The organism is Vibrio sp. D420a (assembly GCF_030248625.1).
In the GTDB taxonomy this organism is placed as follows: domain Bacteria; phylum Pseudomonadota; class Gammaproteobacteria; order Enterobacterales; family Vibrionaceae; genus Vibrio; species Vibrio fortis_A.
This window is the reverse complement of the sequence record NZ_JAHGAN010000001.1, coordinates 1-115,343: the sequence shown is the minus strand read 5'-3', so window position 1 is coordinate 115,343 and position 115,343 is coordinate 1. Positions and strand designations below refer to the sequence as shown.

At 44.7% G+C, this 115,343-nt stretch carries 104 protein-coding genes (1 of these 104 running past the window's edge); 53 read left to right on the top strand and 51 right to left on the bottom strand.

Annotation, left to right across the window (positions count from 1 at the left end; translation table 11 throughout):
- Positions 1-707, top strand: partial view of a pseudouridine synthase gene (locus KI743_RS00520; protein WP_285464160.1) — the 3' portion only. It extends 31 nt beyond the left edge of the window; only the last 707 of its 738 coding nucleotides appear in the window; its start codon lies beyond the left edge, outside the window; its stop codon occupies positions 705-707.
- A 163-nt stretch (positions 708-870) separates the two neighbouring features.
- On the opposite strand, the gene KI743_RS00515 is transcribed toward KI743_RS00520, so the two are convergent.
- Positions 871-1,875, bottom strand: a complete 1,005-nt coding sequence (locus KI743_RS00515; protein ID WP_150871794.1) for a porin — start codon at positions 1,873-1,875, stop codon at positions 871-873.
- A 514-nt stretch (positions 1,876-2,389) separates the two neighbouring features.
- Here KI743_RS00515 and dinG point away from each other — a divergent pair.
- From dinG to KI743_RS00490, 5 genes are all read left to right on the top strand, one after another.
- A complete protein-coding gene (gene dinG, locus KI743_RS00510) occupies positions 2,390-4,465 on the top strand; it encodes an ATP-dependent DNA helicase DinG (RefSeq protein ID WP_150871792.1) in 2,076 nt (691 codons plus the stop codon).
- Positions 4,466-4,571: 106 nt separating this feature from the next.
- The gene (locus tag KI743_RS00505; RefSeq protein ID WP_032549462.1) at positions 4,572-5,351 is read left to right on the top strand and encodes a TSUP family transporter; all 780 of its coding nucleotides are present in this window, start codon (positions 4,572-4,574) and stop codon (positions 5,349-5,351) included.
- Positions 5,352-5,367: 16 nt separating this feature from the next.
- Positions 5,368-5,916: a primosomal replication protein gene (locus KI743_RS00500; RefSeq protein ID WP_152468451.1), complete on the top strand. Its 549-nt coding sequence runs from the start codon at positions 5,368-5,370 to the stop codon at positions 5,914-5,916.
- Positions 5,906-6,076, top strand: coding sequence for a pleiotropic regulatory protein RsmS (gene rsmS, locus KI743_RS00495; RefSeq protein ID WP_032549465.1), 171 nt, complete (start codon positions 5,906-5,908; stop codon positions 6,074-6,076). The genes KI743_RS00500 and rsmS overlap by 11 nt, the downstream gene beginning before the upstream one ends.
- Positions 6,077-6,097: 21 nt before the next feature.
- Complete coding sequence (locus KI743_RS00490) at positions 6,098-7,231, top strand: cupin domain-containing protein (RefSeq protein WP_285464156.1); 1,134 nt, start codon at positions 6,098-6,100, stop codon at positions 7,229-7,231.
- A 73-nt stretch (positions 7,232-7,304) separates the two neighbouring features.
- Here the strand turns inward: KI743_RS00490 and KI743_RS00485 are convergent, their stop codons facing one another.
- Positions 7,305-9,422 (bottom strand): methyl-accepting chemotaxis protein, encoded by a 2,118-nt coding sequence (locus KI743_RS00485; RefSeq protein WP_285464154.1) that lies wholly within the window; start codon positions 9,420-9,422, stop codon positions 7,305-7,307.
- A 552-nt stretch (positions 9,423-9,974) separates the two neighbouring features.
- Between KI743_RS00485 and emrD the strand changes: the two genes are divergently transcribed.
- From emrD to xthA, 3 genes are all read left to right on the top strand, one after another.
- The gene (emrD, locus tag KI743_RS00480) at positions 9,975-11,180 is read left to right on the top strand and encodes a multidrug efflux MFS transporter EmrD (protein WP_285464152.1); all 1,206 of its coding nucleotides are present in this window, start codon (positions 9,975-9,977) and stop codon (positions 11,178-11,180) included.
- 349 nt (positions 11,181-11,529) lie between these two features.
- Positions 11,530-13,620, top strand: coding sequence for a S9 family peptidase (locus KI743_RS00475; RefSeq protein ID WP_285464265.1), 2,091 nt, complete (start codon positions 11,530-11,532; stop codon positions 13,618-13,620).
- Positions 13,621-13,781: 161 nt separating this feature from the next.
- Positions 13,782-14,588, top strand: coding sequence for an exodeoxyribonuclease III (xthA, locus tag KI743_RS00470; protein WP_285464150.1), 807 nt, complete (start codon positions 13,782-13,784; stop codon positions 14,586-14,588).
- A 47-nt stretch (positions 14,589-14,635) separates the two neighbouring features.
- Here the strand turns inward: xthA and KI743_RS00465 are convergent, their stop codons facing one another.
- The 6 genes from KI743_RS00465 to KI743_RS00440 form a co-directional block, all read right to left on the bottom strand.
- Positions 14,636-17,368, bottom strand: a complete 2,733-nt coding sequence (locus KI743_RS00465) for an ImpA family metalloprotease (protein WP_285464148.1) — start codon at positions 17,366-17,368, stop codon at positions 14,636-14,638.
- Between the two features lie 342 nt (positions 17,369-17,710).
- Positions 17,711-18,388 (bottom strand): ABC transporter permease, encoded by a 678-nt coding sequence (locus KI743_RS00460; RefSeq protein WP_285464146.1) that lies wholly within the window; start codon positions 18,386-18,388, stop codon positions 17,711-17,713.
- A 2-nt stretch (positions 18,389-18,390) separates the two neighbouring features.
- Positions 18,391-19,131, bottom strand: coding sequence for an ABC transporter permease (locus KI743_RS00455; RefSeq protein ID WP_032549475.1), 741 nt, complete (start codon positions 19,129-19,131; stop codon positions 18,391-18,393).
- Between the two features lie 79 nt (positions 19,132-19,210).
- Positions 19,211-19,981, bottom strand: a complete 771-nt coding sequence (locus KI743_RS00450; RefSeq protein ID WP_032549476.1) for an ABC transporter substrate-binding protein — start codon at positions 19,979-19,981, stop codon at positions 19,211-19,213.
- 108 nt (positions 19,982-20,089) lie between these two features.
- Positions 20,090-20,860, bottom strand: coding sequence for an ABC transporter ATP-binding protein (locus tag KI743_RS00445; RefSeq protein WP_032549478.1), 771 nt, complete (start codon positions 20,858-20,860; stop codon positions 20,090-20,092).
- 260 nt (positions 20,861-21,120) lie between these two features.
- Positions 21,121-22,602 carry a flagellar sheath protein A gene (locus tag KI743_RS00440; RefSeq protein WP_285464142.1) on the bottom strand — a complete coding sequence of 494 codons (1,482 nt, stop codon included), beginning with the start codon at positions 22,600-22,602 and terminating at the stop codon, positions 21,121-21,123.
- Between the two features lie 440 nt (positions 22,603-23,042).
- Between KI743_RS00440 and KI743_RS00435 the strand changes: the two genes are divergently transcribed.
- The 5 genes from KI743_RS00435 to KI743_RS00415 all read left to right on the top strand — a co-directional run bounded on the left by KI743_RS00435 (position 23,043) and on the right by KI743_RS00415 (position 30,048).
- A complete protein-coding gene (locus tag KI743_RS00435) occupies positions 23,043-24,584 on the top strand; it encodes a DUF3360 family protein (protein WP_032549480.1) in 1,542 nt (513 codons plus the stop codon).
- Positions 24,585-24,926: 342 nt separating this feature from the next.
- Positions 24,927-27,203: a formate C-acetyltransferase gene (pflB, locus tag KI743_RS00430; RefSeq protein ID WP_285464138.1), complete on the top strand. Its 2,277-nt coding sequence runs from the start codon at positions 24,927-24,929 to the stop codon at positions 27,201-27,203.
- A 201-nt stretch (positions 27,204-27,404) separates the two neighbouring features.
- Complete coding sequence (locus tag KI743_RS00425) at positions 27,405-28,406, top strand: lipid A deacylase LpxR family protein (protein ID WP_285464137.1); 1,002 nt, start codon at positions 27,405-27,407, stop codon at positions 28,404-28,406.
- Positions 28,407-28,569: 163 nt separating this feature from the next.
- Complete coding sequence (gene pflA / locus KI743_RS00420) at positions 28,570-29,310, top strand: pyruvate formate lyase 1-activating protein (protein ID WP_032549483.1); 741 nt, start codon at positions 28,570-28,572, stop codon at positions 29,308-29,310.
- A 237-nt stretch (positions 29,311-29,547) separates the two neighbouring features.
- Positions 29,548-30,048, top strand: a complete 501-nt coding sequence (locus KI743_RS00415; protein ID WP_255231035.1) for a YfbU family protein — start codon at positions 29,548-29,550, stop codon at positions 30,046-30,048.
- Positions 30,049-30,125: 77 nt separating this feature from the next.
- On the opposite strand, the gene KI743_RS00410 is transcribed toward KI743_RS00415, so the two are convergent.
- Positions 30,126-30,857, bottom strand: coding sequence for a MipA/OmpV family protein (locus tag KI743_RS00410; protein WP_306416731.1), 732 nt, complete (start codon positions 30,855-30,857; stop codon positions 30,126-30,128).
- Between the two features lie 378 nt (positions 30,858-31,235).
- On the opposite strand from KI743_RS00410, the gene KI743_RS00405 reads away from it, so the two are divergent.
- The 3 genes from KI743_RS00405 (at position 31,236) to KI743_RS00395 (ending at position 36,101) form a co-directional block, all read left to right on the top strand.
- A complete protein-coding gene (locus KI743_RS00405) occupies positions 31,236-33,170 on the top strand; it encodes a PrkA family serine protein kinase (protein ID WP_150895222.1) in 1,935 nt (644 codons plus the stop codon).
- Between the two features lie 85 nt (positions 33,171-33,255).
- Positions 33,256-34,527, top strand: coding sequence for a YeaH/YhbH family protein (locus KI743_RS00400; protein WP_032549490.1), 1,272 nt, complete (start codon positions 33,256-33,258; stop codon positions 34,525-34,527).
- Positions 34,528-34,538: 11 nt separating this feature from the next.
- Positions 34,539-36,101, top strand: a complete 1,563-nt coding sequence (locus KI743_RS00395) for a SpoVR family protein (RefSeq protein WP_150871751.1) — start codon at positions 34,539-34,541, stop codon at positions 36,099-36,101.
- 100 nt (positions 36,102-36,201) lie between these two features.
- Here KI743_RS00395 and sohB read toward each other — a convergent pair whose 3' ends face one another.
- On the bottom strand, positions 36,202-37,269 hold the full coding sequence (gene sohB, locus KI743_RS00390; RefSeq protein WP_285464132.1) for a protease SohB: 1,068 nt from the start codon (positions 37,267-37,269) through the stop codon (positions 36,202-36,204).
- Between the two features lie 133 nt (positions 37,270-37,402).
- Here sohB and KI743_RS00385 point away from each other — a divergent pair, with 133 nt between their 5' ends.
- Complete coding sequence (locus tag KI743_RS00385) at positions 37,403-38,146, top strand: YciK family oxidoreductase (protein WP_032549496.1); 744 nt, start codon at positions 37,403-37,405, stop codon at positions 38,144-38,146.
- A 77-nt stretch (positions 38,147-38,223) separates the two neighbouring features.
- Here the strand turns inward: KI743_RS00385 and KI743_RS00380 are convergent, their stop codons facing one another.
- The 7 genes from KI743_RS00380 to hinT all read right to left on the bottom strand — a co-directional run bounded on the left by KI743_RS00380 (position 38,224) and on the right by hinT (position 44,482).
- On the bottom strand, positions 38,224-39,513 hold the full coding sequence (locus KI743_RS00380; protein ID WP_150895228.1) for an NAD(P)/FAD-dependent oxidoreductase: 1,290 nt from the start codon (positions 39,511-39,513) through the stop codon (positions 38,224-38,226).
- Between the two features lie 447 nt (positions 39,514-39,960).
- Entirely contained in the window at positions 39,961-40,500 is a 540-nt protein-coding gene (gene ycfP / locus KI743_RS00375) for an alpha/beta hydrolase YcfP (protein ID WP_032549500.1), read from the bottom strand.
- A 108-nt stretch (positions 40,501-40,608) separates the two neighbouring features.
- Positions 40,609-41,463 carry a phosphotransferase gene (locus tag KI743_RS00370; RefSeq protein ID WP_285464127.1) on the bottom strand — a complete coding sequence of 285 codons (855 nt, stop codon included), beginning with the start codon at positions 41,461-41,463 and terminating at the stop codon, positions 40,609-40,611.
- Between the two features lie 122 nt (positions 41,464-41,585).
- On the bottom strand, positions 41,586-42,176 hold the full coding sequence (gene lpoB / locus KI743_RS00365) for a penicillin-binding protein activator LpoB (protein ID WP_032549502.1): 591 nt from the start codon (positions 42,174-42,176) through the stop codon (positions 41,586-41,588).
- Positions 42,177-42,274: 98 nt separating this feature from the next.
- Complete coding sequence (locus KI743_RS00360) at positions 42,275-42,658, bottom strand: YcfL family protein (RefSeq protein ID WP_150871742.1); 384 nt, start codon at positions 42,656-42,658, stop codon at positions 42,275-42,277.
- Positions 42,658-43,983 (bottom strand): COG3014 family protein, encoded by a 1,326-nt coding sequence (locus KI743_RS00355; RefSeq protein WP_373417773.1) that lies wholly within the window; start codon positions 43,981-43,983, stop codon positions 42,658-42,660. The genes KI743_RS00360 and KI743_RS00355 overlap by 1 nt, the downstream gene beginning before the upstream one ends.
- A 148-nt stretch (positions 43,984-44,131) precedes the next feature.
- Positions 44,132-44,482, bottom strand: a complete 351-nt coding sequence (hinT, locus tag KI743_RS00350) for a purine nucleoside phosphoramidase (RefSeq protein ID WP_150871736.1) — start codon at positions 44,480-44,482, stop codon at positions 44,132-44,134.
- Positions 44,483-44,760: 278 nt separating this feature from the next.
- On the opposite strand from hinT, the gene KI743_RS00345 reads away from it, so the two are divergent.
- Positions 44,761-46,752: a methyl-accepting chemotaxis protein gene (locus tag KI743_RS00345; RefSeq protein ID WP_032549506.1), complete on the top strand. Its 1,992-nt coding sequence runs from the start codon at positions 44,761-44,763 to the stop codon at positions 46,750-46,752.
- A 182-nt stretch (positions 46,753-46,934) separates the two neighbouring features.
- On the top strand, positions 46,935-48,101 hold the full coding sequence (locus KI743_RS00340; protein ID WP_285464123.1) for a DUF1887 family protein: 1,167 nt from the start codon (positions 46,935-46,937) through the stop codon (positions 48,099-48,101).
- A 192-nt stretch (positions 48,102-48,293) separates the two neighbouring features.
- Here the strand turns inward: KI743_RS00340 and udp are convergent, their stop codons facing one another.
- From udp to KI743_RS00320, 4 genes are all read right to left on the bottom strand, one after another.
- The gene (gene udp / locus KI743_RS00335) at positions 48,294-49,052 is read right to left on the bottom strand and encodes a uridine phosphorylase (protein WP_032549508.1); all 759 of its coding nucleotides are present in this window, start codon (positions 49,050-49,052) and stop codon (positions 48,294-48,296) included.
- Positions 49,053-49,347: 295 nt separating this feature from the next.
- Positions 49,348-51,672 (bottom strand): zinc/cadmium/mercury/lead-transporting ATPase, encoded by a 2,325-nt coding sequence (locus tag KI743_RS00330; RefSeq protein WP_285464122.1) that lies wholly within the window; start codon positions 51,670-51,672, stop codon positions 49,348-49,350.
- A gap of 130 nt (positions 51,673-51,802) precedes the next feature.
- Positions 51,803-53,263, bottom strand: a complete 1,461-nt coding sequence (locus KI743_RS00325; RefSeq protein ID WP_285464120.1) for an MATE family efflux transporter — start codon at positions 53,261-53,263, stop codon at positions 51,803-51,805.
- A gap of 118 nt (positions 53,264-53,381) precedes the next feature.
- Entirely contained in the window at positions 53,382-53,798 is a 417-nt protein-coding gene (locus KI743_RS00320; protein ID WP_032549511.1) for a CBS domain-containing protein, read from the bottom strand.
- A gap of 277 nt (positions 53,799-54,075) precedes the next feature.
- On the opposite strand from KI743_RS00320, the gene KI743_RS00315 reads away from it, so the two are divergent.
- Both KI743_RS00315 and KI743_RS00310 read left to right on the top strand, forming a co-directional pair.
- The gene (locus KI743_RS00315; protein ID WP_285464117.1) at positions 54,076-54,312 is read left to right on the top strand and encodes a hypothetical protein; all 237 of its coding nucleotides are present in this window, start codon (positions 54,076-54,078) and stop codon (positions 54,310-54,312) included.
- 179 nt (positions 54,313-54,491) lie between these two features.
- Positions 54,492-54,761 (top strand): hypothetical protein, encoded by a 270-nt coding sequence (locus KI743_RS00310; RefSeq protein WP_285464116.1) that lies wholly within the window; start codon positions 54,492-54,494, stop codon positions 54,759-54,761.
- A 78-nt stretch (positions 54,762-54,839) separates the two neighbouring features.
- Here the strand turns inward: KI743_RS00310 and KI743_RS00305 are convergent, their stop codons facing one another.
- Positions 54,840-55,796, bottom strand: coding sequence for a glycosyl transferase family protein (locus KI743_RS00305; protein WP_285464114.1), 957 nt, complete (start codon positions 55,794-55,796; stop codon positions 54,840-54,842).
- 171 nt (positions 55,797-55,967) lie between these two features.
- Between KI743_RS00305 and KI743_RS00300 the strand changes: the two genes are divergently transcribed.
- Together KI743_RS00300 and KI743_RS00295 are read left to right on the top strand one after the other, a co-directional pair.
- Positions 55,968-56,576, top strand: a complete 609-nt coding sequence (locus KI743_RS00300; protein ID WP_285464113.1) for a TetR/AcrR family transcriptional regulator — start codon at positions 55,968-55,970, stop codon at positions 56,574-56,576.
- A gap of 103 nt (positions 56,577-56,679) precedes the next feature.
- Positions 56,680-57,174, top strand: coding sequence for a peptidylprolyl isomerase (locus tag KI743_RS00295; protein WP_285464112.1), 495 nt, complete (start codon positions 56,680-56,682; stop codon positions 57,172-57,174).
- A 162-nt stretch (positions 57,175-57,336) separates the two neighbouring features.
- Here KI743_RS00295 and KI743_RS00290 read toward each other — a convergent pair whose 3' ends face one another.
- Entirely contained in the window at positions 57,337-57,801 is a 465-nt protein-coding gene (locus KI743_RS00290; RefSeq protein ID WP_285464111.1) for a cytochrome c, read from the bottom strand.
- Positions 57,802-57,936: 135 nt separating this feature from the next.
- Here KI743_RS00290 and KI743_RS00285 point away from each other — a divergent pair, with 135 nt between their 5' ends.
- Both KI743_RS00285 and KI743_RS00280 read left to right on the top strand, forming a co-directional pair.
- Positions 57,937-58,578 carry a cytochrome b/b6 domain-containing protein gene (locus KI743_RS00285; protein ID WP_285464110.1) on the top strand — a complete coding sequence of 214 codons (642 nt, stop codon included), beginning with the start codon at positions 57,937-57,939 and terminating at the stop codon, positions 58,576-58,578.
- 14 nt (positions 58,579-58,592) lie between these two features.
- A complete protein-coding gene (locus KI743_RS00280; protein ID WP_285464108.1) occupies positions 58,593-59,021 on the top strand; it encodes a MarR family winged helix-turn-helix transcriptional regulator in 429 nt (142 codons plus the stop codon).
- A gap of 46 nt (positions 59,022-59,067) precedes the next feature.
- Here KI743_RS00280 and KI743_RS00275 read toward each other — a convergent pair whose 3' ends face one another.
- The 4 genes from KI743_RS00275 to KI743_RS00260 form a co-directional block, all read right to left on the bottom strand.
- A complete protein-coding gene (locus KI743_RS00275; protein WP_285464107.1) occupies positions 59,068-59,931 on the bottom strand; it encodes a DMT family transporter in 864 nt (287 codons plus the stop codon).
- A 120-nt stretch (positions 59,932-60,051) separates the two neighbouring features.
- The gene (locus KI743_RS00270; RefSeq protein WP_285464106.1) at positions 60,052-61,149 is read right to left on the bottom strand and encodes an alkene reductase; all 1,098 of its coding nucleotides are present in this window, start codon (positions 61,147-61,149) and stop codon (positions 60,052-60,054) included.
- A gap of 13 nt (positions 61,150-61,162) precedes the next feature.
- Positions 61,163-61,543 (bottom strand): lactoylglutathione lyase, encoded by a 381-nt coding sequence (gloA, locus tag KI743_RS00265; RefSeq protein WP_032549520.1) that lies wholly within the window; start codon positions 61,541-61,543, stop codon positions 61,163-61,165.
- 226 nt (positions 61,544-61,769) lie between these two features.
- Complete coding sequence (locus KI743_RS00260; RefSeq protein WP_285464104.1) at positions 61,770-62,705, bottom strand: LysR family transcriptional regulator; 936 nt, start codon at positions 62,703-62,705, stop codon at positions 61,770-61,772.
- Positions 62,706-63,061: 356 nt separating this feature from the next.
- Between KI743_RS00260 and KI743_RS00255 the strand changes: the two genes are divergently transcribed.
- The 3 genes from KI743_RS00255 (at position 63,062) to KI743_RS00245 (ending at position 66,062) form a co-directional block, all read left to right on the top strand.
- Positions 63,062-63,964, top strand: coding sequence for a hypothetical protein (locus KI743_RS00255; RefSeq protein WP_285464100.1), 903 nt, complete (start codon positions 63,062-63,064; stop codon positions 63,962-63,964).
- Positions 63,965-64,548: 584 nt separating this feature from the next.
- Positions 64,549-65,073, top strand: a complete 525-nt coding sequence (locus KI743_RS00250) for a magnesium transporter (RefSeq protein WP_306416726.1) — start codon at positions 64,549-64,551, stop codon at positions 65,071-65,073.
- Positions 65,073-66,062 (top strand): HlyD family secretion protein, encoded by a 990-nt coding sequence (locus tag KI743_RS00245; RefSeq protein ID WP_285464099.1) that lies wholly within the window; start codon positions 65,073-65,075, stop codon positions 66,060-66,062. The genes KI743_RS00250 and KI743_RS00245 overlap by 1 nt, the downstream gene beginning before the upstream one ends.
- Before the next feature lie 118 nt (positions 66,063-66,180).
- Here KI743_RS00245 and KI743_RS00240 read toward each other — a convergent pair whose 3' ends face one another.
- Entirely contained in the window at positions 66,181-69,279 is a 3,099-nt protein-coding gene (locus KI743_RS00240; RefSeq protein ID WP_285464098.1) for an efflux RND transporter permease subunit, read from the bottom strand.
- Between the two features lie 7 nt (positions 69,280-69,286).
- Entirely contained in the window at positions 69,287-70,375 is a 1,089-nt protein-coding gene (locus KI743_RS00235; protein WP_152468412.1) for an efflux RND transporter periplasmic adaptor subunit, read from the bottom strand.
- A 207-nt stretch (positions 70,376-70,582) separates the two neighbouring features.
- Between KI743_RS00235 and KI743_RS00230 the strand changes: the two genes are divergently transcribed.
- Entirely contained in the window at positions 70,583-71,197 is a 615-nt protein-coding gene (locus KI743_RS00230) for a TetR/AcrR family transcriptional regulator (protein WP_285464095.1), read from the top strand.
- A 20-nt stretch (positions 71,198-71,217) separates the two neighbouring features.
- On the opposite strand, the gene KI743_RS00225 is transcribed toward KI743_RS00230, so the two are convergent.
- A complete protein-coding gene (locus KI743_RS00225) occupies positions 71,218-72,108 on the bottom strand; it encodes a LysR family transcriptional regulator (RefSeq protein ID WP_285464093.1) in 891 nt (296 codons plus the stop codon).
- A 422-nt stretch (positions 72,109-72,530) separates the two neighbouring features.
- Between KI743_RS00225 and KI743_RS00220 the strand changes: the two genes are divergently transcribed.
- Both KI743_RS00220 and KI743_RS00215 read left to right on the top strand, forming a co-directional pair.
- A complete protein-coding gene (locus KI743_RS00220; RefSeq protein ID WP_285464091.1) occupies positions 72,531-72,836 on the top strand; it encodes a monooxygenase in 306 nt (101 codons plus the stop codon).
- A gap of 60 nt (positions 72,837-72,896) precedes the next feature.
- Entirely contained in the window at positions 72,897-73,274 is a 378-nt protein-coding gene (locus tag KI743_RS00215) for a hypothetical protein (RefSeq protein ID WP_285464089.1), read from the top strand.
- A 53-nt stretch (positions 73,275-73,327) separates the two neighbouring features.
- Here KI743_RS00215 and KI743_RS00210 read toward each other — a convergent pair whose 3' ends face one another.
- Complete coding sequence (locus tag KI743_RS00210; protein ID WP_285464087.1) at positions 73,328-73,852, bottom strand: lipocalin family protein; 525 nt, start codon at positions 73,850-73,852, stop codon at positions 73,328-73,330.
- 205 nt (positions 73,853-74,057) lie between these two features.
- Between KI743_RS00210 and KI743_RS00205 the strand changes: the two genes are divergently transcribed.
- Positions 74,058-75,734: an amidohydrolase gene (locus KI743_RS00205; RefSeq protein ID WP_285464085.1), complete on the top strand. Its 1,677-nt coding sequence runs from the start codon at positions 74,058-74,060 to the stop codon at positions 75,732-75,734.
- A gap of 67 nt (positions 75,735-75,801) precedes the next feature.
- Here KI743_RS00205 and KI743_RS00200 read toward each other — a convergent pair whose 3' ends face one another.
- A complete protein-coding gene (locus tag KI743_RS00200; protein ID WP_285464084.1) occupies positions 75,802-76,284 on the bottom strand; it encodes a hypothetical protein in 483 nt (160 codons plus the stop codon).
- Positions 76,285-76,631: 347 nt separating this feature from the next.
- Between KI743_RS00200 and KI743_RS00195 the strand changes: the two genes are divergently transcribed.
- The gene (locus KI743_RS00195) at positions 76,632-77,066 is read left to right on the top strand and encodes a GNAT family N-acetyltransferase (protein ID WP_285464082.1); all 435 of its coding nucleotides are present in this window, start codon (positions 76,632-76,634) and stop codon (positions 77,064-77,066) included.
- A gap of 22 nt (positions 77,067-77,088) precedes the next feature.
- Here the strand turns inward: KI743_RS00195 and KI743_RS00190 are convergent, their stop codons facing one another.
- Entirely contained in the window at positions 77,089-77,514 is a 426-nt protein-coding gene (locus tag KI743_RS00190; protein WP_285464080.1) for a septal ring lytic transglycosylase RlpA family protein, read from the bottom strand.
- 250 nt (positions 77,515-77,764) lie between these two features.
- Positions 77,765-78,364: a LysE family translocator gene (locus tag KI743_RS00185; protein WP_150871664.1), complete on the bottom strand. Its 600-nt coding sequence runs from the start codon at positions 78,362-78,364 to the stop codon at positions 77,765-77,767.
- Between the two features lie 120 nt (positions 78,365-78,484).
- On the opposite strand from KI743_RS00185, the gene KI743_RS00180 reads away from it, so the two are divergent.
- Positions 78,485-78,970, top strand: a complete 486-nt coding sequence (locus KI743_RS00180) for an Lrp/AsnC family transcriptional regulator (RefSeq protein WP_004739989.1) — start codon at positions 78,485-78,487, stop codon at positions 78,968-78,970.
- A 107-nt stretch (positions 78,971-79,077) separates the two neighbouring features.
- On the opposite strand, the gene KI743_RS00175 is transcribed toward KI743_RS00180, so the two are convergent.
- Together KI743_RS00175 and KI743_RS00170 are read right to left on the bottom strand one after the other, a co-directional pair.
- On the bottom strand, positions 79,078-80,448 hold the full coding sequence (locus KI743_RS00175; protein WP_285464076.1) for an L-serine ammonia-lyase: 1,371 nt from the start codon (positions 80,446-80,448) through the stop codon (positions 79,078-79,080).
- A gap of 25 nt (positions 80,449-80,473) precedes the next feature.
- Positions 80,474-82,015, bottom strand: coding sequence for a sodium/solute symporter (locus KI743_RS00170; RefSeq protein ID WP_285464074.1), 1,542 nt, complete (start codon positions 82,013-82,015; stop codon positions 80,474-80,476).
- 348 nt (positions 82,016-82,363) lie between these two features.
- On the opposite strand from KI743_RS00170, the gene KI743_RS00165 reads away from it, so the two are divergent.
- The 4 genes from KI743_RS00165 (at position 82,364) to KI743_RS00150 (ending at position 87,310) form a co-directional block, all read left to right on the top strand.
- Entirely contained in the window at positions 82,364-83,659 is a 1,296-nt protein-coding gene (locus KI743_RS00165; protein ID WP_285464072.1) for an MFS transporter, read from the top strand.
- A 127-nt stretch (positions 83,660-83,786) separates the two neighbouring features.
- The gene (locus KI743_RS00160; protein WP_285464070.1) at positions 83,787-84,803 is read left to right on the top strand and encodes a nuclear transport factor 2 family protein; all 1,017 of its coding nucleotides are present in this window, start codon (positions 83,787-83,789) and stop codon (positions 84,801-84,803) included.
- Between the two features lie 198 nt (positions 84,804-85,001).
- A complete protein-coding gene (locus tag KI743_RS00155; protein WP_152468398.1) occupies positions 85,002-86,078 on the top strand; it encodes a porin in 1,077 nt (358 codons plus the stop codon).
- 206 nt (positions 86,079-86,284) lie between these two features.
- Positions 86,285-87,310, top strand: a complete 1,026-nt coding sequence (locus KI743_RS00150; RefSeq protein ID WP_150871646.1) for a LacI family DNA-binding transcriptional regulator — start codon at positions 86,285-86,287, stop codon at positions 87,308-87,310.
- 69 nt (positions 87,311-87,379) lie between these two features.
- Here the strand turns inward: KI743_RS00150 and KI743_RS00145 are convergent, their stop codons facing one another.
- Both KI743_RS00145 and KI743_RS00140 read right to left on the bottom strand, forming a co-directional pair.
- Positions 87,380-88,882 carry an arylsulfatase gene (locus tag KI743_RS00145; RefSeq protein ID WP_285464066.1) on the bottom strand — a complete coding sequence of 501 codons (1,503 nt, stop codon included), beginning with the start codon at positions 88,880-88,882 and terminating at the stop codon, positions 87,380-87,382.
- A 10-nt stretch (positions 88,883-88,892) separates the two neighbouring features.
- A complete protein-coding gene (locus KI743_RS00140) occupies positions 88,893-89,282 on the bottom strand; it encodes a DUF4345 domain-containing protein (protein WP_285464065.1) in 390 nt (129 codons plus the stop codon).
- Between the two features lie 140 nt (positions 89,283-89,422).
- Between KI743_RS00140 and KI743_RS00135 the strand changes: the two genes are divergently transcribed.
- On the top strand, positions 89,423-90,196 hold the full coding sequence (locus tag KI743_RS00135; RefSeq protein ID WP_285464063.1) for a hypothetical protein: 774 nt from the start codon (positions 89,423-89,425) through the stop codon (positions 90,194-90,196).
- A 352-nt stretch (positions 90,197-90,548) separates the two neighbouring features.
- On the top strand, positions 90,549-91,115 hold the full coding sequence (locus KI743_RS00130) for an outer membrane protein (RefSeq protein WP_285464062.1): 567 nt from the start codon (positions 90,549-90,551) through the stop codon (positions 91,113-91,115).
- A 62-nt stretch (positions 91,116-91,177) separates the two neighbouring features.
- Here the strand turns inward: KI743_RS00130 and KI743_RS00125 are convergent, their stop codons facing one another.
- Positions 91,178-91,582: a globin gene (locus KI743_RS00125; protein ID WP_285464061.1), complete on the bottom strand. Its 405-nt coding sequence runs from the start codon at positions 91,580-91,582 to the stop codon at positions 91,178-91,180.
- Positions 91,583-91,630: 48 nt separating this feature from the next.
- Entirely contained in the window at positions 91,631-92,011 is a 381-nt protein-coding gene (locus KI743_RS00120; RefSeq protein WP_285464059.1) for a VOC family protein, read from the bottom strand.
- 209 nt (positions 92,012-92,220) lie between these two features.
- Between KI743_RS00120 and KI743_RS00115 the strand changes: the two genes are divergently transcribed.
- From KI743_RS00115 to KI743_RS00105, 3 genes are all read left to right on the top strand, one after another.
- On the top strand, positions 92,221-93,123 hold the full coding sequence (locus KI743_RS00115; protein WP_285464057.1) for a DMT family transporter: 903 nt from the start codon (positions 92,221-92,223) through the stop codon (positions 93,121-93,123).
- A 267-nt stretch (positions 93,124-93,390) separates the two neighbouring features.
- The gene (locus KI743_RS00110; protein WP_285464054.1) at positions 93,391-94,359 is read left to right on the top strand and encodes an acetylxylan esterase; all 969 of its coding nucleotides are present in this window, start codon (positions 93,391-93,393) and stop codon (positions 94,357-94,359) included.
- Entirely contained in the window at positions 94,349-95,077 is a 729-nt protein-coding gene (locus KI743_RS00105; protein WP_285464052.1) for an esterase family protein, read from the top strand. Before KI743_RS00110 ends, KI743_RS00105 begins: the two co-directional genes overlap by 11 nt.
- A 36-nt stretch (positions 95,078-95,113) precedes the next feature.
- Here the strand turns inward: KI743_RS00105 and KI743_RS00100 are convergent, their stop codons facing one another.
- Positions 95,114-95,665, bottom strand: coding sequence for a DUF1439 domain-containing protein (locus KI743_RS00100; protein ID WP_285464049.1), 552 nt, complete (start codon positions 95,663-95,665; stop codon positions 95,114-95,116).
- Between the two features lie 130 nt (positions 95,666-95,795).
- Between KI743_RS00100 and KI743_RS00095 the strand changes: the two genes are divergently transcribed.
- Together KI743_RS00095 and KI743_RS00090 are read left to right on the top strand one after the other, a co-directional pair.
- Positions 95,796-97,130, top strand: a complete 1,335-nt coding sequence (locus KI743_RS00095) for a sigma-54 dependent transcriptional regulator (protein WP_285464048.1) — start codon at positions 95,796-95,798, stop codon at positions 97,128-97,130.
- A 239-nt stretch (positions 97,131-97,369) separates the two neighbouring features.
- Positions 97,370-97,789, top strand: a complete 420-nt coding sequence (locus tag KI743_RS00090; RefSeq protein ID WP_285464046.1) for a thiol-disulfide oxidoreductase DCC family protein — start codon at positions 97,370-97,372, stop codon at positions 97,787-97,789.
- 21 nt (positions 97,790-97,810) lie between these two features.
- Here KI743_RS00090 and KI743_RS00085 read toward each other — a convergent pair whose 3' ends face one another.
- Complete coding sequence (locus KI743_RS00085) at positions 97,811-98,896, bottom strand: alpha/beta hydrolase (protein WP_285464045.1); 1,086 nt, start codon at positions 98,894-98,896, stop codon at positions 97,811-97,813.
- A 220-nt stretch (positions 98,897-99,116) separates the two neighbouring features.
- On the opposite strand from KI743_RS00085, the gene KI743_RS00080 reads away from it, so the two are divergent.
- From KI743_RS00080 to KI743_RS00070, 3 genes are all read left to right on the top strand, one after another.
- Complete coding sequence (locus tag KI743_RS00080; RefSeq protein ID WP_285464044.1) at positions 99,117-99,821, top strand: response regulator transcription factor; 705 nt, start codon at positions 99,117-99,119, stop codon at positions 99,819-99,821.
- Positions 99,822-99,854: 33 nt separating this feature from the next.
- Positions 99,855-101,177 (top strand): ATP-binding protein, encoded by a 1,323-nt coding sequence (locus KI743_RS00075; protein ID WP_285464043.1) that lies wholly within the window; start codon positions 99,855-99,857, stop codon positions 101,175-101,177.
- A gap of 96 nt (positions 101,178-101,273) precedes the next feature.
- Positions 101,274-101,561 (top strand): Bor family protein, encoded by a 288-nt coding sequence (locus tag KI743_RS00070; RefSeq protein WP_032549556.1) that lies wholly within the window; start codon positions 101,274-101,276, stop codon positions 101,559-101,561.
- 90 nt (positions 101,562-101,651) lie between these two features.
- Here KI743_RS00070 and KI743_RS00065 read toward each other — a convergent pair whose 3' ends face one another.
- Complete coding sequence (locus KI743_RS00065; protein WP_032549558.1) at positions 101,652-101,918, bottom strand: DUF5062 family protein; 267 nt, start codon at positions 101,916-101,918, stop codon at positions 101,652-101,654.
- Positions 101,919-102,065: 147 nt separating this feature from the next.
- Entirely contained in the window at positions 102,066-102,401 is a 336-nt protein-coding gene (locus tag KI743_RS00060; protein ID WP_032549559.1) for a zinc ribbon domain-containing protein YjdM, read from the bottom strand.
- A gap of 471 nt (positions 102,402-102,872) precedes the next feature.
- Here KI743_RS00060 and KI743_RS00055 point away from each other — a divergent pair, with 471 nt between their 5' ends.
- A complete protein-coding gene (locus KI743_RS00055) occupies positions 102,873-103,121 on the top strand; it encodes a DUF3297 family protein (protein ID WP_032549560.1) in 249 nt (82 codons plus the stop codon).
- A gap of 44 nt (positions 103,122-103,165) precedes the next feature.
- Here KI743_RS00055 and KI743_RS00050 read toward each other — a convergent pair whose 3' ends face one another.
- The 3 genes from KI743_RS00050 to KI743_RS00040 form a co-directional block, all read right to left on the bottom strand.
- The gene (locus KI743_RS00050) at positions 103,166-103,495 is read right to left on the bottom strand and encodes an AzlD domain-containing protein (protein WP_285464039.1); all 330 of its coding nucleotides are present in this window, start codon (positions 103,493-103,495) and stop codon (positions 103,166-103,168) included.
- The gene (locus KI743_RS00045) at positions 103,492-104,211 is read right to left on the bottom strand and encodes an AzlC family ABC transporter permease (protein ID WP_152468385.1); all 720 of its coding nucleotides are present in this window, start codon (positions 104,209-104,211) and stop codon (positions 103,492-103,494) included. Before KI743_RS00045 ends, KI743_RS00050 begins: the two co-directional genes overlap by 4 nt.
- Before the next feature lie 94 nt (positions 104,212-104,305).
- Entirely contained in the window at positions 104,306-105,133 is an 828-nt protein-coding gene (locus KI743_RS00040) for an AraC family transcriptional regulator (protein WP_032549563.1), read from the bottom strand.
- A gap of 300 nt (positions 105,134-105,433) precedes the next feature.
- On the opposite strand from KI743_RS00040, the gene KI743_RS00035 reads away from it, so the two are divergent.
- The 3 genes from KI743_RS00035 to KI743_RS00025 all read left to right on the top strand — a co-directional run bounded on the left by KI743_RS00035 (position 105,434) and on the right by KI743_RS00025 (position 110,211).
- Complete coding sequence (locus KI743_RS00035) at positions 105,434-108,829, top strand: EAL domain-containing protein (RefSeq protein WP_285464034.1); 3,396 nt, start codon at positions 105,434-105,436, stop codon at positions 108,827-108,829.
- Between the two features lie 120 nt (positions 108,830-108,949).
- Entirely contained in the window at positions 108,950-109,291 is a 342-nt protein-coding gene (locus KI743_RS00030) for a hypothetical protein (protein ID WP_032549564.1), read from the top strand.
- Between the two features lie 158 nt (positions 109,292-109,449).
- Positions 109,450-110,211, top strand: a complete 762-nt coding sequence (locus KI743_RS00025) for a transporter substrate-binding domain-containing protein (RefSeq protein ID WP_285464031.1) — start codon at positions 109,450-109,452, stop codon at positions 110,209-110,211.
- A gap of 90 nt (positions 110,212-110,301) precedes the next feature.
- Here KI743_RS00025 and KI743_RS00020 read toward each other — a convergent pair whose 3' ends face one another.
- The 4 genes from KI743_RS00020 to KI743_RS00005 all read right to left on the bottom strand — a co-directional run.
- Positions 110,302-111,228 (bottom strand): aminoimidazole riboside kinase, encoded by a 927-nt coding sequence (locus tag KI743_RS00020; RefSeq protein WP_285464029.1) that lies wholly within the window; start codon positions 111,226-111,228, stop codon positions 110,302-110,304.
- A 30-nt stretch (positions 111,229-111,258) separates the two neighbouring features.
- Positions 111,259-112,377: a carbohydrate porin gene (locus KI743_RS00015; protein WP_285464027.1), complete on the bottom strand. Its 1,119-nt coding sequence runs from the start codon at positions 112,375-112,377 to the stop codon at positions 111,259-111,261.
- Positions 112,378-112,456: 79 nt separating this feature from the next.
- A complete protein-coding gene (locus KI743_RS00010) occupies positions 112,457-113,893 on the bottom strand; it encodes a sucrose-6-phosphate hydrolase (RefSeq protein WP_285464025.1) in 1,437 nt (478 codons plus the stop codon).
- 45 nt (positions 113,894-113,938) lie between these two features.
- On the bottom strand, positions 113,939-115,343 hold a 1,405-nt coding region (locus KI743_RS00005; RefSeq protein WP_285464023.1), incomplete at its 5' end, for a PTS transporter subunit EIIC.

The following is a 115,343-nucleotide window of genomic DNA, read 5'->3' as shown; positions in this document are numbered from 1 at the left end:
CTACTGGCTCCTCTCGAAAAGGCGGTCAATTTAAACAAGGCAGCAAAACCACATCGCGTTCGAATAACAAAGGGAATGAGCGCCGCTCTTCCGCTACAAGCAAGAGTAATTCATCTAGTAAGCAGCGCTATAAACGTAAACCAAACACGGATAAACCAAAAGTCGCTCTTGAAGACCGAAAAGTGATTCTATTCAATAAACCATTCGATACGCTGAGTCAGTTTACGGATGGTGAAGGTCGTAAAACCTTAGCAGACTTCATACCTGTAAAAGATGTGTATGCAGCAGGTCGTTTGGATCGCGATAGCGAAGGATTGATGGTGCTAACTAATGATGGTATCTACCAAGCTAAACTAACTCAGCCCAACTCAAAGTCACCAAAGACCTATTGGGTACAAGTCGAAGGCGCCCCAACAGAGAACGATTTAGATAAATTGAGAAAGGGTGTAGAACTCAAAGATGGTATGACGTTACCGGCCAAAGTTGAAATTATGCCCGAACCGAGCGTTTGGGAGCGTAATCCGCCAGTGCGATTTCGCGCAGCGATTCCGACTACATGGCTTGCCATTACGATCATCGAAGGTCGAAATCGTCAGGTACGTCGCATGACGGCTAACATCGGCTTCCCGACTCTTCGCCTGATTCGTTACTCGATGGGTGGAATGACCTTAGGTGATTTACAACCTGGAGAGTGGAAAGAGGCTTAAAGCAACAACCTTCTGGTTTAACCCTTAAGCAAACTCAAAAAAACAGCCGCACATTGCGGCTATTTTTATATAAATTTACAACTATTCACTACGCACAGACGTAAAAAAGCCAGTCATAAGACTGGCTTTTATCATTTTCTAAGTATTGCTAATTAAGCAATGATTAGAAGCTGTAGAATGCTGCAGCGAATACGTAAGTTTCTTCGTCACGTGTATCTGCATCAAGCTCTTGCAGGATATCGATACCCATGTCTACGCGGTCGTTAAGCGTGTACATAGCTGCGATGTTAACTGTAGAAGTTTCTTTGTCAGCTTCGCCGTCTTCAGTAGTAGAGTTAGCGTTGTAACCAGCAGCTAGAGTTAGTTGCTCTGTCACTGGGTATCCAGCAGAGATGTAGTAGCCTACAGTCTCAAGGTTAGTAGTGTTTGAGTTAACTAGGTCGCTCTTGTCACCTTCGTTGATCCAGAAGTTAACACCTAGGTCTAGCTCACCAACTTTTGAGTTACCAGATAGAGAGTAAACTTGGTAATCAGCTTCGTCACGAGTCTCGTAACCACCGTAAACGTTGAAGATTTCGCTTTCGTAACCTACGTAACCGTTCACACCTTTATCAGCAGCATCGTGGTCTTCGTCAGTTTCGAAGTAAGAGATGCCGTAAGCGATACCTGAAGTAGCACCTTGGAATTTAACTACGTTCCATGCGTCAGAAGCGTCGCCTGCAGAAGAACCGAATTCGTAAGTGTTGTCGCCAGCACCGTCAACTTTGTCTAGAGCAGTGTCGTTTTCCCAACCAAAAGAAAGAACACCGTAATCAGTCTCGTAACCCAACCACGCTTTATCTACGTCAGTGTTGAATTCGTTTTTAACGTCAAAGCCGTTGTCTTTGTCGTCAGTAGTCCAGTTGAATTCGAAATCAGTTTCGAAGTAACCAACTAGGCGGTTGTTTTGGTAGCTAACTGCTAGAGTAAGAGCTGTTGCCCAGTCGTCGTACATAGCGTTAGTCATTGTGTCGTAGTAACCACCCACACCGATCGCACCAGAAACAGAGAACTGTTCTTTGTGCATTGGGTCAAATTCGAATGTTGGTTTTGCGTTTTCTAGACCTACGTTCGCGAATGCAGATGTTGAAGCTGCTGCGATAGTTAGAGCTAATAGAGTCTTTTTCATAATAAATCCACTGCCTTTTCTAAGAATGGGAGATCCTTGCCCGGTTCCCTTTTTATTTTTTGTGATGGTCATTACCACTCTTTGTTGGTTAATCACCGTCACTAAATTTCGAGGTCTAGATTGCAAAAGATTATCCTGCGTGTCAAATAAACTAAAAACAAACCTAAAAAAAACACAAATCAAATAAATTCAATCACTTACAATTTTTTTCATCATTTTACGAGACACTTCTCGGCCAGTTTAAGCAAAAATATAATAGACCTAAAAACAATCAATACAGTTAAAAAAACCAACAATGGTACACAATAAGAACAAAATGCAGAACTAAACACTTAAAGTGGTATTTTTTTTGATATTTATATTTCGCACAATAAATAAAATCGCTAACTTCATGAAGGTTCAGTTTTTTTTTGTGAACAAGATCTACCTTTGATTCAAAAGCAACCTATTTCGTCGAAAATGAACAGACTAGTGAAATGTGCTACTATCGCGGCTTCGTTACTTGGGTCACAGTATGCTAACCACTAAAATACAAAACTCTATTCGCACCAGTTATCAAAACCTCCAATCACAGTTGGAAAACTTTGTACCTAGACGTGCACAAAACTACCTTGTTGCTGAAATAGCAAAGACACTTTGTGGCCAATACCATAAAAGTAATCGCATGATTGTGGCTGAAGCGGGCACCGGAATCGGAAAATCCCTCTCTTATTTAATGGCAACCATACCTGTGGCTGTTTTAAACAATCGAAAAATTGTGATCTCTACTGCTACCGTTGCTCTACAAGAACAACTGGTCAATAAAGACCTCCCTCTATATAGACGACTTACTGATAGAGAGTTTTCCTTTATATTGGCTAAAGGACGACAAAGGTATTGCTGTGCCGAAAAACTGGCTGTGGCATGTGGTGCTGACGGCGGTCAGATGGCGATGTTTGAATCAAAGCCAAAGAAAAAAGACATTGAGCAGCTGGAAACCATGTATCGAAGCCTCGCTCAGGGTAAATGGGATGGAGACCGCGACTCATGGCCTAAGCCGATTGACGATATGATCTGGCAGATGATCGTGAGTGACAAACACAGTTGTAACAACAGTATGCCCGCGCACCGAGATTGTCCGTTCCAAAAAGCACGCTCTGAACTCGACAAAGCAGATGTCATTATCGCTAACCACAGCTTAGTGATGGCAGACGCAGACCTAGGTGGTGGCGTCATTCTACCTGAGCCAGAAAACAGCATTTATGTGTTCGACGAAGCGCATCATCTACCGCATGTTGCACGAGACCACTCTTCCGCAGCTGCAAGCTTAAAAGGTGCAGCTTCATGGTTAGAGCGCTTAAATCAATCAATCAGCAAGCTTTCAGGCCTAGCGGAAGAGAAACGAGTCTATCGGTTCAGAAATGAGCTGCAAGACTCTGTTCAACAACTTATTCCAACTCTTTCTCAACTGAGTAAGCGCTTCGATGCTACCCAATTTGAAGACGGCTTATATCGCTTTGAACACGGTGACCTTCCAGAATGGCTTGAAAGTGAATCAAAAGATCTCAAGCAATTGAGTCAGAAAGCCAGCCAAGCCGTGGCAAAGATTGCCGACCTTATCGCAGAAAGAGTAAAAGATGGCGAGCTCTCAGCCAAACTTGCAGAACCCGCGCTAGCAGAGATTGGTTTCTATATACAGAGAACTGAAAACCTCGCACAAGTGTGGCGCTTAATGGCAGAGCCGAAACGTGATAAAGGTGCGCCATTGGCGCGTTGGTTAGAGCTTAATAAAGAAAATGAAGGTGATTTCATTGTTAACGTTTCGCCTTTAGAGGTCGGTTGGCAGCTCGACCAACAGATCTGGAGCCGCTGTGTCGGTGCAGTATTAGTTTCAGCTACCATGCGAGCACTGAACTCTTTCAGTTTTTTCTGTCACCAAGCAGGTATCAGTCAAAAGCCTGAGGATGGAGTGCAATTTCTAGCGTTAGCCTCGCCGTTTGATTATCAAAATCAAGCGGAGCTAGTCGTACCGGCAATGAAGTACGAGCCTCAGGCTCCGCAGTTTACAGAATATCTTATCGAGATTTTGCCTAAAGTAATTGAAGACAACAAAGCTAACCTCGTTTTATTCTCTTCGTACTGGCAAATGAATCAGGTCGCTGAAGGTTTATCTACAGATTTCGTTAAAAAGGGCTGGGCATTACAAGTACAAGGTGATACTTCCCGCTCAGAAATTCTAAAAAAACATAAATCATTGGTAGATAAAGGAAAAACCAGTGTGCTTTTCGGTACAGGTAGTTTTTCTGAGGGCCTTGATTTGCCCGGAGAACTGTTAGAAAACCTAATCATCACCAAAATTCCATTTGGTGTTCCAACCTCACCGGTAGAGCAAGCTCACTCAGAATACATTGAGTCCAAAGGCGGGAATCCTTTTATGCAAATTACCGTACCTGAGGCGAGTAAAAAACTGATCCAATCTGTCGGCCGACTACTGCGTAAAGAACGAGATTCTGGTAAAGTCACGATCCTTGATCGACGCATAGTCACAAAGCGCTATGGCAAGTCCTTATTAGACTCCCTACCGCCTTTTAAACGTACGATAAAATACTAACGAGTAGGGTTGTTGCGCGCTCCTGCTAAATTTTGCTTTAGTTTGCTTCCAGCAAATTGAAAAGCAACGCTGCTGATACAGCATATAACGAGAATAATAGCTATCTATGGAAATGATTGAACCAACCATGTTGGTCATACTTGCACTGGTTGCCTTTGCTGCCGGTTTTATCGATGCCGTTGCTGGCGGCGGCGGTATGCTCACTGTGCCTGCTCTGCTGTCTTTGGGTTTACCACCGCACATTGCTCTAGGTACCAATAAGCTCGCTGCAACCTTTGCATCATCAACAGCGGCTTTTACTTACTACAAGAAGAAACTGTTCAAGCCTCAATGTTGGATTAACGCATTTATTGCAACTTTAATTGGCGCAACTGTAGGTACATTAGTTGTCGACGCCATCAGTACCCAGTGGTTAGAAAAAGTCTTGCCGCTAGTAATATTAGCAGCCGCGATTTACACGATTTTCCACAAAACGCCGAATGCCAATCAGAATGTATCTCCTAAGCCCTGCCCTGTTCTCAAGAAGAAACAGATTGCTCAAGGTTTTACTCTAGGTTTCTATGATGGTGTAGCCGGCCCAGGAACAGGCGCATTTTGGACAGTGAGCTCAATGGCGCTATATCGCTTGAACATTTTGCTCGCGTCTGGTTTATCGAAAGCGATGAATTTCACCAGTAACTTCACCTCCCTGGTTACTTTTGCAATTCTAGGTCATATCGATTGGGTTCTCGGATTGACGATGGGCGTTTGTTTGATGGTTGGCGCGTTTGTTGGTGCTCACTCTGCTATACGCTTTGGCGCCAAGTTTATTCGCCCGGTATTTGTTACCGTGGTAAGTGTGCTCGCTATCAAACTGGCTTATGAAGCTTGGTTTGTAAACCTGTAAAAAGTTTAGATGTAGAATGTCTCACTTTAAGCAACTCGGTAAAATTCTCGACACGTTAATCGGGCATTGTAAACAAGTAGATAGCGCTCGTGGCACATACCATCAACCGCTATTCGATAGTACCCTCTTTAAATCTAGAGCCAAGGTACTGATGCCTTACGCGTTAGAAACACAATCCAACTATCAACGGATTCTCTCAGAGCAAGCCAAAAACCAATTAACGGCAGCAAGAGCGGCTCACCTAACTGAAAAGTTAACTAACCAAGTTGCCGCTCTCCAAAGGGAACTCGCAAACTACGACCTACGTGACGATCGTAACCTGCATAAACCACATTCCACCAATCAACTCTATAATGACCTTGCTCAACACCAAGATTGGCAGCGACGTTTAACCGCTCTTGTTCAGCAAAAAAAGGCTGTACTTGATACCTGCCCTGCCTATCAAAAAGAGCAGGCAGAAAAAGCCTGGCAGCTAGCAAGTGAACGGCTAGAGCGTTGCGAAGAGTCAATGAAGAAAATACACAGGCAAATAGATTTAGAGGTTCCAAATAGAGATGAGCACTGAACAAGCCCCATCACCACTTGATAGCGCACCAGATGAGATCAAACTAGCTGTTGATCTTATCTACCTTTTTGAAAGCAACGAGATCGACCCTAAGGTTGCTTTAGAGGCGATCAAGATCGTCGAAAAAGACCTTCAAGCTAAATTAGAACCTAGCACTTAGAACGAATATTACAGGATACACATGTACCAACTTAACTTCTCTATGGCCGAGTTTGTTGAACAATACTGGCATAAACAACCAACCATCATCAAAGGCGGTTTCAAAGATTTCGTTGACCCAATCAGCCCAGAAGAGCTGGCAGGGTTATCAATGGAAGAAGAAGTCGACTCACGCTTTGTCTCTAACCAAGATAATAGGTGGTCAGCGGAACACGGTCCATTTAGCGAAGATAAGTTTGGTCAGCTCCCACAAAGCCACTGGCAGCTTATCGTTCAAGCAGCAAACCATTGGCATCAAGGTGCGGCTCAACTGGCGGAGTCATTTAAACAGCTGCCAAACTGGTTGTTTGACGATCTAATGATCTGCTACTCGGCTGAGCATGGTGGCGTTGGTCCTCACATTGATCAATATGATGTTTTTATCGTTCAAGGTCACGGTAAGCGTCAGTGGAAAGTGGGCGCTAAAGATGAAGGACAATATAAAGAGAGCATTCAAGCATCTTCACTTCGCCAAATTGAAGGCTTTGATCCTATCATCGAACAAGTATTAGAGCCGGGTGACATTCTCTACATCCCACCGGGCTTCCCTCACGAAGGTACCACTTTGGAGCCTTCAATGAGTTACTCAATTGGTTACCGCTCACCTAAAGAGCAAGAGCTGATCAGTAATTTTGCTGACTTCGTGCTTGCGCATGACATGGGTGATACCCACTTACATGATCCTGAGTTCAAAACACAAAGCAACTTCGGTCAGATACGCCAATCAGACCTTGCAAGCCTGACAAAAATGCTACATTCAGCACTAGAGCAACCGAATACAGTAAGTGACTTTATGGGATGCCTACTGAGCCAGTCACGCCACCAGCTTGATATAGTTGCTCCAGAGCCATTGTGGAATGCCGAAGAGGTTTCTAATCATTTAGCAGCACAAGGCGAGATATACAAAGTTTCAGGACTTAAAGCGCTTTACCATGAAACAGAGACTAATGTGGCTTATATTAATGGTGAAGTGATTAAAGTTGAAGAAGGTGACAGTGCACTATTAACGTCATTGTGTAATGAATCCATCATCTCTCCAGAACAAACATTCAGCCCTTCTGCTATTGCTCTTATTACGGACCTAGTAAATAAAGGCTATTGGTTTATCGAAGAGTAATTTGAAGAACTCATAACAAAAGAAAAGGGACACGCAAATACGTGTCCCTTTGTTGTTCTAAAGCGATAAAAGCTTAAACCTTGAATTGATTCACTAGTGCTTGTTGCTGCTGAGATAAGGTATCAATCTGATTCCCTTGCTCTTCTGATTTCGAAGCCTGTTCAAGAATTTGTGCGCTTAGATCACGAATGTTCACCACGCTTTGGTTCACTTCGCCAGAAACCGACTGTTGCTCTTCTGCCGCTCTTACAATCTGGTTATTCATATCGCTAATAGCCTCAATCGAGGTAAAGATTGAGCCTAAGTCTTCAACCGCATTCTGAACGTGTAGCGCCGTATCATTCGCTAGGATGTTACCCTCTTGAATCGCCTCAACGACATCCTGCGTTCCAGCTTGAACCTTATCAATAACTTGACGAATTTCTCCGACAGACGCTTGAGTACGACTTGCGAGATTACGAACTTCATCAGCAACCACGGCAAAGCCTCTACCTTGTTCACCCGCACGAGCCGCTTCAATAGCCGCGTTTAGAGCCAACAAGTTTGTTTGTTCTGAGATACCTTCAATCACTCCCAAAATATCAGTGATGTTGGCATTGTTCTTGGCAAGCTCTTCAACAATAGGTACAGCGCTCGACATTCGCTCCACCAGCTTCCGCATCTCTCCGGCTGACAGCTCGATCACCTGCTGCCCTTGCTTAGCAGAAGAGTTAGCCTCACTTGCAGCGCCTACCGCGACTTCCGCATTCTGAACAACTAGACTCGCAGTCTGCGTCATCTCTTCTGCCGCTGTTGCCACTAAGTCGACTTCTTTAAACTGTGATTCACTGCTCTGGCGGGTGCTAGAAGCCGAAGCCTTAGCTGCGCTTGTGGTATTCGCGACTTGCTCTGACGTCGCAATCACTTCTTTGATCGTTGGCTGTAGCTTATCTAGGAATCGGTTAAAGCCTTGGGCTAACTGTCCTACTTCATCTTGTGACTTAACATCAAGCCTTTGGGTTAAATCACCTTCACCCGATGCGATATCGTCTAACCTTTCAACCACTTGACGAATCGGCTTCACAATAGAAAGTGAAGCAAACGCAATGATCGCTAAGCCAATAACAATGAACAGACCACCAGCAATGAGCTCAGTTTTAATGCCTTCACTTAGCTTGTCACTAATAATCGCATCAAGCAGGTTTGCATCCGCCACGACACTGTCTCGTGGGATCTCCAACAACACACCCCAGGTTTGATTCGCTGCTACAACCGGTGCGAAAGCAAGTAACCACTCACCATTTTCGCTCCATTGTGTCATCGTCTCACCACCAAACATAAAGTCAGTGAGTTGGTCATTGCTTGTATGCTCACTTGCAAACTGAGAACCAGTAGGAATTGATGTATCATCTGCGGCAATCACAGAGCCATCTAAGCTCACGACATAGATAGCACCATTGCCTTCAAACAACTCTGCATCTGACTCAGCAACAATATGAGTTAGTGCATCAAGTCGAAGATCGATACCTAAAAAGCCAATTGGCGTGTCATCAATCAGAATTGGCACAGAGATCGACGAAGTTAATAGTGACTGACCACCGCTAGTCACCACCTTAGGTGTGCTGATACATGTTTGACCACTCGACAGTGGACAATAGAATCGTTCACTATTTGAGTTATCGTTGAGAATTTGCTCGGAAAGAACATTCGACAGTACGTTCTCTCCATTGTCTGCCACTTTCCAATAGGGTGCAAAACGCCCCACTTCGTTAGAACCTACATAATCTGCGTCTACATAGTTTCCATCTTCACCATCAAGCATTTCAGGGCGAAATACCAAGTAAGCACCGAGGATTGAATCAAAGTCTAAGACTGAACGACGAATCATCTCATCTAATGCAGTACGTAGCTCTTCGCTTGGCGTGAAGTTCTCTTCAGCATTAGTCTTTAGAAACTTAGCACTTGCGGCCAGCATTTCAGCTCGATAGATGGCTTCATCTACATAGCGTTGGGTTTCCTGTGCATTTAACTGCGAAACCGATGCCAACAACTGCTCAGTTTTGTTAATAACAGAATCTGAGCTTTGAGACTTGATCACCTGCTGATTGCTTGAAGCGTTGTAGATCGAGAAACCAATAAGAGAGAGTGAAGTGATAAGTAAACAACACCCTGCCAAGAGGGTGATTTTCCACTGTACTGAAAGTGAGCGCATTGAATATCCTTATTTAAGCCAAAAGACTTCCGTGGACCTAAAAACATACCGATAGCAAAAATGCAATTCTACTTATGTCTGTTAGACGAATAGCTTAGCCGACAATTACAGCACAAATCGGTCACATATAAAACGAAAGTTTATATAAATGTTAATAAATCGTATCTTTCTATTTTTAAATACTGATTTCCAATCACTATTGTCTTGTCATGCTGAATCAATTGATTGAATTTAGAGCACTCAAGTAACGATGTTCATCACTTAGATAGATGTTTGAACTCACACTATTAATAAGAGTTTTGCTTTATCAAAGAGACACTTTAATGAAGCCCGCCTCCACATCCCATATCCTCAAACCCAGCAGTTTAGGATTATTTTTTCTAATCCATATTATAGATTTTTATCTTGATCAAGTTCACACTTTTTGATTGCTAATTCGGCAATCAAACTCTAATATCTCGCGCCTAGATTCCCTAATCGCTTTATTCAATTGGCTCTCCCTAATGGAGCGCTAAGGCTTTTTACGTTTTTAATTTTTGGAGAGATACGCAAATGTCCGCCTCGTTTCCATTAGCGAAACTTACCTTTTTAATCGCTATTCTGACAGCCGTAGGTCAAATGACTCAAACGATGTACGTGCCTTCTATTGGTCATATGGCAGGTGAGTTCTTGGTTTCTGCGTCTTCACTTCAAGCTGTGATGGCGTGTTACCTGATCCCTTATGGTTTGTCGCAATTTGTTTACGGTCCACTCTCCGATCGGCTTGGTCGTAAGCCTATCATCGTTGCTGGCTTAGTCATCTACATCGTAGGTACCTTGGTCGCCCTATTCGCTCATGAATTCGAATGGTTCTTGGGGGGTAGCTTTATCCAAGGGCTCGGCATTGGTTGTGGCGGTGCGATGTCTCGTACATTGACTCGTGACTGTTTTGAGGGCGCTGAGTTACACCGTGCGAACAGCTTAATCAGCATGTGTGTGATTTTCTCCCCATTAATGGCACCTGTACTGGGCGGTTACTTAACAGAAACTTTCGGCTGGCGTTCTAGCTACCTGTTTCTAGCGCTGTTTGGTATCGCTGTGGCGATCACCATGATGACGAGCATGATGGAAACATTGCCAAAAGAGCGACGCAAAAATGAATCAGTCGTCAACAGCTACAAATTCGTTCTGTCTGACAAACGCTTCCAAGGTTTCCTACTCGTACTGGTGGCAACATTTGCGGGCGTGGCAGTGTTCGAGGCAGCTGCTGGCGTATTGCTTGGCGGTGTACTTGGTTTGCCAGCGACCACCGTGAGTTTACTGTTTGTGCTACCGATTCCTGGTTACCTAGTGGGTGCAGGCCTATCGAGTTACATCGCACAACGCCGTTCTGAACGCCGCGCGTTGAATGTTGGTTTGGTTTCGATCTTAGTTGGCTCAGCTGTCGTGCTTATCCCAGGTCTGTTTGGTCAAACAACCACATTAACCTTAATTGGCGGTGCAACCATTTACTTCTTGGGCGCGGGCATCTTATTCCCGGCAGCAACAACGGGAGCACTTTCGCCATTCCCATACCACGCTGGTACGGGTGGCGCGATCTTAGGTGGTATGCAAAACCTAGGTGCTGGCATCGCAACACTGTTGGCATCGTTCTTCCCAGCTCAAGATCAGCTGCCACTGGGTTGCTTGATGATTACCATGTCACTTATCGCTATGCTTGGTTTACGCTGGGTTAATCGTAAGCCTGACCACTCAAACGAAATACCATTAGCTATCTAGAGCAAATCGAACCTTGCCCAAACGAAGAACAGGGACATACTGAAAAGTGTGTCCCTTTTTATTGCCCATTTTCCCCTAACCTGATGTCTATCATCAATATCATTAAACATTATTTTGATTTTTTGGAAACAATAACAGACACTTACGTTCAAAGTGTATATCAAGAATCCAATTGCAAAATATTATTATCGAAAGAACAACATCTTACCGATAACCCCGATTAGAAATGGATACTGGCATTAAAACGAGTCAGGTGCACAAAAAGGATATACAGATGCGTTTCGCTTTAACCACATTAGCCGTATCGGCGGTGCTTGTCGCCGGATGCAGCAATCAAGGAATAACAACCATGAACCACCACTCTCCATCGCAACTCGTCGCTCAACAAACCCAAGCTCCCGTTGCTAAGAAAGTCCCTCATTCAATGACGACTCATGGTGACACACGAATTGATGATTACTATTGGATGCGTGATGACGAACGCCAAGACCCAGAGATCTTGCAGCACCTCGAGCAAGAGAACCAGTATGCAGAGACTGTGCTGAAGCACACAGAAGCATCTCAAGAACAATTATTTGAAGAGATCAAAAGCCGAATCGCGAAAGACGACAATTCGGTACCAGTTCGTAAAGGTAACTATTACTACTCGAATGAAGTGACAGGTGATAATGAATACCCAGTTCACTTGCGTGCCAAAGACTTTGCAGACACAAATAAGCAAGTCATCCTAGACGTTAACGAACTCGCCAAAGAACATGAGTTTTTCAGTATTGGTAGCCTTTCAATCAGCCCAAATGAAAACATGCTGGCCTATGGCGAAGATACACTGAGCCGTCGTATTTACACGATTAAGATTAAAGACCTCACAACGGGTAAATACTTACACGATGAGATTGATGGTGCTTCAAGCGCTATCGCATGGCAAAACGACAACCAAGCCTTCTACTACATCAAAAAAGATCCCCAAACATTACTAGGCTATCAAGTTTACCGCCATGTATTAGGCACATCTCAAACAAGCGATGAGCTGATCTACGAAGAAACTGACAGCGCTTACTACACTAGCATCAGTAAGAGTAAAGATGGCCAACAGGTATACATTTGGCACTCGAGTACAGAAACCAGCGGCGTTTCGATTGTTGATGCCAACAACCCAAATGCAAAAGCCGAAGCCTTCTACCCAAGAGAAACAGGCATCGAGTACAGCATAGCTAAGCTCAATGATTGGTATTACATCTACACCAACTACCAAGCGGTCAATTTTCGCTTAATGAAAACCACGGCCGAAGGCATACATGACCGTTCAAAATGGGTCGATGTCATTCCAGCTGACGATAACACTCAGCTTGTCGATTTTGAGTTGTTTAATGATCATCTGGTTTACGAGCAGCGTTCAAATGGATTGTCTACAGTGAAGATTCGTCAACTCTCTACAGGCAAAGAATTTCCACTTGAGTTCAACGACACCGCTTTTGCTGCCTACCTAACAAGTAACTATGAGTTAGATAACTCAAAAGTTCGAATCTATTACAGCAGCCTAACGACTCCTGGCACTTACTATGATTTTGACCTTAATACAGGTGAGGCCGAAATCATGAAGCAAACGCCGGTATTAGGTGATTTCGACGCAGATAATTACCAATCAGAGCGAATCATGATTACGGCTCGCGATGGTAAGCAAGTACCTGTCTCTTTGGTTTATCGCAAAGATCTATTCAAGAAAGACGGCACAAACCCAATTTACCAATACGGCTATGGTTCTTATGGCTCAACCATAGAACCGACCTTCAGCTCAGTTCGCCTCAGCCTGCTTGATCGAGGCTTCGTTTATGCTATTGCACATATTCGTGGTTCAGAGATGTTAGGACGCCCTTGGTATGAAGATGGTAAAAAACTGACTAAACAAAACACCTTCAATGACTTTATCGATGTCACCAAAGGCCTAGTTGAAGAAGGTTATGGCGCGAAAGATAAAGTTTTCGCAGTAGGCGGTTCGGCTGGCGGTCTTTTGATGGGGGCTATCATCAACCAAGCGCCGGAGTTGTATCGAGGCATTGGAGCTCATGTTCCATTTGTTGATGTAGTAACGACCATGCTTGATGAGTCGATTCCTCTTACAACCAACGAGTACGACGAATGGGGTAACCCAAATAATAAGACCTACTACGATTACATGTTGAGTTACTCGCCATACGACAACGTGAAAGCTCAGAGCTACCCGAATATGTTGGTGACAACAGGCTTACATGACTCACAAGTACAGTATTTTGAACCTATGAAATGGGTAGCGAAACTGCGTGAGATGAAAACAGACAACAACGTACTTGTGTTCAAAACCGACATGGAAGCAGGTCATGGTGGTGCATCAGGTCGATTTAAGCGACTAAAAGAAGACGCACTAGAATACGCGTTCTTCTTAGATTTGCTCAAGACTCAATAGATTCAATACAAGTATTCACGTCGTTTTATGTCGCCATTTTGTCTCTACAAATGGCGACATACATTATTAAGCATGGTTAAATACGATTAACTATGAAACTCACCAAATCAAATAGTCTTTGCTGCACTATAGGTAAAGGTTTACGAGAGGTATAAAAATAAATGAAAGTAATTAGCTTCAACATCAATGGCCTAAGAGCCCGCCTTCATCAACTACAAGCGGTTATCGATAAGCACCAACCTGATGTTATTGGCCTACAAGAGATCAAAGTTCATGACGAAGCATTTCCTCTCGCTGACGTTGAAGCTATGGGCTATAAGGTTTACTTCCACGGCCAAAAAGCACACTACGGTGTTGCGATGCTGTGTAAGCAAGAGCCTATCTCTGTACAGAAAGGTTTCCCAACAGACAATGAAGAACATCAAAAACGTATGATCATGGCTACGTTTGAAGATGAAAATGGCGAAAAGACAACCGTACTTAATGGTTACTTCCCACAAGGCGACAACATTAATCACGAGACTAAGTTCCCGTACAAACGCCAGTTCTACAAAGACCTAATGACTTACCTAAACGATCACCACAGCAATGACGAACAGATTGTTGTTATGGGTGATATCAACATCAGCCCAATTGATGCAGATATTGGTATCGGTGAACCAAACGCCAAACGTTGGCTAAAAACAGGTAAATGTTCATTCCAACCAGAAGAGCGTCAATGGCTGAAAACCTTATTAGATTGGGGATTTGTTGATACTTTCCGCCAGCTTCACCCTGATGTGACCGATCAATATTCGTGGTTTGATTACCGTTCAAAAGGTTTTGTAGACAACCGCGGCCTTCGTATTGATGTGGTATTAGCTACTCCAAAACTTGCTAAGAAGTGCACTGAAGCAGGTATCGATTACGAACTGCGTGGTATCGAAAAGCCGTCTGATCACGCGCCTATTTGGTCGACGTTTAAGTAATGAATTGCTAAGTGAAAAGGGGAACCATTGCGGTTCCCCTTTTTACATTAGTTGAGTGGCCAAGCCGTCACTCCATCCACACTAATCGGTGTTTTAGCAAACTCATCAACACAATACCCTTTGCTCGAACTTGCAAAGTAAGTCAACGGCATTGGCGCTAGGCTCAGAGTGACTACTTGTTGTTTCGCTTTATCGCTAAAACTAAAGCCCCACATATCTAAGTAGTTTCTCATATCACGTTCATTAACGTAGCTAAGTGCGATCAATAACCAGTCATCATTAGACATCTGGTTTGCTTCATCGCGAGAGTAGCTACCAAAACCGATGTTTTGCTTATTCGCATTCCATAGTTCATCACTCGACTTAAGGCGGTTAAACTCACGTTCAATCAAGTGAAGTCGACCTAGCATATGCCAGCCATAGTCCAATACGCCTTGCTCTTGGGCCAACATCATCATTTGAATGAAGACGCGCGCGCCCCAACTCCAACTGGTTTGATTTTGCTGTGCCATAAACGCATTAGGATCAGGCTGCGTTCGACTCTGTTGAAGCAACTCATACTGGCCTTTAAAGTCTAGACTCTGACAATCGGATACTTTGCCCGTATCTAGATAGTATCGAGACTTACTGTAATAGGAGTAGTAGTTGGTTGTAGCATGCCCATCCCAACCACTAAAACGGAATCGACCTTTCTCTAAGCCATGCCCTAATTCATGTAAATCACCGTGACCAAGTGGATGAAACGACCAATAAGCATCGTAAGGGTTTCCTGAACAGCCATAACCACACGTCGCTTGGTCGGCGTTCATATGCTTAACGATATCTATCGTCTCGACTTGCCAACCTTTACTCTCTCCATACCCATGAACTTCTGCTATTTCATCAATTCCCGGTCCTCTGAAGCCCGCTAATGCATGAGGGAAATTGTGCATGTATCGCTCTGTCGCTAGCGCCATATCATGTGGTTGATTCCAATCGCTCGATCCGATCGATGTTTGCATCTTGTCTAACTTTGAGTGCACCTCAAAGCCTGGAGTAATCAATTCTGCCCAATCAAACTTCGCCTCTTCTAGTTCAGCAACAAAGCGTTCGTTATCTTCTTCGCTTCTCCATACCGGGTGCTGAGCAACATTCTCAAACTTCAACTCAACGTTGATATCATTTTTATCAAAATGAACCTGCAATGTTCCGCCGTATGCAGAGGTCAGAGTAATGGTTTCTCCAGGTTCCACAGGATAAGTAACCGATGTTAGGAACTTAGGCCTCGCATAGCCGCCGTCTTTTGAGAACTCATGAGTTGCACCACTACGAAGTGAATTAAATGCAATGGAAGTGCTCACATCGTTACTATCGACACGTGTCACTTTGATTGTCTGGCCCGGTAGCGCATACAAACCCGCTGAGCGGAAATTGCGTTTTGATTCTAGCGTCACCGTTTTGGTAATCAACGGAACATCTTCAAAGGTTTTGGTGCTGAAGTTACCCAAGCTTGGCTGAGCAGCATTCAGGGTTCGACTTTGATACTGTGCGTAATCACTGAAATAGGACCTGAGAAAATTAATTCGCTCAGTGTTATTCTTGTCCATTGGATAAGTAACACCTTGTCGATAGCGATCAGCTAGCAGCAGTATCAATTTTTCATATTGATAATCATCGTTAGCAAACAGATCAACTTTCTGTTTGTCTAGGTTGTTCAAGTGAGTACGGATAGTATTCGCCGCTTGGTAAAACTCAGAATCCATCAAAGATTCGTCAGAACAGGACTTGTCATCACATAGCTTCAGGTCGACATTAAAACTATCATCTTTCAGACGTTTTAATAGAGCTTGTTCCGCAACAATAGAGTCTGGGATCTGGTCAACAAGTTGCTTTGGATCCCAATCTGATAAGCCTAATTTACGCCAATAGTTATCACCCACATATTGAATATGCATTTCGGCAAACAGAGCACGACCAAGCTCCGTCATTCCACCGTCTAAATGCAAATACAACACAGGGATCTGATGTTCAAATGCGTAGTTTAAGCCTTCGACTACATCGCTTAAGTTGTCACCGTCATTCAGCTTCTGGGAAATAATCAAAAGATCCGGCCTATCTTCAAGACACGCCTTTAGTTTTCCAGCATCACAAGCGTCGTCATCATTGATCGACACTTCCGAGTTGATATTTTTTTCGATCCAATTGCGCGTCGCGCCATCATCGGGAAAGTAGTAAGACTGATCCAACTGAGCCATTACGATCTTTGTTGGCTTACCCGATCCTACCGTCCAACTAAGCAGGTTTTTAAGCCATGTCTCCATCTGCTCATTAACCGAATCAGGAAAGCGTTGCTGAGTACGGAATGGATTACTCGCTAGTGCTGCATAGCGAGTTTGCGAAGACGTGTAACCAGCAACGCCGATGACCAGCTCTTGGTCGGCGTAACTGTCATTCATCGCTTTGTTGGTTTTAAGAATGGTGTCGTTAAAGCCATAAATAGGAGAGATAATGGCCGTGTCGTGGGTAGGGTCCCAATGCAACTGACTAAGGGCTTGTCCCCCCTCCCCTTGCATTAGGTGATTCTTGATCTGATTGTATTGACGATTAAGGTCAGAAACTAATGATTCGCTCGCAGCGATAAACTCATTAGGATCGGAAACCAAAGAGGCATTGCCACTCTCAAGTGCTTTCTGTACTGCCGTTTTCGGTTGAGTTGATCCATCAGAACCGCTACCTCCACCACAAGCGGTGAGTAACAATGAAGGCATTGCCATGCATAAAAATAGTGTGCTTTTTTTCATTACTGTACGACACTCTAATAAAATTGAACTGAGTGTATCTATCATTTTTTCTAAATCAATTTATACACTCAATACCAATGTGAGATCTGAACCAAGTTAACGATTTTAGATAAGTCGTAATTTATAACAATCGTAGTAAATAACTACTCACCCTAGCTTGCTAAAATGCTCGATAACTGCGTTAGAATTTTTGATTGTAGAATAACTACTTATCAAAAAATGCTGCCTTGTTCTCAAGCCTTTTTTCTGCGCTATTTCTGAACACTTACTTACTGTGATTGGTATGAACCGGAGGACGAGCGAAGATTGGAATAAAAAACGGCGCTAAAAAGCGCCGTTTCATTAACTAAGTGGTCTTAGGTAAGCCAAGAATCGTTTCTCAGCATACTTAAATATGGCGATGATGATAAACGTTAGCGCCATGTAGAACAGGCCTGCTGTTAAAAACGACTCAAATGGTGCGTAGTAACGTGAGTTAACCAGACGTGCTGCGCCTGTTAAATCCATAATCGTTACGATGCCCGCAACAGCTGAGCCGTGGAGCATAAAGATAACTTCGTTACTGTAAGCTGGCAGCGCACGACGCAGAGCACTTGGTAGAATGATACGACGGTACGTCTTCGGTGTACTCATGCCGTATGCTTTCGCGGCTTCAACTTCACCTTTTGGTAGGCCGTTAATCGCACCACGAATGATCTCTGCCGTGTAAGCCGAGGTATTTAAGATAAATGCCACCAAAGCACAGAACCATGCGTTTTCCCACAGCGTATCTTTCACTGGGAAAAATTGGTCCATACCGTAATAAATCAGGTAAAGCTGAACCAGCAGTGGTGTGCCACGGAAAAAGTAGATAAATGACCACGCTGGACCATTAATCAGCATGTTATGGCTGTTACGCGCTATCGCCAATGGGATAGCCACAAAAAGACCGATAATTAGAGCTACTGTTACCATCCACGCCGTTGTCCAAAGACCATTCAGGTAAATTGGAAAACTTTCAACAATCAATGAAAAGTCCATAGTTACCTCGCGTGAATACTAAATTTACGTTCAACTAGCTTTAACAGGCCGGTTGAAACACTGGTAAAGAATAAGAAAATCAATGCAACTGCCATGTAGAAAGTAAATGGCATCTTAGTTGAACCTGCCGCTAGCGCGCTGACTCGCACCATATCTTCTAGGCCGATAATCGATACTAGAGCGGTCGTTTTCAGCAGTACTAACCAATTGTTACCAAAACCAGGCAATGCATGACGAATCATCTGAGGAAGCAAGATACGATGAAATGCCTTCACAGGGCTCATACCGTAAGCTTTTGCAGCTTCCATTTCACCCGCATCAACGGCCATGATCGCACCACGGAACGTTTCTGCCATGTACGCACCGAAAATGAATCCAATGGTCAATACACCCGCTACAAATGGGCTAACATCGATATAGTCAGGCAAGTATGAGGTCCATTCATGGTTCGGATCGCTTGAAGTGAACCACTCGTTAAGCCACTCATTGATGGAATACAAACTGTTGTTTAAAAGGATCTGTCCACCAAAGAAGATCAACATCATCAATACGAGGTCTGGAATACCGCGAATAATGGTGGTGTAAAGTGTGGCAATGGCTCTTGCCCATCGATAAGGTGCTAATTTTGCTAATGCGCCTAACATCCCTAGCACCATAGCTAGAAATAGCGAAAGCAACGCAACCTGAATTGTGAGTACAGCTCCATTAAGTATCGAAGCTTCATACCCTTGTAAATCAAACATAATGAATTCCAACAGAACAGCGAAAAAGTTGGGAGAGATAGGGAGAGATGTGCTCTCTCCCTAGAGTCTTCTCAGGATATTACTGACCGTATACGTCGTAGTTGAAGTATTTAGCCGCGATATCTTGGTAGATACCCTTTTCACGTAGCGAGATGATCGCTTCGTCTAGTTTCTTAGTTAGGTCTTTGTCTTGCTTACGTACCGCGATACCAAAGCCTTCACCGAACCATTTTGGATCTGTTAGAGATGGACCAACAAACTCGTACGCTTCACCGCCCGCTTTGTTTAGAACACCTTCTTCAAGTGCTGATGCATCACCCAGTACCGCTGCAACACGGCCGTTTGCAAGGTCAAGATAAGCTTCATCGAAAGAACCGTAACGAACGATGTCTACAGTGTCACCGTAGTTGTCTGTTAGGTATTTGTCGTGCGTTGTTGCACGTTGTACCGCAATTTTTTGTCCGCTTAGGTCGTCAAAGTTAAGACCAGCGCCTTTTTTCGCGATGAATTTGTTTGGAATAAGTGCGTACTTACCTGTGAAGTCGATCTTCTTCTTACGCTCTTCAGTGATAGACATTGCCGCAATGATCGCATCATATTTACGAGCTAGTAGAGAAGGAATAATACCATCCCAGTCTTGAGCAACGATCTTACATTTCACTTGCATCTCAGTACAAAGAGCATTTGCCATATCCACATCGAAGCCTTTTAGAGAGCCGTCAGCTTCTGTCCAGCTAAATGGAGGGTAAGCACCTTCAATACCAAAACGAACTGTTTTCCACTCTTTTGCTTGAGCTACGCCAGTTGCAGCAGTTGCAGCAAGTGCTGCTACCAGTAACCACTTTTTCATATCCCTACTCCTGTGATTTAGATATTTTTTAATGTTGTGTTTATAGTTTGGTTGTTGTGTTTATTACATAGCACCGCCTCATACCTTGATAGCGATACTCGCAATACGTTAATAAATCGATGAGATAAACTGTTGTAGACGTTCAGACTCAGGGTTAGTAAAGAGTTTAGCTGGATCGCCCTGCTCTTCCACTAGACCTTGGTGTAGGAACATCACATGATTAGAAACATCACGTGCAAACGCCATTTCGTGCGTTACCACCAGCATGGTTCGACCTTCCTCAGCCAAATCACGCATAACACCCAATACTTCACCCACAAGTTCAGGGTCAAGCGCCGATGTCGGTTCATCAAACAGCATTACTTCAGGGTCCACAGCCAATGCACGCGCGATAGCGGCACGCTGTTGTTGACCACCGGAAAGGTGACCAGGGTAATAATCTTTACGCTCGTACAGTCCTACTTTTTTGAGAAGCATCTCTGCGTTTTCAATCGCTTGTGCTTTAGGAACACCCAGTACATGGACAGGTGCCTCAATAACATTCTCAAGAACAGTTAGATGAGACCATAGATTGAAGCCTTGAAAAACCATCGCCAAGCGAGAACGGATTCGCTGAACTTGTTTTTCATTGGCAGGAACTGATTCACCAAGGCGGTTGTTTTTCATTTGGATAAGTTCTCCGTTTACCCAAATCTCACCGGCAGTTGGTGTTTCTAGAAGGTTGATACAGCGAAGAAAGGTACTCTTGCCAGAGCCAGAGGAACCGATGATTGAAACCACGTCCCCTTTATGTGCAGAAAGCGAAATTCCTTTTAAAACTTCATTTTGACCAAACGTTTTGTGTAAGTCCTTTATATCCAGCGCTGGTACATCTTTCATGCGCTTTCTCTCCCAAGTTTGTGTAAATGCAAGGTACTCCGACCTTTTCATGCGATACAAACTAGCACCCAACGCAGCAACATGCAACAAATTATTAACCTATCATTTAGGAATAAATAGCACTTCACTCTGACTTATTATGCACTAGGTAGCGTTTTCCTCTCAATTCGATGAATAGTAGTAATAAAAAAGCCCCGATTAACGGGGCTTTTTAGTTAACAAAATGTGAAGTCCATTTGTTTGAAAATTGCTACTACTAGTTAGTTTACGCCTTGCTGATAAAACTGAACTTCACTTCCCATGATCTCGATTCTTCTCAACTTGTCGTCTGATGCCATCGAGAGTAGACCATTCACATCATTGTAGTTTGGAATAGCGGATGAAATTAGGACTTGAGGGTCAATATTGTGTGCGAAGAACTGCTTCACCTGCGCCTCACTTTCTGGATCTAACTGAGCCAAAGACACCTCTAAGCGGTCATTGTTGTTGTCAATGTTAAGCACTTCATCGGTACTACTCATCAGCACCTGGTCTTTGTTCGGCGCGGCAAAAATAGTTTGATAGAAGTTTCTATTGTTATTATTCGAAGATCTTAAGTGCGTTCTCTGAATTTGATAATCTGATACCACATAGCCATCAGCACTTAAACAATAATCAGTACACCCTGTATTAGTAATAGATGCAGTCAACGCACTCAATGTAGGTAAAGCGACAGTAGTCCCTGCAGAATCTACAGAGTCATAGATTTTTGCATTCCAGCTACCAGAAGCCACATCAGTACTTGCCTCAATATCAAACGACCAGTTGTCGATTGCAGAAGAGCCATCAATCACACCATAAACTTGTCCAGATTCGTAGATTGGCTGCCAAGTGTGGATCTCGTTATCTATTTCAACATCAATTTTACTTGTGTTATTCAACGTCAACCCAGCGGCTGTAAATACGGGTTTGACAATATTCTCATCCGTCGGCGCGCCACTTTGGCTACCGCTACCCTGAGACGAATCATAGACATAACTAGCATCCATAACAGCGTAGTGACTCAGATCTCTACTTTCACCGCTGCTATGAGTATCAAACAAAGTCACTAACACGTTATGTGATGCTGGAACATCTGAATTGACTTTTATACCACTTGCGATCGTATTGCCGTTAACAGAGTTATCAATATAACTACTTTGGTAATAGCTCGTATTAACATCGACTTGGTCAACTTTTACCGCTGCATTTGCATCAACATTTACTTTTTGTGATTGTTCGCCTTGATAGCAAGAGTAAGTAGAAGAATGTTGACGGACATTTAGTGTCATGTCTGAAAGTAGCTCTTTAGATACAGTAAACATGTACACATCTTGAGTTCCTTGAATAGAACCATCAATTTCTTCTAGAGATACATAACCTCCGTCAGGAACATCGCCACTATCAATCACGAAACGACCATCGCTGTCTGATTGATTCGTCGCAGTGATTGCACCGTTTTCGTCATGGAATAGAATGTTATAGTTAGCGGTAGCTTCATATGCCGCAATAACCTTCGTTCCATTTACGTCAGACTCATCCTGACCAATGATAGAACAGCCACTAGCTACCGCACTTCTTTCGATGGAATTTAAGCTGAGCATTTGCCACGTATATTTTGGGGTTGCAGGTGCTCCACCACCGCCACCGCCGCCTCCGCCGCCACAGCCAACAAGTAGTCCTGAGATAATTGCCGCTAGTGGCAACATTTGTGTCTTTTTCATCTATTTCCGTCCTGTTTGTGGCAACAGCGCGCCAAAATTTAGTCTCTACGAATGATGTAGCAAAAAACAAGCCAAGCATTAAAAGGCTTACTTGTTTTTCTAATAGAAATGTGACGGGGTGAGATAAACGTCAAGTTGTGAAAACAAATTACACGTTTTTTTAAAGATTACTTATTGAGCATTGTCATTTTGTAGCTTTCTTTCACATAAACTCATAAAGTGATCAAGATCAATCACCCTAAAGGGTAAGCTTGTTAGACTCCTCGACACACAATAAGGCATATAAAAATGCCAAATGTTTCTTTTAACTTAGCCGCACAAAGCACGCAAAAACCGTGCAACATTGTGTTAATGAGTTATAAACAAAAGAGATGACGCAGTTTTGCGCATTTATAGAATTCATTTTTCGAATTACTACCAAATAAAAATATGAGGAATCTATGTCAGACGTTGTCAACAATGCGAACTCTGAAGTAGAAGAAAAGAGCTATCAAGAGCTACACCGCCCTGCTTCTGAATTCGAAAGCCGCTCCGACTATCTAGATCACGAGCTGCAAATCATGAAGCCTCGCCGCTTCGGCCTTAACCTTCCTGGTCGTGACTTCCGTTTTGAACTTGAAGACCTTGTTCCAGCGCTTGCTGGTACTATCGGCATCATCGCGATGTATTCTGCGGTTATGATGTCTTGGGCTGAAGGTCTGACGCAAGCTTGGGATCACGTGAACCTAGGTAAAGACTTCGCTATCGAAGTCGCTCGTGTAGAAATGCTTATTCCTGCACTACTCTTCTGTATCCTTGCTTCTGGTTTCTTCAACCCGAAAGCAAACCTTGCCGGTAACCACGGCCCAATGATCCCACTTATCGGTACCATCGCTCTTGCAGGTGCTCACCCTCTTGCATTGGCTATCCTTATCGGTGTGTTTGGTTTGATCCTGAGTTTGCTCAAAGGTGGCTCTAAACTGGTTAACCTCACTTCCGAAGGTACTGCCGGTGGCTTGCTTATTTTCTTAGGTTTAACCGGTACTATGAGCCAGATCAACTCGATCCAAGCTTGGGCTGTTGGTCTAGAATCTGACACAGTTGCTGCGGGTAGCATGGGTTACATTGGCCTTATCGTACTTGCTGTTACCATCGGCCTTTACGCTTTCCTTGCTAAAGTGAACAAGCGTTGGCTAGCAATTCCTGTTTGTGCTTTCACTGGTCTAGCGATTGCACTGGTTCTTGGTGCAGGCTTCGACATTAAATTCGTGACAGAAACAGGTCTTCCAAACCTAAACCCTGTTTACTGGTGGGGTTCTACTGAAGAAGGTTGGATGCTAGGTCTTCCAAATATGGAACACTTCATTGCATCTCTACCATTTGCAATCCTTGCGGTAGCAATGTGGTCACCAGACTTCCTAGGTCACCGTATCTTCCAAGAGCTTAACTACCCTAAAAAGTCTGAAAAAGTACTGATGGACGTAGATGACACAATGACTATGTGTTCTGTGCGTCAAATGGTTGGTACAGCTGTAGGTGGCGGTAACATCACTTCATCTTGGGGTACGTACATGATCCCAGCAGCGATCGCTAAACGTCCTATCCCGGGTGGTGCAATCCTACTTGGCTCTCTATGTATCATCGTTGCGATTCTTGGCTTCCCAATGGACGTTGCGGTATGGCCACCAGTGATGCGTGTTGCTCTTCTAGTTGGTGTATCTCTTCCTCTACTTGAAGCAGGTATGCAGATGGTTAAAGACAGCAAAGACTCACAAGCAGCGGGTATCTGTATCTTCGGCTCTGCGGTTGTTAACCCAGTTCTAGCTTGGGCTCTAACAATGCTTCTAGATAACAACGGTCTGATCGGTGACAAAGAGCGTCCTAAGCGTCTATCTTTTGTAGACAAGATTGTTATCCCAGTAGGTGTACTTGTTATCTGTCTTGTTGCAATGCTTGCAGTAGGTATGCTTGAAGGTCAATACGGCATTAAAGCTTGGCTGTAAGTTGGTCTGAATACTCTGACCAAACGTATCTAGCCATCACAGCTAGACTCAAATAAACAGAGTAAATTCAAAAAAAGTTTGGGTGGTGAAAGTCACCACCCCTTTTTTCTCAACTTTTTTTAGCATTTATTGATTTAGTTTAAGGTTTGCAGGATTTTTTTAGCGTAGTCTTGAATACATCGAAGTGAGACACCATTTAAAAAGTAATGACAATATATATAATCATATGAATCCGATGTGATAATACATATTGTTATTAATAAGAGTGTACTACCCTATACAGGGGCGCTGGCTCAACAGCGTTAAAGTACGTGTTTTTTCTACTAAAAAGGTAGGTATGTCATGGCAGAGCAATTTGCTAAAGCTTGGGAAGGTTTTGCTGCAGGTGAGTGGCAAAATGAAGTAAACGTTCGTGATTTCATTCAAAAGAACTACGCGCCGTATGAAGGCGACGAATCTTTCCTAGTTTCTGAAGGTACTGAGGCTACTAACAAGCTTTGGGCTTCGGTAATGGAAGGTATCAAACAGGAAAACGCAACTAAAGCACCTGTAGAATTCGATACTTCTGTTATCTCTACCATCACTTCTCACGATGCTGGTTACATTGAGAAAGACCTAGAAACAATCGTTGGTCTTCAAACTGAGAAGCCACTTAAGCGTGCTATCATCCCTAACGGCGGTATCCGCATGGTTGAGGGTTCTTGTAAAGCATACGGTGAGACTCTTGATCCAGCTGTTTCAAAAATCTACTCTGAATACCGTAAAACACACAACGCGGGTGTTTTCGATATCTACACGCCTGACATCCTAAAATGTCGTAAGTCTGGTGTTCTAACTGGTCTTCCAGATGCATACGGTCGTGGTCGTATCATCGGTGACTACCGTCGTGTAGCTCTATACGGTATCGACTTCCTAATGAAAGACAAGCAAGCTCAATTTGCTTCTCTTCAAGAGCAATTCGAAAGCGGCGAAAACCTAGCAGAAACAATGCAACTTCGCGAAGAGATCTCTGAGCAACACCGCGCTCTAGGTCAAATCAAAGAGATGGCTGCTAAATACGGCTTCGATATCTCTGAGCCAGCTCAAACTGCTCAAGAAGCTATCCAGTGGACTTACTTCGCTTACCTAGCAGCTGTTAAGTCTCAAAACGGTGCTGCAATGTCTCTAGGTCGTACTTCGACTTTCCTAGACATCTTCATCGAGCGTGATATCGCTGCAGGCAAGATCACTGAAGTTGAAGCTCAAGAGATGATCGACCACTTCGTAATGAAGCTACGTATGGTTCGTTTCCTACGTACTCCTGAATACGATGAGCTATTCTCTGGTGACCCAATCTGGGCTACTGAGTCTATGGGTGGTATGGGTATTGACGGTCGTACACTAGTTACACGTACTAACTTCCGTTTCCTAAACTCTCTATACACAATGGGTCCTTCTCCAGAGCCAAACATTACTGTTCTTTGGTCTGAGCAACTACCTGACGGCTTCAAGCGTTTCTGTGCGAAGGTATCTATCGATACTTCTTCTATCCAGTACGAAAATGATGACCTAATGCGTCCTGACCTAGAGTCTGATGATTACGCTATCGCTTGTTGTGTATCTCCAATGATCGTTGGTAAGCAAATGCAGTTCTTCGGCGCTCGTGCGAACCTTGCGAAAACTATGCTTTACGCAATCAACGGCGGTGTAGATGAGAAGCTTAAACTTCAAGTAGGTCCTGTTTCTGACAAGATCACTGACGAAGTTCTTAACTACGATGACGTAATGGGTCGCCTAGACACATTCATGGACTGGCTAGCTAAGCAGTACGTGACTGCACTAAACAGCATCCACTACATGCACGACAAGTACAGCTACGAAGCGTCTCTAATGGCTCTTCACGACCGTGACGTTCGTCGTACTATGGCTTGTGGTATTGCTGGTCTATCTGTTGCGGCTGACTCTCTATCTGCAATTAAGTTTGCTACAGTTAAGCCAATCCGTGACGAAGACGGCATTGCTATCGATTTCGAAATCGAAGGCGATTACCCTAAATACGGTAACAACGACTCTCGTGTAGATGATATCGCTTGTGAACTAGTTTCTACGTTCATGAACAAGATCCGTAAGCTTAAGACTTACCGTAACTCTATCCCTACACAGTCAGTTCTTACTATCACGTCTAACGTTGTATACGGTAAGAAAACTGGTAACACTCCAGACGGTCGTCGTGCTGGTGCTCCTTTCGCTCCTGGTGCTAACCCAATGCACGGTCGTGATGAGAAAGGTGCTGTAGCGTCACTAACGTCTGTAGGTAAACTACCGTTTGCTGATGCACAAGATGGTATCTCTTACACGTTCTCTATCGTACCTAACGCTCTTGGTAAAGACGTTGAAGGTCAGAAAGCGAACCTTGCAGGCCTAATGGATGGTTACTTCCACCACGAAGCTGGTATCGAAGGTGGTCAACACCTTAACGTGAACGTTCTTAACCGTGACACTCTAGAAGACGCTGTTAAGCACCCTGAGAAATACCCTCAGCTAACAATCCGTGTATCTGGTTACGCTGTTCGCTTCAACTCTCTAACTGCAGAGCAACAAGCTGACGTAATCGCACGTACATTTACTGAGTCTCTATAATCTTATAGCTGACTAACACAGTAAAAATATTAGCCTCGCCAATGTGCGGGGCTTTTTTATATCTGCAAAGATATTTCGTGCGTTCTCTCGACAAAATGAAATGTTAAGTTGCGCAAAAATGTTCTGTTACATTCACTTTTTTTCCACACCAGTCACTAATTTGGGGTACTATTTTGGTTCGTTACCAAAGAGTACTTTTTAATGAAGCTTGTCCGTTTTTTACCTCTACTTCTATGGTCTTTTTCATCGGTTGCCTCGGAGCGTTCTACCGTTACTTTCGCTCTCGATAACGACGGCATTTTTGGCGTTGACCAAGACTATACGAACGGCTTGTTTTTAAGCTACACATCATCAGGAATCACCCCATACAGCTGGGCCAAGCCATTGAGCCTTTCAGCTTGGGGCGCTAGCTCACTTGATAAATGGGAAATTACAATTGGTCACAAGATGTATACCCCATCCGATATTGAAGTGACTGAACCTTTAGCCAATGATCGTCCGTATGCTGGTTTTCTCCATTCGGAATTTAATTACATCAGCCTTCACCCACAACAGGCTCAACGATTCAATCTGACTTTGGGTACAACTGGTGAAAGCGCCCTTTCTGAACAAGCTCAAAAACTCGTGCACTCGATTACCAAATCTGATGAACCAAATGGTTGGGAATTCCAAGTCGATGATGAGTTTGTCGGTAGTGTCGGTTACCTTAGCCACTTCAACTTGATGCGTTCTCGCTCTGTAGCAAATACCGATTTCGAAATATCTAACGTATCAGAAGTCAACGCTGGTAACTTTAGAAGTGACATTTCAACAGGCTTTATGCTTCGCTGGGGTACTGACCTCGGGGGGAACTTTGGTGCAGCAACCATCACATCAGAAAATCCGTTCCGCCCAGGTATGATTGGTGCGTCAAACCGAGGCTGGTTTACTTATGCAGGTATCGAAGGCCGCTACCGTTTCAATGATATTACGATTGAGGGTGACCGCTCTGGTGTCGAGAAATATGCGCTAGAAAATGGCGAAAACCCAGCCATCTATGATGTGACTTTAGAGAACATTCAAGCCACAGCTGTAGCTGGTGTAGCTTGGTACAATCAACATGTAGGCGCTGCGTTCTCATTGACCATGAAAACCCCGGATTACGAAGAAGCAAAAGAGTCAATTTATACAACAGGTGGTGTGACTTTCTTTGCGTTCTTTTAGACGAAAAGTAACGAAATTATTCATTTGCTAAACATAGAGATAAAGGTAATCAACTTCGGTGTTGATTGCCTTTATTTTTGGGCGTTCAAAGGGGATTGACCCTATTTTATGTACCGTTTTTGTAATAAAATAACCAACATAAATACTAATACGAGAGCAGCTCATGTCTACAACTGGTCGCATTCACTCATTCGAATCTTGTGGTACCGTCGACGGCCCAGGAATCCGCTTTATTGTGTTTCTACAGGGCTGTTTAATGCGCTGTATGTATTGTCATAACCGTGACACTTGGGACACGCATGACGGCAAAGAAGTTACCGTTGAGGAGATCATCAACGAAGCAAAATCGTATCGTCATTTTATGAAAGCCTCAGGTGGTGGTGTGACATGTTCAGGCGGCGAAGCGATGCTTCAACCTGAGTTTGTACGCGACTTCTTCCTAGCAGCAAAAGCCGAAGGTATCCATACTTGTCTCGACACTAACGGCTACATCCGTAAACACACCGAAGTTGTTGATGAAGTTCTCGACGCTGCAGATTTGGTGATGCTCGATCTCAAGCACATGCGAGATGAGATTCACCAAGATTTCATTGGTGTCTCTAATAAACGTACTCTAGACTTCGCGCGCTACTTACACAAAATTGGTAAGACAACTTGGATTCGTTATGTTGTGGTGCCTGGTTACACGGACAACCCTGAAGATGCTCGCCTGTTAGGTGAATTCATTAAAGACATGGACAACATCGAGAAAGTTGAGCTACTGCCATACCACAAACTTGGTGCTCACAAATGGGAAGCTCTAGGCATTGAGTACCCTCTAGAAGGTGTGAATCCACCAAGCAAAGAGACTATGGATGAGATCGTATCAATACTGAGTGAGTACCACTCCAACGTTAAGTACTGATCCACCAATTCTTTAGGAGCGCTTCATTTGATGAGGCGCTTTTTTATTGGCGCTCTACTGCGCCACTCATTCACGGTTTCTATTCATCTCCTCTCATTTTTCGTTACAACTTCTGTTGATCATTTCAAAAAAACGTATTAAATCCGTGTTGAGATCATGTTTCGGTAAGTAGAATTGCTGTTACTCTTACTTCAACAAACAAATTACAACATTTAGTTTTTTAGTGAGGTTCCTCCCATGGAAATGACCAATGCTCAGCGTCTAATTCTATCAAATCAATACTACCTAATGTCTCAAATGGATCCTGAGAACTCAGCTAAATACCAGCGTCTACAAACGATTGTAGAACGTGGTTACGAACTACAAATGCGTGAACTGAACAAAGAGTTTGGTTGCCTAACAGAAGCAGAGTGTCGCGAAATTATCGACATCATGGAGATGTACCACGCGATGCAAGAATCAAACAAGATGCTTGCAGATGAAGAGCGTAAAGAAGTGGATCAACGTCGTTTACAGTTCCTAGGATTTGACATTGCATCTGAAGCACAGATCGTACATTACGTGCGCTTCCTGACTGACTCAGAAGGCCTTTACCCACAGTTTGATAAAGCGGATCACCACTTCAACAGCCAAATGCCGATGCTTGATAAGTACCGCCGCATGCTGACGACATGGCGCAACTGCCCTCGCCAATACCACCTATGTGCGACAGAGCTATCTCAAATCTTCAACGCATAGTAGATAGACAAAAATAATAAAGGGTTGCTGGTGAGCAACCCTTTTTCGTTCGATTATTTTAAAGAGAAAATCAACAATTAGAAGACGTAAGCTATGCCGACGTTTGCCGTAGTATTGACACCACTCTCGATAATTGGGCTCTTCTCTATATCGCCTTCTAGATTGGTGTAGCGGACACCACCCGTTACGCGGATATTTGGTGTAATGTGCATATAACCACCTAACCCAACAAAGTATTGACCGTCCCAATCTGCATCAAATTCATCTAAGTTTGTTCTGTTAGCTTCATCCGAGCTCACACCATAAAGATGATTGTTAATACGTTCACTGTTGTAAGCGTAACCAATCGAAGGGGTAATCGCCCAACCTTTGCGGCGAATCGGCAGTCGCCAAGCTGCCTCACCATACACACCGTTATGTTTAAAACCGATGTCTGAACCAATCGTCGCTTCAAACATCCCCACAAGCGTAATGACTTGATAACTTACGCCACCTAATACTGACGCTTCACGCTCATCAAGCTTTTGAATATCGACATTGTCGGAATCACTAGGTTTTAACGTTCTTGGGTCGTACACCGCTCTAAATACAATATTCTGAGGTGTGCCAACTGGGAATAGACGATAACCGGCACTGAAACCACGCATAAAGAAGTGCTCTCCCTCATAGCCAACCATTGGGATCACGGCTCTATTCGAAGGGGTTTCTTTATACACAGCTGGAGAGTAAGAAGCTGCAACGCCTAAAGACCATTGAGATATCTTTGCTTGCACCCCAGAAGTCGCCAATAAAGTGGTGCCCACCACCAACGCTTTTACCCAATTACTCTTCACTGCTAAAACCTTATTCACATCGTCTAAATAAAAACCAAAGCCATTATATGGTACGAAATACCCAAAAATCAACCATACACAGAATCAATACCAGATATTACACATTTTTATCTATCAAATAATAAAAACTGAAAATTTAAAACTCTGTTTAAAAAGGCTTCGTATAAAAAGTAATTTGTTTAAGCATAAACCCGCAGTTCGCAACATTCGCGGACATCACAATTCAGACAAAAATGTAAATAAATGCATAATTGTTAAGCAAAATTGTATAAGCGGGTCTAGGCTTAAGTTGTGGGGAGTTCGTAATTTTCAATCGCTCGTCAGTTTTGACAGGTTAACAAGGGGAATGTGACTATGAGTATTTTCGACCACTATCAATCACGCTATGAAGCAGCCAAGGAAGAAGAGCTGACTCTGCAAGAGTTCCTTGGGCTGTGTAAGGACGATAAAAGTGCCTATGCCAACGCTGCTGAGCGCCTGCTACTTGCGATCGGTGAGCCAGAAGTCATCGACACCGCACAAGACCCTCAGCTCAGCCGAATTTTCTCTAACCGAGTGATCTCTCGTTATCGAGAATTTGAAGACTTCTACGGCATGGAAGACGCTATCGAACAGATTGTTTCTTATCTAAAACATGCTGCGCAAGGATTAGAAGAACGCAAACAAATTCTGTATCTTCTTGGCCCAGTGGGTGGTGGTAAATCCTCTCTGGCTGAGAAACTAAAATCACTGATGCAAAAAGTGCCAATTTACGTGCTTTGTGCTGATGGCGAGCGAAGCCCTGTTAACGACCACCCATTCTGTCTATTCGACGTTAACGAAGACGGCGACGTGCTTAAGCAAGAGTATGGCATTGAAAAGCGTTACCTACGCTCAATTATGTCTCCGTGGGCTGCCAAGCGTCTGCATGAATTTGGTGGCGACATTTCTCGCTTCAAAGTAGTGAAAGTACGCCCTTCAATCCTCGATCAGGTTGCTATCGCCAAAACCGAGCCGGGTGATGAAAATAACCAAGACATCTCATCACTGGTTGGTAAAGTTGATATCCGTAAACTCGAGCACTTCTCTCAAGATGATCCTGATGCATATAGCTATTCAGGCGCATTGTGTAAGGCAAACCAAGGCCTGATGGAATTTGTAGAGATGTTTAAAGCACCAATTAAAGTGCTACACCCTCTACTAACCGCAACCCAAGAAGGTAACTTCAACGGTACTGAAGGCCTTTCAGCGCTGCCATTCGACGGCATGATCCTCGCGCACTCAAATGAATCTGAGTGGCAGACATTCCGTAACAACAAAAACAACGAAGCGTTCTTAGACCGTGTGTACATTGTAAAAGTCCCTTACTGTCTACGCGTATCTGAAGAAGTGAAAATCTATCAGAAACTGCTTGAGCACAGTGAACTGTCAAAAGCACCATGTTCACCGAGCACACTCGAGCTACTCTCTCAATTCAGCATCCTGTCTCGTCTGAAAGAGCCTGAAAACTCATCGCTATTCTCGAAAATGCGTGTTTACGATGGGGAGACACTCAAAGACACCGATCCAAAAGCGAAGAGCTACCAAGAGTACCGTGACTACGCAGGCGTAGATGAAGGTATGTCAGGTCTATCGACTCGTTTCGCCTTCAAGATTCTTTCAAGAGTGTTTAACTTCGACCAAACCGAAGTCGCGGCTAACCCAGTACACCTCTTCTACGTTATTGAACAACAAATCGAGCGCGAGCAGTTCCCTCAAGAGACCGCCGAGAAGTACCTAGAGTTCTTGAAAGGCTACCTTGTACCTCGCTACGTTGAGTTCATTGGCAAAGAGATTCAAACCGCATACTTGGAGTCATACTCTGAGTACGGCCAAAACATCTTTGACCGCTACGTCACCTATGCTGACTTCTGGATTCAAGACCAAGAGTACCGTGATCCTGAAACAGGTCAGCTGTTCGACCGAGCTTCACTGAACGGTGAACTCGAAAAAATTGAGAAAACCGCGGGTATTAGTAACCCTAAAGACTTCCGTAATGAAATTGTGAACTTTGTACTTCGTGCGAAAGCAAACAACAATGGTAAGAACCCAGTTTGGACCAGTTACGAGAAGCTCCGCACTGTGATTGAGAAGAAAATGTTCTCGAACACCGAAGAGTTGCTACCGGTTATCTCTTTCAATGCGAAAACATCTTCTGAAGACCAGAAGAAGCACGATGACTTCGTCGCTCGTATGATGGAAAAAGGCTACACCGAGAAACAAGTAAGACTGCTCTCTGAATGGTACCTAAGAGTTCGTAAGTCCTCATAAGCCAAAACGTGAGAGCTGCCTAACGCAGGCAGCTCCACTACTCACAAGAAGTAGGTTCACGACGTAAATTTGAGAGGGAGTTCTTATGGCACAATTTATTGATCGGAGGCTCAATGGTAAGAATAAGAGCGCAGTGAACAGGCAGCGCTTCATTCGACGCCATAAAGAGCAAATCAAAGAGTCGGTAGCAGATGCTGTTAACCGTCGCTCAATCACCAACACCGAGACGGGTGAAGATGTCTCTATTCCGCATAAAGACATCAAAGAGCCAAGCTTCCACCAAGGCCAGGGAGGCGTTCGCGAGCGCGTTCATCCAGGTAACGACCAATTCATCACTGGCGACAAAATTGAGCGCCCAAAAGGTGGTGGACAAGGTGGAGGTTCTGGACAAGGCGAAGCGAGTCCAGATGGTGAAGGGCAAGACGAGTTTATCTTTCAGATCTCTAAAGACGAATATTTAGATATTCTGTTTGAAGATCTCGAGCTGCCTAATCTAGAAAAAAATCAGATCAACAAAATCACCGAGTGGAAGACCCACCGCTCTGGTTATCAAACCGCGGGTATTCCATCGAACATCGCTGTGGTTCGCTCACTACAACAGTCGCTAGCAAGAAGAACAGCGATGACAGCAGGCAAACGCCGTGAATTGAACTCATTGATGGAGCAACTCGACAAAGTTCAAATGACAGAGCCCGCTCAGCCTTTCGAAGAGACGCGACTTAAAGAAGAGATCGCCGAACTAAGAAAGAAAATCGAAAGCGTGCCATTCATTGACACGTTTGACCTGCGCTACAAGAACTATGAGAAGCGTCCTATCCCATCCAGCCAAGCAGTTATGTTCTGCTTAATGGATGTGTCAGGCTCAATGGATCAAGCAACAAAAGACATCGCAAAACGCTTCTATGTGTTGCTGTACCTGTTCTTGAACCGTACCTATGAGAACGTTGACGTTGTTTTCATTCGCCACCACACACAAGCGAAAGAAGTCGATGAACATGAATTTTTCTACTCACAAGAGACAGGCGGAACGATCGTATCCAGCGCTCTCAAGTTAATGGACGAAATCGTTGCTGAGCGTTATCCGTCAAATGAGTGGAACATATACGCGGCACAAGCATCCGATGGCGATAACTGGGCAGACGACTCCCCGCGCTGTAAAGAACTGCTTGTGAACAAACTACTGCCAACCTGTCAGTACTACTCCTACATAGAAATCACTCGTCGTTCACACCAAACGTTGTGGCATGAGTATGAGAAGTTAGAAGCAAGCTTCGATAACTTCGCCATGAAAAACATAAAAACCGTGGACGATATTTTCCCGGTATTCAGAGAACTGTTCCAGAAAGAGACAGCGTAAGGAGGCTTTTCATGACAGCAAAATCAAGCGTTGCAGAGAAAGATAGCCCTGCGGATAAAAACAGAGGCAAGATGCTGCCAGACGGCCCTGATTGGACGTTTAACCTCTTAGAACAATATCATGTCGAGATCAAACGTGTGGCTGAGCACTACCGACTCGACACCTACCCTAATCAAATTGAGGTTATTACCTCTGAGCAGATGATGGACGCCTACTCAAGTATTGGCATGCCGATCAATTACAACCACTGGTCATTTGGTAAAAAGTTCATCCAAACCGAGCAAAACTACAAGCACGGTCAGATGGGGCTTGCCTATGAGATCGTGATTAACTCAAACCCATGTATTGCCTACCTAATGGAAGAGAACACTGTGACTATGCAGGCGCTGGTGATGGCGCACGCGTGTTACGGGCATAACTCTTTCTTTAAAGGCAACTACCTATTCCAGACATGGACCGATGCGAGCTCTATCATCGACTATCTGCTGTTCGCGAAAAAGTACATTGCGGACTGTGAAGAAAAATATGGCGTCTCTGAGGTCGAACAGCTACTCGATTCGTGCCATGCATTGATGAATTACGGTGTAGACCGCTATAAACGCCCAGAGAAAATCTCCATCGCTGAAGAAACAGCACGTCAACAAGAGCGAGAGGCATACCTGCAGTCTCAAGTGAATGAACTGTGGCGTACTGTACCGAAGAACCGCGATAAAGAGGAAGAGCAGAAGGTACGTTTCCCTAGCGAGCCACAAGAGAACATTCTCTACTTCATTGAAAAGAACGCACCACTACTAGAACCTTGGCAGCGTGAGTGTGTTCGTATCGTGCGCAAAATCAGCCAATATTTCTACCCACAAAAACAGACTCAAGTGATGAACGAAGGCTGGGCGACCTTCTGGCACTATACGATTTTGAATCATCTTTACGATGAAGGCTTGGTCAGTGACAAGTTCATTCTGGAGTTCCTGCATAGCCACACCAGTGTTGTCGCGCAGCCTGCCTACAACAGCCCTTATTTTAGCGGAATTAACCCTTACGCACTCGGCTTTGCGATGTTCCAAGATATACGTCGAATCTGTGAGAATCCTACAGATGAAGACAAGGAGTGGTTCCCTGAGCTGGCTGGTAGTGATTGGCTCGAGGCTGTTCACTTTGCTATGCATAACTTCAAAGATGAGAGCTTTATCAGCCAATATCTGTCACCGAAGATCATTCGCGACTTTAAGCTGTTCTCAATCCTTGATGATGACCGAAAAAGCGTAATTGAGGTAAGCGCGATTCATGATGAAATGGGCTACCGCATGATTCGTGAAAAACTCGCAGCGCAATACAACTTGAGTAACCTAGAACCAAACATTCAAGTATTCAACGTAGATGTGCGCGGTGACCGTTCAATGACTCTGCAATACGTACCTCACGACCGTATTCCGCTTGATAAAGGCTACGACGAGGTAATGAAGCACCTCTATCGCTTATGGGGCTTTGACGTGATATTGGAAGAGCTCAAGGACACAGGGCATAGAGAAATCCTTGCGACGTGTCCAAAGCGTAACGATTATGGCTCGAAGATCTAACTTGGTTTCAAACCACATCATGTAGAAAACAAGTAATCTAAACAAAAAAGCGCACTGGCCGAAACCAATGCGCTTTTGTTTTTTCTGCAGTAACAGATAGTTATACGATTGGCTTTTGACCACGCTCAATCAGCTTCAGCAAAATATTATCTGCCGACTTACCCGCTACTCCAGCAAGTTTGTCTGTTAGCTTCTTCTTCTGAACATAGTGAATCGCAAGAACTGTTTTCTCTTTGCACGCATCCACAACGATGTCATCAGAAGTGCGAATCTCATCAACTAAACCTAGAGCGTGAGCTTGAGTACCAAACCAGTGTTCACCCGTCGCTACTTTTTCTAGGTCTAAGTCTGGGCGGTGGTCACGGATAAAGTCTTTGAATAAACCGTGAGTCTCTTCAAGCTCCTGCTTGAACTTCTCGCGCGCTTTATCGTTGTTTTCACCGAACATAGTCAAGGTGCGTTTGTACTCACCGGCTGTCAGTTGTTCAAACTCAATGTCGTACTTTTTCAGTAGTTTATTGAAGTTAGGTAGCTGAGCAATAACGCCGATAGAACCAACAATAGCGAAAGGCGCTGAAACAATCTTATCGGCAATACACGCCATCATGTAACCGCCACTCGCTGCGACTTTGTCGACAGAGATAGTCAGAGGAAGACCCGCCGCTTTAATACGGTCAAGCTGAGAAGACGCTAAACCATAGCCGTGAACCATGCCGCCGCCAGACTCAAGCTTAAGCAATACTTCATCGCCCTCACGAGCCACCGCTAATACAGCTGTTACTTCTTCACGAAGAGAAGCCACCTCTTTTGCATCAATACTGCCATTGAATTCCAAAACAAACAGGTGCGGTTCGCGCTTGCTGTCCAACTCACCCTCTTTCGCTGCTTTTTTGACTTCTTTGCCGCGTGACTTGGTTTTCTCTTTTTCCGCTTTCTTTTCAGCCTTATCACGAGCCTTGATGAACGCATCATCATGTAAATGATGCTCTAGCTGCTCGATAGTCTGTTTGTGATGATCAGATAGGTTAGTGATTTCCAGCTCACCTTTTATCGCGCTTGATTTACCGCCCACCGATTTCGCAATCACTAAAATTGCAATAATGGCGATTACAACAGTCGCAATCTTGGCTAAAAACAAGCCGTAGTCCAACAAAAAGTCCAATGTCATATCCCCTAATGTACGAATTAGTGTATTGTAACCATCTTGTCACGATTACCAAGAATTTCTAATCATTCCTGCGGTTATCTGTGTGATTAAACATCAATGGAATGACGAACATAAAAATAGAAGGATAAGCACAGTGGATTACCCAATCTCTACAGATGCCCTCAAAGATAAAGTAATTTTGGTTACAGGCGCTGGAGCCGGTATTGGCCGCCAAGCTGCATTGAGTTTTGCTCAACACGGTGCGACAGTGATTCTGCTCGGCCGTAACGTAAAAAACCTTGAGTTTATTTACGATGAAATAGAGAAAGCAGGCTACCCACAACCTGCGATCATCCCGTTGGACCTTAAGGGTGCAACAAAGCAGAACTACATCGACATGGCTGAAACGATCGAATCTCAATTCGGTCGCCTAGACGGACTACTGCACAACGCAGGCGTGCTTGGTACTCTGAGTCCATTCGATCAAATCGAAGAAGACACGTTTGATGATGTGATGCAGATTAACGTAAAAGCTGAGTTCTTAATGACTCAAGCTCTTCTACCGGTACTTAAGAAAGCAGAAGCGGGTCGTATCGTATTCACCTCTTCAACAGTTGGTCACTCTGGCCGTGCCTTCTGGGGCTCTTACGCTATCTCTAAATTTGCGACTGAAGGCATGATGCAGATTCTAGCCGACGAAGTAGAAGGCACAGCTTTGCGTGTAAATGCGATTAACCCTGGTGCGACTCAAACGCGCATGCGTGCAAAAGCTTACCCAGGCGAAGATGCAAACAAGCTGAAGACACCACTCGACATTATGCCGCTGTACTTGCACTTGATGAACCCAAGTGTAACCGACGTACACGGCCAATGTATTGATGCGCAACCTAAACGATAACCGCGCAACAATTTAAACGAAGCATAAAAAAAGAGCTCCTAAGAGCTCTTTTTTAGTCATAACTAACTTTAATCTAATTAGTGAAGCTTAAGGTTTGGACGCAGTACGCGGTTAATACGGCCTACCAACATCATCAGTGATGTCTTAATCACGCCATGTAGCGCCATTTGGTGCATGCGGTATAGCGATATGTAAACCACGCGAGCGATACGACCCTCAACCATCATTGAACCTTTGGTTAGGTTACCCATCAAGCTACCAACCGTTGAGAAGCGGCTCAAAGAAACCAAAGAACCTTTATCTTTGTAGATATAAGCCTTCTGCTCACGACCATTTAGTTTGGCAATGATGTTGCTGAATGCGCAGCTAGCCATTTGGTGTGCTGCTTGAGCACGTGGTGGGACAAAAGAGCCGTCCGCTTGTGTACATTGTGCTAGGTCACCAATAACGAAAATATCGTCATCACGTGTCGTTTGCAGTGTATCTTTCACTACCAATTGGTTGATACGGTTTGTTTCTAAACCACCGATATCTTTAATGAAGTCTGGTGCTTTGATACCTGCGGCCCAAACCATAATCTGAGCAGGGATCTTCTCACCCTCTTTAGTCGTTAGACCATCAGCGTCAGCTTGCGTCACCATAGTCATCGTACGAACGTTCACACCAAGCTTAGTCAGCTCAGAGTGTGCCGCACTTGAAATACGTGGTGGAAGTGCAGGAAGAATGCGCTCACCCGCTTCGATTAGGTTTACGTTTAGCTTGCTTGAATCTAGGTCGCCAAAACCGTAAGTACGCAGCTCTTTAACCGCATTGTGCAGTTCAGCAGACAGTTCTACGCCTGTTGCACCCGCACCAACAATAGCGATGTCTACCGTACCTTGGCCGTTCTTAGCATGCAGCTTCAGGAACTCATTGTTCATCTCGGTACGGAAACGGTGCGCCTGTTCTGGGCTATCTAGGAAAATACAGTTGTCACGAACACCTGGAGTATTGAAATCATTCGACGTTGAGCCAATCGCCATAACCAGAATGTCGTATTCCAACTCACGGCTAGGCATCAATAGTTCGCCATTTTCATCACGAAGTTCGCTTAGGGCGATAACCTTACGTTCGCGATCGATGTCGTTTAGGCTACCCATCTGGAAATCAAAGTAGTGATTCTTTGCATGTGCACGGTAGCTCAATGCGTCGACACCTTCGTCCAAAGAGCCGGTTGCTACTTCATGCAGTAACGGTTTCCAAAGGTGGCTCGCTTTTCGGTCAACCAGTGTAATCGTTGCGCGTTTTTTACGGCCTAGGGTGCGCCCTAGCTTGGTTGCTAGTTCTAAACCACCAGCACCACCGCCTACTACGATAATTTTTGTCACGATGACAATCCTCTACAAAATAAATAAATGGGGTTCGGCTCGATTACTCCAACCGATAAATTCTGTTTTCTACTCAGTAACCTGCGTTATCGCAGTGGGAAGTTCGATTCGCTTCCTATTACCGAGTGTTTAGAGGGGCTAAGACTAAAGTCATCTGCTTTAGTAAGTTCACGTGGATAAAAAGAGCTTACCTGAGAGGTGAAGCGCAAAAAATGGGCAAGTTTATGACTCGCTCTCAATTTTTTTTGATATTTATCAAAATATTTTATTACCGAACATTATATAGAGCAAAAACGTGACCGCAACTAAAATCCTTACCTTCAATGAGGTTTCGTAGAAAAAATAGTTAACGTTTGCGTCATTTTCATTCACGTTAAAAATGCGTTGAATACAAAAAAAGCAGCACTCGGAAAAGCACTGCTTCTTGCTATCAAATTTTATAAGAATTTAAGCGTTCTTGAAGGCTTTCATCGCTTGTAAATGCTGGGAAATCTTCTTGAACTTGTGACTCTCTTTCTCATCCCAAATGATTTGATAATAGTCTTCAAGTTCAGCTGCTGTTTTGCTGTTGTCGTGAATTTCATCTTCACGAGACAGTACAACTAAGCAGCGATCTTTGTTCTTCATGCGATACTGGCTGACACACTTTGTTGCAATATCTTCGTATTCTTCTGGGCGATCAATTCTGCCGACCATGTTCTTTTCGGGTCTCAAGTTCGGGTTAAAGATCACCTGTTTGATACCGCATAAGAAGCCGATACGCTCAGACCAATATCCACCTAAGCCAACACCACAAATTATCGGGTGTGGGTCATCAGACTGTTCAATCACTTTATGCACTTCTTTAAGCAAGTGCTGCATGTCGTGTTTCGGGTGAAGAGTACTGTAGTTAATGAAACGAACGTCATCGTCAATGAATTGCAACTGCAGTATTTTTTCGTGGTTGCCCGGGCTTGTTGAGTCAAAGCCGTGTAGGTAAATAATCATTGTACCTCCCTGGTAAAATGCTGGTACGTTTTGATAAATCTAACATGAAAAATAAGGTTTTAAAGTACAGATACCTGAATTTGCATTTTTCCCATCCTAAACGTGATCCTAGCTACATAAAGTGCAACTGAGTGCCCGCGCTTCATCCATATATTGTTCATCCCCCCACAGCTGATGAGCCAGCAAATACCAAAGCATCGCCATCATTTTGCTGCGCGGTTGCCAAGCCTCGACGCCGTCTATCCATGCTTGAGTATCATGGATACCTCGAAACTGGCAATATTGTTTAACGGCCTCTTCTACCGGTACGTTAGCGACCGAAATCGTCAATGTTAAATCGAGTCGAGGATCCGCTAATGCTGCATACTCCCAATCAATAATTTTAATCTCATCATGCTGACGCACAAGGTTGTAGCCACCGAGATCAAAATGACAGAGTGAATTTTCGATTGGAGGTAGGTTAGGTGCCGAGCGCCATTGTTGATAAATAGCTTCAAACTCCTCACCTCTGTGCTCTTTATCAAGCCGTAGCCAATAATGGTCGACTCGGGCGGTAAAACAGAAGGGATGCAGAGGGAGTCGCGAAGTGTTGACCAAATGCACAGATACCAAGGTTCGCATGAGCTGTTGAAGTGAGAGGTCATCGTGAATGGTATCCCCTTCAACCCACTCGACTAACAAACCTTGCTTATTGATGGTCATCGCTTGTGGCGCAATATGAAGCTGCTCTATCGCCGAGAGTACTTGATACTCTTCATGACGCGAAATACCGAAGGCTTCTGTAATGGAAGTCGCGGGTCGCCAGACAAAAGCTTTCCCCTCGCCTGTTTCTATCTTCCAACAACGGTTGGTGAGGCCACCGGTTAACGTTTGTGCTTTCACAGGAGGGACATCGAAATAGTCATCAAGTGAGCCTAGGCTCGCATCCAGTTTTTTGGCTTCATCCCAGCAAAAAATCGCCATACTCTCTGTTCTCCCTATAAAAAAGACACCAACGTTACCGCCAGTGTCTTTTATTCTCACTCAGTCCAAGTGTAGCCTAAAGAGCCGTGCACAATGCAACACTCTATATGGCTACTGCTTGATTACAGACCCAGTAGGCTCTTAGATTTTTGCTTACGGATTTCTGTTTCATCTGCCCATTCGATTAGACCAGACTCAAGATCCATTAAACGCATTGTCATTTTGTAGTAAACGTCTTGGTCACTACCGTCGTTCTTAACGATGCTTGATAGGTTGCCGTAAAGCATGTATTGAGCGCCAACCATCTTACCGAACTGAATCGCTGAGCTTTGGTTGACAAGCTCGTCGTTGTTCTGGAAGTTCAGTTGTTCACGAACTGACTCAACGCGGTCCATGTCAACGAAACGGAACTTGCCTGAGTTCAACATCTTAGTACTGATCGTATCTGTGATAGATTCAGTATCGATGTGCTCGCTGGTTTTGTTCTTAATACGCTCTACAAACACGATCGGACGCTGATCACGGGTGATGTAAGAAACCGAACCAGAAGCCATCATGCTATCAACCATTTCGCCAGCAATCGTTTGAAGGTCCGTAGAACCGAAATCGATGGTTGTGGTCTCTACAGCTTGCGCATCACCATAACTTACTTTGTTTGAACAACCGCCTAGAATTACAGCCAATCCTAATAGCGCAATGACACTCTTTTTCATTTTATTTCCTCACATATCGGAGCAGAACAGCGCCCTACTCATAAATTTGGTTGGCTTAGCTGACCAGTAACAGTCGTGCTCAGCTTAACCGATAAATATTACTGTTCCCGAAACTGCACGCGGAATTGTGTCGCTTTCGGGTTCACTGAAATCTCTGACAAGGTGATGGTCTCGAAACCGCGGACAATGGCTTGCTTCCAAGGCCCTTGCTTCAAGTTCACTTCAAGGCCGGCATCGTCGTACCAGTAGAATCGATACAGGATGTTTTGGTCACCCTTGTAGTCGCTCGTCAGACGTACAAGTCCTCGGGTATGACCATCAACTTGATCGGTTCTAACGTCATCGACTAACAGTCGACTACCCAGTACCTTGTCACCAAAAAATACGTTTTGCGTTAGGCCATCAACACGTACACCTGCTGTGTTCTCCGCACAACCGGCCAAGGCTGCAACAGCCGCTAAGCTCACTAACCACTTTTTCATTACAGCCTCCCTAGCTGCTTGTGCCACATGGTGGCGTTATTCCCTTGGCGAGAAACCCAAACTAATGTGGTTTGCCCATCTCGCACATCAAACTGATACGACTTGCCGCCCGCTTCTAGCGTGTAGTTGCCAGAAGTCGCCACATAGGTACTGCTCTTCACCTGAGCAGGTAGCGACTGCCAACTGCGAGTATCAGGTTGTTCAGTCAGCGTATTCCAAACATTGAACAACAAGTTACCGACATCATCGCCTTTAGTAGCTTCTTTACGAATTCGGTCTTTCGCGACTACTCGCAGTGCTTGGCGAATAACAATACCCGGCAGACGCTCAGATAAATCGTTCTGTGCCATTGCATCTACATCAGTCAACAAACTGCCATTGAGCGAAGTACCATTGATACGAATCGACGTAAATCTTTCATTTGGCTGCTTTGAATAGTATGGCAGAGCTAGAGAATATATGGCGCCTTGGTCACGACTGTCATAAACCGGTAAATCTAGACGCCAGCTGTCCATTGCTTGTACAACGCTCTGCTCATCTAAGACGATCACTCTCCCTTCGCCAGATTTAAGAGACGCTGGCATCGAGTAACGTTTTTTCAACTTCACCAAATCTTCACGCATGCCTAGGCGTTGAGCCACCAGCATAGTGCGCTCAATAACCTGTTGATTGTCAGGCATAACCGCCAAGGCACGTCGATAATCAACATACGCACTGTTGAGGTCATTGGACGCTTCATAAAGCAGACCAGACAAGAACATCAAATAGGCATTTTGTACCGATTGCAGCTTTTTACCTGCATCCGGGTAGTTCGAGAGAATGCTACCAACGTTAGCCGAAAGGCCTTGGGAGCGGGCATCATTTGCTGCTTGCTGCAGTTCCGCTTCTCGTTGCTTCTTGGCTTGCTCTTGAACTTGGTTAGCTCGACGCATCTCAACCAATGCGCCCTCTAAATCATTCTGTTTGAGATAGTTCAGCCCAAGATAAAGATGAAGAAAGCCTAATTCATAGTCGGCTGGGGTATATTCGGTAATATTGTCATTAACTGCTAATGCACCAACGCTCGCCGCGCTGTCCGTCACCGATACCACGGCTTTATCTTGCTGAACTCTTACGGCTTGGTCTGCTTGTTCAAACCAAGACTTACTCTCTGCGTATTGTTGGTCTAGTAAATATACGCGGCCTTTTTCAAGGTTATCCAAAATGTCGCCAGCGGCATAATCAGGTAATTCTTGCTGCGCTTCTGAGTAGTCACCCGCTCTTAAGGCTTGATACACACTCTCGTTTTGAGCGCTGTAGTGACTAAACAAGTTGCCCGCAGACATGCTTGCACACCCAACGGTCAATGCCGACATCATCGCGACTGAAACGAACTTGACGTACTGTTTCAAAGATTAACTCCTGCCTATCTATACCAACCAACGCTTTGGACTACAGTTCTTGCAGAAAGTTGGTATAGAAAGTCATTTTTTATTAGCTCATTAATAGTGGGCCAAGAGGGCGCCCACCTACAAGGTGCATATGAATATGATAAACTTCTTGGCCACCGTGAGAGTTACAATTCACAATCAGTCGGTAACCATCTTCTGCAATACCCTCTTCTTTCGCCAGCTTACGAGCAACCGTAAATAGACGTCCCATCATCGCTTCATCTTCCGCTTCAACGTCATTCGCTGTTGGGATCAGCTTATTTGGAATAATCAGGATATGACTTGGCGCACGAGGATTAATGTCACGAAACGCGGTAACTAGATCGTCCTGGTAAAGAAGGTCTGCTGGAATCTCTTTATTAATTATTTTGCTAAAAATGGTTTCTTCAGCCATGTTTTTCTCCAATAAAACATTTACTTCTAAGAGCTTTGAGTATGCGTCAAGCCACTAGAAACCTCAATCAACCTGAGCTAAAGCATAATAAAAAACAGTGTTCAAATCAAAGAAAACCCTATCAAGCGCAAAAGAATGTTATGTCGCCTATTGCTGACAGCTATTTTTGACGGGTGCGTCATAAAATGTGTTACTGGAACTCAATAGAATGCTGACACTTTTGTTACTTTGTTTTGGACCGGATTTTCGGTCTGTATTTATTTTTAGGGAGAATGGCCATGAAAGGCTCAGTGATAAAACGCATGTATGCGGGCTTCGCACTGATCATCATCATGTTTGCAATTACGATTACAATCATGATGAGCAGCATGAATCAGATACACAGTAATTTCGAAAGCGTCTCAAAATCTTCGCTGCCTCTTGTTACTCTCTCTAATCAAACCAGTGTGCAGCTACTCTCTGCAGACAAATCCTTCAAAGATTACCTCACTACACAGAATCAAGAGCGCATGACAGCAATGCGCAGTGAATTTGCTCAATCACAACAAGCATTTTCTTCTGTACTTAATGAACTTGAAGTAGCTAGCGCGACAAATCCTGTACTTGTAGAGCGTGTTGAACAGCTAAAACAACTCGAAGAGCGCTATTTCTCTGAAGCAGAAGAAGCGATGAACAACTACGTCGCGATGTTTGAAGCACAAGAGCAAGTACAAAAAGCATCACGCGAATTCCAACGCCTACACTCAGAGTTAACAGTTGGGATGAAAGAGTATGTTGCCGATCAGAAAAGCATCTCTGTGAAAGTAATGGCGAAAAGCTACTTCATTAAGCTGAAAGACGCAGAGGTGATCACCTCTGATGCTCTAGCAAGCTCAGATGTAGAGTTAGTTCAAAGCGCAGTAAACAAAAACAAAAAAGCGGTAACACACCTCAACTACGCATACCGTGGTTTAACGACTCAATTGCCTGAGCTAAAAGGCGCGTTCGATGAGTCGGTACAAAAGTTCACCAAAGACGTTGGTCAGAAAGGCGGTGTACTTGATAAACACAATAACTACCTGCAAGCGAAGAAGGCACTCTACATCAACATCGCTAACCTAGCGGTAGACGTTGACCAAGCAATGGCCGTTCTGGACTCATTCAACGTCACGGCGGGTGAACAGCTTAATAGCTCACTGGCAGATGCCGGTGAAGTCTACGACCAAGGCCTAATGAAAGCCATCGCGATTGGTGTTGTGGTGACTGTATTCGCAGCAGCGATTGGCTATCACATTGCACACAGTGTGCGCGAACCTTTAACTCGCATCCTGCATGCTCTTGAAGGGCTAACACAGGGTGATATGACTAAGCGTATCGACATTCGTTACGACAACGAATTTAGCCGCGTAAGTCGTCATATCAACACTCTTGCCGATAACCTACATAATATTCTAGTTAAGCTAAATGAAGCATCTGATGAGCTAACTGAAACCGCAAGCATCAACCAGAAGACCTCTTCTACAACGCAAGGTCAGCTCAGCAATCAGCGCGAACAGACTGCTAATGTGGCAACCGCAATGACAGAGATGTCACATTCGGTGCAAGAAGTCGCAAGCAGCGCGCAGAGCTCATTAACCATGGTTCAGCAAGTCGAATCCGCATCTGAATCTGGTCGTCAAATCATGAACACCAACATCAGCACCATCAATCAACTAGAGACTCGCCTCAATGAGTCGGTTGTCGCTGTGGGTGAACTTCAACAGATGAGCAGCCAGATTGGCTCAATCCTAGATGTAATTCGTGGTATCGCAGAACAAACCAACCTACTTGCACTTAATGCCGCTATCGAGGCTGCACGTGCGGGTGAGCAAGGCCGCGGCTTCGCTGTGGTAGCGGACGAGGTTCGCGTTCTTGCTCAGAAGACCACGCAATCTACCTCTGAGATTGAAACTATGATCAGCAATCTACAGTCGAGCTCAAAGACAGCAGGTAACGTGATTGAGAGCTGTATGAATGATATGGAGATGTCGGTTGAGCAGGCTTCCAATGCCAATAGTGCGATGGAAGAAATCCAAGCGCTTATCCTAGAGATCAGCCACATGAGTACACATATTTCTCAGGCGGCAGCAGAACAAAGTGAGACATCGAGCGACATTGCGCGAAACATTGAAGACATCAACCACATTGCGGATGCAAGTTATCAAGCGATGTCATCAATCGCTCAAGCGAGTGAGAACCTTACTATTCTTGCTAACCAACAAGGAGATTTGGTGCACCAATTCAAACTTTAGGTCCACTTTAAAGCGAATAAAGGTAAGACTTTGCTCGCACCAAATCGTTAACTGACTGAACAAGGGTAACTTTTATCAAAGGTTACCCTTGTTTTTTTAAGGCTTTGTCATTATATGAGTATTATGGCTTGCTGCTTTCCGTTACGATCCCATTTTGAGCGAGCCAATATTAAGGAATTTATATGGCTGTTCACGTTGGCATTATTGATCAAGACCCCATTAGGTTGATTACCCCGTTATTGGATAATCGAACCGTCAGTTCTCACATTGTTTTTATCGGTGACAAGACTCAAGAAGGCATGTATCTGCGCCTTCACTCAGTACTCCAAAAGCGCGACATTACCAGTGAGTTCTTTGAAATCCCTACCATCGTCAACACCTCTGTTATTAAAGAATCAATTCAAAACTTAGCCGAAGATCTCAAGGCACGTGGTCAAGAAGTCAAGCTGAACGCAAGTTGTGGTTTAAGACACCGCTTGCTTTCTGTTTACGAAGTATTCCGCACTTACCATTGGCCGATTTTCGTGGTTGAACCAAACAGCGACAAACTGTGTTGGTTATACCCAAATGGCAAAGAAGACGCCCAAGTACAAGACCGCATCACCATTGATGACTACCTAACCGTGTTTGGTGCTCGCGGTGAATTTAATGATTTCGAATTGCCACCACAGCTGGATCAGAAACTCTATGAATTGGGTGAGCGCTGGGCGAGTAATGCCCTTGAATTGGGGCCAGGTCTAGCAACGCTAAATTACTTAGCAACAACGTGTCGTAAAGAGCAGAAACTGGATGTTGAGCTTTCAGAGAAGCAACAAGGCTATCGCGAGCTGAATATGCTGCTTACCGACCTCGTTGAAGCAAAGATTGCGGCATACCAAGACGGTATTTTGACCTTTGCCAACGAAGATGCGCGTCGTTTCTCGAACGGTGAGTGGCTAGAAACACTGGTGCACAGCACGGTGAAACAGATTCAAGACGACATGCCAACCATTCAAGACCGCTCGTTGAACGTTCAGGTTTATCGCCAACTTGGTGAGCGTGAAGTACGTAATGAGCTGGATGTTGCATCAGTAGTAAACAACAAACTGCACATCATCGAATGTAAGACCAAGGGTATGCGTGACGATGGTGATGACACCTTATACAAGCTGGAATCGCTGCGTGACCTACTAGGTGGCCTTCAGGCGCGAGCTATGCTGGTTAGCTTCCGTCCACTACGCCATAACGACATCACTCGTGCAGAGGATTTAGGGTTAGCTTTGATTGGCCCTGATGAGTTGAAAGACCTTAAGACACATCTAACGTCTTGGTTTGCGGCGGCAGGCGGTCACGAAGACCTAGAGTACTAAGCAAGTAAGCACTAAGCTATCAAAGACTTACTTCTCATACATTAAAGGCGCATCATGCGCCTTTTTATTTGTCTTAAATTTCACTAAGACGCTGATCAACAAATACAAAAAAGCCACACCAGTAAGTGCAGCTTTTGAGGATTTAAATCAAGCTATCTTGGATGATAACTGAATTAAGCAGTATCGACGCGATTAAAGCATTTTACGCGCAGCTTCTACAACCACTTTGATCGAGCGTGCTTCTGTCTCTTTTAGAGTATCGTGATCTGGGATCTCTTTCTGTGTACGGTTGATAATAACGCCCGCTACACAACCTGCTTTCAGGCCAGAACTTGCACACATAGTTAGCAGTGTTGCAGATTCCATTTCGAAGTTAAGAACGCCCATGTCTTGCCACTCTTGCATAGAACCTTGGAAACGCTTAACAACGCGACCAGAGAACGTGTCGTAACGCTCTTGACCTGGGTAGAACGTATCACTTGATGCTGTAACACCAGTGTGAACCGTTGCGCCAGACTCTTCTACTGCCGCTTTCATTGCTGTTGCGATTTCGAAGTCAGCTACTGCTGGGAACTCCATTGGAGCAAAGTGTAGGCTTGCACCGTCTAGACGAACAGAACCCGTTGTTACAATCATGTCACCCACGTTTACATGAGGTTGGATTGCACCAGTTGTACCCACACGTAGGAAAGTGCGTACACCTAGTTGTGCTAGCTCTTCTACAGCGATAGATGTAGATGGACCACCAATACCAGTAGAACAAACAACCACAGGCTTACCGTCTAGCTCAGCGCGGTACAGCGTGTACTCACGGTGGCTTGCTAGAAATACTGGGTTTTCCATTTCGTCAGCAATTTTTTGTACACGTGCTGGATCACCTGGGATGATCGCTAGTGTTGCACCTTGAAGATCAGCTTCAGTAATACCTAAGTGGAAAACAGCTTGAGACATAGTTTGCTCCTTGTGGCTTATTGAGTGTTCATCACCCTTATCTAAGCGCATTATAAGTTTGTGGGGTACGTGTTTACTCTAACCAAGCTATTCACAAAATGAAGTGACAAACATCACACCTCTCCACGCAACATACACTCAAGTTTCACGAAAAACCGATTGGCATCACACTTTTACCGTAATCGACCAGCTTCGTTGCATAATAATGACGAAAAAAACGCCTCTAGTTCATAAAACGCAAATAAAACAACATGCGCTTAATAAACCAGAGGCGTCCTGTAACTAATTAGACGCCCTAATCAGCTTTTGACTTAAATCTTAGTAGTCTTAAAGCATTAAGTGTCACAAGCGCGGTTGCGCCACTATCGGCAAGCACGGCTACCCATAAGCCAGTAATACCAAACAGGCTCGTCACCAAGAAGACACCTTTTAACCCCAACGCCAAAGCGACGTTCTGACGAATGTTTCTCATGGTTGCCTGTGACAGCTCAATCATAGCTGGCAATTCAGTTAGACGATTGTGAGTCAGTGCCGAGTCTGCGGTTTCCAAAGCGACATCGGTGCCGCCTCCCATAGCAATACCTACGTTGGCAGTTTTCATTGCTGGCGCGTCATTAATACCATCACCCACCATAGCGACATGAGAACGGCGAGTAAGCTCTTCAACGTAACTCACTTTATCCGCGGGCAATAGGCTTGCTTTGTACTGCATACCAACCACAGAGCTGATTGCCTCGGCACTACGAGGATTATCGCCCGTCAACATAATCGACTCAACGCCCAACTGGCTTAAGCGCTCTACTGCAGCTTTGGCGTCACTGCGCAAAGTATCTTGCCACGCAATCAAACCAATGACGGTCTGTGGAAGCTCTACTGCGACTACCACCGTCTTGCCTTGCATTTCAAGCGAAGCAACCTGTTCTTGTACTGAAGAATCGAGAGAAAATGTCACTTTCGATGGCGAAAGCACCTGATAAGTACGCCCGTCGATGTCACCTTCAACGCCACTACCGATAAGGGCACGTTTGTTGTCAGATTCAGGAATATCAATCCCCATCTCTTTAACTTTATTGACAAGAGACAGTGCTAATGGATGACTTGAGCCAACTTCAATCGCACCAACCACACGCAATAGCTGTTGCTCATTCCAATCTTGCAACGGTGTCACGTCAGTAACTTGTGGTTTGCCCTCGGTCAGTGTGCCGGTTTTATCAAACGCAATGGTTTCAACCTTACCTAACTGCTCTAGCGCTGCACCACCTTTAATCAAGGCACCACGTTTCGCCGCCGCAGCCAACCCAGACGTAATCGCAGCGGGTGTTGAGATAACCAACGCACATGGACACGCAATCAACAGTAGTGCTAGACCACGGTAGACCCAAGTTTCCCAAGGTTGAGCAAACAAGCTCGGCGGGATCACAATCACCATCAATGCCACAAACATCATTAGCGGCGTATACCAACGGCTAAATTTATCTAGGAATCGTTCTAGTGGTGCTTTGCGTGATTCTGCTTCTTCAATCAAATGAAGAATTCGGTCTATCGCATTCTCACCTTGTTTAGAAGTGATCGTGATACGTACAACCTTATCGACCACAACCGCACCCGCCATGATGGCGTTGCCTTTTACATGTTCAACAGGGACAGATTCACCAGTGAGTGCGCTCTCATCGAAGCTAGCGGCGTAAGTGATCAATTGACCGTCTGCTGGCAGTCGAGCACCAGGAGAGACTTCAATAACATCGCCAGGCTTAAGTTCCGTCACTGCAACTTCAACACGTTCTCCATCAACAATTTGAGTGGCATTTTCAGGCACCAACGCCATCAATGCTTGTACACCACTGCGTGCACGGGATGAAGCAAACGCCTCTAAACGTTCACCGATTAAGAACAACAAAAGAACCATGGCTGCTTCTACTGTTTCCCCCAAATACAGGGCACCTAAAGCAGCAACACTCATCAAGGTTTCGATGGCAAAAGGAGTACCAGAACGAGCCAGTTTCACCGCTTGTTTTGCGACTGGGTAAAGTCCAAGTAAACAGGTGACAATGAACAATCGCTCACTTAAAACAGGGCTGAAATCTTTGATTAGGGTCGCGAATAACATCGCTGCGGCAATCGCGATGATTTGGAGGTTTGGCTGAATGTATGATTGCCAGAACGTCGCTGGCTCTTGCTTTTTCTTAGCGCCAACTTCACTTAAACTAAAGCCTACTTTTTGAACGGCGGTTTCAATGGTTTCTGTGAGTTCAACTTGATCGTATTTCACGACCAGTTTTTCCGTCGCAAACAGAACCTTGGCTTCAATAACACCAGGAATAGAAGAAACGGCTTTTTCTACTTTTCGTGCACAGGCTGGGCAGTCCATACCTGAAACGAGCCAGCTTTTAGTGAGCTTGCTTTTTAGTTCGACAACTGAGGACAGCCGGTCTTCTTCTCCACTGTCTGAACCACAACAACTATCGCCGCCAGCAGAGGGCTCAGCTGTTGCACAGCACGAAGATGAGCTGGTAGAAGCAGCAGTAATGCTAGTGATTTTAGGGCTACCGCAGCTTGAAGCTACAGGTTTGTTTTGAATATCCGCTTTGGTTGAGCGGCACGCGGCATGTTTTGCACACATAATAAATTCTCCTTAATACTCGACTGCTGAAGGGGTTCCTAGTTGAGATAGGCGAAATACCCCTCCAGTACACCCGAAGTATAAACCTTGGAGTCACCTCCAGGGTCAAGGAGAAATAACAAGAAATTGTTTAAGATTTTGCGTCGCTCAGCTCTTCTCGGTTAGCAGAGACGTCATCAATTAATACCGCGTCATGAGAACAGAAAGGTTGGGTATTCAAACTCACCATTGATACATCCTCCTGTTCCACTTCAACTTCAGCGCCTTTCATTAGCTCTGCAATATGGGAACGCAACACGAGAACACCCAGTACACCAAACACCACATTCCCTAGCGCTTGGCCATACAGAACACCAAGAGCACCATACCATTGAGAGCCAAGGTAAACGAAAGGCAGAGTTCCGAGCGTCGCTTTACCTAGGTTTAACGCCGTTGAATAGAGAGGTTTGCCCAAATTGTTGAACGATGTATTCGCAACAAACAGAGCACCATTAAAGGTAAAGGTGATCGCAACGTAGCTACAGAATGCCGCAACAATGATCGAGGCATCGCCTTGTAGGCTGAACATCGAAATAACGAAGTCTTGTAGGAAGTAAAGCAAGATGCAAACGGCAATGGTATACGCGGTTGTAACAAGCAGGGAATTGTTGAGCGTTTCCTTCACTCTATCCATACGCTCGGCACCGAAGTTCTGACCAATGATAGGACCAACAGCACCAGACAGCGCAAAAATTACGGCAAAACAGACTGGTGTTAAACGACCAATTACTGCAAACCCTGCAACAAAGTCTTCGCCATATTGCGCGATACCCGTTGTCACAATTGCGTTACCAATTGGCGTTGCGGTGTTGGTGATTATGGCTGGCAAAGCAATGGCAAGAATAGGACGAAGGTTGAAACGCCAATGAGCGATTGATGGCTTCGCTACTAAGTCGTGGCTACGAATGAGAGGATAAAGAGAGAAATACAACACGGTAAAGCGAGCAATGACTGAGGCCAATGCTGCCCCTTCAATATTCCAACCAAATCCAAATATAAACAGCGGATCGAGAATCGCATTCACGATCCCCCCCGACAGTGTCGCCCACATAGAGCGCTTCGCATCACCAGCCGCTCTCAGTCCAGCACCCGCCGCCATCGCCAAAGCTAAAAATGGACCGCTAGGAAGTAGAATCTGCAAATAGGCTTGTGCTCTTTCTGCTGCGAGTCCTTGTGCACCAATAGCATCCAACAGTTCGGGAATATGAATATACATTGCCGCTGTTACGAGTGAACTGATCGCAAACGCCGTCATCATGATACTGACACTAAGCTGTTTCGCGTGATCTCTATCTTTGGCGCCAATGGCTTTGGAAACTAAAGCGCCCATTGCAATCGAGGTACCGATTGAAACAGAGGTTGAGAAAAACGTTAGCGTCCCAGCGAAACCAACAGCCGCAGCCAATTCTACCTGCCCCAACATACTGATAAACAGCATATCGAGAAGGTCGACCACAAACAGAGCCATCAAACCAACAGAGCCTGCTCCAGACATCACTAAAATGTGGCGCATTGTTGAACCTTCGACAAACTTGGCCGTTTGATTTGACATGAATCGTCTCCGTGGTTAAAAGCGTGAATGCAATAAGATTTCTACAAATAACAAAAGGCGCTAGTGCGCCTTTTATAAATTTAAATTAATCGGAAAAATAATCATTTCGAACAAAGAATTATACAGGATGTTGGAAGCAATCATCTAAGTTTTTACCAATTGCCCTCAAAACATCAGTACGCGTTATCATGCCAACGAGTCTTTCATTATCGATAACAGGGTATGCTTTTGGCTTACCAACTTTCATCAAGTCTGCCAGTTCGATAATCGAAAGTTCTGGAGATACCGAAAGCACTTCAGGGTGCATGCAATCTCCGACAGTGTGTGTGTCTTGACAGAAGTAGCTCACCTTAACCAACTTTTCTAACAAATCCTGTTCTGAAAGGAAGCCTATCACCTTCTCACTTTCATCAATCACGGGACCACCCATATGGTGACTGCGCATTACTTTGTCTAGCGCGAGACTTAACGGCATATCAGGAGTGAACGTCACAACCTGTAGCGTCATGTAATCTTTCACTTTAATCGAATTCATCGCTTTCTCCCTAAAAACTCTTAGCCACGTCTTATGTCGTACCTATATGTTAATTGTTGTCTAAAATCTTGATTTTACTAAATGGATTTCAACAATTTTATTGATAGGCAAAAACTAATTTATAAGAAATGTGAGGTGGCATAAGGGCTGAGGCACATAAAGCGAGTTGTAATAAACGTCAGCCATATCCTTACAAGCCATTACTTTTCGATACTTTTTTGTAATTCGAGATCCTGTAATCTTGCTTGCACACCAGTTTTTAGCCGATAAAAGACGTATGCAATATCACCAAGCTCTCTATGCTTTTGTCTATGCCGACAAAGACGGTATCGATAAAACCCTCGTTGGCCACTTCAATGAAAAAGAGCGCCCATTGATGTCTAACTGCAGTGAAGAGATCACCAAAATGTCTTACGCTGCCATCGAAATCGCAGCCAAACGCGAACTAAAAATCAGACTCGTTAAATATCAAAAAGAGCATGAAATTGACTTTAGCCGTTTCGTAGAATCTTGATCAGCAGTCAGTTGTATCGAAAAGCGAAGCCGCAAACTCACTCAAGTGATATAGCTTCTCGGCTATGCCAGAGTCAAAGTTGAAATAAGAGTAGAAATTGAAACAAAGGGCAAGTTTTCGTATCTTAGACGGAGATACAGACACATCTGACTATTTCGACCATTCAACCTCGGCGCATTATGGCTTCCAAACTCCTTACTTCGATTAAATCATTCTTCAACGAAGTCTTAGACTTTCAATCTCGCATCTGGGTTATCCATATCGTAGAAGAAGCGATCACAGATCAGTCTTTCGTCATCAACGAAGATAGCTTCAAAGAACCTTTAGAATGGATGAAAAACCGCGGATATAGCGAGAACATGCTCGAACGCGTCGATAAGATGGGAATCTCTCAAATCATTGAATTGCAGCTGGGTGACACTTCACATCGCTTGATGCGAGTAAAGTAATCGCACATAAAAAAGGCCAGCACCGCTGACCTTAATGATTTTAATCTGTCGACTTTCAATAGCTATCGACATTCAAAGCTAACGACGACAATACGCTTCCCACAATTCAGAAGCACGTTTATACGCTTCTGGTTTATCGTGAGTCTCAGCAAACAATACCGCCGTCATCGTATCGACCACGCTGTTAGCCATCATCTCCATTTCCTCTTCTGGGGTGCCGAACACACAACTTTCAGGTAGCGATAGTCCTTCATGCATGCTGCCCTTCCAATAAAAAGACTCGACCTTCTCAGGAGAACTCAACCAAACGGTTTGGCTTACCTTCGGGTTATATTCCGATTCACCATTCTGCCCCTTAAAGGAGATCACCGAGTGCGATTTGTTGCCAATTACATGCTCAACTTCCGCGTGTAATTGTGGGAAGCCTGGGTGAAAGCTACCACGGACACCTAATCGACCACCACCAGGGTTAAGGGCTCGAACCACAGTATTAATTGGCGTACGTAAACCGTAACGGTGTTTCCAACCAATCATGGTTTGAGCCTCAGGGGCAAAGTTTGCCAAAGGAAGATAGGCAATACCCTCTTTCTCTAGAATCTCTTTCGCGTGCTCAGGATTGTCGGCACGCTGCACATTCACATCTTGAAGGTGCGTTTCTACATGCGTTCGGCCACTCGGTTTGTCCATATAACCGTGCATTAATATCTTATAGCCACTATCCGCTAAAATTCTCGCAGCCAGCAAGTTCCATGGCTTACCGCTGATTGAATCGTTGCGTTTACCGGCATAACAAGGCCAATCAATGTCTGCGCCCAAATCTGGAACTCGAGATTGGAATGCTTTAACAAAGCCAGCAATCTCTTCATTCGTCTCGTTTTGTACGCGAATTAGCATCAGTAGCATCGCCATCTGGTCGTCTCCAACTTGACCACTCAAATACTCATCCATGATGCGATAGGCCTGTTCAAACGTCAGAGGCTTGCGACCTCTTTCTCCTCGTCCAACAGTACGAATACACTCTAAAATACTACTCATTGATGTCTAATTCTCTTCTCTCTAACAACTAAAAATAAGAAACCTGCTTCGATTCTATGCTACCCAGCCAGTCAAGCAAAGCGCTACAGCACAATCCTTGATACTAAAAGTAAACTACTTAGTGTAAAATAATAGAATACCGTGCTAATTTGAGATTAAGTTGTATTTCTAATGACCGTTAAAAAAACACTGAGCCAGAAGAAACGTGAAGCCATCGTTGAAGCTGCTATTGCCGAGTTCACCGAAAATGGATACAAGTCCACCAGCATGGATAAGATTTCAGCGAGAGCAGAAGTATCGAAGCGCACTGTCTACAACCACTTTGCCAGCAAAGAGCTGTTGTTAGATGAGATTCTCGATAACATCTGGACCAAAACATTAGTCGCAACTCACTTCCCATATCAGCAGGAGCTGTCACTGGCTGAGCAACTGACTGCAATTGCCAATCAAGAACTCGATTTACTTGAATCTGAGGGCTTTATTAATCTTTCTCGTGTGTTGTTTTCTGAGTACTTCCACAACAAAGAACTCGCTTATCAAGCAATGGAGAAATACTCTCAAGCTGAGAGTGGCTTGACCATTTGGATTAAAGCAGCGCTAGCAGACGAACGCTTAATTGAACTTGACCCTCATTTCGCCTCGACTCAATTTATTGCCCTGCTTAAGTCATTCGCGTTCTGGCCGCAGATCATCGGTCACGCACCTTCTCCAGATACGGCACAACGAAACCACATTATTGACTCTAGCGTGCAGATGTTCCTAAAACAGTACCAACGCTAATCCCGAAAACAGTTGTGCGAAAGCCAGTATCATTACTGGCTGTTCAGCAGCGTTCACGTATACTTCCACTCATTATTTATCTAGCAATACAACGAGTAATTCTATGATCATTTTGACGACAAACTTTGGTGATATCGAGATCGAACTGAACTTTGATAAAGCGCCAGTGACTTCTAAGAACTTTCTGAAGTACTGTGAAGACGGCTTTTATGAGGGGACAACTTTTCACCGAGTGATCGAAGGTTTTATGATCCAAGGTGGCGGCCACACCATTGATATGACTGAAAAACTAACGCGCGCACCTATCGTCAACGAAGCAAACCGCGGTCTAAAAAATGTCGTAGGTTCAATTGCGATGGCGCGTACTGATGCCCCACACTCAGCAACGGCTCAGTTCTTTATCAACCTAGATGACAATGATTTTCTTGATCACACAGCGACGACCAATGCAGGTTGGGGCTACGCAGTGTTTGGTAGAGTCATTGCAGGTATGGATGTTGTTGAGAAAATTGGTGTCGCGCCAACAACGACACGCTGGGGACATGAAGATGTACCATGTGAAGATATTGTCATCTCAAAAGTAACGGTCAAGCAATAAGACTGACGCTTTCCAGTAGAGGCTCTTCAGCAACTACGACATATCACTAGTCGGTGCACAGCACGGACATCTGCTGTGCACCGCGAATCAATACATCACTCACTGTTTAACCCGTCAGTACTCCAACTATTGCGTAGATTAGTACTGCTCGGCGTTTGCACTTTACCAACGAGAACGATAGCTACGGTGGCAGGCCTTGCATGTTCCGTTGGCCTTATCTAAACCACTTTTTGCCGCTGAGCTATTCTGCTCTAAGCTTGCTTGCAGTAGCTCTTGGTAACCTTCGTTCATCTCTAACATCAGACGCTCAAACTTTTCTGGCTTTTTCCAAACATCTGCTTTTGCTTTTCCGCCTTCACTGCCCTTATCAAAACTCACCAACAAGGTTTCACCGTGCACCGTTAACTGCTGACTGGTCTGTTGCAGCGAAGACCAATCCACATTGTTCTTTCTAAGCCCGAAATTTGCCGACTTACTCAACTTTTCAATCGATTGAAAAGCGTCTTGACGAGCTTGTACCGCATCCACCGTTTGCTCAGCGGCAGCGTTAGAAACTGAAAGTGGTGACAGAGCGATAAAAGTAACAAGGGCAGCTAAAGATAATGGTTTCACGTTAAATTTTTTCATAATCGATTCTCTATTCTGGGCGAATTTTAGGGCGGTTGATAGACTCAATGAAGATCAATTTACACAGCAATAGTTGCAATTGCAACTATTGCTGTGTAAATTAAATTCAAACCTACTTACATCAGGAATCACATTATGAAGATTTGGGACTTACCGACTCGCCTATACCACTGGCTTCAAGCTGCACTCTTCGTTGGACTCGCCGCATCAGGCTTTAATGGCCAAGGACCGCATGTTTATCTGGGGCTTGCCCTATTCTCGCTTCTGATTTGGAGAATCATTTGGGGCATAGTGGGTAGCGACACCAGCCGCTTTGCTCAATTTATCTCGTCACCGGCCAAGATCATTCGATATCTATCTGGCAAAGAATCAACCAAGCAAGGCCATAACCCACTTGGTGCATGGATGGTTGTCGCGATGATCGCAGTTCTAACGATTCAATGTTTAAGTGGGATTGTCATTGCTGGCCTATTGGATAACGTAATTGGACAGTGGCTAACCGATGAAGTCTTCAACGCAATGGTCACACTTCACATCATTGCGGCACGTGCTTTGGTCGCGTTTGTAGCCCTCCACCTGCTCGCTATCATCATCTACAAAATTCGCTCAAAGCCTTTAGTTTGGGCGATGATCAGTGGGCGAAAAACAATGGATTCAACGGATATACACGGAAACGCTGGCGATGTTTTGTACTTTGCCTCGAATAGAAAAGCTTTTGTCGTGCTAATTGCAGCGGTATTAGTTACGATGACAATAGTTGTAGTATCACTATTCTAGATAGGTATTCGATAATGTCTGAGACATTTGATAGACAAAACAGTTTTGGTTGGATGATCAATGTGATCGCCAACAAAGCCTCGAAAGAGTTCGATCATGAACTGAAAAAGCATGGGCTCACCATCGCTTTATGGCCGACTTTGATGTGCTTGTGGGAAGAAGAAGGTGTCACGCAAAAAGACATTGCTATCAAGTCAAAGGTGGAGAATTCAACAACGACTCGAACTCTAGACAAACTCGAGAAGCTAGAGCTTGTTGAACGTAGAGCCGATCCTGAAAGCCGTCGCTCATTTAGAATCTATCTAACTAAAAAGGGAAAAGCGCTTGAAGAAACCCTAATCCCAATTCCAATGCGCTTGAACAAAGAACTATTGGGTGCTTTGGATGAGGCCGAGCAACAACAGATGCTTCAGCTACTGAAAAAGATGGTTGCTGATATCTAACTGGTAGCCATGATACCCCGCTTGGATTTTGCCAAGCGGTGGTGGATTAGCCCTTTCTCGACAGGCGAATATAGCAAAACAGTGCGCCAATAATCACCGCTCCGCCGGCAAGCTTTTGTAGCTCAACCGTCTCACCAAGCATGGTCACGCTTAAGATCAATGTCCATACAGGTTCAAGGATCATAATAAGCGCGGCAACCTCCATATTCACAGAGTGTTGCCCTACCGTTTGTAACAAGTAACGAATCGCTGTCGCAACCACCGCAGACACCGTAAACCAGAAAACCAACGAACCGGTAATTTCGAATTCAGGCTGTCCTGTCATTGCAGCAAATGCCATCCCGCTGATACCCACCATAAACAGCTGAATACAGATAGAAGCTATAGGCTTAACATTGTTCGTCACACGTTTATTCATGACAAAATGCAGCGACAGCATGATTGAAGCGAGTAGAAAATAGATTTGGCTCTCTTCAAACGCCCAACCGTTAGTGAGCGTGAGCAGTAACATACCGATAATTGAGATAGGAAACGACAACCAGAACGCACGATTTGGCTTCACACGGAAAATAAGCCAAGAAACAAACGGCGCAATGATCATTGCCAGGCTGGTAATGAATGCCCCTTCAGACAGGCTGTCAGTAATCGAGACTGCATATACCCACACCTGCAGTGAGCCGGATAGAATCAAACCGACACCCGCTATCCCCAACAGTTGAGACCAACTCAATTGACGAATCAAACGAAAACAGAATGGCAGAAGAATCAGGCTAGCAGTGAAAAAACGCACACCGATGAATAGCGGCCCTGGCATCTCCAGTACCACTAGCTTTGACGCAATCCATCCGACTGCTGCCAATAGCGTTGCGCCTAATAGATAAACTTCACCACCGAGTGCTTTTAGTTTCATGAATCCTAATCCTAGAGCTTGCTCAGATTAATGATCAACTGAGCCAGAACAAAAAAAGCAACCCCACGTAAGCAAGGTTGCTAATTTACAAACTAAAGCAGTATAAACCGTCTTTATTGATTAGGCAGTATATTCTGGATAATCCGTCAGACCTTTTTCCGCACCACCAAACAGAGTGTTAGGATCGTGCGCAGCCAATGGGTAACCATTTTGAATACGCGCTGGTAAATCTGGGTTCGCAACAAATGGACGGCCAAAACCAATCATATCCGCAGTGCCTTCAGCCACGGCCTCTTCACCACGCTCACTGTCGTAACGACCAGCCCAAATCAATACACCTTGATACGCTTCACGTACCGCTGTTTTGAATGTTTTTGGCGTTTCTGGTGCATCGTCCCAATCAACTTCAGCAATGTGCAGGTAAACTATCTTGTATAGGTTAAGTAGCGCAGCAGCAGCTGTGTAAGTCTCTACAGGTGTCGCATCAACCGTACCATTTAATGACGTGAATGGTGCAAGGCGAACACCAACACGGTCAGCGCCGATGGCATCAACCATAGCTTCAACCACTTCACCTAGGAAACGCAGACGGTTTTCAATAGAGCCACCGTATTCATCTGTACGGTTATTCGCTTCAGAATCAATAAACTGGTTCACTAAGTAACCGTTCGCTGCATGAAGTTCAATACCATCAAAACCAGCTTCAATCGCATTCAGAGCTGCTTGGCGGTACTGCTCGACCACCATTTTGATGTCATCTTTGGTCATTTCGCGCGGCTCAACCACGTCAACAAAACCCGGCTCGTCGGTACCATTATCAATAAACACTTTCACGTTTTCCGCTTTCAGTGCAGATGATGAAATTGGTTGTTCACCGCCGATGTTATCTGGGTGCGTTACACGGCCTACGTGCCATAGCTGTGCGAAAATCTTACCGCCTTTCTGGTGTACTGCATCAGTCACCTTTTTCCAGCCAGCGATTTGTTCTTGAGTATAAATGCCCGGAGTCCAAGCGTAGCCTTGGCCCATTGGAGAGATTTGAGTACCTTCAGCAATAATAAGACCAGCAGAAGCACGCTGTGCGTAGTATTCAGCCATCATCTCGTTCGCAATGTTACCCGGCTGTGTTGCACGAGAGCGAGTCATCGGAGGCATCACAATACGGTTTGCTAGAGTCAATGAACCTAATTGAATTGGTTGAAATAGTGCGTCTTTCATTTTTCTGCCCTTATTATTTTTCTAGTTGGATAAGTTCGATAGCGTAGCCATCAGGATCTTTAACAAACGCGATATGCGTTGTGCCACCAAGAACTGGACCAGGCTCACGCGAAACATTGCCACCCAGAGCTTTAATGTCAGCGCATGCCGAGTAGATATCTTCAACGCCTAATGCTAAGTGACCAAAGGCATTGCCCATCTCGTACTCGTTGGTATCCCAGTTGTAAGTCAGCTCGATGGTTGTACCGCCTTGCTCATAACCAACAAACACAAGTGTGTAGCGATATTCCTGATTTTCGTGACGCTCTAGCTCTTTCATGCCCAACACTTTTGTGTAGAACTCAATCGACTTATCTAGGTCAGCAACGCGAATCATAGTATGTAGGAATTTCATAATTTCACCTTATTGGGCTCTGCGTACTCGCAGAAAAAATCATTGGCACTCGCCATTTCTTGAGATGAATATTACGAAATGAACCTAGAGACGTGAAATTATCATTAGCTATCAATCTAATAATTTTTTGTTATCAACATCAAATCACTGAACAAGGTGAAAGACAGACAGGGCTGGCGATTAGCTAACCAGCCGAGGACAACTAAAAAGGAGTTGGGAGAGACGACTAAAAGACCAAAGGTTTGTCGTTGGTTATGTCTGAAAGCTTGTGAGGCGACCCTAAGACTTGCTCTCTAAACCAGCGGTGAGCTGGGTCTGATGTTTGACGCTTAAGCCAGATCAGATAATGAGAAATAGGTTGATACTCGAAAGGTGGCTTAAAGAGCTGTAACTTTAGTTGCGTTTGAAATTGCAATGCCAGCGATGTTGGCAGCGCTGTAACGTAATCCGACTGACTCACCAACAACATACTGCTGAATAGCGACCTTCCACGAAACACAATCTCCCTTTGCGACAAGTCGAGCGATGTATAGTGCTCAAGGCTTCTAGCCTTACGACGCCTTCGCTCTAGTACCGCATGTTTCTCTTGTAGGAACTGTTCTTGCGTAATCTTGCCTTGAATCCTCGGATGCCCCTCTCTACAAACCACGACAAAGTCGCTTTCAAGTAACTTTACGCTTTCGATACTTGGATGCTCAGGAACCACGATGTCGATCATTACATCATACTTGTTAGTCAGAAGATCTTCGTAAATGCTTTCGTCATCATCATCTTGGTCATGAACGGCAAGTTGAAGGTTCGGATTAGGCAATGAACCAAAGTGGTTGAGCAACATCCACTGCAAATGTTCAGGGCTCGAAAGTGAAAACTTACGGTGAGAGCTGTGAGGATCGAAGTCCGCCATTGAACTAAACACACCGTTAAGCTGTTCAATTGGTGCTTTGACCTGCTGGTACAACATCTGAGCATACGACGTCGGTACCACACCACGGCCTTTACGAACAAACAACTCTTGCCCAACATCTTTCTTTAAACGACTCAATGAAGTACTGATCGTGGACTGATTAGTACCCAGTTGAGTTGCAGCTTTACTGAGGCTACCCTGTTCCATCACAGCTGAAAAAACCGCTAAAAGGTTAAAATTGGGGATGTCGTTGCTCATAGCTCACGCTCTCAAGGTACTCGATATCTATATAATATCGCAATTTCGATAGGATGATATGGCGAATTAGATATTGCCTAAAGGCTACTTTTTAACTCAACCCAGAAAGATAATTCATGTATTTCATCGATTTAAATTAAAACCGCAGCCCTATATTCCTAGAGATATAAAAAAAAGTTATATTGAAAATAACTTTAAATATGAAGATGTAAACTTAATTAGAAATACATAAATCAATAAATTCATATTGTCTCAAATATTATGACACTGTGTTAATGATAGGCTTATATACATATTATTTTTTAATATTAGACTTGAGCCTACTTTCAGTTAAATAATATTAAGAGCCAATAATAATGAAAAAAATAGTTCCCGCATTGCTACTGAGCAGCCTTGCATTGTCTAATTATGCGAATGCTGAAGGTGAGCAACTTTCTGTACAAGAAGCCGCTAAAAAATCAGCGAACCCTGTATCTGACGTTTGGATGCTCATTACACAAAATGACTACACCTTCTTGGAAAAAGAAGACGGCCACCATGAAATGCAAAACCGTTTAAGCTTCCAACCGGTTATGCCTGTCCCTATCATGGATGGAGAGTGGAACTTGGTGAACCGCATAGTCGCTAACCACTACAGTGCTCCTGGCGATCGTGAAGATGGTGATTTCTTTGAAGGTCGTACTAACGGAATGGGCGATACCGTATTCCTATCTCTTGCAGCCCCTAACCGAGACGATGGGTTCATATGGGGCGTCGGCCCAACCGTTATAGCACCAACCGGAACAGATGGTTTAACACAAGACAAATGGCAAGTCGGCCCAGCCGCTCTAGTTGCGAGGTTAGGTAAAGAAACCGGACAACCAATGAACATAGATAGCTGGAACGTGGGTGTTCTTGCGCAGCAATGGTGGGATGTGGGTGGTAGTGACGGTATTACAAAGTCAACGAACCAAGCCGATATCCAATACTTCTTAAATTACCGAGTGAGCAACACTGCACTCATTGGCATGACACCCAATATTCAAATCGATTGGGAGAAAAGTGGCTCAGACCGATTCACAGTGCCAGTCGGCCTCGGTTACATTGATATGTTCAAAGTCGGTCCGATGCCAGTGCGTTGGGGTGTGGAACTTCAATACTACGTCATGAAACCAGATGCGAATGTTGGCACAAGCAACCCATCAGAATACATTCCATACTCACCAGATTGGAACTTAAAGTTCTTTGTGGCTCCCGTTACTCTGAACCCGTTTAAATAAACACTTCAAAGAGACAAGTCATCAAAATTTGTCTCTTTTCTATAAATCTTATCACCTGTACTTATCCGAGCTTTCTTTGATCTAAGCCAAGCAAGCTGTCGAACTTTCAACAACAAGTTTGAAGCGACGCAATTTTACCGATCCCCCTCAAACTACCGATATTAACTTATCGCAATTACGATATTGTAAAATCGTAATACTAGGTAGATTCGAGTAATTTCTGTTCTTATTATCGCGGCAACGAATGAATTATTCGATAACACTTACAGAATCTTAATTAATTGCCGATTATTAATTTTTGCACAAGACACTATGTCAGGTACTATTTAATATGGCTTTATTACATCAATGCGTTTGTAAAATATATTATTACTCTTATTGGTTTTATTGAATATTCATGAGTTAAAGGGGAAATTTGTAGTCCTCTATGCTGAGAATCTGTTGCTTGGACTTTCAACATCCTAACTAATTCTATTTTGAAGGAATCGTGTCTTTCCAGCGATTTACACCTTCAATTAACCTTTATGGATGTCGACAGAAGTTATCGAGTCACTTTCTCTCTCCTTATAAAAGTAGGTTGAGATATGAATATTCTAAAAACTATTTTCCAAAAGATCTGGGCCATTGTGATGGTCTTAGTGAAGTTCTGCTTATTTATGGCGCTGATGCTTGCGGGAGCTTGGGCGCTTGCACCACTAGGCACAATCCATTCAAAAAACATCGACCTCTCTCAGTTTAACAACCATCCCAACGAGATGATGATGAACTTCTTTCAGTCAGAGTACTTCTCTGGCTACCTTTTTGCAGTGACCATTGCGGTGACTTTGGCTGTCATCTATGGCCTTTGGCAGGTCCATGAATTAGGTGTCCATAAAGCGAAAGAACATAAAAGTGCACACGTGCAGATTGTCTTCGCCTTATCGCTTTGCGGCCTGTTCATCAGCAAAACTTTCTGGGTGATTGCGTTAGTCATCGCATTGGCGAACTGGAAGCATATCGGTCAGTCAATCAGTGATGTCATTCGTCGCGGTATAACCCCGACCTCACCAACACCACCTAGCCCACTTCATAGTGAGCCTACCACTCGCACAGAAAAAGAGGCAGCATAATGAAAGAGATGATGATCCCATACATTCTAATTGTATGGTCCCTATTTGCCACTGGCGCACTCAAGAAAACCATTAAGAACTACACGTGGGCAGCGATCGGCGGTGTGCTTATTCTGGCGGTATTGGCGGTTATTTCGCGCCTTTGGGCGCCGGTTGATCTTACTAACTCAACCACAGTAAAAGCGCCTCACGCAGTGATGTCACCTGTGTTTGGCCAACAGATCGACGAGATCATGGTCGATCACAACCAATTAGTGAAAAAAGGCGATGTGCTTTACACCCTAGTTGACATCAACTCGGCGGCGGATAAAGCAAAAATAGAAGCCGCAATTGTTCAGAAAGAAGAACAGATTAAGCAGATGACCCGCGATATCTCTCGTGCTGATACCTCTCCAGAGATCTTCAACGCGCGTGATGTTGAGAAATACAACTCGGATCTGCGTGTGATGAATTCACAGCTAGCATCTCTGAAAGCTGACCTACAGAAAGTAAACTGGGCGCAAGAGAAGAAGACCATCACCGCAGAGTTTGATGGTCAGGTCTCTATCGTTAATATCGCTGAAGGTTCAGTGATGGGTAACATGCACCTCTACAACACAAGCAAGAAGTTCTTAGAGATGCGCGTCTCTGACCAAACCTATGGTTACGTTCAAGAAGGTGATTTTGCAGAGTTCTACGTTGATGCTTACCCAGGCCACGTCTTCCGCGCTAAGGTACACAGCTTTAATGCAGGTACAGGTGAAGCAGGTATTTCGCCATTCCAAGGCCCACAAAGCGTTGGTCAGCACGTGGTTCGTAACGGCAACGGTTTAGGTCGTACTGTGGTTCTAGAGATCATCGAACCAGAAGGCTACAACATTCCAATCGGTTCGACAGGTGCTGCTTGGATTTCTGCAGAAAAGCCGCATCCATTTTGGGGCTTCATCGATGTTATCGGCGCAGCAACAGTTCGCCTACAATCGTACAAGTCGTACCTAGGCGCTTGGTAAGCACTCGATTGGTTGAATTATTAAGTAGGCCTACTGTAGTTACGAGTTAAATAAAAAGGTGAGGCTCTCTTAGCCTCACCTTTTCTTTACTTGGTTTTCTAAACTATTTGGGAAACTATTACGCTAATGCAGCTGAGGTGTGTAGCCCCTTTTTGCGTGTCATTAGGTGGAACACCACTGGCACGAAGTAGAATGAAATCAATGTAGTCAGTACCGTACCGCCAACAATCGCAACCGCGAACGGAGGCCAGAAACCACCGCCAGCGATGATAAGCGGTATAAAGCCACCGACTGTGGTGATTGTGGTTGAGCTGATATGACGAGTACACGACATGACTGCGTTCACCACTGCATCCACACTGCCCGACGATGCGTCTTCATCTAACTTAAGCTCCGTCAGAATCACGATTGCAGCATTAATGGCAAGGCCTGCGATACCGAGCATTGCAATGATCACCGTGAAACCAAACGGATAACCGAATATCCAAACCGACAATAAACCGAGTCCACCAGCCAAGGCGGCAACCATGAAGATAATGGTACTTAACCTGAACGAGTTGAACGACATCACAACCACCAACACCATCAATACCACAACGACTGCTACATTAGAGATCAAGCTATTCACTGAGTGATCACGCTCGGCAGATTCACCACCAAAATCAATGGTGTAGCCTGATGGAATCTCGTAGCTCTCTAAACGTTCTTGGAACTCATTAAGCACAGTTTGTGGCAAAACACCCGCCTCAATGTAGCCTTCAATGGTATTCACACGCTGGCCATTACGGCGAGTAATTGCGCCGCGACTGGTTGTTAATTCCAGCTCAGCCAAAGTCGAGACGTTAATCCCCGTCGAATAGATTTCCGAGTTGATCGGCAAACGAATATTACTTAGGTGAGTCAAATCTTCACGTGCATCATCAGCCACGCGAACACGGATTGGTACCGATTCGCTGCCCTCAATCACCGAGCCACTTTCACGGCCAGTAAGTGTTGTTTGCAGAAGCCCAGCAAACTGATTCAATGAAATACCATTTAGCTTGGCAGTATCTTCATCCACTTTGAGCCACACTTTTGGCGTGCCCGGCTGCAGTGTTTCACGAGTGTGTGTCACATGCGGAATACCCGCTAAGATCAGACGTACATCTTCACCAATCGCTTTCAGTGTATCGAGGTTCTCACCGTATACACGCAGTTCCACAGGCGCCGTAAACGGAGGGCCTTGATTCAGTTTACGCACCAGAATTTGAGCTTCAGGCACCTCTTTATCTAACACCTTTTGCAACTCAGGAATCAGTGCATTGGCTTGGACAAAATCTCCGGTTTTCACCATTGCTTGAGAGAAGTAAGGCGCGTTGTTTTGCCTTGCTTGAAGGTTGTAATAGAACGATGGGAAGTTCGCCCCCACCAGCCAATCAATACGCTCTACCGCAGAGTAGCGATGGATGATTTCATCAATTCGCTCAGAGGTTTGCTTGGTCGCATAAACACTCGCTTGTGGCGGCATGTAGACCTGAATCTCGAACATGTCTCGATCCGAAGGTGGGAAAAACTGCTCGGTCAGTTGCGACATGCTCCAGTAGCCAGTGAACGGCACCAAAAGAACTAATGCAATAGTGATGATGGGATGGGTAACACCAAAGCGCACCGATGACGAGAACCAGCGAGTTAACGCAGGAATACGAAGCCCCGTCATGTACCAATAGTGTTCTCCTCGCTTATCGACATCACTTAACTGCTTTGGCAGCAATCGGGTTGCGAGACCGGCGATCAGAGTATGAGAAATCACATAAGAGCCAATCAGTGAGAAGGACACGGTAATCGCAATGCCACCCACAAACTCACCAGAGGCACCCGGCATCAGAATGATCGGCGCGAATGCCAATACCGTGGTTAGTGTTGAACCCAATAGCGGCACCCATAAATGCTTCAATGCATTCATAGTTGCTTCAGCTCGATGTTGACCTTTAAGTCGATACGCTTGAATGGTATCCACCATCACTACCGCGTTATCTACCATAATCCCTAGTGCCACAATCAAGCCCGTCACCGACATCTGGTTGATAGGTACGCCGGTCATCTTCATGATGGAAAGCGTGAGCAAAGACGTTAAAGGCAGCGAAATCGCAACCAAGATTGCAGCACGAACACCAAGGGTGACAAACAGAACAATCAAGATAAGAACAAAACCGATCAACAAGCTTTCGCCGAGATCGTTTAGACGTGTCTCTGTATAACCTTGCTGATTAAAGAGCACATTAACGTGAACGTTGCTTGGTAGCTCTTGCTCGAACTTCTCAATTACCGCATTGGCGCGTGATGTCCAATTATCGACACGTAAGTCTGGGTGCATACGCGCAGCAACAATCACACCCGGCTCACCATCGATAATCGCGATCTGATCTTGTGGTGTTTTTTCACCTCGTGATACCGATGCGATATCTTCAAGACGAACGATGTGGCCATTGGCGTCGGTTGCAATAGGCACTTGTTTGATACGTTCAATGGAATCTAGCTCGGACTCAATCTCTAAACCAAAGCGAGAGTATGAACTCACTAACTCACCAGCCGAGTTCTTGGCATCAGCCCCTTCCAGAGACTCAGCAATATTGGCACTCGAACGACCGAGCGCAGCAGCATCGGCAGTGCGCAAGTTAATCTGAATCTCTTCTTGTGGCATTCCGTATTCATCAACGAACTCAGTACCCGACAAAGTTCTCAAACGTTTGGCAAGCTCTTTGGCATAACGCCCTAGAGTTAAGCGATCCGGCTCTCCTGCTCCTGTCCAGGTTAACGCGGTAATAGTGGTAAACGCGTAGGTGTGGTCACTATCCAAATCCGGAGATTGTGCACCAGCAGGAAGAAGCGGTTCAACGTCGGACAGCTTGTCTCGCGCTTGTGACCAAACTGGTTCAGGCTCTGTGATAGTATCGTCCAGCTCAAGTGTCACAATCGACACACTAGGGCGAGAGGTTGAGCTGACTAGCTTCACTTCACTTAACTCACGCAGTTTATTTTCGATGACCTCAGTCACTAAGGTTTCGACTCTCTCTGCGCTCGCTCCTGGGAAACTAGTGGTGATGTTAGCGTAGCGGTTGATGATGACAGGGTCTTCTGCACGCGGCAGAGTCATGAAAGCGGAGATACCGCTCACCATCAACAACGCCGTCATTAAAATAAGCAATCGCGTATTGGAAATCGTCTCGATGATCTTCATGGGCAACCTACTTAGACGCCAATTGAAGAGGACTCACGGTTTGTCCCGGAACCAAACGATGAAGACCACTTGCGATAACCTGTTCACCCTCACTAATGGCACCCGTTACGTAAGCTTGTTGGTTATTGGCAAACAACACTTGTACGCTGCGTCGCTCTACTTGGTTATCCTCGCCAATCACAAACACATTCCACACCCCGCGCAGACCATCAATCAAACCAGTCAATGGGATCCAAAAACCTTGGTCATCAATACTCTCTTCAAATTGAAGATAAGCCAATTGACCTTCTAGCACCGAGGCTTGTTCAGGAAAAAGATAACGCAGCCCAACGCTTCGAGATTGAGTATCTACCATCGCACCCGGGTTAAGGAGACTCACATCATAAGACTCACCACCGACACGAATATGAGGTTGTGACAATGACGTCACTTTCTGCATTTGGTGAGCAGGGATACCAATAAAAGCCTCTTTGCCCTCGGAAGCGAGTAACGTCAGTGTCGGATTACCTACATTGACCACATCACCCAGAGAAACAAAACGGGTCGCAATGGTTCCAGAGTACGGGGCGAGAATTGTCGACTTAATCAGTCGCAGATCGTTGGCTTTCAATGAAGCATCAATACGCAATAGGTTAGCTTGAAGAACGCGCTGCTCACTGGTTAGCGAGTCAATTTCGGCCTCCGCACTAAAGCCCTTTGCTTTCAATGAACGCTGACGCTTTAGATTCGCTGCCACTAAGTTCAACTGAGCTTTGACTTCTTCAGCTTGTGCCTTAAGTTGGCTAAGTTCTGTTTCTAGCAACTGGGTATCTAAACGAATCAGAGGTTGGCCTTTTGTGACTCTGTCACCAACATCAACCATGATCTCTTCAACCTTGCCCGCCAACTCGAAGCCGAGATTGGCTTGCTGACCCGCTCTTACCACACCGACATATTCACGTTGCACCGCGTAAGCATCTGACTGTGCCAAAACGAGTGTTTCAACCGTAAGAATGGTTGGCTCAGCGGCTGGCTGTGCTTGCGTTGTTTCACCGCACCCTACAAGAAGAGTAGAAAGCGCGACAGCGACTGCGCTGCTCTTCATCAATTTATACATAATACTGTTCCTGTGCAGTATGTAGTTGTCCTATTTTTAGACTAACCAAACCAAACTAGACTGTCTAGTTTGATTATGTTAAAAATAGGTTTCATCGTTATTGATTGATAAAAGTGTCACAAAAAGCATAATGCTTACCCTGTGACAAATGACGCTGCATTTTGCACGCCAAAGACTGACTAATATCGAACCAACGAGAAGACAGACGTGACTAAAATCATTAAAAGTGAACAGAAGAGATCGCAAATTTTAACTGCAGCAAGTGAGCTTTTCTCTGAGTACGGCTACAAGATCAATATGGATCAGATAGCCAAAGCCGCTAATGTATCGAAGCAGACTGTTTACTCTCATTTCAAAAACAAAGACGTACTTTTTGAAACATGCATGCAGACCAAATGCGCCGAGCGAGAACTCAGCCCCGATGCTTTTGATATGAATGCCACGTTGGAAGATGAATTGGTAAAGTTTGGTGTGAAGTTTCAAGATTTGCTGTTAGATGAGCAATCACGACAAACTTTTCAGAATGCCGTCAGTCAATCTAACACCCACCCAGAGATCGCCTCTATCTATCTGGAAACAGGGCCTCAAAAGACCACAAAGCTACTGGCTGATTATCTACAGGCGAAAATCGACTCTGGTGATTTAACGTTGTCGACCTCTAGCTCGGCCATCATTGCGGCTCGTCAGTTACTACTAATGTTTCATGGCAAGTCCGCGTACTGGTCATTCTTCGGACATGACAGCGGCGAATCTAAGGAAGAAAGGCTAAACTACACTCGCGAATGTGTTGCACTATTCTTGAACGGAAATCAGAGCCGCTAAGTTGAGATTAAAGTTCAGAGCTAGCGAGAGACAGACTCTAACAGTAGTTCATAGAAGCGTTTTGCTGCAGGGCCTGTCTTTACGCCTTTTGGCAGCGTGAGATGCAGTGGGACATGATAACCACGGCCATTTTCTACATTAAGCACGGTCAGCTTGTCACTTCCTCGGCTATCAACAATGTGTTTAGGCAACCTGCAGTACCCTACTCCTTGCTCAACCGCGCCAAAGGCATGGTCGAAATTATCGACCGTAACGCGCTGACTTGATTTAAGCCAACCCACGTCCTTTTTATCTGCCACTTTCTCTACTGAGCCTAAATCTCTCACCACAATTTGTGGCAGTGACGATAGTTGATTGAGTGATAGCGACTCTTTGTTGGCTAAAGGATGTGAGCTGGCCACAACAGGTTCCATCACCGTGAAACCAAAAGCCTCTGCTGGGTAGTTAGTCACAGGCAGATTGATGATGGCAACATCTGCTCGCTCTTGGGTGACCATTTCTGTCGTTTTAGATAACGATGTCTCTGTCACCTGAATCGAAGTGGTGTTGTTCTCCGCCACAAAGGCAGCCATCGGCCCATAAAGACGTTCAAGACAACATAGATGATCCACCGCCACCACGATTTCAGACTCGACTCCCTTTGCTAACTGCTCGCTAATCAATTCGAGCTCTCGGGCTTGCTCTAACATACTGCTCGCCCTGCGAAGTAGCGCCTTGCCATCTTCTGACAACACCGCTTTGCGACCTTCGACCCTAACTAAAGAGACGCCGAGCTGGTCTTCCAGTTTCCTCAATGCATAGATCAAGGTGGTATGGCTCTTGTTCAGTTGCAACGCCGCAGCTTGAATGCTCCCAGCACGATCAATCTCGAACAGTGTTTGCCATTGGTCTAAGGTCGTCCTCAATCTCATTGGTCTAAAATCCTGACAGTAAATGACAATATTATGAACTTTTTTGTCGAATTTTTATAGGTAATATCTATCTCAACGGGCAATCAAGCCTTCAAGATTTTGCGAAATGGCAGCTCGCCTCAACGCAATGTTTAGGGCGTGTTGATCTTTCGAGCTGATTTTTGCAGCGAGTTGCTGGGTATTTCGACAAGGCAGAGGTTTTGATGTGTAGCTAGCCTACATGAAAAGCCGATAACGCAGTAGAAATGACCAGCAAACGCTGCCCAAAGGGTTCGGCTAAAAGCGTTTTACTCTTTGTTGAGGGGGATTTGCTTAGAATGACTAGGCTACTTCCCCCTCGCCGCGATTAAAACGCTTTTATCTCGAACAAAACTTAACCACGAAAGGTCAACACGCCCAAATAACTATTTGGAGAGATAACCATGAAACTACTACAAGTCGATTTTGAATTTAATGGCCCATTTGGTGAAGAGATGTCAAACGCGCTCGTTGACCTAGCGAAATCCATCAACAACGAACCGGGCATGATCTGGAAGATCTGGACAGAGAACGAAGCAGAAAAGCTTGGTGGCGGGGTCTACTTGTTCGAAGACCAATTGAGTGCCGAAGCTTATCTAGCCATGCACAGTGCTCGTTTAAAAGAAATGGGCGTCTCGGAAGTACGTGGCGTGATTTTTGATGTCAACCAGCCGTTAACTACCATTAACAAAGGTCCAGTTAACAGCTAATTGAGCGACTCGTTATTGCAATAAATTGTAGATATTGAAAGACAGAAGAAGAGATACGACATGAACAATAAAACGTTTCTAAGCCTACACAGCATTATTTACGCAGGGTTTGCCATAGCGCTGTTTTTCCTGCCAACGGTTATGTGGCCAATGTACGGTGTGGAGATCAATGATAAGTACGCTTATTTTCTGTCTCAACACACCAGTATCTTTCTTGGTGGCATCGCAGCAATAACCTGGTTGCTGCGCGATATTGAACCGAGTGTCAGTGCTAAAAAGTTAGTCCAAGCGTTGGTTGTGACCAATATGCTCGGTGCAATCATCACCTTGTACGCTGCTTTCACAGGCATCTTTGTAGGCTTTGGATGGAGTGACCCCGCGTTCTTCAGCTTCCTATCAATATTGAGTATTCGACAGTTACAGCTGCAAAAATCGTAAACTAAAAAGGAGAGCGTAGACTTTGCGCTCTCCTTTTTCTATCAAGTTACGTGTTAGTTAATCGCGTCGTGCGTGACGTAAATCAGCTCATCGATATTAAAACCGCGCTCTTTCGACATCTGCTTAAACTTCTCTAGTACCTCGGGGGCAACTTGTGGCGTTCTAGACAGCAACCATAAGTAATCCGTATCAGGACCAGAAACAAACGCATATTGGTAACCCTGTTTATCTAACTCAAATACCACATAAGAGCCGTAAAACGGACCAAAAAACGATACTTTCAGATAACCTTGGTCACTCCCTTCCACAAAATACGCTTTGCCTTCCGCTTCCTTCCACTCGCCCTTCTCTATTGAGTAGCCGCGATTAATCACTTTCACGCCACCATCGTCACGCAAGGAGTATTGAGCGCTGATATTACTCAGTCCTCTTTCAAACGAATGGTCTAAACGGGCAACCTCATACCATGTACCTAGATAACTGTCTAATTGGAATTCATTAACCGGTTTCACCGACTGAGGCATACCCAGACAGCCTCCCAAAAACACCACCGACATCAGCAACAAAAATCTTTTCATTCTTAATCCTTTTTAAGTGCATTAACGACAAGCAACTAATACGTTAATAATAGAAAAAGGTTCAGCGTTCACCTATTTAATCAGTGAGTTAACTAACAATTACTTCATTGAAGTCACACATTTTATTTTATAAAACGTAGAATCTCGCTCATCCCATTCAGGGTGTTTCTATAATTAGAAAAATGGATTAAATAAGCGAATCATTATGAGCCTATCTTCATCGGTTATTCCTCGTTTCGGTCTACTGCTGTCTGCTCTGTTGGTTTCCATCCCGAGCAAAGCCAGTGATCTACAAGTGTTCTCCAATGCCATCATTTATGGACATTACGAATCAGACACCTTAGTTACTGAAGGTGGCGTAATCACCTTTATAGGTAATCGAGACAAGGCTCTGTCTTTTGCAGGCTCTAACGCTCCTGAAATCAACCTGGAACAAGCTTTTGTTATGCCGGGCTTCATCGATAACCACAATCATGTATTTGAAGCTGCATCTGAAATGGGTGGCGTGTGTGAACTCGACTCAGAAGCTACGCTAGAAGAGCAGATACCTTACCTTGAAGTGTGCGCCGATCATGACTCCAAAGGCTGGCTCATGGGCTACGGTTTCTCGCTCGATGCGATCATGAACCACCCATCTGATTACACTCCACTCGAGATAATCGATTCTATCTTCCCCGATCGCCCGGTCGTGATCATGGAGCAAACTTCGCACTCTATGTGGGTCAACTCTAAAGCATTGAAAATCGCTCGTATCAGCGAACAGTCGCCCAACCCTCAAGGTGGTTACTACCTCAAAGATGAACAGACAGGAAAGCTGAATGGCATCTTGCTCGACAATGCCGGAGACCAAGTCATGGAGATCGCTTGGAACAGCCAAAACGAACTGTTTGAACAGAGTTATGAAGGTTTGATGGCAGGATTGGAAGAAGCCGCAGCGCACGGTATTACCACGATTGGTGATGGGCGCATGTATTGGAAACGCGGTTGGTATGACGTTTGGCAAGAAGCTGAAGAGAACACGGATTTAACGGCACGAGTTTCCCTTCGACCTTGGGTTTATCCTGAAATGGCGATGCCTTCTCAGCTAGAGGTATTTGAGAAGATGTATTCCAGCGATAAGTCTCGATTGCTTTTGGTTAATCAAGTCAAAATGTACAGCGATGGCATCGTAATTAATGGTACAGCGAAAACACTCGCCCCTTATCTGGACACCTATCTAACCGACTCACCTTATGGCATTAACTACATTCCACCAGAGCAAATGAAAGATTGGCTTGTGGCACTAAATGAGATCGGTTTTAGTGCTCATATCCATGCCATTGGTGATGGTGCGGTACGCGAGTCCCTCGATGCCGTAGAGCATGTGCGCAAACTTGGCTCAGACAAACCATACACCCTGACTCATGTTGAGCTGATCGACCAACAAGACATTCCACGTTTTCGCCAACTAGGCGTCTCAGCCGATTTTCAAGTGGGCTCAGATTACGTTGCACAACATAACCATGAGTGGGCGATTGCATTCTTAGGAACAAGAAGAGCGAAAGCCATGATGAACCTCAATGCCATTCTCAGAACCGAAGCCAACATTACTCTAAGCAGCGATTGGAATGTGCACGACATTAATCCCCTCGTCGGGATTTCAAACAGTTTGATCATGGGTAAAACAGGGCTCACCGATATCTATACAGCCATCGACGCCTACACGCTTTATCCAGCCAAAAGCCTCGGTATTGATGACATCACTGGCTCAATCGAAGTGGGTAAATCAGCAGACTTTGCCATTCTCGATAAAGATATCACGACGCTGACAGCAAGACAGATCGCCAAAACCAAAGTCCTGATGACGGTTCTTCGTGGGGATGTGGTTTACGAATCTGAATAAGTTTTTGGAATCACACATACGAAAAGAGCCAGCATCTACGCTGGCTCTTTCTACTTTAAGTCATCTGTTATGAAGCTTGTGATCGTTCGGCTTGCTTTTGGTTACTGTCATCCAGTGCGAAGTAAATCTTCGACACCACAATCTCTGAAATCAAGATAACAAACACCACCGCAAAGAACGCTACTACACCATTGAGTGGACCAGTGAAACTCACCTTGTCGTCAAACAAGATATTAATCGCTTCCAACATCACGAACTTCGAACCCACGAGGATGATGTAAGTCGAGATACCTCGGTAAACCTTTGGTGCCGTACCCGGCTTATTCTTAAAGTAATCGGCAATTTTATGTTCTAAACCAATCGATAGTTTAAGCAACAACTGAAGAAGAATCGCCGCGATAAACGAAATAGTAAATGACTCAATGTTCACGTACTCCCAATACTCGTCAAAGAAGTTGAGCACCACCAAATCCACCAACACCGCCAAGGTATAACCAACAAATAGTCGCTGTGGTGTATTAAAGCCGTAAACCTTTTCTACTTTACTCATTCTGTACTCTCTCTACTTTCTTGGATAACTTCGATTTGTGTACAGTCTAGCGTCAGAGATTCTTCAAAACTTACCATTTCATGACACCTCACCAAATGCATAAGTCGCGCCCAACAATTTACAGACTGCTATATCAAAAGTAGATGAGTTCCTATTTTTATCGAATGAGAGACTAAAAATCGTTGCGTAAAATTATTAGTAATAGGTGAACTTCACAAACCAAAGCCCCTAATAAGTAGCCTATTAAACTCGAGTAGCATGCTAAACCACTCAGATATTGTAGCTATAGTCCGTTAAGCTGTTTCAGCATGGATCCAAAGAAGAGTTAATTAAGGATATAACCGCATATGAACAAGGTCGTATTTAGAAACTGTATTGAAAACAGTCAACATTGGTTGGAGTTAGAAAAGCTCTTTCAAAACGAGTGGCCTGATTTTCTCTTTGTAGATAGCTACAAACACGATGCCAACCTTCCGCCAGTTTTGGTGGCTATCCGAGAGAATCAAGTGATTGGCGGCCTTGCTTACTCGTATTTCAAAGAGCCTCATGGTGACTCTGACGTTATTTGGCTTAATGCTCTGCTTGTTTTACCCGAATGGCGTGGCCAAGGCATTGCAAGCGAGCTCATCAACCGCGGCATCAAGCAAATCTCTAACGCCCTTCAAAGCCACCTTTATGTTTACACCAATGTACCAGCTCTTTACGAATCACTAGATTGGTCAGTCGTAGACATAGAAAGCGAACCGAACCATAGCGTGATGCGTTTTCCTCTCCAGTCATAAATCGAGAAGAAGTTGGACCAAATTAATGCTTGTACCTAAAGGTTTTACTGTCATCTATAATTTCAATTTTTACAGGTACTGTGCCCTTCTTTACATTGCCGATTTGTGCAAATGACTTGTAAGAGAGGTCTATTACACGGCCTTTAACAAAAGGGCCTCGGTCGTTAATTTTAACGTCGACCGATTTGTTGGTACTTGTATTTGTCACCCTAACGATTGTTCCAAACGGCAGAGTTTTATGAGCCGCTGTGTAAGCATTCATATCATAGATTTCGCCACTGGCAGTGAGCTTCCCATGGAATTTATTGCCGTACCAAGAAGCTTGACCAACCAAAGTATGTGATTTGGCATATTCCTTTGTTTTCGAGCTGCCAACTGCAGACGTTGAGGTGCATCCGACAAGGATAATGAGAGTAAGAGCGGTAAAGAGAATACGTAGATTTTTCATACTTGGCGATGTGGTTAATTTGGTTGTTAGTCTGAGTATAGTGACTTCCCAGTCCAAGCCACTATCTGTTCGGGCTTGGCATCTTTTCACGATCGACAGTGAATTCCGTCATCTTTACGAAAGGATTTATCTGTGGGAGGTTAAATTTAACAAGATGTTGAGAACATGTATCAAGCTGACAATCTATAAGTACAAAAAAAGGATCGGTATCTCAACCAATCCTCCAAAACTCGCCATTGCTTAGGGTATCTTAAGCAGGCTGATACAACATAAATGCCACTACCATCGCTAAGCTGCCACCCAAACAACGGTTAACCATCACCATCTGTTTTGGTGATTGCAATAGACGCTGCAGCATAGTGCCACAATACGCCCAAACCAACATACACAATACACCGGTCCCCACCATGATGGCGGTAATCGTCACCACCTGAATCAGGTAATCTGTTTGTGTGGTGATGAACTGAGAAAATACGGTCAGCGAAGCAATCCACCCTTTCGGGTTTAAAACTTGAATCAAAACACCAGACATAAATCCTGAGCGATTCACAGAATCTTCTTGCTCAATCTCCATGTTGGCAATCGACCACGCCATAAACAGTAAATAAGCTGCCCCAAGGTATTTCATTACCGTGTAGATCTCTGGGTAAAGGGTAAACAGGCTCACCAATCCCGCGCTTGAACCCGCCAGTATGATGATGATGCCAAAAGCATTACCAGAGACAAAAGGCAATGTTGCCGCAAATCCATATCGGCTTGATATCCCAAGCAATGCAATGTTTCCTGCTCCCGGTGTAATTCCAATCGATATTGAAAACAACAAGAACGCCAGCATTAATTGAGCGCTCATTCTTTCTCTCCTAGTTGATAAAACGTTAGTGGGAGAAGAGTTTACCGATTCGAGTAGGAATTAAATTGCTATATGCGTTAGTATTAAATCAAATTTGAGCAGACTTTTTCTAAAATCACCATGAAAGTGAAAGAATCCACCAACGAAGTGCTAGATGATACGGATATTGCCATTCTTGGACATATCCAAAAAGATGGGCGCATGAGTAACAGCAAGCTCGCCGAGAAGGTAAATCTGAGTGAAACACCCTGTTGGCGTCGTTGGAAGCGCATGGAAGAGACGGGATATATTGATGGTTATACCGCGCAACTGAACCGCAAAAAACTGGGCCTTCATGTGGCAGGTTTTACCCTAGTGACACTCGGCAACCATGAGGTTGAAAACACCGAGCCTTTTGAAGAGTTTGTCGCAGTCACAGACTGGATCACCATGTGCCACTGCATTGCAGGCGGAGCCGATTACATGATTCAGGTGTTGGCAAGAGATCTAGAAGAGTATTTTGAGCGAATCAGCTCTATTCGACGAGTGAAAGGCGTCAGCGCAATTCAATCTAACATCTCAGTGAAAGAGCTTAAGAACAGCTACCAACTGCCACTGCAAGATTAATTGATTTCAAAATAAGAAAGCCCAATCAGCGATATTGCGACTGGGCTTTTTGTTGTCGTACTTATAAGAGTATCTGCCGCAGAAAGGCTTGAGACTGAGCTGCCCCTCTATTCACACGGATGCGCAAGATGAATTAGCGCTAAACCGCCCAATGACGTTTCGCGATACTTCTTATTCATGTCTTTACCTGTTTGGTACATAGTCGCGATAACTTTATCAAGCGAGATCAAAGATTTACTGTTACGCTTCAAAGCCATGCGTGATGCATTAATCGCCTTCATCGCACCCATTGCATTTCGCTCAATACACGGCACTTGTACCAAACCACCAATTGGGTCACAGGTCATACCCAGCGAATGCTCCATCGCGATTTCCGCCGCAATACAAATCTGCTCATTACTGCCACCACGAAGTGCAGTTAAACCCGCAGCCGCCATAGAAGATGATACGCCAACTTCTCCTTGGCACCCGACTTCGGCACCTGAAATGGAGGCGTTGGTTTTGTACAAAATACCGATCGCGCCCGATACTGCTAAGAAGTCTTTCAGTTGCTTGGTATCCAACTCTTTGATAAAGCGATGGTAATACATCAACACAGCCGGAATAACGCCAGCAGCACCATTGGTTGGAGATGTGACTACCTGACCACCAGCCGCATTCTCTTCACTGACGGCGAAGGCAAACAAGTTAATCCAGTCCATGATTTCCATTGGATCGTTCTCAACCGCAGCATTCGCTTCTAACTTCTTCAGTAGGTTTGGAGCTCGGCGAGTGACGTTCAATCCACCATCCAAGATCCCTTCAGTTTCAAAACCGCGCTCCATACAACGCGACATCACGCGCCAAATCTGGTCTGCCTTTTCTGCAATCGCATCAACATCTTGGAAAGCGGACTCATTTTTCAGAATCATGCCGCCTAGGCTCATGCCATTCTTTTCTGCCTGCTCAAGCATCTCTTCAGCATTACTAAACGGGTACGTCACTTCAACAGACTTAGTTTGAGTGCCATTCTGGAGCTCATCAGCGGTTGCAATGAAACCACCGCCAATCGAGTAATAGGTTTCCTCAACAATGACATTTCCAGCTTGGTCAAAGGCGGTAATCATCATACCGTTCTCATGAAGTGGTAGATTGTCCTCATGGAATAGCATGTCAGTTTTATAGTTGAAACTGATAGTGTGGCTTCCACTTAACTGCATCTCACCACTATCAATTGCTCGACGCATCGCTTCATTAGCACTAGTGATTTTGATGGTGTCTGGTTTGTTGCCGAGCAATCCCAAAATAGTTGCTCTGTCGGTGTGGTGCCCGATTCCAGTGAGTGACAGCGAGCCATAAAGATCGACCTGAACACGAACCACCTCTGTGATTTTATCGGCAACTAACTGAGTGAAATGATAACCCGCAATCATTGGGCCGTTGGTGTGCGAGCTCGAAGGCCCAACACCAATTTTGTAGATATCAAAGATCGATAACATAGAACTACCAGTAAAAATCGGTCAATTAAGAAAGAACGGCATAAAGCCAATCAGGAATAACGGTACAAGCAGCGACGGTGACTACGGCAAATACCAATAAGCCGTAATGACTTGTCGTCGGCTTGGCAAACAAGTGCTTTTGCTTTGCAATAAATTCATTTTGTTGTTGAGTAACTTCACCAAAGAAACGGCTCACGATAACGCCCAATACTAAGAAAACGACGGTGCCAATCAGTGCAAACCAAGGCCAAGAAACACCGCTGTACTTAGCCACAAAAACCACAACAACGCTGCCTAGGCTGCCCGCGACCACGCCTTTCTCATTCGCTTTCTTGAAAAACAGCCCAAGAATGAAAGAGCCAAGACGAATACCAACAAAAATTGAAGTAAGGCTGGCAATGGTTTTTAGTACAGATTCGTTTGAGACAGCGAGCAAAGCAGGCACCACCACCGATGCAGCGGCAACAAGGCTCATCTTTCTGGCTACCGATTCATAGTGTGCATCGGAAGCTGACTTACGGAAAAAGCGCTTGTAAAAGTCGAACGTTGCGACGGTTGCCATTGAGTTGTAGGTCGAGTCCAGAGTCGACATAGCCGCTGCCGATAACGCAGCAATCACCAGACCGACAATAATTGGGTTGGTATGGTTAAACACAAAGTCGAGAATCACTTCATTGCTGTTTTCAAAGCTATTGTCTTGATAAAAGACACTCAGCAGTACGCCCATCATCGCAAAGAATAGGTAGATGAAAAACGCACCATAGCCACACAGCAGCATAGATCGCTGTGCTGTTTTCACATCTTTTGTCGCCAGCGTTCTTTGAATAATCAACTGGTTAGTGCCGTACACGCTAAGGTGCAAAAAGCTCACTGCGACCAAGCCCGCCCATAAAGTAGTATCAACGCCCAAGTCAAAATCTAGATTGATGATGTTAAGTTGTTCTGGTGACGGCATCTCGCCCGCTTCAATTTTCATTAGAAGCAAACCAAAAATCGCAATACTGCCGATAATGAGTACTGCAGACTGCAGCATGTCAGTCCATATTACGGTAGAAATACCGCCCGCATAGGTATAAAGCGCGGTGAACAAACTGATGTAAATAATCGCTTCGGAAATACCAATCGGTAGCACTTGCACCACAATCAAAGCAACGGCATACAAAATCACCCCCGCCGAAATACACTGCACGACAATAAACACAATCGAGTTGATAGTACGAGCAACAACGCCAAAGCGGTGTTCTAGGTATTCATAGATCGAAGTCAGGCCAAGCTTGTAGAACACGGGAACAAAGAAAACGACAGCGAAAAAGATGACGACCGGATAATTTAAGTGAACACTCATCGCTTCCATACCTGAGCTATAAACCCAGCCCGGCATGCCTACGAATGTCATCGCACTGATGTAGGTCGCAAGAATAGATACCCCTGCAGTGAACCAACCAAATTGCTTTCCACCTGTAGAAAAGTCGCCACCTACGCTATAGCGCTTGTTCACTAAGTAGCTGATAAATAGTGTGGTTAACACATAAAGAGCAATCACCACAAAACTTGAGTACGTAACCATTTTGAGATTCCGTTTATTGTATTTCGCAAATCATTCGCTGCCAATATTACTTAAAATTGGATATTTTCCCTCAAAAACCCCCAATAAGTGTGAGTATTGTCACTAAGATTGACGATTAAACGCTCAAAAAGTCCCAAAACGGCAAAAATTGCGATCAAATGGGATCAAGATCACCAAAACACACAAAATGGGTACGCACTCATTTCAAAATTGACTTTGATCACGGATCTAATAACCACAAAAACTCTATTATCTCTCCCGAAACGAAGACAGTGTAGTAAACATCAATACCTACTACACTGTAATCAAAACTCATAACACCCTATATAAAATAAAGGTTTATCGGTCATGACTACGAAAAAACACATGAGCGAAGTTCCTATGATTCAAAGGGTAGCTGCTTATCTTGCAATTCTAGTAGGCTACTTTTTCTATTGTTATAACTTTGTAATTATTGACTACGTACGCCCATACATCGTTGATGCATATGACGGCATTAACTTAGCAGATACGGCTCAGTTCTATACATGGCAGTCGGTTGGTGCACTTATTGGTGCCCTAAGCTGTGCATGGGTGGCATCAAACTTTGGTAAGAAATCGACTCTTATTATCATCACTGCACTGAACGGCGGCGCAACGATCATCAACATGATGTTTACCGACTACGCTATGTGGGCAGCAATGCGTTTCATCATCGGTATTTCTTTGGGTGGTTACTTCACAGTAGCGGTAAGCCTAATGATCGGCCTATTCACGCCAACAGTTCGCGGTAAGTTAACGGCGTTCGCCTCTTCTATGTTCTCGGTTGCTCTTATGGCAATGGGTGCTTACGCAGCGTTTATCTCTAGCATTGACGCACCATGGCAGAGCCTAATGTGGGTAGGTGGTATTCCTCCTCTAGCAGCTGCGGTAGTGATGATCTTTATCCTTCCGAGCGACAAAAAAGTGATCGCTTACGGTGAAGAAGATCAAGCGAAAGCGGAAGCATCAAATGCACCAGCGAAGAAAGGTTCTTGGGGTGAAATGCTTAGCGCGCCTTACCGCAAGCTAACCATCACTTGTCTATTGCTAGCAGGTCTTAACTTCTACGGTTACCAGTTCTTCTCTGGCTTCGTGACAACGTACCTGAAAGAAGTTCGTCAATTCGACGGCGCGACTATCGGCATCATCTTCTCTATCTCGGCATTCGGCTCTCTATTCGGTGCTTGGGTATGGGGTGCAATTGCAGACAAATACGGCCGTAAGGTTAACGCATTCGGTTTCATCCTAGCGGGCATCATGGCATCGGTATTCTTCGTTGCTCCAAGCGACGTGATGATCGGCAGCCTAAACATGTTGGCTATCCTGGGTCTTATCTACAACTTCGGCCTATCAGCTTCAGCAGTATGGGGTGGTTACTTCTCAGAACTGTTCCCAGCTCACCTACGTAGCTTCGGCGCAGCTCTATTCCACGGTGGTCGTATCATCGGCATGTGGGCACCAATGGTGCTGGTATTCATCCAAGAGCGCAGCGACCTTGCAACAGCAATGTGGGGCTCACCAATCGTATGGATTGTGGCCGGTCTACTGTGGCTATCTCTACCAGAAACATTGAAAGGCGGCATCTTCGACAAGAGCAAAAAAGCGGAAGCGGCAAAAGCTTAATCCCCTTTAGTTGAAAGTCTCTCAAGGCAAGAAATAAACATTGATCCGGCTGAGCAATCAGCCGGTAACAAAATCCAAATCGAGTCCTGTTCCGAATGTTGACTCGACAACATAAAGAGAATGAATTATGTCTAAATATCAAGAAGCTAAACGCATTGTTCGCGAATACTTTGACGCGATGGAAAATGCAACTCACGAGAACGTTGCTGAAGTACTAAAAGCACACACTTCTGAAGACTACTTGTGGCGCGGTGTTTACCCATTCCGTGAGCAAGAAGGCGCTCAAGCGGCAGCTGACGTATTTTGGGCTCCAATGATGAAATCAATGACTCGCATGCAGCGTCGTCAAGATATCTTCATCGGCGGTAACAACGAAATCAACCCAGATGAAATTTGGGTAATGAGCATGGGTCACTTCATGGGTCTATTCGACGCTGAATACCTAGGCATGCGCCCTACTGGTAAGATCATGAACGTTCGCTACGCAGAATTTAACTGTGTTGTTGACGGCAAAATCACTAAGACAGGCCTATTCCTAGACCTATTAGGCATGATGGACCAAGCGGGTTGCTACCCACTACCACCATCAACAGGTAAGCACTTCGTATACCCTGGCCCACGTAACCACGACGGTCTACTGTTTGAAGATGCAGCTCCAGAAGAGGGCGTCGCAACGCTTGCTCTAGTGAACAAGATGGTTGATGACCTATCTGCACTTAACGACAGCGGCGCAATGGGTTGCCCACCAGAAGTGCTAGAGAAAAGCTGGTCTAAAGATATGATCTGGTACGGCCCTTGTGGTATCGGTGCATCTTACACAATCCCACGTTACCAGAAGCAACACCAACTTCCTTTCCGTAATAACCTGAAAGACAAGAAGTTTAATGGTCACGTTTGTCGCTTCGCTGAAGGTAGCTTCTCTTGTTTCTTCGGTTGGCCAAACCTATCAAACACACCCACAGGTGGCTTCCTAGGTATGACTGGTGGCGAAGTTCGCGCAGACATGCAAGTGGTTGACGTTTACTACCGTGACGGCGACAAGCTATCTGAAAACTGGGTACTGATTGATCTTCCTTTCTGGCTAAAACAGCAAGGTCTAGATGTGTTCGAACGCACTTCTTCAATCCTAAACCCAACGCTGTAACCTTGTCCTTTTGTCTATCTAGTCCATACCTGCACTAGGTCGACATGACTGCCGAGGGCTCCTTCTCGCCCTCGGCAACCTGCTCCACTCAAAATAACCAACCTGTGCCTCACGGATGGGTGCACCCTCTGAACCATTACATTTAACGGGCTTGAAAGCACGGTGGCTTTCGACGGCCTGAATAAAGTGAAAACAACAATGAAAAAGTCGATTATCTCTGCAGTGGTCTTCGCTGCGCTTACTTCTAGCTCTGCTTTTGCAGCCCACACATTTACTAATGAAGCTGGTGACAGCTTAACCCTAGACGGCCGTTTTGACGTTCGTTATCACGACAAAGGTGGCGATCATAACGGCGAATGGAACAGCGGTAGCTCTCGTTTTGGCCTGAAAGGTAAAATGGGCCTAGACAATGATTGGACTGGCTTTGGCCACGCTGAGTGGGGTTACAACTCTGGTGCCAACGGCGACAACATTTATGACCGACTTCTATACGCAGGCGTAGAGCACGATAAGTACGGCAAGATTGCAGCAGGTACTAAGCAGTGGTCTACCTTCTACGATGTCGCTTGGTTTACCGATATGGGCCGTGTATTTGGTTCACGTGGTTCTGGCTACTACAACCTGTCTGACTGGGGCATCGCTTCTGGTACAGGCCGAGCAGAAAACTCAATTACTTACCGCAATAACATCAACGACAACTGGAAATACGGCTTTACCTACCAGACGACTCGTGAAGATGTTGGCTTAGCTGATGGTAAAACAGCAACACTGAAAAACGGTATGGGTGCATCAACGCTATACACGGTTATGGATGGCCTAACCATTGGTTTAGCCTACCATCAGAATGAGTTTGACGATGTTGAGGCGGGTGTTCAGAACATCAAAAATGGGGATACTCAACGCATCGGTTTATTGGGTGTGAACTACACCAATAACGGATTGTTTGTTGGCTTCACATACAGCCAAGGCTCAAACTGGGAAACAACCAGCCAAGCAGAATTCTACGATCACCGCGGCGCTGAATTCTTTACTTACTACCACTTTGAGAATGGCCTACGTCCAACCTTTAACGTTAACTACTTAACGGACACGGACGACAATGCCAATGGTTACGAGCGTCAGTTGATTATCCCTGGCCTTGAGTACCACTTTAAGAAAAACAAGTTCTTAGTTTGGACTGAATATCAGTTCGATAATGGCAAAGACTCATACAATGGCGTGAAGTACGAAAACAGCGACGACCAATTTGCTGCAGGTATTCGTTACTACTTCTAATAAGAGTAGGATCTTCTAAGTTCTAAACAAAGCTCTGCGATGTTATCTCATTAACTCAGCAGAGCTTTTTGGGTTATACCCAGCCTATAACCCAATATAATCTCTTAAGCCTTATTTTTCATAGAATTTGATTTAATTGACTTTTTGAATACGTACCTACTTATGATACTCTACACGCCATTAATTCGGCTTAAAATGCATGGTCTATGAACTCTCCAAAACACTCCTCGGTACCGAAAGCAACCGTAACTTCAAAAGATGTCGCTAAACTGGCTGGCGTTTCTCAATCTACCGTTTCTCGTGTATTTGTGCCGGGTAGTTCGGTATCGGAAAAGACCAAGCAAAAAGTATTCGAAGCCGCTAAAGCCCTCAACTATCGTCCTAATGCTTTTGCACGAAGCCTGACTACCAACGAATCTAAATTGATTGGATTGGTCTTCCCAGATGCAGATTACCCTATCCACATGAAAACCCTACAACTCATCTCTACTGAGTTACAAAAGCAAGGGTACTCGGCAGTACTTATTCCGTGGCAGGTGGATGCAAATGACAACCACTCGATCCCTAATATCTTCCAATATCGAGTCGATGGTGTAATTGCCGCATCTGCAACCTTCAACAAATCTCTGTATGAAGAGTGTGAAGAGTTCGATATCCCTATTGTTCAGTACGCTCGTGTGGTTGAAGGCACGAAGAGCAGCCATGTTGTGAGCGACAACTATGCAGCCGGACAGCTTGCAGCACAGCAGTTTCACAGCAGTGGCGTTACATCTGCGGTTTATCTAACCGGTAATGTTCCAACGTACACCAATGACGAGCGCGAATCGGGCTTTTGCGCTGAGTTTGAAGATTTAACGGGTAAACAAGCGCGCGTTGTTGAAGCCGATTATGACTACCTTGATGCCCTAGAAACGATCAGAACTCTGTTTTCAGAACCTTCTAAACCAGAAGCCATCTTCTGTGCGACGGACAACCTCGCAATGGCGGTTATGGATGTAGCTCGTTTGGAATTCAATCTTAGAATCCCTGAGGATCTACAGGTGATTGGCTTTGATGATATCCCGCAAACACAGTGGTTGAATTATCAGTTGAGTACCTTCAAGCAAGATTTCAAACGTCTTGCGCGCGAGTCAGTGAAAATTGTTGTTAACCAAATCCAAGACCAAGAGACAAGCTTGGTTAAATTGATGGTTCCAGTTAAGTTCATTGAGAGAAAAACAACGCTCAAGTAACGAGACTGAAAGATACATTCCTATAAAAATCCCGCTCATCTAGAGCGGGATTTTTACATTTGAAAGCGGTTAGTTTCCGACACCACCGGTGTTTTCAGGTTGAGTTTCCGGTGTTTTAGGCGGCCACTCTTTGAAGGTCGCTAGATGCTGTTGTACCGCTGCCTGAGCAGGACCAAATGCCCACATCTTCTGCCCCATCCATTTCAGATACATACCCGACTCTTCCGCCGCTCGCTCATAAGGGTCACGTCGTAAGTTAAACAGTAGTGGCGCGTTCAGTTCTTCTTTAGGACCGCTCCAACCATGGTTTTGAACCACAAAGTGTGCCTTCCAATCCCCGACTCGAACCGCTTGCAGCTTGTCTCTCTCGTAGTAGTAAATCTCTTTACGGTTGGATTCGCCTTTTTCAGTCAGCATATCAACTTGGTTATAGCCATCAAGGTGCGCTTTAAAGCCATCGTAACCTTTGAGCATTTTCTCTTTCAGATCCGCTGGACCACCAGCTGCAGCAACAAGCGTTGGTAACCAGTCCATACCATCGAAAATGCCGTTGCCGATACTGCCAGCAGGAATCTTACCTGGCCAGCTCACAAGAGCAGGTGCACGAACACCGCCTTCCCACGTGGTACCTTTCTCACCGTGGTATGGCGTCATACCACCGTCTGGCCATGTCATGATTTCAGGGCCATTATCCGCAGTGAAAATGATGATGGTGTTATCGGCAATACCCAGCTCTTCCATTTTCGCCATCATTTCACCGATATGATCATCAAGATCTTTCATCACCACTTCTTGAAGTCCCCAACCATTTTGGCCGAGCATAGCTTCGTATTCAGGTGAAAGATGCGTCCAAACGTGACCGCGTGATGGACAATACCAAGTGAAGAATGGCTTATCCGCCTCAACCGCCCTTTCGATGAAGTTGATCGCGTGTTTATTTACTTCATCATCTAATGTGCGCATACGCTCGATAGTCAGCGCGCCATCATCCTCAATGGTTTGACCGCCTTTACCGTCCGACTTAGCGTAAATCACATTACGTGGTGCAAATGCATCCAATGAACCATCTTTTGGCCAATCAGGATCTTCTGTGTATTCCATTGCATTCAAGTGATACAACCAACCCCAATACTCATCAAAACCGTGCATAGTCGGTAAAAATTCATCTCGGTCACCTAAGTGGTTTTTACCAAACTGGCCTGTCACATAGCCCATGGTTTTGAGAATTTCTGGCAGCGTTGGTGTGTCAGCATGCAGCCCAACAGGCCCACCCGGCAAACCCACTGTGTGCATGCCCGTTCGAACAGGTAATTGTCCAGTTAGGAACGCTGAACGTCCCGCTGTACATGAAGGTTGAGCATAATAGTCTGTGAGCAACATGCCCTTCTCAGCAATGCTATCAATATTCGGTGTTTCACTGCTCATCACCCCGTTGTGATACGCACTTAGGTTTGAAATCCCAATGTCATCGGTAAAGATAACAAAGATATTCGGTTTATCTTGAGCCGAGAAAGCGGACAAAGACCAGCTTCCCATAACGACCAACACCAACAAGTGAAGTATCCTTTTCATCGTTCCTTCCTTAAGCCATTTTAGACTGTTCGTTTCTAATCATTTTTATTCCCACCACGCCAAAGCCAACCTCTAGCACCAAATACACAATCAACAACCAATGTGGTATGCCATCAACCACCAAACTCAATACACGACCCGCAGCGAGCCCCAGCATAAAAATAACTAAGCTATAGAGAGCAGGAAGACGATACTTTTGGATCATTGCGCCAGAGAGCCAAAACAGCACCAACGCCAAATACAGCCCCATCACAGCCCTAAAGATATGAGAGACGTTCACCGGAGTCGCATCGATAGCGAAAAGATAATCAAGAGATACAGTCGGCGCGTAACCGTAAGAGAGGGCAATGGGTGTGAGACCGAGGGCGGCAACAATGAGAAAAATGCTCTGTGGATTCATGCGATTGCTCTTTATTTGACCTGTTTCAGAAAACATAGCCTACAATCAAAATTAAACAAGTTGCATAATCAACAAGTAAGTTTCTTGTCATAGTTATTCAACTAATCATTCGCACATTGAAACGTTATAAGGATATTTGTATGGCTCGATGGAACTACTTGCTTACTCCCCTTATCTGTACCGGCTTTGTCACCGAAGCTCAAAGTAACGAAGGTCTTGATTCAACAAAACAGTGGCAACACAGCGTAGAGATCTATGCACTGGCTCTTAACATTCGAGGCGATACCTCGATTGCAAACCTCTCAACTGATGTCGATGTCGATCCTTCGTTCATCATGGATCATCTCGACATGGGCGCTATGTTGAGACTTGAAGGTATTTACGACAATCAATGGGGCTACTATGTCGACTACAGCTTCATGAAGTTAAGCGGTAAAGCCGACTCAATCGTTGGGAATTCTGGGTTATTGAAAGGCGAAGTAGACATTAGGCAAGGCGTACTCGAAGCCAAAGGCTTTAAACGCTATCATTATGATTTTGGTGCTATTGACTACATCGTGGGTTTTCGATGGTGGGACAATGACATTGATACCAAGCTTTACTCTACCGGTGGAGGAGGTTTGATTAATAACTCGCGGTCACTGGATGAGGATTGGATCGACTATCTTATTGGGGTGCGTTGGACACAAAAACTCAATGCTAGCTGGCAAACTCATGCGAGCCTAGATATCGGTCTAGGTAGCGATACCGACTTCACATCGGGTCTACTGCTGGGGGCGCGCTATCAAATTAATGACTGGTCCGATTTAAATATCGCCTACAAATCCACTTGGGTCGACTACAGCAACCCGGGCACCTTCAGTTACGACACAGCGTCACAAGGTTTCTTAGTCGGTTGGGCTGCTCATTTCTAAGCCTCATCTTCCTTTGCTACTGGAACAGGCCTGCTTGCGGTTCATCCGGCACGCTTAATCTTTATTAAAATGGTGATCAATTCACACGATATTAAGCTCTAGCGAACGTTTAGTTTCTAGAGCTTTTTATACAAGAATTGACAGTAAAAATTTCAACAAAGCTAATAAAATCAAAAGATAGCCATCAAATAACAAATCTAAAAAAACATCGTTTTAGACCTCAAAACACTAAGTCTAGATATTGATAAATTTAATACTTGTTTAAACGTTCTTAATCTATTTGAACGCTGTTTTTTATTTTGAAAGTGCCGCTAGAATCCTCTCCCGAAATTCACACACTTCGGAAGAAAAAATGAAAAAACTACACGTAGCAGCACTGACTTCTTTGATGGCAATGGCAGCCACTTCGGCATTCGCGTCAAATGAGATGTATGTATTAGGTGGTGTCGCGATCGACAACAATGACATTGGTGGCGAGTTCACGCTTGGTAGTCAGATTATGCAAAGCAATTGGTACATCGAATCGTCACTGCTTCTAATCAATGCCAATGACAAATATGCATATGGCAATAATCCAACAATCACCGTCGACGAAGATTTGGATTCCTTACTGGTTTCCGTAGCGCCTATGTACAAACATAATCTCAGTAATAACTTTGCTATTTACGGTAAGTTAGGGGCTTACCATATAAAGTCAGAAGTAAAATCAAAAAAAAGCGACGGCACAAGCACCAAAGGTTCAACAGTTAACTTCGGGGCCACTTACGGGATTGGTGTTGAATACAAGTCACTAACGCCTATTTTTGGTCAATCTCAATTCCTAGCTCGCGCAGGATATGATTGGTACGAATTCAGAAGCAGTAACGACTGGCACAACAGAGATTCAACCTTTGGTATCCAGGCCGGTTTTACCTTTTAAAGCAAGCGCTACGACTAAAACACGTATTGGCTAGGGTAACCAAGGCTTAACTGGCTCAAAGCTTATTTAACGACACACTCTTGCTTCATAATCTTGAGGCCAATATCGAGTGTTTCTGTCCAAGCTTGTTCGACCTGCACATCATAGTGCGGGTCGAACTTTTTGACCGTATTAAGCAGTGATTGAAACCACTCATTAAGCTCTTGCTCTGAGATATCCATCCCTAGGTCTTTGTGTTGCTTACCCAAGCGCTTTACCGAGTTTCTTACACTTGGTAAACCAGAAGAGTTATAGATCAAGATGATCGACGCCTTAAGCATCTTGGTTTGTTGCTCTAAGCCAACATTGGCAAATCGCTCCGAAAACCGTGGGTTATGCTCACAAAAATCACTGAGGAAAGCTTCTAAAAACTCTTGATCGATTCGACAGCGTTCAAAGCTCTCATAAAACCGTTCATTATGTTCCATGTCACTCTCCTCAATGCAATCTTCTTACTCTAATTTTAGTATATGCAACTATGGCATAAAATGGGTCGCGCAGACTTTATTGCCATCCGGATCACGCAAATATGCCATATAAAGTCGACGCACACCTGAATCCCTCACACCTGGAGCGTCTTCAATACTGGTACCGCCGTTTTCCAAACCAATGCGATGCCACTCATCCACTTCTTCTGGAGATTTCGCAACAAACCCTACCGTCATCCCATTACCGACACTGGCAGGATCACCATTAATTGGCTGGGTTAAACCCAGAACGCCATTTTCAGATAGATAAATACAGCGACCTTTAGGATCCACTACACCCTCGCTTTGGCCTAATGCCGCTAAGGTTGCATCATAAAATGACTTTGCTCGCGCGATACTTTCTACACCTAAAAATACATGACTAAACATAAACTAAGCATTCCTTCGTTATGGGATTGCTACCAAAATAAGAGGTTACCGAGAGCTTGTCCAGAGTGATTTATGAACACTTATCATGCCCAAACAGTCCGATGATTTTGTAAACGTAAAGTGGAATAATTTTCAATTCGTTTACGTTCAGTGTTTACAATTGAGGTATGATTCATTTCAGCTCTTACTAAACTCACAAAGACAATCCTATGCCTTCACTCTCTTTCTCGTTCATCCCCGTTGGGGTTCGCTTTATGTTGCTATCCGCATTAGGTTTCGCGCTGATGTCGGCATGCGTAAAGTACGTGAGCAACTATGGCATTCCTGTCTTTGAAATTGTCGCCGCTAGGGCTTTGGTGTCTCTTATCATCAGCTATATTGACGTTAAGCGAAAAGGCATCTCAGTTTGGGGTAACAACAAACCGTTGTTATTCGTTAGAGGGGCAGTCGGAACCGCGGCATTGATGTGTGTTTACTATGCAGTGACGACACTTCCGCTGGCAGAAGCGACCATTCTTCAGTACGTGCACCCTGTATTTACTGCTCTACTTGGTGTTCTGTTTCTAAAAGAGCGTGTTCAAACCTCAACCATGATCTGTATTGTCTTCTGCCTTGCAGGTCTATTTGTGATGGTTCAACCCAATATGAACAGCAGCATGACCAATGAACTGCCTCTGTTCAGCATCATGATGGCATTGATTGGCGCATTAGGTAGTTCGATTGCCTACGTAATTGTACGAAAGCTCAGCCAAACTGAAGACAGCTCAGTGATCATTCTGTACTTCCCTATGGTTGCATTACCGATATCAATAGCCCTGATTTGGAATGACTTTGTTTGGCCAAGCTTATTCATTACCATCATGTTGGTATTAGTCGGTGTGTTCACTCAGATCGGCCAATATGGCTTAACCAAAGCAATGCAAACTCAAGCTGCTGGTAAAGCCTCAGCATACTCATACGTGCAAATCGTCTTTTCTGCGCTGCTTGGAGTGTGGCTATTTAATGAAATACCATCGATTTGGACTTACCTAGGTGGTGGTTTGATTGTGACAGGCGCTCTTATCAATGTATTTGGAAAACAACTGCTCAAACCGTTTAAAAGGAGCGCATAAGCCGTTAGGTCTTATCCCCTTCATTTACAAAGTCGCCCTCGTGGCGGCTTTTTCTTTATTATTTATTCATAATTTAATTACATTTCAACTGGATAGAGTGCTATTTGTCGGTCTATAAATAAAGAAAGCACCAAGGTTTCTGCCTGTTCAAGTTGAAAATATTCAAACAAGTTTGTGGCTTAGTTCAAACATGGTGTTCGCAATAAACATGTAACATGAAATCGTTAATGTTTTTCTTTCCACGCTAAAACCAGTAGCGAGATGCCAGTGACTTTTAAACACAATTACGACTTCGATCCGACCTACGGATACGACCTAGACCAACTCTTACAAGTTGAAGCAAGCGTTACGCCAGCCGACTTCGCCTACTTTTGGCAACAGAAGTATGAGCGATCACTGCAGGTGACACCCTATGTCAGCTTGCAAGACACTGGACGTATTGTGAATCACTGGCGTGTATTCGATTGTTACTACAACTCGACCGATGGCGTACGTGTAGGTGGTTGGCTGTTACTACCCGAGAAAGAAGAGATTCACTGCGCGGTGGTATGGGCTCACGGTTACGGCGGACTTGATGAACCAGATACAACTTGGAAACTAAAACATACAGCGATATTAGTCCCATGTGTGCGTGGTATCAGTCGCAGCCATCATCACCCGATCTCAGACGATCCATACTGGCATGTACTGCACAACGTTCAAGACAGAGAGCACTACATCTTAGGCGGATGCGTTCAAGATTTGTGGTGTGGGATTTCCGCGGTGCTCACTCTATACCCCAACCTCAAATATAAAATTGGCATGATCGGAAATAGCTTGGGTGGTGGTCTTGCTATTTTTGCTACGGCCTTTGATAAGCGCATCAAACGTTGTCATTTTCATGTACCTACTTTTGGTAATGTATCGCTACGCTTAACTATGCCGACCATTGGCAGTACACAAGCTCTCATCGATTTTGGTAATCAAGCCCTGCTTGCTCGTAACCTCCCCTATTTTGATACCTCATGCGCCGCCAAGTTTATCTCTCAACCTTCTCACTGGGGGCTAGCACTGTTCGACCCTTATGTTGCACCTCCCGGGCAATTCAGCGCCTACAACGCCTGTAAAGGTCAAAAAGAGCTGTTTGTATTAGAGGCAGGGCACTTTATTTACCGAGGTGAAGGCAAACAGCGTCGTGAGCTACGTAAAAGTGTTGAGTCATTCTTTAAAACCTTGGGGGATTGTGATGAAACGTGAGTATCACAAATGGTGGAGCCCCAACCTCAATCGCAATATGGAGCTATTGATATTCGGGCATGCTGGCGCCAAAGTTCTGGTCTTCCCCACTCGTACTGGCCGCTTCTACGAATATGAGAACCTTGGTTTAGTCGACTCAATTGCCAATAAAATCAATGCGGGGCAACTGCAACTCTACTGCGTGGATAGTGTCGATACCGAGAGTATGTACTGTTTTTGGGCGCACCCTTTTGGCCGAATGCACCGCCATTGTCAGTATGAAGAATATATTCTCAGAGAAGTGCTACCATTGATGGCGAGTAAGAACAGCCACCCTTGTACTATTTCGCACGGCTGCTCTCTGGGTGCTTACCACGCTGCAACTCTATTTTTTAGACACCCTCACCTGTTCCAGAAATTGGTCGCCTTTTCTGGTCGCTACGACCTCACTTGGAGTACTGAGTCATTTAAAGACCTGTTTGATGGCTTGTACAACGACGAAATTTATTACCACACCCCAACCCACTTTCTGCCGGGTTTACCGCCTTCTGACCAACTCACTCAAATCAAAAATAGCGATATTGTTTTTGCGATAGGCAAAGAAGACCCATTTTTGCAGAACAACCACCAGCTCAGCCGTATTCTCAACCAAAAAGGAATTAAGCATCGAATGTATGAGTGGGACGGGCGCGCGCATCGAGGACGTTATTGGCGTCAAATGATCCCGCTATATCTATAACTTTCTAGTCGCGAATCAATTTGGGGTTAGGTAGGCTCAGTCAAACAGCTCTATAACAAGCCTATTGTTCTTGATCACTAAGTTCGGCTCAGCCGACTTTAACAGTGCTTCTTGAACCTTTGCTCTATCAAGCTTGTAAACAGGTTCTTGTGATAACGCCAACCCAATCATAGACACTGCGGGTTGTAGTAGATTAGATATGTTGTCAGGCAACTGTTTACCACTTTCATTGAAGTTCTCTAAGCGCAACGATTTCAAATACACTTCGCCGCTCTCTTTGTCATATTCAGGAATCGCACTGAACTCAATATCGAGCTCTAGTCCAATATTAGGCATATTGAATACTTGCACTTGAGCATTCGTGTTTGCATAAACTGACACGCGATCAGCGTCCGCTCGTCCAATCTTAACTTGTAAATCTTCGACCGCAACTTGAGCATACATCATGTTCTCAACGCCAACTGATTGGTTGATTTCGACTGATTCTTGCAAGTACTCGGTCATGTCTTTCTCTGTGATGCTATAGCTTGCACAGCCGCCTAGTACAGCTATCAATGGTAAAACCAACCAAACAGCACGCTTCAACATACGCTCTTACTCCAACGATTCATTTAACTTATTATAATTCGCCATTTCTTAATGATAAGAATATCAACAATAGAAATACTGCTACTTCCATTCTACTATTATTAGGGGCAAATATAAGTAAAGCGAACCTATGATGCAGATGTCAACTGAACAAAAAAATAGACGTTGTGCTGCCGTGCTTTGTCATGGCAATCATTCGCTGCTGCATGACTGGGTAGATTCATTGCGCGATAACCGGTGGGATATTGTCAAGGTCAACACTATGGACGCTCTAACTGACGTGTTAGATACACACAAAATACCTATTGTTATCGTCTGCCTTGACGAGCCAATCACCAATGCAACTTGTCAGTCCTTACTTATGCTTAAACAGAGATTCTCAAACCTAGGTCTGATCGGTATTTTTTATGATAAGCCTGTACGCAACCTTTCGTTTATTCATCACTGCTTTTGGGATTATTTCCACCATCCAATAGACGCAAAATGGCTTGCAAAAAGCTTAGGCCATTTATTGGGAATGATAGATGGTGAACCCGTTAAACACTATCTCACTGACAGAGAAAAACGCTGCAGATTGATTGGTGACTCAAAGATCATTCAAGATATCAAAACGCAAATAGATAAGGTGGCTCACTCAACCTACCCAGTTTTAATCCAAGGTGAAACGGGAACAGGGAAAAGCCTTTGTGCAAGGATGATCCACAACCAGTCACCACGCAAACATCAACCATTTGTCGCATTGAACTGCGGTGCTATCCCTCACTCTTTAATTCACTCAGAGCTTTTTGGCTATGAAAAAGGAGCATTTACCGGCGCAGCTAAACGCTATATCGGCCATGTAGAGCGAGCACAAAATGGCACACTCTTCTTGGATGAAATCGGAGATCTTGAGCTACCGCTACAAACATACCTACTGCACTTTTTAGAAAACAGCCACATTGAACGCTTAGGTAGTAACAAACAAATCCCGATCAATTGCCGAGTTCTGTTTGCTACCAATATCAACCTTGAACAAGCCGTTGCTGCTGGTCGATTTAGAAAAGACCTTTATCATCGTATTAATGTATTGAACCTTGAGATCCCTCCACTATCAGAACACCGTGAGGATATTGAAGCGCTGGTACATTTTGAGTTGCAAAAGAATGATGCAAGCCACTTCGTCATCTCGAGCAAAACACTCGATGTACTAAAGCAATATCAATGGCCCGGGAATATTCGGGAGCTATTCAATGCGGTAAAAAGAGCGGTGGTTTACGCTGACCATTCGAGCCTTGAAACTCAACATATGCAGCTGGCGTTTAAAGAACCACAGAATGGCAGTTCGATAGAAGATGAATTAACCGAGAAACGTATTAGACAAACCATCGAACAACAGCACTACAATATTTCAGCGACTGCTCGAGCGCTGGACGTATCAAGAACCACTTTATACAAACTGCTCAAGCGGCATCGTATCAGTTACTAAAATCGGCTGGGTCGTTAAGTTTGAATTAACCGCAAAAGGCAGCCTGATAACCTATTTCCTGTTATTTCAGGTTAATTAGTCAACGTAAGAACTCACAGTAGACGTTACAGTAGCCTGAATATGTTCATTTAACATACCTTTCCCTTTAAACACAGTAAGATAGTGATCTGGACAGTTTGTTAAGGAGTACTAATACATAGGTGTTCTAAAATTCTTGATAAATAAAAGGAAGCGATAAAATGAACGGGCAAGACGCAAAGCCAAAACTGACAATCTTTTATGATGGAACCTGCCCTTTGTGCTCGAAGGAGATGAATGCCCTCACAAAGCAAGACACCAATAACAGTATAAAGACGGTCGATATCTACAGCGCTGAATTTGCTCATTACCCAAACATTGACGCCAACGCGGCCAACACGGTTTTGCATGCATTGAATGACAAGGGTAAGTTGATACTGGGGTTAGACGTTACCCATAAGGCTTGGGATTTGGTGGGAAAAGGTTGGTTATACGCGCCATTGCGCTGGCCACTCGTGAAGCCATTGGCAGACTGGTGTTATCTACGCTTCGCTAACAACCGCTACAAAATATCTTACTGGCTAACTGGCGTCGCGCGTTGTGATAACAACGGGTGCAAAATTGACAGTGACGCCAAATGACGTCACTGCGTGGAGATTTCTCTACTCAATATGCGTGATAAATTGATACTTATCTGAATCTGCTTTGGTCACCCAATGCTGACCTTTAAATGGTGCTGAATCTAACGTGAACAGATAGAAGTCGATACCCTTGTCACCCATTACGGTGTTGAAGTAAGTCGCTTGTTTACGGTGACTTTCATCCGTGTAGGGGAAATCTTTTGCTGTTTTACCTTCAGTCCCCCAACTATGAACACCAATTTGCTTCAGTGTTTCAAAGTTATCGATCTTCTTCGCGCGCTGGAGAGTGCGAGTTTGGCCAGCTGCGAAAAGGTCAGTGCCGCCAGAGAAAACCGAACCGTTAGGTGTGACTACCGTGTGCATCTTGGTTTTGTGGATCAGCAAACCTGTGTACATGTTGATATCATCATCACCACTACCACCAATATGGCTATTAAACTTCATCGTCATTTCTTGACCAACATGCTTGTCCACGATGTCTTTCAATTGTAGAAACGTCGTCACACCTAATGTTGATTCATTTCGAGGACCGTCTACTGGGTCAATTTCTCGATAGATATCATCAAATACGAATGAAGTAACAATATTCACCTTACCGTCAACGTCTGAGGCAGTTAAGATAGTAGACCCCATGCTACCCAACGCTTCAAAAGCCTCATTGTAGAATTCGATGGTTACCGACTCTCGTGAGTCATCGATTTCAGATTGAATCAACGTTTGATCTTTACCTACCGTTCGCTTATTAGCTCTACAATCAAAAGTTTTAAGCAATGTTGTTGGCGAGTAGATATAGCAGTTTCGCCTGTCATTGTAGACCGCAACATCAATGGTTTGACCATGAACATCGGCCAATCTTGTAATAAGTAAGATGTCACCAAAACCCTCTGCATACTGAACTTGTTCATATGACTTGCCGTCATAAGTTAAGCGCATACCTTCAAAGTAGTCTTCTCGATCTTCGATGATTTCGTCCAGGGCACTTTCAGTAAACTTATAATCAGCCACGGGTTTAGCGACTTTAGCTTTATGAGTACCGCTCGAACTCGAGTTGCATCCAGCTAGCAAAATCAGCGGTAAGGCTAATAATAGGTTTCGATATTGCTTCATAATTTCTCTCCAATGTTGGTATGGAGAGAATTCTATGGAACGTTTTTGTCATTAGCTGTCTGAATGATGTATGGAAATGTCGTACTGCATCATTACAATACATTTCCATGTTTTATAATAAAGCACTCGAACAAGAACAAACTATAAACTTGGCATTCATGATTTACGCTGTGCCCTGCGTTCTTAATCTAAGTCTTTCATACCAAACGGCCGAAAATTTATGACACAACATTCCATGCTCATCGTTGAAGACGACTTGAAACTTCAACAGCTATTAAAGAGTTACTTTGTTACCCAAGGTTTTGATGTGACGACATTAGATGATGGCAGTGAAGCCATTGACCACATGCTAGAACACCAGCCCGATATTGTTCTGCTTGATCTGATGCTGCCTGTCGCAGATGGCCTGACAATTTGCCGACAGACGCGTACAAAATTCCTCGGTAAGATTTTGATGCTAACAGCCAGTGATGATGACTTTGACCATGTCGCCGGATTAGAAACAGGGGCTGATGATTACGTGACGAAACCCATTAAACCACGCGTTCTTCTTGCTCGTGTTAGAAGCTTATTGCGACGTGCAGAGCCCGTTGACGCTGTCGATGAAGACAAAGATCAAATCACTTTTGGCCAGTTAGTACTAAAAAACAAATACAAACGATGTGAATTAGACAGCAAGATTGTCCAGCTAACAGACAGTGAGTTCGACCTACTTTGGATACTTGCTAACCAGCCGGATACTGCGCTCTCCAGAGACACCCTAACTCAAGAATTACGTGGCATTGAATACGATGGATTCGACAGAACAGTAGACAACAAAATCGTACGTCTGAGAAAAATGCTTGGTGATGACCACTCCCCTGCTGAAAAGATCCAGACACTGCGAGGAAAAGGCTACTTGTTTGTCTCCACAGCTTGGGGCTAATTTGCGTTAATTCACCCAGTAGCGAAGAGAATAATGAAACGCATATACCTAGAATCACTCATCGGCCTGTTTGCTTGCTTTATGGCAAGCATCTTCGCTTATGAAGTCACCGTCTATCAGTGGACAACCGACTACGAGTTCGTGTTGTACGATTACGAGGCGTTGGCCCACCAACAGCTGATCAGCAATATAGCCACTAATCAGGGCGTTGAGGCCGCAGAAGAGGCTATTGCTCAGTTTGCCGACATGACTCGACATATCGTGACCACGTTCCCCCTTGGCCAAGGCGCACCCTCTGAAGTTGTCGAGTTTTTTAAAGCTCAATCAGATATGCCGGTCCTGTTTGATGACGACAGGGATCTCTGGTTTCACTTCCCTGGATCAGATGCCATTTATCGCTATGCGCCTGATGAAGAAGCCTTTGTGCGACAAAAGATTCAGCTCGAAGATGATTTGCTCTGGTTATTCTTCTCTCTCAGCTTTGTCATTTACGCTTCAGGGCATCTGTTCGTCATTCACCGTAGAGTGAAGAAGCTAGAGCGCGCAACTCTAGGCTTCGCTTCTGGCGATTTTTCGATAAGAGCGGAAACCCGTAGCGGCAGCGCAATTGGTACGCTGAATCGCTCTTTTAACCTCATGGCAGACAAAATTCAGCACCTTATCGACAGCAATCGTGCACTGACTAACGCTGTTGCCCATGAACTCAGAACGCCAGTTTTCCGCATTCAATGGCAAGCTGAACTGCTGAAAGACACACCGCTCGACCAAGACCAGAGAGCTACCATCGATAGCATTGTAGAAGACACCGAAGAGATGGAAGGCATGGTGGATGAACTGCTCTATTTTGCCAAACTTGATAACCAAAAATTGGATTTAGAAAAGAGCCGTTTTGAGCTTTCAACTTACGTCGATAAATTGATACCACGATGGCAAAAAGAGACCAAGCTAACGCTAGCGATGACGTCTCACCTCAATACTGACCATCAATTGGACGCTGACAAACATCAGCTCAAACGTGCTCTCGATAATGTCGTTCGCAATGCATTTAAGTTTGCCGAATCACAAATCGACATTCATCTTGTCGAAAAAGAGAAGTACCTGTGTATTGAGATCCACGATGACGGACCGGGTGTCGATGAAGAACACATCGCTCACCTATTTGAACCCTTCTATGTGGGCAATAAAGCTCGTAATAAAGGTAAGAGTGGCCATGGCCTTGGCCTCTCAATTGTTGAGAAGATCTGCCAACAACACGGTGGTTACGCCAGCGTGAAACGCAGTACAAAACTAAACGGCGCACTGTTTACGTTATGCTTACCGAAATGTAATTCTGAGCCTGACAAACCTATACAGTAACAAAATAAGAACTTTGGAATAATTGACTCCATCAACCGTTAGCCAACACCGCTGAGTGTTGGTTAACCGAAACATGATTACTCAATGGAGAACACTATGAAAAAGCTAATTCTTATCGCGGCACTATCTATGGTAGCAACAGGCTGTGCTCAACAAACATTTGTTATGGCACCGGACGAAGCAGAAGTAACAACAGAAGCACCACAACACTTCTTTATTAACGGTCTGGCGCAAGAGAAAGAGATCGATGCTGCGAAAGTTTGTGGCGGTGCAGATAAAGTAGCAAAAGTAGAAGTTCAAGAGACGTTTGTTAACGGCCTACTACGTACAGTGACATTTGGCATCTACACACCACGTGACGCGCGTGTTTACTGCAAAGCGTAACCAAATCTAAAAAACAACTCTAAGACTTTTGACATGCAAAAAATCCCCAATCAGAGGCTAGACTGATTGGGGATTTTTATATTCGTTTGATTATTTGAGAGGGTCACCCTCTGGCAATGCACTGTGAATCCAAACGGCAAGACGCTTTTTAATGTCCTTACCTTCTTGCTTGTCAGCAGGGAGAGGCGTAATTTGCTTTGCATCGACTAAAAATAGATAGATAGCCTTTGCTTTTACCGACTGTGACATACTCGGGTCATTGAGCTTAAAGCCTTGCATTTCGGCTAGCTTAGTTCCGACTTCCATCGCTTTTTTAAACAGTTTGTCTTCGTTTTGTAGCTTAGTGGTTTTCGACATTTCGTCACCTTCGTGGTTACAAAGCAGTGACTTCAGTATATATCATTTATCAACATCGACTTTTTGCATACTTAGCAGTTTCGAACAAAACAAATCTTGGTTTTGAGGGGCAATACACAGTCTCACCCTACTCACCAAAGCGGCGTACTACGCCTTTTTCACATACTTAGCAGTCACCATCATTTCACCAGCGCCGTCAAGCTTGCAGTCTAATTGGTGATCTTTGCCATCGTTCATTCGTTTGATAACCCCTTTGGTGCCAATCTTTAACACAAGAGAACTGCCTTTTACTTTTAGGTCTTTAGCCAAAGTAATCTTATCCCCTTCCGCCAATAAGCTCCCATTCGCATCTTTGATGTTGAGTTCGTTCTCTTTCGCGACTTCTTCAGGGTTCCACTCATAAGCGCATTCAGGACAAACAAGGTGGCTTTGGTCTTGATAAACATATTCAGAGCTGCAGCTCGGGCAAGGAGGAAAAGACATAGTAATTACTTCCAAATACAAATTTATGCTACATGGTAAACGCTCTGTCTATACATAGCGAGTGGAATTGCTTAGGGCGTGTTGACCTTTCGTGGTTGAATTTTGTTCGAGATAAAAGCGTTTTAATCGCGGCGAGGGAGAAGTAGCCTAGTCATTCTAAGCAAATCTCCCTCAACAAAGAGTAAAACGCTTTTAGCCGACCCCTTCGGGCAGCGTTTGCTGGTCATTTCTACTGCGTTATCGGCTTCTCATGTAGGCTAGCTACACATCAAAGCCTCTGCCTTGTATAAATACCCAGCAACTCGCTGCAAAAACCAGCTCGAAAGATCAACACTCCCTAATAACCCGACGGGCTTGTTCATGGTTTTATCCAACCTGACAAATAACCCTAGAATAATGACAACTTTTCTTGATGCTCAGGTCTTATTTTGTCTACAATGACGCACTTTTTATTTACTGTAAGTAAGCATCATGACAGATAACACAGCAAAGCCAGCTCTACCAGATCGTCTAGCAGGTAACCCACGCAGCCCACACCACGTAGCTGAGTGTTTCGAACACCACATCGGCATTCGTCTCAACGGTAAAGAGCGTACTGACGTTGAAGAGTACTGCATCAGCGAAGGTTGGGTAAAAATCCCTTCACCTAAAGCGCTAGACCGTTTCGGTCGCCCAATGCTAATCACATTGAAAGGCACAGTTGAAGCTTTCTACAAGTAAGCTGAGAACACAAAAAAATAGGGCTCAAATGAGCCCTGTTTTTATTAGTGGAAAAGATAATCGACTAGCACCAAGTTATACAAAAGAAACACTCCCATGCTGACCAGGATGGTGACTAACACATTGCCTGTTTTCCAGATCAACAAAAAAGTCACTAGCGCTGCGATTAAGTAAGGGTTTTCTGCACTCACCCATAGCTCTTTCTCTGGAGCAAATACAATGGGTCCCCAAATCGCCGTTAATACCGCTGGCCCAGAGTAGCGAAGTAACCTACGAGCTGAGGCGTTCAAACGAAGTGGCACTGCAGGCTCCAGAAACAAATAACGACTCACAAACACAATCGCTGTCATCAGCAGTATGGTTAACCAGATCATGATGACTCTCCTTCTGTGATCGAATGGCTTGAAACATTGCCATCTTTGTAACTTTCGCAAAGGAAGCCAGAGAGCATACCCGCAATTGAAGCCACCATTAACGCTCCTTCGACTTGGTGAACCGTCAACACCACAGACACCAACAATGATACCAGCACGCATACAATAACCGGCATGGTATTAATCAGCGGGAATACTAGAGCAATAAAGGTCGCTGCAACGGCGAAATCCAAACCAATTTCATTCAGAGATGGAATTTGGCTACCTGCGACAATGCCGACAAAGCTCGCCAGATTCCAGAAGAGATAGAACACACCTCCAACGCCTGCCGCATACCAACGATTAAACTCTTGTTTGGATTGACCACTACAGATCGCAAACAATTCATCCGTCAGCCAGAAACCCAACAGTAAACGCCATCGTGTCGGTAAATCACTGATTTTATCGCGCATAGAGACGCTGTATAAAAAGTGACGTGACGTAATGAACAGCGTGGTTAGTAACATGGTGCCTAAGCCGATTCCAGCCTTAAACATACCTGCCGCAACCAGCTGCGCTGAACCTGCAAACAAAATCGCTGACATCGCCTGTGCTTGAAGAGGGTCAAGCCCCGCATCTATGGCATACGAGCCCGCCAATATTCCCCATGGAATCACCGCAATACTCAGTGGCATCCCGGCTAACGCCCCTTTCCAAAGCTGAGATTTTCTCGTCATATTGATACTTCCATTTTAAATCTGTTAAACCTTAGGGAACAATTTAGTCAGCCTATGTTATTCGCGATTGTACAAACTTGCTCAATATTAAGCGTTATAACATCTTGATGTACTGACCTGGCGTGTAGCCATTGGCCTTTTTAAAGTGTCGATGAAAATGGCTCTGGTCGTGAAAACCGCACTCTTGCGCCGTATCCGATATAGAGTGACCACGTTTGAGCAAAGTTCTCGCGAGGCGCAATCGAGACTGGATTTGATAAGCATGAGGCGGTAAGCCAAACTCTTTTTGGAATGAACGAACCAAATGATACGGACTCAGAGCCGCCAGCTTTGAAAGCTCTTCCAAAGAGACATCGGCCTGTGGAAAATCATCGAGAAACTCTTTAACCAACACCAGTTGTCGCTGCGTTTTGCTGTCGAGTTGAGGTTTGAGCGGGCTTTTACCATGACGACTGATAAGCTTAACTAACATGCCGTACATCAAAGTCTCACGCAGTAAGCGATTGTCCGACTCATCAATGGTATTGAAGACCAAACGCAATTGGTTAGCGAGTTCAGGGTCTTCAACCACCGCACGTGGAAAGTATGGCGCGCCGTAGTTTGGCAAATTAAGCTCTTGAGTTATTTTCGCAAGTTGCTCTGGCAGTGGGTACATAGCGCGATACGCCCAACCACCCTCTGTAGCCGAGTGCCCGCTATGCACTTCATCGGCATTGACCAAGATAATGGCATCTTGAGGTGCAACGTGATGACCACCCGTGCGATAAAAACGTTGTGCGCCCTGTTCAATCACTCCGAGCGTATACCCTTCATGACTATGGCGAGAGAAATTCTGCTTTTCATATTCTGCGTTCAGGATCTCAAGGCCACCAAGTTCTTCTGTGATCTTGTAATCCGCCTTTTCCTTTTTCGCTTTCTTCATCTCGCCATTCCTCAGGTATCGACATCCTCTGAATCCATCACTCTACTCTATAAGTTAAAGAAGCTTTTGTACAAAATTGCGGTTTTACGTTTCAAATATTCATCGTTTTACTCTTCATGCGACCTAAAAAGAAATCAAAGCACCGTCAAAAGCTGCCATAAGCAAAACATGACTCACTTCATAACTATCTATTCGAACTGTGTATGGATAGCTAACGAGATCACGCTCCCAGAGTTGAGAATTTGCCTTTTTCTTACGCAGATAAATAATACAAATAAAAATAACAAGGCAGTTAGTATTATGAATGACTCTCTACGAAAATCGATGATGGGCTTACAAAATGGACGTCCTACGATAGCGGTTTTAGTGGGCTCTATGACCTCCCACTATCACGAAGGCATCATGCGAGGTGCTGCCCACGTAGCAGAACAGCATAATTACAACATCATCGGATTTTGTGGCGGAGTCATTAAATCGACTGACCATTTAACGTTGGCGCGCGATAAGGTATTTGATCTCGTCAATATGGGGCTAATTTCCGGCGTCATCAGCCCATTCAGCTCTCATATGCGCTTTGTTAATGAAAGAGAAAGTGCAGATTTCATCGGGCAGTTCTCTAATGTACCTATCGTCAATATTGGCAGTAAAATCAGCCCCTACACCAGTATCTCAACCGATTACGAAACCGGCTTTTCAGATCTTTTTGATCATTTTGTCAACGTTCATCATTACCGTAACATCCTCTTGATCCGCGGCCCTGAACATCACGCTTCTTCTGAGCAGAGAATGCACATCTACAGAGCCCAACTAGAAAAATACGACATCCCTTTCGATCCTGATCTTGTGCTCTATTCTGACTTAAAAAAGCGATCTGCCAAGCAGGAACTTGAATGCTTTTTGTCTGACAAAAATAAGCCTATCGACGCCGTAATTACTATCAACGATAACCAAGCACTGGGAGTGGTTGAAGCTTGCCAAGAGTTAGGAATTAAAGTGCCTCAAGATATAGCGGTTGTTGGTTCAATGGATACTTTAGAGGGCGCATTTTCTGAGCCTCCGCTAACCAGCATCAGAGAGCCTTTGTTTGAGTTAGGCCGAGCCGCAGCCATAGAAGTGATTGCACAGATCGAAGGACAGCCTCCAGTTAATGAAGTTAAGATCCCAACATCGTTGGTTATTCGTGAGTCATGCGGCTGTAACACGCAAAAATTTAACCACAACCAAGTACACAATAGAGGACTTCTGAATACCGACAAACAAGCTGTCTTCGATGATACCCATGAACATATTGTTCACGTGATCGCACAACATAAGGGCGCAATCAGCAGCGAGCAGGTTCAGTGCGTTCTGGATACTTTTCATCGGGCTTTAGAAAACAACGACTACAAAGATGTGTTGAAACTTCTAAAACAAACTTTGGACGAGTCATTGGAGTCTGATGATGTTCTGTTTTGGCTAGAAGTTGCGTCGAAATTTCAAATCAATGCATTAAAGTATCTTGAGCTGAGTACCCAACCCGCAAAGTTAACCAAATTCATAGCGGATCTGACGACACTCAAAAACAGGATAGAACAGACAGCGATTAAGTTTCAGAGCTTTGAAACTGAGTACTATCTCAACTATTTTCGGGCTATCGTCAATAATCTCAACGCTTCTTTCGACCTTGGGACTATCAAAAAGTACGCCATCGACATCTTAAAGCTCTCGGAAATGTACATATCTATTTTCAACGATATCCACGCCGAGACACTCACCGCAACCAATATCATTTCGGTTCGTAACAATCAGCCCGTTCCATCAGATAAAAAGGTGTTTAATGCCAACCATCTGATTCCCAATAATATCGAGGCTTACCAGCAACGCTACTCTTTGATGGTGTTCCCGCTGTCGTTTGCCAACAAACCGATTGGCTTTATGACTGTCAACCTCAGTAGTCGCAAAGGCACAGCGTTTGAAAACTTGCGTGCCATCATCAGTTCCGCACTGAAAAATGAAATGCTGATTCAGGATCTAAAGAAAGCGGAAGAAAGATTCAGCGATATCGCCCACAGCACTTCAAATTGGCTTTGGGAAACCAACGTCGACCATCGCTTCACCTATTGCTCACACTCCTCAAGCGAGATCATCGGCTATCAACCAAGTGACCTTATTGGAAAACGGATTAACCAGTTCAATATTCAAGAAAGCAATAGCTACCTGAACGCAATGCAAGGGCAACAAAATCTGGTCGACGTTGAATGTTGGTTCAAACATCAGGACGGGCGCATCGTCTGTTTACTGATATCCGCAAAACCCATCACCAAGAACGGAGCTTTCAGCGGTTATCGTGGCGTGTTTGAAGACATTACTGAAAAACGTCTACAGGAAGAGAAAATTAAAAACCTCGCCTACTCAGATGTTTTAACAGGACTGCCCAATAGAACGTTATTTCAAGACAAGCTGGATGAAACGATTCGCTTCTCTTCTCGGGATAACAAGAAATTCGCCATCATGTTCATCGACTTGGATCACTTCAAGTACATCAACGACTCAATGGGACATGCGGCAGGCGACCAACTTCTAATTAAGCTATCTGAGCGTCTCAATCAGTCACTGCGCTCTAGGGATGTATTAGCAAGATTGGGCGGTGATGAGTTCGTCATTATCCTTCCTGATATTCATACCGATCAGGAAGTCATCGACATTGCACAGAGAATATTTGAGAGCTTCAAAACTGAAATTATCGTGTGTGATAAGCCTATTTTCGTCACGCTGAGTTTGGGGATCAGCATCTTTCCAAATGATGGGCTCGATGCTGAAACGCTCCTCAAGCGAGGTGACAGCGCGATGTATCAAGCCAAGTCACAAGGAAGGAATGGCTACGCTTTCTATAACAAACAGATTGAACAAAAAAGCATACGCAGAAATACCCATGAAGTGATTCTTCGGGAGGCGATCGCCACACACAGTTTTGTACTTCACTACCAGCCCCAAGTATCTGTCCAAAGTGGCAAAATCATCGGCTTTGAGGTGTTAGTTAGAATCCAAAACCGAGAACTGGGTATTGTCCCTCCTAATAATTTTATTCCACTTGCAGAAGAGCTTGGATTAATTGGACAAATTGATGAGTGGGTATTCGAGAACGCTTGTGCGCAATACCATACTTGGCAAACTCAGGGGCTCAATGATGTTCGACTTTCCATAAACCTCTCTGCCATTCAACTGCGCAGCAATGCCGTTTTAACTAAATACATCCACATTATGGAGAAGCACAAAATCAACCCGCGCAACATTCAACTAGAGATCACCGAGAACGCACTGATCGATAACGAGGATGTTGCTCTGGAAGTTCTAACTGGCTTCAAAGAGTATGGTGTAAGTATCGCGTTAGATGACTTCGGAACTGGCTATTCATCCCTAAGCTGTATCAACCTCTACCCTATCGATACAGTGAAGATCGACCGCTCTTTTGTTTCAGATGCAATTGATAACAAAAAGAACCAAGCAATCATCAAGGGCACTAAGCTGATTGCTGATCAACTCAATCTAAACATTGTTGCCGAAGGTGTTGAAACCCTATCTCAGTTCAAAACTATCGCTCAACTGGGGTGTCACGAGATCCAAGGTTATTACTTCTATAAACCTCTGACCGCATTAAACGCGCAATCTGTGCTTGAACAACAGATAGAGAAAAAGGGAACGATTGAAACGCTCTAAGCAGTTAAGATATAAAACTGGTACTAACCTCTCGTAATAACCTGGCTTTGGGTAAAATTGACAATAAACCGCAAAATTGCAGACATAATTCATGAAAGCCACCTAACATCGACCAAATAAATGAAAGCTGCTATTTCTATTACTCTTCTTGTTCTTTTGACTGGCTGTACTCATAACCAATCAAAAGCGCTGAACGCTAACACCTCTTCAGTCAACGTTTATGCACAATCAATGTCGAACATGCAGCTTTGCGACACCCTCTACTATGGTCGACCAAGTAACCAAACACTGGCAGCCATTGGCGCTGAGTTCAACCGTAGAGGTCTATCTAAAACTTGGTGCGATGCCGAAGCCAACAAGCTCTATCTAACCCAAGCCCTCAACTGGCTAGCACAACAAGCCGATAGCGATGATGAACAAACCGAAAGTGACGACTCAGCCGTAATCCTGCCTGCAAATTGATCTTTTTAACCATCGATACACTCGACCAAATCGCAAAGATAGAAGAGAGCCATTGATTAAAATTTATGCCTTAGTTCACAAGGATATGCATTTGCATTGATAGTTGTTAATGGATCGTTAATGATGCATATCCATCTCTAATATAAGGACATAATGAAATGAAGTGGATATTAGTTGCGTTGGTTAGTCTGTTTTCTGCGTTCACTTACGCAAAAGAGTGGAAGCAAATACGATTTACTGTAGAGGGCGCTTACCCTCCTTTTAGTTGGACAACTAAAGAAGGTAAGTTAGAAGGCTTTGAAGTCGACCTGGCCAACGCACTGTGTGATGAGCTGCAGGTAAAATGCATAATATCTAAAACCGATTGGGATGGCATTATCCCTTCTCTGCTTAGTCGCAAAAACGACGCGATTATCGCTGCAATGACAATCACAGAAGAGCGCGAAAAGAAAGTTGACTTCACCATCCCATACGCAAAAGTACCAACGCGCTTCGTGATGGAAAACGGTCGTGAAATCAATATGGAAGATGGCAGCTTAAACGAGCTTACGATTGGAGTGCAGCGCGCGACTATCGGAGATAAGTACCTTTCTGAAATCTACCCTAACGTCGATATACGCCGCTACGGTAACTTTGATGAAGCCTTTACTGACTTATTAAATGGACGCCTTGATACAGTATTTGGTGGCTCTATGGGTTTAAATTCTGGATTCTTAGAAACAGAACAAGGTAAAAACTATCACTTTACCGGGCCCAAGTTCACTGAAGAGAAATGGTTTGGTCGTGGCATCGGTGTTGCCGTCCGCAAACAAGACGACGATTTAAAACTACTAATCAATGACGGCATCCAAAGACTGATCGACAACGGCCAGCATGCCAAGATCGCCAGCAAGTATTTCTCTTATAGCATCTACGAGTAACTCAAGACTCCGTTTTATTGAACCAAAAAGCCGCTCCCAGAGAGCGGCTTTGATTTTAGACTACAGCGTCATTTGAGCAATGATAGGTTATTACTTTTCCACAAGTTCCGTCAGTTGCTGCAAAGAAGGCAGTGCCGTCATCGCACCTTTTTGCGTGGTTGCCAGTGCGCCACAGCCATTACCCCAGTGCACCGCAGCTTCGACCTGAGCCCAAGAGCGCCAATCAGCATTCTGAGACAGCTTGGCTAGCAAACCACCAACGAATGCATCACCAGCACCTGTTGTATCAATAACTTGCTCAACCTTAGTACCCTCAATCACTCGACGTTCACCATTGTAAACCGCCAATGCACCACGTGCGCCCAGCGTCACGATGATCAGCTTGTTAGCTGGCGCATTTAATGCGTCCAAAGCCGTATCGAGAGTGTCAGTGCCTGTCAGGAACGTCAGCTCCTCTTCAGAAAACTTCACTACGTCTGCCAGATTCACCGCATTCATCACCACTTCTTGGATCTGAGATGGATCTGCCCATACCTCTTCCCTTAGATTAGGATCAAAGCTGATAAAGCCGCCTGCTGATTTCATTCGCTTCATCGCTTCAAGCGTTGCGCTGCGTGATGGCTCGTTAGCCAAAGCAATAGAACAGCTGTGCATCCATTGCCCAGATGAAAATGTTGGGATGTCTTCGACGCTGAAAAATTGGTCGGCGCTTGGCTTAACCATAAAGGTAAAACTGCGTTCACCATCATCATCTAAGTCGACAATCACTGTAGATGTTCGCTGAGCTTCATCTAGAAGCATGTCATCGGTATTCACCTTCTCATCCGTTAGGGTTTGCTTCATAAAGCGTCCTAGCGGATCTTGCCCAACTCGACCAAAGAAAGCGGTATCACCACCCAATCGAGAGATAGCCACAGCAACGTTTGCTGGTGCGCCACCTGGGCATTTTAAATAACGAGTCTCGCCATCTGGAATCAAATCCACAACAGCATCTCCAGTTACCCAAACCTTGTTCATATCACTTTGCCTCTCGTAACGACGTTTAAATTAGAATTCGTAGAACAGACGTACACGAGCACCAAAATCGTCTTCTTCAGCAAAGGCTGATGCGTCCGATTGCTGGTCCAGTTTGTTATCAACCATCGTGTAGTATGTACCTAGAAGAATTGAAAAATCTTGTACTTCAAGTACATCACGGAATGCGTAAGATGCATACCATGTTGATACATTTACGTCGCCTTCAGCCCAAGAAGAAAACTCTTTGTTTTCATACTCATTGATAGCATGAATGTAGCCTAAGCCAAAGTTATTCCAGAGCGCATTAACACCCGCTGTTAGGTTATTTTCGTCTACAGCATCCATGTAAGCAACGTTCGCATTTACACTCCAATCGCCGCTAGTCCAGTTACCCGTTAAGCCGTAACCCGTACGATCTGAGATATCAACACCGTTCGCCACAATCGCGTCTGAAACTAGGTTGGTTTCCACCGAAGCGGCTACCTTGAAATCACCCATTTGGTAAGCCACAACTGGGCGCACTAGGAATGAATCTTTAACTGTGTCGATTTGCTCACCGTGGTATTTACCTTCAATGCCGCCATCGAACAGGTTAGAGCGGTCACCGAGCATTGCACCAACTTCAACATACAAATTGCCAAAAGTTTGGCTGTACATGATTTGGCCGTCTGAACCGCGACCACGCGCCTCTTTCGCTTGGTACGTGTAAGCTGCACCGTCTGAATACAGGTCGTTAGCAGTGTCACCTGAGTACTCTAGGAATACATCAAGACCAACAGGGAACATGTCATAAGCTTCAAAGCGACCCGCTTTAATTGCCCAGCCGTCTTTTTTACCAAACTCAAAGTACGCATCATCCAGTGCAATATTGCCTGTGCTCTCAAACAGAGGCTGTGCTTTAACACCCACATAGTGGCCATTGCTCGTGTACTTTTCGCCAGCAAATTCGATTAGAACGCGGCCGTCTTGGTTGAATTCGCTGTCATTATTATCGTGTGATTCACGGTCTTGGTAGTTGAAGTTCAACTCGACGTTACCGCCAACAGAGAAGTTACCTTCTTCCGTATCAACAATGCTGATTCCAGCGTTCGCTGTCATTGCAGCCATTACTGAAGCCGCAGCGAGCGACATTTTTAGTGTATTTTTCATGCTAAACCCTATATTTTGGCAATAAGAGGCCCTCCCCGACGAGGGCCTTGTTTTTTGTTTTGGAATAATTTATTGGTGGCTAGCGAGTAGCCTGTATCGCAGACATGTAATGCAGTGTGCCAGTCGCATTATCGAGCGTGACTAGAGACAACTCATCAATGAAGATGCGAGAGGTGAACACTGTCTTGCCGTTGTCAGCAAAGATTTCAATCGCTGAGTTATCGACAAAGACGCGAATGGTTTGTGCTTGCTCTAGGCGCTGTGCGTAACGAACTGTGCCGTATGCTTCCGCGTGTAGGTGAGAAACTTGAGAGCGGTCCAGAATCAGCTCATCGCGATCACCTTGGAACACCATCTGATCACCTTTCTGGTTAGCCAGAGTCAGAGTGAAAGACTCATCTACATTCAGTTCCAACTCAAACGCTCGTGACGTTAATGCCACAGGAGTAGAGCTTTCAACATCCACAGAGTTTTGACGCAGCGCTTCAAGCTCTTTCAGTGGTGTCTGAATTAGGTAACTACCATCAATCGTCAACTCACGTGGCAGAGTCAGCATGTGTGCCCAGCCATTCTTATCGGTTGGGTAGTCACTTTTTGAGTTACCTAGCCAGCCAATAAGAATACGACGTTGTTGGTCATCCAGATAAGTTTGTGGCGCGTAGAAATCGAAGCCTTTGTCCAGCTCACGATAGCCTTGGTTGTTGAATACTTTTGATTCAAAATCAATACGCTCACCGACCATGTAAACCACTGAGAAGACGTTCTTAAGATCGTACTTATTATCTGAACTCACGCCTTGAGGTGAGAAGATGTAAACCCCGTTATCATCGGTTTCGTAGTAGTTCGGACACTCCCACATATAGCCAAAGTCTTCGAGGCCCACATCGATGTCACCCATATGGTGGTAATCATCAATGTCGTTACCGTGGTAATAAGCCAGTGTGCCTTTTTCGTTGTGATCTTGAGCACCAATCAACATGTGGTAATCGTTGTCACGACAAACCAGCACTGGGTCACGAATCTCTGCAGTGTAGGCACTCGGATCGAAGTCAACCACGATACCTTTCTTTTCCACGTTACCTTGCTTGTCCATAATCGCGAGAACTTGAGTCGGATGACGTTGGTCATTCTCCTTTTTTAAGTTCGCTGTGTAAAAAATGTACAACAGGTCATCGTGTGGTACACCAACACCGGTATAACAACCATGATGGTCGTAATCTCGGTCTGGGTACATCGCGATACCGCGGTCAGTAAAGTTCACGAAATCTTTGGTCGATACGTGGTACCAGTGCTTCAAACCGTGCACAGGGCCGAGCGGGAACCACTGATAGAAAATGTGGTGCTCGCCATTGAAGTAACTCAAACCATTCGGGTCATTCAACAGGCCGTGCTTTGGTGCAATGTGGTAGCTCGGGTAAAACGGGTCAGTTTGTGTTTTGTGCTCAATATCCGCCAAATACTCCTCGCTCACCTCGTGAATTCGGACAAAGCGGTTTTGACGATTAGAAAAATCCATAACAACTCCAAGAAAAAGATATTCACTCAAATAGGTGGTGAAAAATTATTTAGGCTCTTTGTAAAGCAGCTTTGTTAGCGCAAAAGCAGAGGCTGCACCGACGAGCATTACAAGAACATACATTCCTAGACCGCCGCCAAGGTAAAGCAAAACACCTGGTAGCATGGTTGCGCCCGTACCCGCAGAACCAATACCCGCAATCGCGCCCAAACAGCCACCTAATGCACCGCCAATACAGCCATACAAGAAAGGTTTTACGCGAGGTAGAGTAATCGCAAACATGGCTGGTTCAGTAATGCCGAATAGAGCTGGCAACGCTGCACCAAACATACCGGTACGCTTCACTTTGTCTGTCTGCATCGACATAACCGCCATTGCCGCGCCAAACTGGCCCGCAATAGCTGCCGTACCCAATGGGTTGATGTAGTCAAAGCCTGTGTCTGTCACCATTGCAATCGTGATAGGCACGATGGTGTGGTGCATACCTGTTACCGCCATGAATTGAATTGCGCCGCCGTAAATCAAGCCACCAATACCGTATGGGATTTGTAAGAAGTAGAGCACGGCTTCAGTAATCAGCTTCTCAATTCCGAGTAGGATTGGACCAACGAACACCAAACCTGCAATCAAAGAGACCAACAGAGTGATAAATGGCGTTAGAATGAGATCCAATACTTCAGGGATGTATTTGCGTGATGTACGCTCAACTAAAGCAGCGAACCAACCCATAAAGACCGCTGGAAGAATTGAACTCTGTAAACCAGTTACCGCAATCTCAAAGCCCATAAACGGAATCATCATCGCTTCTGCGTTACCGAAAGCGACATCCCATTTACTAGCCAGTTGTGGAGCGACCAGCATTAAGCCCAAAACAATACCGAGCACTGGATTACCACCAAACACGCGCATGGCAGACCAAGTCACCAATACTGGTATAAAGATGAAGGCGGTATCGGTTAAAACTTGAGACAGCGTATTGAGCTGAGGAGAGAGCTCAATACCGAAACCGTTAACCAACAAACCACGCAAACCCATCAATAAGCCGGTCGCAACCAAGGCAGGAATAATGGCGACAAAGATGTCAGAGAACGTACGTGTTACCGTTTGGAAGGTACTCACTTTGTCTTTTTTCTCTTCTGCTTGTGGGGCTTCTTCAATGGCGTCGTTGCCTTTCATGATGGCAAAAACCTTACCTACAAAACCCGTCCCCAAGATCACTTGGTGCTGACCATTTTGGAAGAAGTACCCATGTACTCCCTCCATTGCGCTGAGTCCTTCAGCGTCGACTTTTTCATCTTCCTTGGCCACAACACGCAGTCGTGTTGCACAGTGATTCAGTTGTGCGATATTGCCCTCACCTCCCAGTAAGGCCATAACTCTATTCGCTACAACTTTCGCATCTCGCGCCATAAATTTCGTCTCCAAAGAGTGCAAAGAAATAACAACCTGT

Coding starts and splice junctions, on each gene's coding strand:
- KI743_RS00515 (WP_150871794.1), bottom strand. CDS start 1,875: ATGAAAAAGACTCTATTAGCTCTAACTATCGCAGCAGCTTCAACATCT.
- dinG (WP_150871792.1), top strand. CDS start 2,390: ATGCTAACCACTAAAATACAAAACTCTATTCGCACCAGTTATCAAAAC.
- KI743_RS00505 (WP_032549462.1), top strand. CDS start 4,572: ATGGAAATGATTGAACCAACCATGTTGGTCATACTTGCACTGGTTGCC.
- KI743_RS00500 (WP_152468451.1), top strand. CDS start 5,368: ATGTCTCACTTTAAGCAACTCGGTAAAATTCTCGACACGTTAATCGGG.
- rsmS (WP_032549465.1), top strand. CDS start 5,906: ATGAGCACTGAACAAGCCCCATCACCACTTGATAGCGCACCAGATGAG.
- KI743_RS00490 (WP_285464156.1), top strand. CDS start 6,098: ATGTACCAACTTAACTTCTCTATGGCCGAGTTTGTTGAACAATACTGG.
- KI743_RS00485 (WP_285464154.1), bottom strand. CDS start 9,422: ATGCGCTCACTTTCAGTACAGTGGAAAATCACCCTCTTGGCAGGGTGT.
- emrD (WP_285464152.1), top strand. CDS start 9,975: ATGTCCGCCTCGTTTCCATTAGCGAAACTTACCTTTTTAATCGCTATT.
- KI743_RS00475 (WP_285464265.1), top strand. CDS start 11,530: ATGAACCACCACTCTCCATCGCAACTCGTCGCTCAACAAACCCAAGCT.
- xthA (WP_285464150.1), top strand. CDS start 13,782: ATGAAAGTAATTAGCTTCAACATCAATGGCCTAAGAGCCCGCCTTCAT.
- KI743_RS00465 (WP_285464148.1), bottom strand. CDS start 17,368: ATGAAAAAAAGCACACTATTTTTATGCATGGCAATGCCTTCATTGTTA.
- KI743_RS00460 (WP_285464146.1), bottom strand. CDS start 18,388: ATGGACTTTTCATTGATTGTTGAAAGTTTTCCAATTTACCTGAATGGT.
- KI743_RS00455 (WP_032549475.1), bottom strand. CDS start 19,131: ATGTTTGATTTACAAGGGTATGAAGCTTCGATACTTAATGGAGCTGTA.
- KI743_RS00450 (WP_032549476.1), bottom strand. CDS start 19,981: ATGAAAAAGTGGTTACTGGTAGCAGCACTTGCTGCAACTGCTGCAACT.
- KI743_RS00445 (WP_032549478.1), bottom strand. CDS start 20,860: ATGAAAGATGTACCAGCGCTGGATATAAAGGACTTACACAAAACGTTT.
- KI743_RS00440 (WP_285464142.1), bottom strand. CDS start 22,602: ATGAAAAAGACACAAATGTTGCCACTAGCGGCAATTATCTCAGGACTA.
- KI743_RS00435 (WP_032549480.1), top strand. CDS start 23,043: ATGTCAGACGTTGTCAACAATGCGAACTCTGAAGTAGAAGAAAAGAGC.
- pflB (WP_285464138.1), top strand. CDS start 24,927: ATGGCAGAGCAATTTGCTAAAGCTTGGGAAGGTTTTGCTGCAGGTGAG.
- KI743_RS00425 (WP_285464137.1), top strand. CDS start 27,405: ATGAAGCTTGTCCGTTTTTTACCTCTACTTCTATGGTCTTTTTCATCG.
- pflA (WP_032549483.1), top strand. CDS start 28,570: ATGTCTACAACTGGTCGCATTCACTCATTCGAATCTTGTGGTACCGTC.
- KI743_RS00415 (WP_255231035.1), top strand. CDS start 29,548: ATGGAAATGACCAATGCTCAGCGTCTAATTCTATCAAATCAATACTAC.
- KI743_RS00405 (WP_150895222.1), top strand. CDS start 31,236: ATGAGTATTTTCGACCACTATCAATCACGCTATGAAGCAGCCAAGGAA.
- KI743_RS00400 (WP_032549490.1), top strand. CDS start 33,256: ATGGCACAATTTATTGATCGGAGGCTCAATGGTAAGAATAAGAGCGCA.
- KI743_RS00395 (WP_150871751.1), top strand. CDS start 34,539: ATGACAGCAAAATCAAGCGTTGCAGAGAAAGATAGCCCTGCGGATAAA.
- sohB (WP_285464132.1), bottom strand. CDS start 37,269: ATGACATTGGACTTTTTGTTGGACTACGGCTTGTTTTTAGCCAAGATT.
- ycfP (WP_032549500.1), bottom strand. CDS start 40,500: ATGATTATTTACCTACACGGCTTTGACTCAACAAGCCCGGGCAACCAC.
- KI743_RS00370 (WP_285464127.1), bottom strand. CDS start 41,463: ATGGCGATTTTTTGCTGGGATGAAGCCAAAAAACTGGATGCGAGCCTA.
- lpoB (WP_032549502.1), bottom strand. CDS start 42,176: ATGAAAAAGAGTGTCATTGCGCTATTAGGATTGGCTGTAATTCTAGGC.
- KI743_RS00360 (WP_150871742.1), bottom strand. CDS start 42,658: ATGAAAAAGTGGTTAGTGAGCTTAGCGGCTGTTGCAGCCTTGGCCGGT.
- KI743_RS00355 (WP_373417773.1), bottom strand. CDS start 43,983: ATGTCTGCGGGCAACTTGTTTAGTCACTACAGCGCTCAAAACGAGAGT.
- hinT (WP_150871736.1), bottom strand. CDS start 44,482: ATGGCTGAAGAAACCATTTTTAGCAAAATAATTAATAAAGAGATTCCA.
- KI743_RS00345 (WP_032549506.1), top strand. CDS start 44,761: ATGAAAGGCTCAGTGATAAAACGCATGTATGCGGGCTTCGCACTGATC.
- KI743_RS00340 (WP_285464123.1), top strand. CDS start 46,935: ATGGCTGTTCACGTTGGCATTATTGATCAAGACCCCATTAGGTTGATT.
- udp (WP_032549508.1), bottom strand. CDS start 49,052: ATGTCTCAAGCTGTTTTCCACTTAGGTATTACTGAAGCTGATCTTCAA.
- KI743_RS00330 (WP_285464122.1), bottom strand. CDS start 51,672: ATGTGTGCAAAACATGCCGCGTGCCGCTCAACCAAAGCGGATATTCAA.
- KI743_RS00325 (WP_285464120.1), bottom strand. CDS start 53,263: ATGTCAAATCAAACGGCCAAGTTTGTCGAAGGTTCAACAATGCGCCAC.
- KI743_RS00320 (WP_032549511.1), bottom strand. CDS start 53,798: ATGAATTCGATTAAAGTGAAAGATTACATGACGCTACAGGTTGTGACG.
- KI743_RS00315 (WP_285464117.1), top strand. CDS start 54,076: ATGCAATATCACCAAGCTCTCTATGCTTTTGTCTATGCCGACAAAGAC.
- KI743_RS00310 (WP_285464116.1), top strand. CDS start 54,492: ATGGCTTCCAAACTCCTTACTTCGATTAAATCATTCTTCAACGAAGTC.
- KI743_RS00305 (WP_285464114.1), bottom strand. CDS start 55,796: ATGAGTAGTATTTTAGAGTGTATTCGTACTGTTGGACGAGGAGAAAGA.
- KI743_RS00300 (WP_285464113.1), top strand. CDS start 55,968: ATGACCGTTAAAAAAACACTGAGCCAGAAGAAACGTGAAGCCATCGTT.
- KI743_RS00295 (WP_285464112.1), top strand. CDS start 56,680: ATGATCATTTTGACGACAAACTTTGGTGATATCGAGATCGAACTGAAC.
- KI743_RS00290 (WP_285464111.1), bottom strand. CDS start 57,801: ATGAAAAAATTTAACGTGAAACCATTATCTTTAGCTGCCCTTGTTACT.
- KI743_RS00285 (WP_285464110.1), top strand. CDS start 57,937: ATGAAGATTTGGGACTTACCGACTCGCCTATACCACTGGCTTCAAGCT.
- KI743_RS00280 (WP_285464108.1), top strand. CDS start 58,593: ATGTCTGAGACATTTGATAGACAAAACAGTTTTGGTTGGATGATCAAT.
- KI743_RS00275 (WP_285464107.1), bottom strand. CDS start 59,931: ATGAAACTAAAAGCACTCGGTGGTGAAGTTTATCTATTAGGCGCAACG.
- KI743_RS00270 (WP_285464106.1), bottom strand. CDS start 61,149: ATGAAAGACGCACTATTTCAACCAATTCAATTAGGTTCATTGACTCTA.
- gloA (WP_032549520.1), bottom strand. CDS start 61,543: ATGAAATTCCTACATACTATGATTCGCGTTGCTGACCTAGATAAGTCG.
- KI743_RS00260 (WP_285464104.1), bottom strand. CDS start 62,705: ATGAGCAACGACATCCCCAATTTTAACCTTTTAGCGGTTTTTTCAGCT.
- KI743_RS00255 (WP_285464100.1), top strand. CDS start 63,062: ATGAAAAAAATAGTTCCCGCATTGCTACTGAGCAGCCTTGCATTGTCT.
- KI743_RS00250 (WP_306416726.1), top strand. CDS start 64,549: ATGAATATTCTAAAAACTATTTTCCAAAAGATCTGGGCCATTGTGATG.
- KI743_RS00245 (WP_285464099.1), top strand. CDS start 65,073: ATGAAAGAGATGATGATCCCATACATTCTAATTGTATGGTCCCTATTT.
- KI743_RS00240 (WP_285464098.1), bottom strand. CDS start 69,279: ATGAAGATCATCGAGACGATTTCCAATACGCGATTGCTTATTTTAATG.
- KI743_RS00235 (WP_152468412.1), bottom strand. CDS start 70,375: ATGTATAAATTGATGAAGAGCAGCGCAGTCGCTGTCGCGCTTTCTACT.
- KI743_RS00225 (WP_285464093.1), bottom strand. CDS start 72,108: ATGAGATTGAGGACGACCTTAGACCAATGGCAAACACTGTTCGAGATT.
- KI743_RS00220 (WP_285464091.1), top strand. CDS start 72,531: ATGAAACTACTACAAGTCGATTTTGAATTTAATGGCCCATTTGGTGAA.
- KI743_RS00215 (WP_285464089.1), top strand. CDS start 72,897: ATGAACAATAAAACGTTTCTAAGCCTACACAGCATTATTTACGCAGGG.
- KI743_RS00210 (WP_285464087.1), bottom strand. CDS start 73,852: ATGAAAAGATTTTTGTTGCTGATGTCGGTGGTGTTTTTGGGAGGCTGT.
- KI743_RS00205 (WP_285464085.1), top strand. CDS start 74,058: ATGAGCCTATCTTCATCGGTTATTCCTCGTTTCGGTCTACTGCTGTCT.
- KI743_RS00200 (WP_285464084.1), bottom strand. CDS start 76,284: ATGAGTAAAGTAGAAAAGGTTTACGGCTTTAATACACCACAGCGACTA.
- KI743_RS00195 (WP_285464082.1), top strand. CDS start 76,632: ATGAACAAGGTCGTATTTAGAAACTGTATTGAAAACAGTCAACATTGG.
- KI743_RS00190 (WP_285464080.1), bottom strand. CDS start 77,514: ATGAAAAATCTACGTATTCTCTTTACCGCTCTTACTCTCATTATCCTT.
- KI743_RS00185 (WP_150871664.1), bottom strand. CDS start 78,364: ATGAGCGCTCAATTAATGCTGGCGTTCTTGTTGTTTTCAATATCGATT.
- KI743_RS00180 (WP_004739989.1), top strand. CDS start 78,485: ATGAAAGTGAAAGAATCCACCAACGAAGTGCTAGATGATACGGATATT.
- KI743_RS00175 (WP_285464076.1), bottom strand. CDS start 80,448: ATGTTATCGATCTTTGATATCTACAAAATTGGTGTTGGGCCTTCGAGC.
- KI743_RS00170 (WP_285464074.1), bottom strand. CDS start 82,015: ATGGTTACGTACTCAAGTTTTGTGGTGATTGCTCTTTATGTGTTAACC.
- KI743_RS00165 (WP_285464072.1), top strand. CDS start 82,364: ATGACTACGAAAAAACACATGAGCGAAGTTCCTATGATTCAAAGGGTA.
- KI743_RS00160 (WP_285464070.1), top strand. CDS start 83,787: ATGTCTAAATATCAAGAAGCTAAACGCATTGTTCGCGAATACTTTGAC.
- KI743_RS00155 (WP_152468398.1), top strand. CDS start 85,002: ATGAAAAAGTCGATTATCTCTGCAGTGGTCTTCGCTGCGCTTACTTCT.
- KI743_RS00150 (WP_150871646.1), top strand. CDS start 86,285: ATGAACTCTCCAAAACACTCCTCGGTACCGAAAGCAACCGTAACTTCA.
- KI743_RS00145 (WP_285464066.1), bottom strand. CDS start 88,882: ATGAAAAGGATACTTCACTTGTTGGTGTTGGTCGTTATGGGAAGCTGG.
- KI743_RS00140 (WP_285464065.1), bottom strand. CDS start 89,282: ATGAATCCACAGAGCATTTTTCTCATTGTTGCCGCCCTCGGTCTCACA.
- KI743_RS00135 (WP_285464063.1), top strand. CDS start 89,423: ATGGCTCGATGGAACTACTTGCTTACTCCCCTTATCTGTACCGGCTTT.
- KI743_RS00130 (WP_285464062.1), top strand. CDS start 90,549: ATGAAAAAACTACACGTAGCAGCACTGACTTCTTTGATGGCAATGGCA.
- KI743_RS00125 (WP_285464061.1), bottom strand. CDS start 91,582: ATGGAACATAATGAACGGTTTTATGAGAGCTTTGAACGCTGTCGAATC.
- KI743_RS00120 (WP_285464059.1), bottom strand. CDS start 92,011: ATGTTTAGTCATGTATTTTTAGGTGTAGAAAGTATCGCGCGAGCAAAG.
- KI743_RS00115 (WP_285464057.1), top strand. CDS start 92,221: ATGCCTTCACTCTCTTTCTCGTTCATCCCCGTTGGGGTTCGCTTTATG.
- KI743_RS00105 (WP_285464052.1), top strand. CDS start 94,349: ATGAAACGTGAGTATCACAAATGGTGGAGCCCCAACCTCAATCGCAAT.
- KI743_RS00100 (WP_285464049.1), bottom strand. CDS start 95,665: ATGTTGAAGCGTGCTGTTTGGTTGGTTTTACCATTGATAGCTGTACTA.
- KI743_RS00095 (WP_285464048.1), top strand. CDS start 95,796: ATGATGCAGATGTCAACTGAACAAAAAAATAGACGTTGTGCTGCCGTG.
- KI743_RS00090 (WP_285464046.1), top strand. CDS start 97,370: ATGAACGGGCAAGACGCAAAGCCAAAACTGACAATCTTTTATGATGGA.
- KI743_RS00085 (WP_285464045.1), bottom strand. CDS start 98,896: ATGAAGCAATATCGAAACCTATTATTAGCCTTACCGCTGATTTTGCTA.
- KI743_RS00080 (WP_285464044.1), top strand. CDS start 99,117: ATGACACAACATTCCATGCTCATCGTTGAAGACGACTTGAAACTTCAA.
- KI743_RS00075 (WP_285464043.1), top strand. CDS start 99,855: ATGAAACGCATATACCTAGAATCACTCATCGGCCTGTTTGCTTGCTTT.
- KI743_RS00070 (WP_032549556.1), top strand. CDS start 101,274: ATGAAAAAGCTAATTCTTATCGCGGCACTATCTATGGTAGCAACAGGC.
- KI743_RS00065 (WP_032549558.1), bottom strand. CDS start 101,918: ATGTCGAAAACCACTAAGCTACAAAACGAAGACAAACTGTTTAAAAAA.
- KI743_RS00060 (WP_032549559.1), bottom strand. CDS start 102,401: ATGTCTTTTCCTCCTTGCCCGAGCTGCAGCTCTGAATATGTTTATCAA.
- KI743_RS00055 (WP_032549560.1), top strand. CDS start 102,873: ATGACAGATAACACAGCAAAGCCAGCTCTACCAGATCGTCTAGCAGGT.
- KI743_RS00050 (WP_285464039.1), bottom strand. CDS start 103,495: ATGATCTGGTTAACCATACTGCTGATGACAGCGATTGTGTTTGTGAGT.
- KI743_RS00045 (WP_152468385.1), bottom strand. CDS start 104,211: ATGACGAGAAAATCTCAGCTTTGGAAAGGGGCGTTAGCCGGGATGCCA.
- KI743_RS00040 (WP_032549563.1), bottom strand. CDS start 105,133: ATGAAGAAAGCGAAAAAGGAAAAGGCGGATTACAAGATCACAGAAGAA.
- KI743_RS00035 (WP_285464034.1), top strand. CDS start 105,434: ATGAATGACTCTCTACGAAAATCGATGATGGGCTTACAAAATGGACGT.
- KI743_RS00030 (WP_032549564.1), top strand. CDS start 108,950: ATGAAAGCTGCTATTTCTATTACTCTTCTTGTTCTTTTGACTGGCTGT.
- KI743_RS00025 (WP_285464031.1), top strand. CDS start 109,450: ATGAAGTGGATATTAGTTGCGTTGGTTAGTCTGTTTTCTGCGTTCACT.
- KI743_RS00020 (WP_285464029.1), bottom strand. CDS start 111,228: ATGAACAAGGTTTGGGTAACTGGAGATGCTGTTGTGGATTTGATTCCA.
- KI743_RS00015 (WP_285464027.1), bottom strand. CDS start 112,377: ATGAAAAATACACTAAAAATGTCGCTCGCTGCGGCTTCAGTAATGGCT.
- KI743_RS00010 (WP_285464025.1), bottom strand. CDS start 113,893: ATGGATTTTTCTAATCGTCAAAACCGCTTTGTCCGAATTCACGAGGTG.